The 115,343-nt window shown below is 42.6% G+C and carries 103 protein-coding genes, 1 tRNA gene and 2 pseudogenes; 67 read left to right on the top strand and 39 right to left on the bottom strand.

What is annotated here, in order from left to right; genetic code table 11:
• Positions 1-2 precede the first annotated feature (2 nt).
• The 7 genes from phoU (at position 3) to hemN (ending at position 7,329) form a co-directional block, all read left to right on the top strand.
• Positions 3-719, top strand: coding sequence for a phosphate signaling complex protein PhoU (gene phoU, locus PR833_RS10270; protein ID WP_014657010.1), 717 nt, complete (start codon positions 3-5; stop codon positions 717-719).
• A gap of 308 nt (positions 720-1,027) precedes the next feature.
• Positions 1,028-1,858: an ABC transporter substrate-binding protein gene (locus PR833_RS10265; RefSeq protein WP_004923605.1), complete on the top strand. Its 831-nt coding sequence runs from the start codon at positions 1,028-1,030 to the stop codon at positions 1,856-1,858.
• A gap of 102 nt (positions 1,859-1,960) precedes the next feature.
• Positions 1,961-2,713 (top strand): amino acid ABC transporter permease, encoded by a 753-nt coding sequence (locus PR833_RS10260; RefSeq protein ID WP_014657009.1) that lies wholly within the window; start codon positions 1,961-1,963, stop codon positions 2,711-2,713.
• A 1-nt stretch (position 2,714) separates the two neighbouring features.
• A complete protein-coding gene (locus PR833_RS10255) occupies positions 2,715-3,467 on the top strand; it encodes an amino acid ABC transporter permease (protein WP_004923612.1) in 753 nt (250 codons plus the stop codon).
• Between the two features lie 215 nt (positions 3,468-3,682).
• Positions 3,683-5,017 (top strand): NCS2 family permease, encoded by a 1,335-nt coding sequence (locus PR833_RS10250; protein ID WP_004923617.1) that lies wholly within the window; start codon positions 3,683-3,685, stop codon positions 5,015-5,017.
• Between the two features lie 200 nt (positions 5,018-5,217).
• Positions 5,218-5,745, top strand: coding sequence for a Der GTPase-activating protein YihI (gene yihI / locus PR833_RS10245; RefSeq protein ID WP_004923620.1), 528 nt, complete (start codon positions 5,218-5,220; stop codon positions 5,743-5,745).
• 210 nt (positions 5,746-5,955) lie between these two features.
• Positions 5,956-7,329: an oxygen-independent coproporphyrinogen III oxidase gene (hemN, locus tag PR833_RS10240; protein WP_014657006.1), complete on the top strand. Its 1,374-nt coding sequence runs from the start codon at positions 5,956-5,958 to the stop codon at positions 7,327-7,329.
• 38 nt (positions 7,330-7,367) lie between these two features.
• On the opposite strand, the gene ampC is transcribed toward hemN, so the two are convergent.
• Positions 7,368-8,501 (bottom strand): class C beta-lactamase, encoded by a 1,134-nt coding sequence (gene ampC / locus PR833_RS10235; RefSeq protein ID WP_071599671.1) that lies wholly within the window; start codon positions 8,499-8,501, stop codon positions 7,368-7,370.
• A gap of 194 nt (positions 8,502-8,695) precedes the next feature.
• On the opposite strand from ampC, the gene PR833_RS10230 reads away from it, so the two are divergent.
• On the top strand, positions 8,696-9,574 hold the full coding sequence (locus PR833_RS10230) for a LysR family transcriptional regulator (protein WP_004923634.1): 879 nt from the start codon (positions 8,696-8,698) through the stop codon (positions 9,572-9,574).
• A 12-nt stretch (positions 9,575-9,586) separates the two neighbouring features.
• Here PR833_RS10230 and glnG read toward each other — a convergent pair whose 3' ends face one another.
• From glnG to PR833_RS10210, 4 genes are all read right to left on the bottom strand, one after another.
• On the bottom strand, positions 9,587-11,032 hold the full coding sequence (gene glnG, locus PR833_RS10225; protein WP_004923638.1) for a nitrogen regulation protein NR(I): 1,446 nt from the start codon (positions 11,030-11,032) through the stop codon (positions 9,587-9,589).
• Between the two features lie 9 nt (positions 11,033-11,041).
• Positions 11,042-12,091, bottom strand: a complete 1,050-nt coding sequence (gene glnL / locus PR833_RS10220; RefSeq protein WP_004923641.1) for a nitrogen regulation protein NR(II) — start codon at positions 12,089-12,091, stop codon at positions 11,042-11,044.
• A gap of 172 nt (positions 12,092-12,263) precedes the next feature.
• Positions 12,264-13,673: a glutamate--ammonia ligase gene (gene glnA, locus PR833_RS10215; protein WP_272526078.1), complete on the bottom strand. Its 1,410-nt coding sequence runs from the start codon at positions 13,671-13,673 to the stop codon at positions 12,264-12,266.
• Positions 13,674-14,099: 426 nt separating this feature from the next.
• Positions 14,100-14,753, bottom strand: coding sequence for a PadR family transcriptional regulator (locus tag PR833_RS10210; protein WP_225829616.1), 654 nt, complete (start codon positions 14,751-14,753; stop codon positions 14,100-14,102).
• Between the two features lie 429 nt (positions 14,754-15,182).
• Between PR833_RS10210 and typA the strand changes: the two genes are divergently transcribed.
• Positions 15,183-17,006, top strand: a complete 1,824-nt coding sequence (typA, locus tag PR833_RS10205) for a ribosome-dependent GTPase TypA (protein WP_004923655.1) — start codon at positions 15,183-15,185, stop codon at positions 17,004-17,006.
• A 502-nt stretch (positions 17,007-17,508) separates the two neighbouring features.
• Here typA and abgT read toward each other — a convergent pair.
• The 3 genes from abgT to PR833_RS10190 form a co-directional block, all read right to left on the bottom strand.
• Positions 17,509-19,038, bottom strand: coding sequence for a p-aminobenzoyl-glutamate transporter (abgT, locus tag PR833_RS10200; RefSeq protein WP_014657002.1), 1,530 nt, complete (start codon positions 19,036-19,038; stop codon positions 17,509-17,511).
• Positions 19,039-19,126: 88 nt separating this feature from the next.
• On the bottom strand, positions 19,127-20,575 hold the full coding sequence (locus PR833_RS10195; RefSeq protein WP_004923660.1) for a M20 family metallopeptidase: 1,449 nt from the start codon (positions 20,573-20,575) through the stop codon (positions 19,127-19,129).
• Positions 20,568-21,893, bottom strand: a complete 1,326-nt coding sequence (locus tag PR833_RS10190; protein WP_272526077.1) for a M20 family metallo-hydrolase — start codon at positions 21,891-21,893, stop codon at positions 20,568-20,570. The genes PR833_RS10195 and PR833_RS10190 overlap by 8 nt, the downstream gene beginning before the upstream one ends.
• Positions 21,894-22,163: 270 nt before the next feature.
• Between PR833_RS10190 and PR833_RS10185 the strand changes: the two genes are divergently transcribed.
• The 4 genes from PR833_RS10185 to fabY all read left to right on the top strand — a co-directional run bounded on the left by PR833_RS10185 (position 22,164) and on the right by fabY (position 25,234).
• Positions 22,164-23,084, top strand: a complete 921-nt coding sequence (locus PR833_RS10185; RefSeq protein ID WP_014656999.1) for a LysR family transcriptional regulator — start codon at positions 22,164-22,166, stop codon at positions 23,082-23,084.
• A 91-nt stretch (positions 23,085-23,175) separates the two neighbouring features.
• A complete protein-coding gene (gene yihX, locus PR833_RS10180; RefSeq protein ID WP_004923670.1) occupies positions 23,176-23,790 on the top strand; it encodes a glucose-1-phosphatase in 615 nt (204 codons plus the stop codon).
• Between the two features lie 60 nt (positions 23,791-23,850).
• The gene (gene dtd / locus PR833_RS10175; RefSeq protein WP_004923673.1) at positions 23,851-24,288 is read left to right on the top strand and encodes a D-aminoacyl-tRNA deacylase; all 438 of its coding nucleotides are present in this window, start codon (positions 23,851-23,853) and stop codon (positions 24,286-24,288) included.
• Positions 24,289-24,310: 22 nt separating this feature from the next.
• A complete protein-coding gene (fabY, locus tag PR833_RS10170) occupies positions 24,311-25,234 on the top strand; it encodes a fatty acid biosynthesis protein FabY (protein WP_004923676.1) in 924 nt (307 codons plus the stop codon).
• Positions 25,235-25,283: 49 nt separating this feature from the next.
• On the opposite strand, the gene PR833_RS10165 is transcribed toward fabY, so the two are convergent.
• Positions 25,284-27,053, bottom strand: coding sequence for an AsmA family protein (locus PR833_RS10165; protein WP_040132693.1), 1,770 nt, complete (start codon positions 27,051-27,053; stop codon positions 25,284-25,286).
• A 114-nt stretch (positions 27,054-27,167) separates the two neighbouring features.
• A complete protein-coding gene (locus PR833_RS10160) occupies positions 27,168-28,550 on the bottom strand; it encodes a uracil-xanthine permease family protein (RefSeq protein WP_053110245.1) in 1,383 nt (460 codons plus the stop codon).
• A gap of 235 nt (positions 28,551-28,785) precedes the next feature.
• On the opposite strand from PR833_RS10160, the gene gltS reads away from it, so the two are divergent.
• Positions 28,786-30,000, top strand: coding sequence for a sodium/glutamate symporter (gltS, locus tag PR833_RS10155; RefSeq protein ID WP_004923688.1), 1,215 nt, complete (start codon positions 28,786-28,788; stop codon positions 29,998-30,000).
• An 88-nt stretch (positions 30,001-30,088) separates the two neighbouring features.
• Here the strand turns inward: gltS and PR833_RS10150 are convergent, their stop codons facing one another.
• From PR833_RS10150 to gmk, 6 genes are all read right to left on the bottom strand, one after another.
• Entirely contained in the window at positions 30,089-30,637 is a 549-nt protein-coding gene (locus PR833_RS10150) for an NADPH-dependent FMN reductase (RefSeq protein WP_060561273.1), read from the bottom strand.
• A 75-nt stretch (positions 30,638-30,712) separates the two neighbouring features.
• Positions 30,713-32,794 carry an ATP-dependent DNA helicase RecG gene (gene recG, locus PR833_RS10145; RefSeq protein WP_150376089.1) on the bottom strand — a complete coding sequence of 694 codons (2,082 nt, stop codon included), beginning with the start codon at positions 32,792-32,794 and terminating at the stop codon, positions 30,713-30,715.
• A 10-nt stretch (positions 32,795-32,804) separates the two neighbouring features.
• Positions 32,805-33,518, bottom strand: a complete 714-nt coding sequence (trmH, locus tag PR833_RS10140; RefSeq protein WP_040132696.1) for a tRNA (guanosine(18)-2'-O)-methyltransferase TrmH — start codon at positions 33,516-33,518, stop codon at positions 32,805-32,807.
• A 2-nt stretch (positions 33,519-33,520) separates the two neighbouring features.
• On the bottom strand, positions 33,521-35,638 hold the full coding sequence (gene spoT / locus PR833_RS10135) for a bifunctional GTP diphosphokinase/guanosine-3',5'-bis pyrophosphate 3'-pyrophosphohydrolase (protein ID WP_004923698.1): 2,118 nt from the start codon (positions 35,636-35,638) through the stop codon (positions 33,521-33,523).
• A gap of 19 nt (positions 35,639-35,657) precedes the next feature.
• Positions 35,658-35,933: a DNA-directed RNA polymerase subunit omega gene (gene rpoZ, locus PR833_RS10130; protein ID WP_004262665.1), complete on the bottom strand. Its 276-nt coding sequence runs from the start codon at positions 35,931-35,933 to the stop codon at positions 35,658-35,660.
• A gap of 57 nt (positions 35,934-35,990) precedes the next feature.
• Positions 35,991-36,614 (bottom strand): guanylate kinase, encoded by a 624-nt coding sequence (gmk, locus tag PR833_RS10125; RefSeq protein WP_004923701.1) that lies wholly within the window; start codon positions 36,612-36,614, stop codon positions 35,991-35,993.
• Between the two features lie 412 nt (positions 36,615-37,026).
• On the opposite strand from gmk, the gene ligB reads away from it, so the two are divergent.
• A complete protein-coding gene (ligB, locus tag PR833_RS10120) occupies positions 37,027-38,739 on the top strand; it encodes an NAD-dependent DNA ligase LigB (protein WP_249890631.1) in 1,713 nt (570 codons plus the stop codon).
• 20 nt (positions 38,740-38,759) lie between these two features.
• Here ligB and PR833_RS10115 read toward each other — a convergent pair whose 3' ends face one another.
• The gene (locus tag PR833_RS10115; protein WP_014656991.1) at positions 38,760-39,374 is read right to left on the bottom strand and encodes a trimeric intracellular cation channel family protein; all 615 of its coding nucleotides are present in this window, start codon (positions 39,372-39,374) and stop codon (positions 38,760-38,762) included.
• Between the two features lie 126 nt (positions 39,375-39,500).
• On the opposite strand from PR833_RS10115, the gene PR833_RS10110 reads away from it, so the two are divergent.
• The gene (locus PR833_RS10110; protein WP_272526076.1) at positions 39,501-40,829 is read left to right on the top strand and encodes a DUF3748 domain-containing protein; all 1,329 of its coding nucleotides are present in this window, start codon (positions 39,501-39,503) and stop codon (positions 40,827-40,829) included.
• Positions 40,830-41,130: 301 nt separating this feature from the next.
• On the opposite strand, the gene PR833_RS10105 is transcribed toward PR833_RS10110, so the two are convergent.
• Positions 41,131-41,370, bottom strand: coding sequence for a YceK/YidQ family lipoprotein (locus PR833_RS10105; RefSeq protein ID WP_336298698.1), 240 nt, complete (start codon positions 41,368-41,370; stop codon positions 41,131-41,133).
• 428 nt (positions 41,371-41,798) lie between these two features.
• On the opposite strand from PR833_RS10105, the gene PR833_RS10100 reads away from it, so the two are divergent.
• Positions 41,799-43,457: a putative transporter gene (locus PR833_RS10100; RefSeq protein ID WP_004923717.1), complete on the top strand. Its 1,659-nt coding sequence runs from the start codon at positions 41,799-41,801 to the stop codon at positions 43,455-43,457.
• Positions 43,458-43,738: 281 nt separating this feature from the next.
• On the opposite strand, the gene PR833_RS10095 is transcribed toward PR833_RS10100, so the two are convergent.
• Together PR833_RS10095 and PR833_RS10090 are read right to left on the bottom strand one after the other, a co-directional pair.
• Positions 43,739-44,995: a valine--pyruvate transaminase gene (locus PR833_RS10095; protein ID WP_014656988.1), complete on the bottom strand. Its 1,257-nt coding sequence runs from the start codon at positions 44,993-44,995 to the stop codon at positions 43,739-43,741.
• 206 nt (positions 44,996-45,201) lie between these two features.
• Positions 45,202-45,765 (bottom strand): DNA-3-methyladenine glycosylase I, encoded by a 564-nt coding sequence (locus PR833_RS10090; protein ID WP_004923725.1) that lies wholly within the window; start codon positions 45,763-45,765, stop codon positions 45,202-45,204.
• Positions 45,766-45,957: 192 nt separating this feature from the next.
• Between PR833_RS10090 and glyQ the strand changes: the two genes are divergently transcribed.
• From glyQ to PR833_RS10035, 11 genes are all read left to right on the top strand, one after another.
• Entirely contained in the window at positions 45,958-46,866 is a 909-nt protein-coding gene (gene glyQ, locus PR833_RS10085) for a glycine--tRNA ligase subunit alpha (protein ID WP_004923728.1), read from the top strand.
• A gap of 9 nt (positions 46,867-46,875) precedes the next feature.
• Positions 46,876-48,945, top strand: coding sequence for a glycine--tRNA ligase subunit beta (gene glyS, locus PR833_RS10080; protein WP_272526074.1), 2,070 nt, complete (start codon positions 46,876-46,878; stop codon positions 48,943-48,945).
• Positions 48,946-49,157: 212 nt separating this feature from the next.
• Positions 49,158-49,234 (top strand) — tRNA-Pro (locus tag PR833_RS10075).
• Between the two features lie 281 nt (positions 49,235-49,515).
• The gene (locus PR833_RS10070; protein ID WP_004923734.1) at positions 49,516-51,096 is read left to right on the top strand and encodes a ShlB/FhaC/HecB family hemolysin secretion/activation protein; all 1,581 of its coding nucleotides are present in this window, start codon (positions 49,516-49,518) and stop codon (positions 51,094-51,096) included.
• An 849-nt stretch (positions 51,097-51,945) separates the two neighbouring features.
• Positions 51,946-53,553 carry a dipeptide ABC transporter periplasmic-binding protein DppA gene (gene dppA, locus PR833_RS10065; protein ID WP_014656985.1) on the top strand — a complete coding sequence of 536 codons (1,608 nt, stop codon included), beginning with the start codon at positions 51,946-51,948 and terminating at the stop codon, positions 53,551-53,553.
• Positions 53,554-53,731: 178 nt separating this feature from the next.
• Positions 53,732-54,751 carry a dipeptide ABC transporter permease DppB gene (gene dppB, locus PR833_RS10060; RefSeq protein WP_040132698.1) on the top strand — a complete coding sequence of 340 codons (1,020 nt, stop codon included), beginning with the start codon at positions 53,732-53,734 and terminating at the stop codon, positions 54,749-54,751.
• 11 nt (positions 54,752-54,762) lie between these two features.
• The gene (dppC, locus tag PR833_RS10055; RefSeq protein ID WP_004923748.1) at positions 54,763-55,665 is read left to right on the top strand and encodes a dipeptide ABC transporter permease DppC; all 903 of its coding nucleotides are present in this window, start codon (positions 54,763-54,765) and stop codon (positions 55,663-55,665) included.
• 12 nt (positions 55,666-55,677) lie between these two features.
• On the top strand, positions 55,678-56,658 hold the full coding sequence (gene dppD / locus PR833_RS10050; protein WP_004923750.1) for a dipeptide ABC transporter ATP-binding protein: 981 nt from the start codon (positions 55,678-55,680) through the stop codon (positions 56,656-56,658).
• Positions 56,655-57,659, top strand: a complete 1,005-nt coding sequence (gene dppF / locus PR833_RS10045; protein WP_004923755.1) for a dipeptide ABC transporter ATP-binding subunit DppF — start codon at positions 56,655-56,657, stop codon at positions 57,657-57,659. Before dppD ends, dppF begins: the two co-directional genes overlap by 4 nt.
• A 399-nt stretch (positions 57,660-58,058) precedes the next feature.
• Positions 58,059-58,754: a HAMP domain-containing protein gene (locus PR833_RS10040; protein WP_004923758.1), complete on the top strand. Its 696-nt coding sequence runs from the start codon at positions 58,059-58,061 to the stop codon at positions 58,752-58,754.
• A 169-nt stretch (positions 58,755-58,923) separates the two neighbouring features.
• Positions 58,924-60,402 carry a M16 family metallopeptidase gene (locus tag PR833_RS10035; RefSeq protein WP_014656983.1) on the top strand — a complete coding sequence of 493 codons (1,479 nt, stop codon included), beginning with the start codon at positions 58,924-58,926 and terminating at the stop codon, positions 60,400-60,402.
• A 55-nt stretch (positions 60,403-60,457) separates the two neighbouring features.
• On the opposite strand, the gene PR833_RS10030 is transcribed toward PR833_RS10035, so the two are convergent.
• Together PR833_RS10030 and PR833_RS10025 are read right to left on the bottom strand one after the other, a co-directional pair.
• Entirely contained in the window at positions 60,458-61,462 is a 1,005-nt protein-coding gene (locus PR833_RS10030; protein ID WP_272526073.1) for a serine hydrolase domain-containing protein, read from the bottom strand.
• A 106-nt stretch (positions 61,463-61,568) separates the two neighbouring features.
• Entirely contained in the window at positions 61,569-62,450 is an 882-nt protein-coding gene (locus PR833_RS10025; protein ID WP_071599670.1) for a LysR family transcriptional regulator, read from the bottom strand.
• A gap of 85 nt (positions 62,451-62,535) precedes the next feature.
• On the opposite strand from PR833_RS10025, the gene PR833_RS10020 reads away from it, so the two are divergent.
• The gene (locus tag PR833_RS10020; protein ID WP_272526072.1) at positions 62,536-63,597 is read left to right on the top strand and encodes an NAD(P)H-dependent flavin oxidoreductase; all 1,062 of its coding nucleotides are present in this window, start codon (positions 62,536-62,538) and stop codon (positions 63,595-63,597) included.
• A gap of 73 nt (positions 63,598-63,670) precedes the next feature.
• On the opposite strand, the gene yhjD is transcribed toward PR833_RS10020, so the two are convergent.
• Together yhjD and PR833_RS10010 are read right to left on the bottom strand one after the other, a co-directional pair.
• Positions 63,671-64,666 carry an inner membrane protein YhjD gene (gene yhjD / locus PR833_RS10015; RefSeq protein ID WP_014656980.1) on the bottom strand — a complete coding sequence of 332 codons (996 nt, stop codon included), beginning with the start codon at positions 64,664-64,666 and terminating at the stop codon, positions 63,671-63,673.
• Between the two features lie 176 nt (positions 64,667-64,842).
• The gene (locus PR833_RS10010) at positions 64,843-65,244 is read right to left on the bottom strand and encodes a DUF1090 domain-containing protein (protein WP_004923780.1); all 402 of its coding nucleotides are present in this window, start codon (positions 65,242-65,244) and stop codon (positions 64,843-64,845) included.
• Between the two features lie 235 nt (positions 65,245-65,479).
• Here PR833_RS10010 and PR833_RS10005 point away from each other — a divergent pair, with 235 nt between their 5' ends.
• Positions 65,480-66,322: a 23S rRNA (adenine(2030)-N(6))-methyltransferase RlmJ gene (locus tag PR833_RS10005; protein ID WP_004923787.1), complete on the top strand. Its 843-nt coding sequence runs from the start codon at positions 65,480-65,482 to the stop codon at positions 66,320-66,322.
• Between the two features lie 120 nt (positions 66,323-66,442).
• On the top strand, positions 66,443-67,795 hold the full coding sequence (gene gorA / locus PR833_RS10000; RefSeq protein WP_014656979.1) for a glutathione-disulfide reductase: 1,353 nt from the start codon (positions 66,443-66,445) through the stop codon (positions 67,793-67,795).
• A 294-nt stretch (positions 67,796-68,089) separates the two neighbouring features.
• Here gorA and mobB read toward each other — a convergent pair whose 3' ends face one another.
• Positions 68,090-68,611, bottom strand: a complete 522-nt coding sequence (gene mobB, locus PR833_RS09995; protein ID WP_004923791.1) for a molybdopterin-guanine dinucleotide biosynthesis protein MobB — start codon at positions 68,609-68,611, stop codon at positions 68,090-68,092.
• A 2-nt stretch (positions 68,612-68,613) separates the two neighbouring features.
• Positions 68,614-69,201 (bottom strand): molybdenum cofactor guanylyltransferase MobA, encoded by a 588-nt coding sequence (gene mobA, locus PR833_RS09990; RefSeq protein WP_272526071.1) that lies wholly within the window; start codon positions 69,199-69,201, stop codon positions 68,614-68,616.
• A gap of 215 nt (positions 69,202-69,416) precedes the next feature.
• On the opposite strand from mobA, the gene PR833_RS09985 reads away from it, so the two are divergent.
• The 4 genes from PR833_RS09985 (at position 69,417) to polA (ending at position 74,514) form a co-directional block, all read left to right on the top strand.
• Positions 69,417-69,686 carry a YihD family protein gene (locus PR833_RS09985; protein WP_004923794.1) on the top strand — a complete coding sequence of 90 codons (270 nt, stop codon included), beginning with the start codon at positions 69,417-69,419 and terminating at the stop codon, positions 69,684-69,686.
• A 6-nt stretch (positions 69,687-69,692) separates the two neighbouring features.
• Positions 69,693-70,688 carry a serine/threonine protein kinase gene (locus tag PR833_RS09980; protein ID WP_004923797.1) on the top strand — a complete coding sequence of 332 codons (996 nt, stop codon included), beginning with the start codon at positions 69,693-69,695 and terminating at the stop codon, positions 70,686-70,688.
• A gap of 33 nt (positions 70,689-70,721) precedes the next feature.
• Positions 70,722-71,345, top strand: a complete 624-nt coding sequence (gene dsbA / locus PR833_RS09975; RefSeq protein WP_004923800.1) for a thiol:disulfide interchange protein DsbA — start codon at positions 70,722-70,724, stop codon at positions 71,343-71,345.
• Positions 71,346-71,721: 376 nt separating this feature from the next.
• Positions 71,722-74,514, top strand: a complete 2,793-nt coding sequence (polA, locus tag PR833_RS09970) for a DNA polymerase I (RefSeq protein WP_272526070.1) — start codon at positions 71,722-71,724, stop codon at positions 74,512-74,514.
• A gap of 79 nt (positions 74,515-74,593) precedes the next feature.
• Here polA and PR833_RS09965 read toward each other — a convergent pair whose 3' ends face one another.
• Both PR833_RS09965 and tolC read right to left on the bottom strand, forming a co-directional pair.
• Positions 74,594-74,920: a hypothetical protein gene (locus PR833_RS09965; RefSeq protein ID WP_004923806.1), complete on the bottom strand. Its 327-nt coding sequence runs from the start codon at positions 74,918-74,920 to the stop codon at positions 74,594-74,596.
• A 129-nt stretch (positions 74,921-75,049) separates the two neighbouring features.
• Complete coding sequence (gene tolC, locus PR833_RS09960; RefSeq protein ID WP_272526069.1) at positions 75,050-76,402, bottom strand: outer membrane channel protein TolC; 1,353 nt, start codon at positions 76,400-76,402, stop codon at positions 75,050-75,052.
• 320 nt (positions 76,403-76,722) lie between these two features.
• Between tolC and PR833_RS09955 the strand changes: the two genes are divergently transcribed.
• Positions 76,723-77,526 carry an SDR family oxidoreductase gene (locus tag PR833_RS09955; protein WP_004923813.1) on the top strand — a complete coding sequence of 268 codons (804 nt, stop codon included), beginning with the start codon at positions 76,723-76,725 and terminating at the stop codon, positions 77,524-77,526.
• Between the two features lie 350 nt (positions 77,527-77,876).
• On the top strand, positions 77,877-77,924 hold the full coding sequence (locus PR833_RS20425; RefSeq protein ID WP_438361642.1) for a hypothetical protein: 48 nt from the start codon (positions 77,877-77,879) through the stop codon (positions 77,922-77,924).
• A gap of 112 nt (positions 77,925-78,036) precedes the next feature.
• Here PR833_RS20425 and yihA read toward each other — a convergent pair whose 3' ends face one another.
• A complete protein-coding gene (yihA, locus tag PR833_RS09950; RefSeq protein ID WP_004923816.1) occupies positions 78,037-78,648 on the bottom strand; it encodes a ribosome biogenesis GTP-binding protein YihA/YsxC in 612 nt (203 codons plus the stop codon).
• A 366-nt stretch (positions 78,649-79,014) separates the two neighbouring features.
• Between yihA and ppiA the strand changes: the two genes are divergently transcribed.
• From ppiA to argD, 12 genes are all read left to right on the top strand, one after another.
• Complete coding sequence (gene ppiA, locus PR833_RS09945; protein WP_014656974.1) at positions 79,015-79,587, top strand: peptidylprolyl isomerase A; 573 nt, start codon at positions 79,015-79,017, stop codon at positions 79,585-79,587.
• Between the two features lie 512 nt (positions 79,588-80,099).
• Positions 80,100-80,873, top strand: coding sequence for a transcriptional repressor AgaR (agaR, locus tag PR833_RS09940; protein WP_014656973.1), 774 nt, complete (start codon positions 80,100-80,102; stop codon positions 80,871-80,873).
• Between the two features lie 70 nt (positions 80,874-80,943).
• Positions 80,944-82,239, top strand: a complete 1,296-nt coding sequence (locus PR833_RS09935) for a D-tagatose-bisphosphate aldolase, class II, non-catalytic subunit (RefSeq protein ID WP_004923825.1) — start codon at positions 80,944-80,946, stop codon at positions 82,237-82,239.
• A complete protein-coding gene (locus PR833_RS09930) occupies positions 82,236-83,390 on the top strand; it encodes an SIS domain-containing protein (RefSeq protein ID WP_272526068.1) in 1,155 nt (384 codons plus the stop codon). The genes PR833_RS09935 and PR833_RS09930 overlap by 4 nt, the downstream gene beginning before the upstream one ends.
• A gap of 14 nt (positions 83,391-83,404) precedes the next feature.
• On the top strand, positions 83,405-83,887 hold the full coding sequence (gene agaV / locus PR833_RS09925) for a PTS N-acetylgalactosamine transporter subunit IIB (RefSeq protein WP_014656972.1): 483 nt from the start codon (positions 83,405-83,407) through the stop codon (positions 83,885-83,887).
• Between the two features lie 10 nt (positions 83,888-83,897).
• Positions 83,898-84,680, top strand: a complete 783-nt coding sequence (gene agaW, locus PR833_RS09920) for a PTS N-acetylgalactosamine transporter subunit IIC (protein WP_004923830.1) — start codon at positions 83,898-83,900, stop codon at positions 84,678-84,680.
• A complete protein-coding gene (locus PR833_RS09915) occupies positions 84,670-85,563 on the top strand; it encodes a PTS system mannose/fructose/sorbose family transporter subunit IID (protein ID WP_036942174.1) in 894 nt (297 codons plus the stop codon). The genes agaW and PR833_RS09915 overlap by 11 nt, the downstream gene beginning before the upstream one ends.
• Before the next feature lie 12 nt (positions 85,564-85,575).
• Positions 85,576-86,010, top strand: a complete 435-nt coding sequence (gene agaF / locus PR833_RS09910) for a PTS galactosamine/N-acetylgalactosamine transporter subunit IIA (protein ID WP_004923836.1) — start codon at positions 85,576-85,578, stop codon at positions 86,008-86,010.
• A 9-nt stretch (positions 86,011-86,019) separates the two neighbouring features.
• Complete coding sequence (locus PR833_RS09905) at positions 86,020-86,874, top strand: tagatose bisphosphate family class II aldolase (RefSeq protein WP_014656969.1); 855 nt, start codon at positions 86,020-86,022, stop codon at positions 86,872-86,874.
• Between the two features lie 44 nt (positions 86,875-86,918).
• Positions 86,919-88,067: an N-acetylglucosamine-6-phosphate deacetylase gene (gene nagA, locus PR833_RS09900; RefSeq protein ID WP_004923842.1), complete on the top strand. Its 1,149-nt coding sequence runs from the start codon at positions 86,919-86,921 to the stop codon at positions 88,065-88,067.
• 326 nt (positions 88,068-88,393) lie between these two features.
• A complete protein-coding gene (locus tag PR833_RS09895) occupies positions 88,394-88,969 on the top strand; it encodes an aminodeoxychorismate synthase component II (protein ID WP_004923848.1) in 576 nt (191 codons plus the stop codon).
• Between the two features lie 129 nt (positions 88,970-89,098).
• Positions 89,099-90,313, top strand: coding sequence for a bifunctional acetylornithine/succinyldiaminopimelate transaminase (gene argD, locus PR833_RS09890; RefSeq protein WP_014656967.1), 1,215 nt, complete (start codon positions 89,099-89,101; stop codon positions 90,311-90,313).
• An 81-nt stretch (positions 90,314-90,394) separates the two neighbouring features.
• On the opposite strand, the pseudogene PR833_RS09885 reads toward argD, so the two are convergent.
• Positions 90,395-90,535: pseudogene (locus tag PR833_RS09885) on the bottom strand (IS256 family transposase); the annotation flags it as partial.
• A gap of 414 nt (positions 90,536-90,949) precedes the next feature.
• Between PR833_RS09885 and PR833_RS20420 the strand changes: the two are divergent.
• Both PR833_RS20420 and PR833_RS09880 read left to right on the top strand, forming a co-directional pair.
• Positions 90,950-91,075: a cytidine deaminase-like fold-containing protein gene (locus tag PR833_RS20420; RefSeq protein WP_419177201.1), complete on the top strand. Its 126-nt coding sequence runs from the start codon at positions 90,950-90,952 to the stop codon at positions 91,073-91,075.
• Positions 91,076-91,488: 413 nt separating this feature from the next.
• A pseudogene (locus PR833_RS09880) lies at positions 91,489-91,623 on the top strand (IS5/IS1182 family transposase); the annotation flags it as partial.
• A 25-nt stretch (positions 91,624-91,648) separates the two neighbouring features.
• Here PR833_RS09880 and PR833_RS09875 read toward each other — a convergent pair.
• Together PR833_RS09875 and crp are read right to left on the bottom strand one after the other, a co-directional pair.
• A complete protein-coding gene (locus PR833_RS09875) occupies positions 91,649-92,623 on the bottom strand; it encodes a hypothetical protein (RefSeq protein ID WP_272526067.1) in 975 nt (324 codons plus the stop codon).
• Between the two features lie 195 nt (positions 92,624-92,818).
• Positions 92,819-93,451, bottom strand: coding sequence for a cAMP-activated global transcriptional regulator CRP (gene crp / locus PR833_RS09870; RefSeq protein ID WP_004923862.1), 633 nt, complete (start codon positions 93,449-93,451; stop codon positions 92,819-92,821).
• A gap of 304 nt (positions 93,452-93,755) precedes the next feature.
• On the opposite strand from crp, the gene PR833_RS09865 reads away from it, so the two are divergent.
• Positions 93,756-94,160: an OsmC family protein gene (locus PR833_RS09865; protein WP_272526066.1), complete on the top strand. Its 405-nt coding sequence runs from the start codon at positions 93,756-93,758 to the stop codon at positions 94,158-94,160.
• Positions 94,161-94,233: 73 nt separating this feature from the next.
• Here the strand turns inward: PR833_RS09865 and PR833_RS09860 are convergent, their stop codons facing one another.
• The 3 genes from PR833_RS09860 to PR833_RS09850 are packed head-to-tail and all read right to left on the bottom strand — an operon-like array spanning position 94,234 to position 96,353.
• Complete coding sequence (locus PR833_RS09860; RefSeq protein ID WP_004923866.1) at positions 94,234-95,100, bottom strand: phosphoribulokinase; 867 nt, start codon at positions 95,098-95,100, stop codon at positions 94,234-94,236.
• 57 nt (positions 95,101-95,157) lie between these two features.
• Entirely contained in the window at positions 95,158-95,376 is a 219-nt protein-coding gene (locus PR833_RS09855) for a YheU family protein (protein WP_004923869.1), read from the bottom strand.
• Positions 95,373-96,353: a hydrolase gene (locus PR833_RS09850; protein ID WP_004923872.1), complete on the bottom strand. Its 981-nt coding sequence runs from the start codon at positions 96,351-96,353 to the stop codon at positions 95,373-95,375. Before PR833_RS09850 ends, PR833_RS09855 begins: the two co-directional genes overlap by 4 nt.
• A gap of 97 nt (positions 96,354-96,450) precedes the next feature.
• Between PR833_RS09850 and PR833_RS09845 the strand changes: the two genes are divergently transcribed.
• A complete protein-coding gene (locus PR833_RS09845) occupies positions 96,451-97,056 on the top strand; it encodes a LysE family translocator (RefSeq protein ID WP_004923874.1) in 606 nt (201 codons plus the stop codon).
• Between the two features lie 40 nt (positions 97,057-97,096).
• Here the strand turns inward: PR833_RS09845 and murP are convergent, their stop codons facing one another.
• A complete protein-coding gene (murP, locus tag PR833_RS09840; protein WP_004923877.1) occupies positions 97,097-98,569 on the bottom strand; it encodes a PTS N-acetylmuramic acid transporter subunit IIBC in 1,473 nt (490 codons plus the stop codon).
• Between the two features lie 27 nt (positions 98,570-98,596).
• The gene (murQ, locus tag PR833_RS09835) at positions 98,597-99,508 is read right to left on the bottom strand and encodes an N-acetylmuramic acid 6-phosphate etherase (RefSeq protein WP_040132705.1); all 912 of its coding nucleotides are present in this window, start codon (positions 99,506-99,508) and stop codon (positions 98,597-98,599) included.
• Positions 99,509-99,745: 237 nt separating this feature from the next.
• Between murQ and PR833_RS09830 the strand changes: the two genes are divergently transcribed.
• Together PR833_RS09830 and adiA are read left to right on the top strand one after the other, a co-directional pair.
• Positions 99,746-100,606: a MurR/RpiR family transcriptional regulator gene (locus PR833_RS09830; RefSeq protein WP_014656964.1), complete on the top strand. Its 861-nt coding sequence runs from the start codon at positions 99,746-99,748 to the stop codon at positions 100,604-100,606.
• Between the two features lie 116 nt (positions 100,607-100,722).
• A complete protein-coding gene (gene adiA / locus PR833_RS09825) occupies positions 100,723-102,999 on the top strand; it encodes an arginine decarboxylase (RefSeq protein ID WP_272526065.1) in 2,277 nt (758 codons plus the stop codon).
• 47 nt (positions 103,000-103,046) lie between these two features.
• Here the strand turns inward: adiA and PR833_RS09820 are convergent, their stop codons facing one another.
• Positions 103,047-104,984: an ABC transporter ATP-binding protein gene (locus tag PR833_RS09820; RefSeq protein ID WP_061064629.1), complete on the bottom strand. Its 1,938-nt coding sequence runs from the start codon at positions 104,982-104,984 to the stop codon at positions 103,047-103,049.
• Between the two features lie 166 nt (positions 104,985-105,150).
• On the opposite strand from PR833_RS09820, the gene kefG reads away from it, so the two are divergent.
• From kefG to slyD, 4 genes are all read left to right on the top strand, one after another.
• Positions 105,151-105,705 carry a glutathione-regulated potassium-efflux system ancillary protein KefG gene (gene kefG / locus PR833_RS09815; protein ID WP_004923894.1) on the top strand — a complete coding sequence of 185 codons (555 nt, stop codon included), beginning with the start codon at positions 105,151-105,153 and terminating at the stop codon, positions 105,703-105,705.
• On the top strand, positions 105,705-107,510 hold the full coding sequence (gene kefB / locus PR833_RS09810) for a glutathione-regulated potassium-efflux system protein KefB (RefSeq protein ID WP_004923898.1): 1,806 nt from the start codon (positions 105,705-105,707) through the stop codon (positions 107,508-107,510). The genes kefG and kefB overlap by 1 nt, the downstream gene beginning before the upstream one ends.
• 11 nt (positions 107,511-107,521) lie before the next feature.
• Positions 107,522-107,725, top strand: coding sequence for a YheV family putative zinc ribbon protein (locus PR833_RS09805; RefSeq protein ID WP_004923902.1), 204 nt, complete (start codon positions 107,522-107,524; stop codon positions 107,723-107,725).
• Positions 107,726-107,814: 89 nt separating this feature from the next.
• The gene (gene slyD / locus PR833_RS09800; protein WP_004923903.1) at positions 107,815-108,417 is read left to right on the top strand and encodes a peptidylprolyl isomerase; all 603 of its coding nucleotides are present in this window, start codon (positions 107,815-107,817) and stop codon (positions 108,415-108,417) included.
• Between the two features lie 69 nt (positions 108,418-108,486).
• Here slyD and PR833_RS09795 read toward each other — a convergent pair whose 3' ends face one another.
• Positions 108,487-108,708 carry a SlyX family protein gene (locus tag PR833_RS09795; RefSeq protein ID WP_004923904.1) on the bottom strand — a complete coding sequence of 74 codons (222 nt, stop codon included), beginning with the start codon at positions 108,706-108,708 and terminating at the stop codon, positions 108,487-108,489.
• A gap of 210 nt (positions 108,709-108,918) precedes the next feature.
• On the opposite strand from PR833_RS09795, the gene fkpA reads away from it, so the two are divergent.
• From fkpA to fusA, 8 genes are all read left to right on the top strand, one after another.
• Complete coding sequence (gene fkpA / locus PR833_RS09790) at positions 108,919-109,671, top strand: FKBP-type peptidyl-prolyl cis-trans isomerase (RefSeq protein ID WP_004923907.1); 753 nt, start codon at positions 108,919-108,921, stop codon at positions 109,669-109,671.
• 409 nt (positions 109,672-110,080) lie between these two features.
• Positions 110,081-110,785 (top strand): helix-turn-helix transcriptional regulator, encoded by a 705-nt coding sequence (locus tag PR833_RS09785; RefSeq protein WP_014656963.1) that lies wholly within the window; start codon positions 110,081-110,083, stop codon positions 110,783-110,785.
• Positions 110,782-111,183, top strand: coding sequence for a sulfurtransferase complex subunit TusD (gene tusD / locus PR833_RS09780; RefSeq protein WP_014656962.1), 402 nt, complete (start codon positions 110,782-110,784; stop codon positions 111,181-111,183). The genes PR833_RS09785 and tusD overlap by 4 nt, the downstream gene beginning before the upstream one ends.
• 126 nt (positions 111,184-111,309) lie before the next feature.
• Positions 111,310-111,669 (top strand): sulfurtransferase complex subunit TusC, encoded by a 360-nt coding sequence (tusC, locus tag PR833_RS09775; RefSeq protein WP_004923916.1) that lies wholly within the window; start codon positions 111,310-111,312, stop codon positions 111,667-111,669.
• Positions 111,670-111,689: 20 nt separating this feature from the next.
• The gene (gene tusB / locus PR833_RS09770; protein WP_004923919.1) at positions 111,690-111,977 is read left to right on the top strand and encodes a sulfurtransferase complex subunit TusB; all 288 of its coding nucleotides are present in this window, start codon (positions 111,690-111,692) and stop codon (positions 111,975-111,977) included.
• Positions 111,978-112,114: 137 nt separating this feature from the next.
• Entirely contained in the window at positions 112,115-112,489 is a 375-nt protein-coding gene (gene rpsL / locus PR833_RS09765; RefSeq protein WP_004923923.1) for a 30S ribosomal protein S12, read from the top strand.
• Between the two features lie 98 nt (positions 112,490-112,587).
• Complete coding sequence (rpsG, locus tag PR833_RS09760) at positions 112,588-113,058, top strand: 30S ribosomal protein S7 (protein WP_004923925.1); 471 nt, start codon at positions 112,588-112,590, stop codon at positions 113,056-113,058.
• 80 nt (positions 113,059-113,138) lie between these two features.
• Positions 113,139-115,265 (top strand): elongation factor G, encoded by a 2,127-nt coding sequence (gene fusA, locus PR833_RS09755; RefSeq protein WP_004923927.1) that lies wholly within the window; start codon positions 113,139-113,141, stop codon positions 115,263-115,265.
• Positions 115,266-115,343: the final 78 nt, after the last annotated feature.

Raw genomic sequence — 115,343 nt, 5'->3', positions numbered from 1 at the left:
CTATGGATACGCTGAACCACAACAAACATATTTCTGGGCAGTTCAATGCTGAACTGGAACATATCCATACAGAGTTGATGACAATGGGAGGGCTGGTTGAAGAACAGCTCACCAAAGCTATCACAGCGATGCATAATCAGGATGAGGCTCTTGCGCGCGAAGTTATCGAAAATGACCATAAAGTCAATATGATGGAAGTGGCTATTGATGAAGAATGCGTGAAAATTATCGCAAAACGCCAGCCGACAGCGAGCGATTTGCGACTGATTATGGCAATTTCTAAAACGATTGCCGAACTTGAGCGTATTGGTGATGTTGCCGATAAAATTTGCCAAACTGCATTGGAAAAGTTTTCTCACCAGCACCAGCCGTTATTGGTGAGCCTTGAGTCATTAGGTCGTCATACTGTGCAAATGTTGCATGATGTCTTAGATGCCTTTGCACGCATGGACTTGGAAGAAGCCATTCGGATTTATCGAGAAGATGAAAAGGTAGACCAAGAATACGAAGGGATCGTGCGTCAACTGATGACGTACATGATGGAAGACCCAAGGACTATCCCAAGTGTACTGACTGCGCTGTTTTGTGCTCGCTCTATTGAACGTATCGGTGATCGTTGCCAAAACATCTGTGAATTTATTTTTTACTATGTCAAAGGCCAAGACTTCCGCCATGTAGGTGGTGATCGCTTAGAAAAGATGATCACTAAGAAGGAATAACGAGGTAATGCCGCCAAGGGGCCGCCTCACGGTGACTCCTTGGTACAAACTTTCTTTTTCGTCTGGGGTGATACCCGCTCTAGTCAACCTTTAAACATTTCCGTTTTTCCTTTTCGTTATAAGAAAAGGCTATTCATGGTTTAGACCATAATTTAGGGCGTCTCCGATGGTGTTTGCCCTTTTTTTATATCCGCATTTCTATATTCTTTTTTGATATAAATATATTAACTAATAGTATTTCAAGAAATAAGCGTTCCTTGATAACTTGGGATGGTCAATTTACATAAGTTTACCGTCAGAGGTGTTCAATGAAAGCTCGCGTTTTAACTACCGCACTACTTGCAGGCCTTGCGCTGGTGGCCAATGTCGCCAATGCAGATAAGCTGGATGATATTAAGCAAGCGGGTGTGATCCGTATCTCTGTTTTTGACAGTAACCCACCATTTGGTTTTATTGACCCACAAACGAAAAAACTCGCGGGCTATGATGTTGATATCGCACAGGCGATAGCGGATGACCTTGGCGTCAAGTTAGAGTTGCGTCCAACCAACCCAGCAAACCGTATTCCACTACTGACTTCAGGTAAAGTCGATTTAATTGGGGCAAATTTCACTATCACTGATGAACGTGCTAAGCAGGTTGATTTTTCTATTCCTGATTTTGCAACAGGGCAAAAGTTTATTGCGCGTAAAGGGGTATTGAAGACGCCTGATGATATCGCACCTTTACGTATTGGTGCCGACAAAGGTACCGTGCAAGAAGTGACATTACGTGAACGTTATCCGAATACAAAAGTCATTTCTTATGATGATACACCACAGGCATTTGCGGCTTTACGCAATGGTAACGTGCAAGCAATTACCCAAGACGATGCAAAATTAGTGGGATTACTTGGTAACTTACCTGAGAAAGTCAAAGCAGATTTTGAAATCTCTCCATTTAGCATCACTCGCGAATATCAAGCGGTTGCTGCCGCTAAAGGTGAAACACGTTTAATCGAAAATGTGAATAACACGTTGTTGAAGCTTGAAAAAGAAGGCAAAGCAGAACAGATTTATAACCGTTGGTTTGGCCCTGATACAAAGGCCGCTCAACCTCGCGGTGAGTTCAAATTTGCACCACTGGATCAGCAAAAATAATAGGCGTTCTATTTCGCCGATTCCATGCTCACTGGTCGATAAGCATAGAATAAATAGCCCCGCATATTATCGCGGGGTTCTTAGTTATAAAAGGCAGCACTTATGTTTGAAAAATTAACGAGCGGCGAGTTTCTTTCTGAGCATTTTTTAGCTCCCGAGTATTTGGAATGGTTTGGTTATGGTTTTTTACTGACCCTCTGGATCTCCATTTGTACCATTATCGCTGCAACGTTATTAGGTTTTGTGGTTGCTGCGGCAAGGGATAGCCAAATTGCTCCGCTACGCTGGATTGTCGGAGTGTATGTTTCCGTTTTTCGCAATACCCCGTTGTTGGTACAACTCTTTTTCTGGTATTTCGCTTCCGGTGAAATTTTATCATCGGATATGATGGCGTGGCTTAATACTCCCCACGAAATCACATTTGCGGGGATGACGCTCAGTTGGCCTTCGTTTGAATTTTTAGCAGGTTTTATTGGCTTAACGTTATATACCGTACCATTTATTGCCGAAGAAATACGCTCCGGTATCCGTGGTGTACGACAAGGCCAAAAATATGCCGCTTTTGCGCTGGGTTTAACAGGGTGGCAAGCGATGAAACATGTGGTGCTACCCCAGGCCGTTAAAATAGCCATGCCACCTCTTCTCGGGCAATACATGAATGTCGTTAAAAACTCCTCTTTAACCATGGCGATTGGTGTGGCTGAGCTATCTTATGTATCACGTCAGGTTGAAAGCCAAACACTACAGACATTTACGGCATTTGGCCTAGCCACTGTGCTGTATATTGCGATTATCGCGGTAATGGAAGGTTGGGGGCAGTGGCGAGCGCAACGTAATTTAGTGGAGAGTGTGTAAGATGGATTTTTCAGTCATTGAGCAAAACTGGCAGTACCTTTTGTTTGGTGCGTTTCCAGATGGCCCTATTGAAGGTGCCGCATTAACATTAATTATCAGCTTGGTCGCGGGGGCAATGTCGATTGTATTCGGTACGCTTGGTGGTGTTGCCTTAGCGATGTTACGTGGTTTCTGGATGAACCTGTTCGCTGCTGTTTTAGGCTTTTTCCGCGCCATTCCCGTCATTATGCTGATTTTTTGGACTTATTTCTTTTTGCCCGTTGTGCTCGGAACCGAAATACCGGGTATCGCCTCAGTGATTTGCGCTCTCGCCTTAATCACGTCGGCGTATTTGGCCCATGCGGTTAAGGCGGGCATTTTAGCAATAGGCAAAGGGCAATGGCAGGCTGGCTTATCGTTAGGTTTTAGCCGTTGGCAAGTGCTTTGGCAAATAGTTTTACCCCAAGCATTACGCATGATGGTGCCATCGTTTATTAACCAATGGGTTGCGCTGATTAAAGACACGTCTTTGGCTTACATTGTGGGCGTTGCTGAACTGTCATTTTTGGCAACACAGGTGAATAACCGTGAAATGGTTTATCCACTCGAAATTTTCTTATTTGTCGCGTTTATTTACTTTGTCATCTGTCTGACATTAGAAATTGTCGCCAACTTGATAGCAAAACGTTTAAGTCATCATCGTGGGGCTAAACCATTTGCTGCGAAGCGGTCATTACTCTTTTGGCGTAGGCAGAAGCTACTCGCCTTATCGTAATCATCATAATGTGGCGGTGCAAATGGCGCCGCCACGATCACGCAAAAATTTCTTTTTTCTGTAAATTCCAATTCATCTTGCTGTATCAGTAAGTTAACGCACTTTTGAGTATTATCATCACGCAAACGTTTTCTTTTTTTCATTTTAACGGTAACACTCTCGATTTGTTTGTTGTAGGATAGGGCGAAAAAAACTTTTTTTGGGCGCAATATCTAATGAGTAATCAATCTTCTGGCTCTGTGCAACAACAGGGTCTGTTCCAACGCGTGTTTAAATTACAAGAACACGGAACAACGGCGAAAACTGAAGTCGTTGCAGGTTTTACAACCTTCCTCACAATGGTCTACATTGTCTTTGTTAACCCTCAAATTTTATCTGTCGCAGGGATGGACATTAAAGCCGTATTCGTAACGACCTGTTTAATTGCGGCTATCGGCAGTATTTTGATGGGGTTATTAGCAAACCTACCTATCGCGGTGGCACCAGCAATGGGGCTAAATGCCTTTTTTGCTTTTGTCGTCGTTGGGGCGATGGGGTATTCATGGCAAGTTGCGATGGGCGCTGTGTTCTGGGGCGCTGTGGGTCTCTTTATTCTAACACTCTTTCGTATCCGCTACTGGATCATTGCAAATATTCCATTGAGTTTGCGTGTGGGGATCACCAGCGGTATCGGTCTATTTATTGCCATGATGGGGCTGAAAAATTCAGGTATTATCGTGGCGAATCCAGACACTTTAGTCTCCATTGGTAACTTCACCCAACATAACGTTTGGTTAGGTGCTCTGGGCTTTTTCATTATTGCAATTTTAGCTGCCCGTAATATTCATGCAGCAGTATTAGTTTCCATTGTGGTCACTACCTTGATTGGCCTTGCATTAGGCGATGTGAAGTTCAACGGCATCTTCTCTTTGCCACCTAGCATCACCAGTGTAGTGGGGCAAGTCGATATTTTGGGATCACTGGACTTAGCGCTGTCTGGGGTCATCTTTGCTTTTATGTTGGTTAACTTATTCGACTCATCCGGCACAATGATTGGGGTTACGGATAAAGCTGGCATTACTGATGCTCGCGGAACATTCCCGCGCATGAAGCAAGCACTCTATGTGGATAGCTTAAGTTCTGTTGCCGGCTCTGCAATGGGAACATCATCGGTAACCGCTTATATCGAAAGCTCTTCGGGGGTATCTGTTGGTGGGCGTACTGGTCTGACTGCCATTGTGGTCGGGGTGTTATTCCTATTAACCATGTTTATTTCTCCTTTAGCGGGTATGGTTCCTGCTTATGCAACCGCGGGCGCGCTGATTTATGTTGGCGTGTTGATGACATCCAGTTTAACGCGTGTGAAGTGGGATGATTTGACGGAGTCGGTGCCTGCATTTATTACTGCGGTCATGATGCCATTTAGCTTTTCGATTACAGAAGGTATTGCATTAGGCTTTATCGCTTACTGTGCAATGAAGATCGGTACTGGTCGTTGGCGCGACTTAGGGTTATGTGTTGTTTTAGTTTCCATTTTATTTATTTTAAAAATGGTTTTAGTCGACGCCTAATCACCTTCCTTATCTAACGGCTCCCTTCTTGGAGCCGTTTTGTCATCAAATACTCTTAATTGCTATCAATTCGAGCTATAATCAATAAGACTGACAAGCAAAATGCAAAAAACCGTTTTAATTGCTGCTCAAGTGCTTTCACAGCTTGAGGGATTCTGCTAGATTCCGCAGCAGAAACTGACTTATCAAGGTATCAGACCATGAATTCACCAAAAAAACCGGCAAGTAAAACCGCCAGCAAAACCAAGAAAAAGTACCGTAAAACAAAAGAAGAGCTTAATGCAGAAGGGCGTGAGCGCAAACGCCAGAAAAAGCATCGTGGTAATAAATCAGGGGCGCGTTATCAAGAAAAATCAACGAATAGCAAGTCTGGAAATCAAAATCAGGCCCTAGACCCACGTGTGGGTAGCAAAAAACCGATTCCGTTGGTTGTTGATGATAATGCGGTGGTAACACGCCCAGCGCCCGCTAAAGAGCCGGCAGTAAAAGTTAAATTATCACCAGAGCAAGAGCTTGAAATGCTTGAGCAGGACGATCGTTTAGATAGCTTGTTGGCGCGTTTAGAAGATGGTGAAACGGTGACAGCGGAAGAGCAGGCGTATATTGATACTTGTTTAGACCGCATTGATGAGCTGATGTCTATTTTAGGTATTGAACTGACCGACGACGATGAAGAAGAAGACGAAGATAAACTGGATGACATTATGCGTATCCTGAAAAGTAAATAATCGTTTTTCTATCTCCTCCGGTGCACTGCTGGAGGAGGTTTTGGTTAAAATTCATTCAAGTCATGCGACTTTTGGTGCTGCATCAACTCTCTCTTGCCAATCACAAGTTATAATTTCTTTTATGTTATTATGTCGTGTATATAAGTTCGCCAATAAAAAAGCATAAGATACAGCCTGTAAGTAGGTATTCGGCGCAATTGAGGAATGTTAATGTCAGAGCAAAATATCGTTTGGGATCTCTCTCTCATCCAAAAATATAATTATTCAGGGCCACGCTATACGTCATACCCGACAGCTTTGGAATTTAACCAAGAGTATGATGAGAGTGCGTTTGTGGCTGCAACTCAACGCTACCCTGAAAACCCATTATCGCTCTATGTTCACATCCCTTTTTGCCATAAGCTTTGTTATTTTTGTGGCTGCAATAAACTGGTGACACGGCAAAAGCATAAAGCAGATGAATACTTGCAGGTCATCGAAAAAGAGATTATTCAACGTGCAGCCTTATTAAAAGGGCGAACCGTTACACAGATGCATTGGGGCGGCGGCACACCTACTTATCTCGATAAGGCTCAAGTTAGCCATTTGGTCACTTTGCTCAAAACACACTTCCATTTCTCTGATGACGTTGAAATGTCGATAGAGGTAGATCCCCGTGAAATTGAACTGGATATGATAGATCATTTGCGCAGCGAAGGGTTCAACCGCCTGAGTATGGGGGTGCAAGATTTTAATAAAGACGTTCAGGTTTTAGTTAACCGCGAACAAGATGAAGATTTTATTTTTGCGCTCATTAATCGAGCAAAAGAAACGGGGTTTACATCAACCAGTATTGACCTGATTTACGGTCTACCAAAGCAAACCCCAGAAAGCTTTGCTTTTACCTTGAAAAAAGTGATTGAACTGTCACCGGATCGTTTAAGCGTGTTTAACTATGCTCATTTGCCTAACTTGTTTGCGGCACAGCGTAAAATTAAAGATGAAGACTTGCCAAGTGCTGAGCAAAAACTGGATATTTTGCAAGAAACCATCGCGACCTTAACCTCAGAAGGCTATCAGTTTATTGGTATGGATCACTTTGCCAAACCACAAGATGAGTTAGCCGTTGCACAGCGTGAAGGGATTTTACATCGCAACTTCCAAGGCTACACCACTCAAGGGGATTGTGATTTATTAGGATTGGGCGTATCGGCGATCAGTATGTTGGGTGATAGTTATGCGCAGAACCAAAAAGATTTAAAAACCTATTATGCGCAAGTAGAAGAGCAAGGGCATGCTTTGTGGCGTGGGTTAGTGTTAACCAATGATGACTGCTTACGCCGAGATGTGATAAAGACACTGATTTGTAATTTCCAACTTCATTATGCGCAAATTGAGGCGCTTTATCCTATCGAGTTTAAACGCTATTTTGCAGAGGATTTAGCGCTGTTAAAACCGATGGAAGAAGATGGCTTAGTCGAAATAACAGAAACCGCGATTAAGGTGACTCCTCAAGGGCGCTTGCTGATCCGTAATATCTGTATGTGCTTTGATGTCTATTTGCGTAATCAAATGCGTCAACGCCAATTTTCTCGTGTTATTTAAATACATGGCTCCATATTACAATGGAGCCGTTTGAGTATTTAGCGTTCGATTTTCTCTAGTAACTGGTAAGTAGCTGTAATGCGCTGAGGAATAGGTATCCATTTATTGGATAGCATAACAATGGCAATCTTCTCTTCTGGAATAAATATCGCGTATGTCGCAAAGCCATTGCTAGAGCCAGTCTTGTTATAATAAGCGCGTACTTCTGGCGCCATGGCTGGCTTAATCAATTCCACTTTTTGTGGTTTGAGAGCCATATCATCACGGTTGCCTTGCAGTAATTGTGAAAGCGACACCGGCCATGGATAGCTTTCCCACATCATATCCTGCACAAACGAATCGGTTAGGTAAACGCCAGTATGGGTGTTTTCAATCGCTTCTTGCCAAGTTTTCGCCACTTTAATGGATTGCATATTGATTTCTAAATAACGGATCAAATCTTTGGCATTGGACTTTAGGCCATAAGCCTCTGGACCAAGGATTGCTAGGTTTAAGCGAACAGGCTGATTTTGCTTATTGTAGCCTTGTGCGTAATATTTCTCTTGGCTTTTGGGAACATGGATATAAGTATGTTTTAAGCCAAGTGAAGGCAGCATCAATTTTTCCATAGCCTGAGAAAAAGGCATATTAAGTTGCTTTGCCGTCACGATACCAAGTAACCCAACCCCTAAATTTGAATAAGAACGATATTGTCCAACCTCATTGTCAGGAAGCCATTTTTGATAATACGCCATTAATTGATCGTTGGTTTTGATATCGCTAGGTACAAATAGCGATAACCCTGATGTATGGGTGGCTAAATTCATCACGCTAACATTATCAAAAGCACTGCCTTTTAATTCAGGTAGGTAATGACTGACACTTTGGCTAAAGTCGAGTTTTCCTTGAATTTGCGCATAAGTTGCCAGTGTTGCGGTAAAGGTTTTTGATAAGGAGCCAATTTCATACAGCGTCCTATCAGAAACAGGAATTTGGGTCTGTTTTGACTGAACACCGTAATGGTAAATAGCTTGTTTGCCATTCACTGAGATGGCAACAGACATACCCGGGATCTGTTCTTGTTTCATCAGGGGCTTGATAATGTCATCGACCTCTTGCTGTGTAAGGGCAAAGGCGGAAATCGATGTCATTGCTAAACTTAAGGCGATAAAAAGCCGCCCCTGACGAAAAATATTTTTCATAGAGTTATCCATTAAAGTAAAAGTTTTAGTTATTGATAATTAAAATTCAGGTATTCTAATTTCCACATGCCTTAGATGCTGAGGCATTGATTAATACCGTATTGTCCGATGATGAGCAAAGAGTATGCCTATTTTAAATTCTGATTTGAAACGATATAAAATTCGATGAGGTAAAAGAAAAACTTATGTCAGGGAATTATCGTCATCGTCTCCCTTTGAATGCGTTGAGAGCATTTGAAGCTTCAGCGCGGCACCTAAGCTTTACAAGAGCAGGGCTGGAGTTGAATGTGACCCAAGCCGCTGTGAGTCAGCAGGTACGTTTGCTGGAAGAGCAGCTTGGACTTGAGCTATTTATTCGCTTACCTCGGGGGCTGGCTCTGACCGATGAAGGGTTGGCTTTACTTCCTGTACTCAGCCGCTCATTTGACCAAATAGAATCATTGTTACAACAATTTGAAGATGGGCATTACCATGAAGTCTTGAGTGTCTCCGTTGTCGGTACGTTTGCAGTAGGTTGGTTATTACCACGCTTACCCGCTTTTGCTGCATTGTATCCTTATATCGATTTGCGCATCATGACGCACAATAACGTGGTTAATTTAGCAGCTGAGGGGGTTGATTTTGCGATCCGTTTTGGGGAAGGATTGTGGCCATTAGCAGAAAATACGGCGCTATTTTCAGCGGCTCATACCGTACTGTGCTCTGAAAAAGTGGCCAATAAGTTAACTCATCCATTAGATTTAAAAGATCACAGTTTGATGCGCTCTTATCGTAAAGACGAATGGGAAAAATGGCAGATAGCAGCAGAGCTTGAGCCATGGCGAGTGAAAGGGCCAATTTTCGACTCTTCGCGCTTAATGGTTGAAGCTGCGCTGTTAACGGATGGCGTGGCGCTGGCTCCAAGTTGTATGTTCGAGCACGAATTGAGCGCCGGTACATTGGTTCAACCGTTTGATATTAGCGTCACTTTAGGGGGATATTGGCTGAGTCGATTGAAATCACGACCGATAACCCCTGCAATGGCTATCTTTCGTCATTGGCTACTTGCAGAGGTGCAGAAATAAGCCTGTGGTGATTTACTCGATACCCAACTCTTTTAATTTGCGGGTGAGAGTATTTCGCCCCCAACCTAATAAACGAGCCGCTTCTTGTTTGTGCCCATTCGTATATTTGAGGGCGCAATTTAGCATGGTATGCTCCATTAGAGGAACGGTTTGAGCTAATAAGTTTTCTTTACCTTCAGCTAATGCACTGTGTGTCCACTGCTCGAGCAGTTCAAACCATGATGGATGATGACTTGTGACAGACTGACGTGCTGCTGGCTCCTCGCTAGCATCGTCCGGTTGTGGGCTATCCAACAGGTCCTCTGGTAAATCTTGCGGTAGAATTTCTTGGCTAGCCGCCATAACCGTTAACCAGCGACAAACGTTCTCCAATTGCCTCACGTTACCGGACCAATGATAGCGTTGCAGAATATGTTCACTATCTGGATGTAGTACCTTACTATCGACACCTAGCTCTTTGGCAGTATTTTGTAAAAAATAATGGGCAAGACGTGGGATATCTTCTGTTCTTTCACGTAATGGTGGGAGCTGTACACGGATGACATTTAAGCGATGAAATAAATCCTCACGGAATAGCCCCTCTTTAACACGTTTTTCTAGATTTTGGTGTGTTGCTGCGATAATACGCACATCGACTTTTACCGGAGTATAACCGCCGATACGATAAAATTGCCCTTCCGCAAGAACTCTCAATAGTCGTGTTTGTATATCTAGAGGCATATCGCCAATTTCATCAAGAAATAGTGAGCCGCCATTAGCTTGCTCGAAACGGCCTTGCCTAACCTGTGTGGCGCCAGTAAAGGCCCCTTTTTCATGACCAAATAGCTCTGACTCAATGAGATCTTTAGGAATAGCCGCCATGTTGAGAGCAATAAAAGGGCCGTTGGCACGGGGGCTATGCTGATGCAGTGCATGTGCAACTAATTCTTTACCTGTACCGGACTCACCATTAATCAGCACACTAATGGATGAGCGAGAGAGGCGACCTATGATCCGATAAACCTCTTGCATAGCAGGAGCTTCACCTATCATGGTGGAAGAGACACTCTCCGTTTTCTGTTTAGAATCACGTTCGAGGTGGTTTTGTTCTCGGCTATGGCTCAAGGCGCGTTCGACTAAAGCGACGGTTTCATCAATATCAAAAGGCTTAGGTAGGTAATCAAAAGCCCCCGATTGATAAGCATTTACCGCTGCATCAAGATCAGAGTGTGCCGTCATAATAATAATGGGAAGCGATGGGTGCGACTGCTTTAGCCGATTAAGTAAGGCTAAACCATCAATACCCGGCATACGAATATCTGATAACAAAACATCAGGGCAATCATGCTCTAAAGCGGCAAGAACAGCATCGGCACTGTCAAAGCAGGTGCAATGAAAAGAGGCACTATTTAAGGCGCGCTCAAGCACCCAACGAATAGAACTGTCATCATCAACAACCCAGATTTTTCCCTGCTGCATTGTTATCCCCTATTTTTTAATTGGTAGATAAATAGAAAATTCGGTATGACCGGGCCAACTGGTAAATTCAATTTTCCCAGCGTGCTGATCCACTAAACTGTGAACGATAGATAAGCCTAATCCTGTTCCGCCCTCGCGACCACTTACCATAGGATAAAACAACGTATCTTGGATAGCGGGTGGAATACCTGGGCCATTATCTTCAACATCAATACGAGCGGCTAAGCGATAACGCTCCCCTTGTAACATGACCTGAAATGCTGTGCGAGTGCGTAGCGTTATTGTGCCACCCGTATCGGAAAGTGCTTGTAACGCATTACGGATAATGTTGAGTAGAACCTGTTCAATTTGATCGGGATAGTACTCAAGATCAGGCAAACTAGGGTCATAATCGCGTATTAACGTGATATTTTCGGGCTTCTCTAATGACACAAGGCGCACGATATTTTCAGCGCTGTGGTGAATACTCTGTTGCGTTTTTGGCCCAGGGTATTGGGGGCCAAGTAATCTATCGACTAATGCCCTTAATCGGTCGGCTTGTTCAATAATAACTTGCGTATATTCATTCAGTTTTGGGTCAGGTAATGCCCTTGAAAGCAACTGTGCAGCGCCTCTTAAGCCGCCTAATGGGTTTTTTATTTCATGAGCCAAACCCCGGATCAGCTCTCTTGCTGCCAATTGCTGAGCATTTTGTACCTGCTCTTGGCTGAGCCTGCGTTGGCTATCTAATTGAGACAGTTCCAACAAAATAAACTGAGCAGAGAAAGGCTGTGCACTTAACGACATGACATGGGAATGATTATTAAAAACGAGCGTAACTTCGTTATCGGTGAAGCTATGGCCCTCTTTTAAGCTATTTAACATTAGCTCATCATTTAAGGAGCAATAATTGCAAAGTACAGGTAATGGGGTGCCATATATTTTACGTTGGCTTTGGGCAAGTATTTGTAAAGCCGCATGATTGGCATAATGGATCACAAGGTCATAATCAACGATTAAGACGCTGTTTAACAGTGAATCAAGAATATGTTCCGGTGCTGGCAAATGTTCGGCTTTCATGTAATTCTGCTCCTGCACTATTTTGGTGCATTATACTTGATTTACCCAACAAAGCTGCAATTTGAATAACGGTGCCGTAAATAAAATGATACCACTGAAAGTAGGAGAAAAGGCCCCATCAGAGATGGGGCAAATGTTTCACGGCAACAAAGACTAGCAGTGGAACGGCGTGTTACACACTGTAGTACATTTCAAATTCTAATGGATGCGGGGTCATGCGAACGCGTTGAATATCGCTACGGAGTAGTTCGATATAGGCATCAATTGCATCGTTGGTGAATACACCACCGCGAATTAAGAATTCACGATCTTTATCTAGCTCAGCCAAGGCTTCTTCTAGTGAACCAGCCACTGTTGGGATCTCTTTTGCTTCTTCTGGTGGCAGGTCGTATAGGTTTTTATCCATGGCGTCGCCCGGATGGATTTTATTGATAATGCCATCAAGACCCGCCATTAATTGCGCAGCAAACGCTAAGTATGGGTTGGCTGCTGGGTCAGGGAAACGCACTTCAATACGACGCGCTTTGGTGCTTGCAACCACAGGGATACGAATAGATGCAGAGCGGTTACGTGCAGAATAAGCCAACATAACTGGTGCTTCAAAGCCCGGAACCAGACGTTTATACGAGTTGGTTGTTGGGTTAGTGAAGGCATTCAGTGCGCGTGCGTGTTTGATAATGCCGCCAATGTAGTAAAGCGCCATTTCTGACAAACCACCGTATTTATCGCCTGCAAATAGGTTAATACCATCTTTTGACAGTGACATATGGCAGTGCATACCTGAACCGTTATCACCGACTAATGGCTTAGGCATAAAGGTCGCCGTCTTACCGTAAGCATGGGCAACATTGTGCACGACATATTTATAAATCTGTGTTTCGTCTGCTTTTTTGGTCATTGTATTAAAGCGGCATGCCACTTCGTTTTGACCTGCGGTAGCCACTTCATGGTGATGAGCTTCAACGATTAAGCCCATTTCTTCCATGGTGGTACACATCGCAGAACGGAGGTCTTGTGAAGAATCGACGGGGGGAACTGGGAAGTAACCGCCTTTTACACCCGGACGGTGGCCTTTGTTACCGCCTTCATATTTTGTACCAGTATTCCAAGCCGCTTCAATATCATCAATGTGATAGTAGCTGCTGTGCATGCTGTTACCAAAACGAATATCATCAAAGATGAAGAATTCAGGCTCTGGCCCAAACAGCACGGTGTCAGCAATACCGCTGGCACGTAAAAAATCTTCTGCACGTTGAGAAATAGAGCGCGGGTCACGGTCGTAACCTTGCATTGTGCCTGGTTCAAGAATATCGCAACGAATGATCAAAGTTGGGTCGGCAAAAAATGGGTCGAGCATTGCAGTGGATGGATCTGGCATTAGCACCATGTCAGACTCGTTAATGCCTTTCCAGCCACCAATTGATGAACCATCAAACATTTTACCTTCTTCAAAGAAGTCTTCGTTGACTTGATGAGCAGGGATGGTGATGTGTTGCTCTTTACCTTTGGTATCAGTAAAACGCATGTCAATAAATTTTACTTTGTGCTCTTCTATCAGCGATAAAACGTGTTCTGCGGACATCGTCGGCTCTCCTGGTCAGGTCGGGTCTGCAAAATAACCACATACAGTTGCGTTACTTTTTGCAATTATTTCTGGCTTTTCAGCATCAGTTAATCAAGGTGTAACTTCTCACATAAAAGTATAAGCGAAAAACGTGCCAACTTTTTAAAATAGCCTAAATATGGAGTGTTACGCCGTTATGACAAATTAGTAGGAGAGTACATGTGAATTACTGCACCAATATGGTGCACTTTCTGTGTGGAGTGCACCATATTGGTGCTTTAGTAATAAAAAGCGAGGATTAGCGGCTACACAAAGGTTTTGCCGTGCCAAAGTAAAGTCATTATTAATGGCTAGTAGAGAGGGGGAGCTTTGACCGTTAGCCCTGTGCTTGACGTCAAAACACAAGGCCATTTAGATAAAATAAATGATTAACCAACCCGCTTTTTATTCATCAATGTTATCAGTTAATAAAATGTTGACTTGCTCAATTTGCTGTACGGCATCATTGATGATTTGCGCAATTTGACGAGTTTGTTGTTCACTTAATTGTTTTAAAACCATTTTATGGCGCAAGAGCGCTTTAAAACGGCTGACAGCCATTTCGATCTCTTCAGATAAATTACCGCCGTGCTGCATATCACGCGCTTTGGCTAATTTACGGAAAATAATGGTTTCTGTCTCTTGATTCGCTTTTAAATGTGCTGCACCTTCTGCCGTGATTTTGAAACTTTTACGGTTACGTTCAACCACTTCTGACTCAAGGAAACCTTGTTCTTCGAGTAGTGTTAGCGTCGGATAAATAACACCTGGGCTTGGTACATAAAGGCCATTTGAGGCTTCTTGGATATCTTTGATAATTTCATAGCCATAGCTAGGTTTTTTAGCCACTAATGAAAGTACCATAATGTGCAAATCACCATGATCAAATAAACGGCGTAATCCACGACCTCTATGGCGACCACCACCCTGCCCACGTCCCTCACCGCGACCATGGCAACCTTCGCCATGACCATGACGACCTTCACCGTGGCAACATTGGTGTCCATGACCGTCTTCATGGCGTGAATGATAAACATGACGGCAACAATGAATTCGCATATAATTCTCCTTGATTAGATATATCGAATTTACGAGAACAAATATAATTAGATATATCTAATTGGTCAATTTAGATATATCTAAATTACAGAAAAAAGCGTGAAAGAGGGAGTTAGTAGAAGAATTTCTATTTTTTATTCTTTTTTACGGCTGTTAAAATTTAAAATATAGCGTATTATTCTGTTACTTTGTGATTTCTCAGTATTGATACCAGTTATTTTTTGAGATATTCCGTAGTTGTTACGCAACTAAATGTTTTTTAGTTAAAAACTTTTTATACAGTGATGAAATTCACATTTATTCCACTTGCGCGGAAAAACGTGTAAAATAACAGCAAATTAACGTAGAAAGTATGCTTCCTATTTTGCAGTTTTATAGTTAGGCTCTATAAAGCATATTCCTTTCCTGTCAATTAAACGGTAAAAATCCTTGTCAATTCAAAATTTAAGAAATATCGCCATCATCGCTCACGTTGACCATGGCAAGACAACACTGGTTGGTAAATTATTGCAGCAATCAGGCACGTTCGGTGAACGTGAAACTGTGGATGAGCGTGTTATGGACTCCAATGACTTGGAGAAAGAGCGTGGTATTACTATCCTTGCCAAAAATACCGCTATCAAATGGAATGACTATCGCATCAACATCGTAGATACCCCAGGTCACGCCGACTTTGGTGGAGAAGTTGAGCGTGTTATGTCAATGGTTGACAGCGTTCTGCTGGTGGTTGATGCCACTGATGGCCCTATGCCACAAACACGCTTCGTTACCCAAAAAGCGTTCGATAATGGCTTAAAACCGATTGTTGTTATCAATAAGGTTGACCGCTCTGGTGCACGCCCTGATTGGGTTATTGACCAAGTATTCGATTTATTCGTTAACTTAGGCGCAACGGATGAACAGCTTGATTTCCCTATCGTTTACGCGTCAGCAATAAACGGTATCGCGGGTCTTGACCATACAGATATGGCAGAAGACATGACCCCGCTTTATGAAGCAATTGTCAAATATGTTGAGCCACCAAAAGTTGATCTGGAAGGGCCTTTCCAGATGCAAGTTTCACAACTAGATTACAACAGCTACTTAGGTGTTATCGGTATTGGTCGTATCAAACGTGGTACTGTTAAGCCAAACCAACAAGTGACAGTTATCGATAGCGAAGGCAAAACACGTAACGGTAAAATCGGTAAAGTTCTGACTCACTTAGGTTTAGAACGTATTGATTCTCAACATGCAGAAGCAGGTGATATCGTTGCTCTGACGGGTTTAGGTGAACTAAACATTTCAGACACTATCTGTAATGTGGGTAATGTTGAAGCGTTACCAGCATTGGCGGTCGACGAACCAACCGTGAGCATGTTCTTCTGTGTTAACACCTCACCATTCTGTGGTCGTGAAGGTAAATATGTGACTTCGCGTCAGATCCTTGACCGTTTGAACAAAGAGCTAGTGCACAACGTGGCATTGCGTGTTGAAGAAACTCAAGATCCAGATGCATTCCGAGTTTCCGGTCGTGGTGAATTGCACTTGTCAGTTCTGATCGAAAACATGCGTCGTGAAGGCTTTGAGTTAGGTGTTTCTCGTCCAAAAGTTATCTTCCGTGAAGTGGATGGTCGTAAACAAGAGCCATTTGAGCAAGTGACTTTAGACGTTGAAGAGCAGCACCAAGGTGATGTCATGAAAGCGTTGGGTGAGCGTAAAGGTGACCTACGTGACATGATGCCAGATGGTAAAGGCCGTGTACGTCTTGATTATGTTATCCCAAGCCGTGGTTTGATCGGTTTCCGTACTGAATTTATGACGATGACGTCAGGTACGGGTTTGCTGTACTCAACATTCAGCCACTACGATGATGTTCGCCCAGGCGAAATTGGTGGTCGTCAAAATGGCGTATTGATCTCGAATGGTCAAGGTAAAGCAGTTGCTTACGCCCTGTACAGCCTACAAGACCGCGGTAAGCTATTCTTAGGTCATGGTGCAGAAGTGTATGAAGGCCAAATCATTGGTATTCACTCACGTTCAAATGACCTGACTGTGAACTGCTTAACAGGTAAAAAACTGACTAACATGCGTGCGTCTGGTACGGATGAAGCGACAACCTTGTCACCACCAATTAAAATGACTTTGGAACAAGCACTAGAGTTTATTGATGATGACGAATTAGTTGAAGTGACTCCACAGTCTATCCGTCTGCGTAAACGTCACTTAACTGAAAACGATCGTCGCCGTGCGAACCGTTCAAAAGAAGACTAATTTTTAGTTATTCTTCTTGCTGAAGGCGCTCATTGGGCGCTTTCAGATTGCTAACAAAGTCCTAGCCTAAAAGGTTAGGACTTTGCTGTTATGGGGCTAGTATAAATAGTGAGCTAGCCGACATATTCAAAGCCTCTCATTCCCATCATATTAATTCCAAACTATCGCACGAGATAAACACATTTCGGAAGGATATTTACGTTCGTAAAATCAATCAGTTCTGAGTGATATCTATTATCACACTGCAACTTGAGTAGATATAACGAATAATCAGTCATCGCGCGTGGAGAAGGAAAGCTCTTCCCAAAATTACCTTAATTTTGTTAGGCGCGATAAACGAACAGTAACGAAATTATTAGCGACACACATGTGTGACGACCTGAGCGGAATAAGTACAAACTACCGTGCATACAGCGCTGTATGTACGGTAGGGTAAGAGGATGGCGGGAAGCTATCCCACCTTCTATTGATACAGTAAATTTTAAAGGTAATGGGTGAATTATTAAGGTGTCAGTTGAGGATAAACCCCTGGCCCTATTGGTAAACCGGCATAGTACCAACCGACGAGCAGCAATATCCATACTGCAAAGAAAACCAGTGGGTAAGGCAGAATTAAGGTGTAATAAGTACCAAGTTGGGCATTTTTGTAATATCGCTGTAGAAACCCTAAAAATAGAGGTAAGAATGGTGACATCGGTGCAAGTGGGAGTACCGCGGAGTCAGCGATACGAAAGACTATCTGTGCAAAAGCAGGGTGGAAGCCTAACAGCACAAACATTGGCACAAATATTGGCGCTAAAATAGACCAAATTGCGGAGCCACTGGCAATAAACATACATAAGAATGCAGATAAAAACATCAAACCAATAAAGGCAGGCACGCCTGTCATTCCTAAATTTTCGAGTAAATCAGTCAAGCCAATCGCCATAAATTTCCCCATGTTGCTCCAGTTGAAAAACGCAACGAACTGAGACAGAGGGAAAACCATGACAATAAAGCCCGCCATGCTTTTCATGGGGTCAACTAATAGGTCAGGAATATCATTTGGTTTTTTAATTTGCTTGGTCGAAATACCATAAGTAATTGAGACGACAAAGAAGAAAATAATGATGACAGGCACAATACCTTTAATAAATGGTGAAGGGATCACCGAGCCTGTCTGTGGGTCACGAAGTGGTGCACCTTCAGGTACAACCATTAATGCGACGAGTCCAATAAATATTAATGCCGAGAGCCCGCTCATTAATAACCCACGATTTTGTAATGGGGTTAATTTTTCTAAGCGGTCATGAGAAGTGCCTTCCCACTTTGGTAATCGTGGCTCAATAAATTTATCCGTTAAGATGGCACCTGCAATCGTTAAGACGATGACGGATGTAGCCATAAAATACCAGTTATCAATGACACTAACATGTAAGTTAGGGTCGATGATCATGGCGGCTTCCGTACTGATCCCAGAGAGTAAAACATCCGTTGTAACAATCAGGAGGTTAGCGGTAAAGCCGGAGCCTACGCCAGCAATAGCCGCGAGTAGACCCGCGACGGGGTGACGACCAACCGCAATAAAAATTAATGCACCTAAAGGGGGCATAACCACCAAAGCGGCATCTGATGAAATATGGCTGAAAAAGGCGATAAATAACACCATATAGCTGGCGTAACGTTTATTAATCCCTGATGCCATCTTGTACATTAAGGCTTGTAATAAACCCACTTTTTCAGCGAGTCCTGCCCCGATGACGAGTGCTAAGATGGCGCCTAATGGAGCAAAGCTACTGAAGTTTTTGACAATATTAGGCAAAATCCACTGTATGCCTTCGACACTCAATAGGTTCTTTACGGAAACGAGTTCGCCGTTAGCTGGGTTCTTTACCGATAAATCAAACCAAGAAAGGATAGCCGTAGCGACCATTAAGATCGCCAGAAGATAGACAAAAAGAATGAAAGGGTTTGGTATTTTATTCCCAACACGCTCTATCCAACGAAAAATAGCACCTGGGCTCTTATTCATTGATGTTGTGGTTTGGCTCATGATGTTTTTCCTATGTATTTGCAATTATTGTTATTTTTATGGTCTTGATGGCGGGATTTGTGATTGTTATTGACCCGCCAATACAAAATTACTGCAATTTAGACGGCTTAACGTCAGGGGGAATTGGGCAGTGGTAAGGTTGTTGAGCACGTTGACGTTGAAACTCACTTTTTGCTTGAGCGAGTAAGTTCGGTGTTGTGAGTAGATCAACGGCGGTAGCTGCCATAATTTTCCCTGCTAATAGCATGCCTTTATGGGCGATAGATGTTCTTCCTTGCGCAACCAATTGCCATGTATGCAGAGGTGTGCCGAATGCAAAGCAAGGGCTAAAGCATTGTGCCGTTGGTGTGACCCAGCTGACATCCCCCACATCCGTTGAGCCATACATCAGTTCTTTTGATTCAACATAGGGTAAAACTTCATCCGTCAGAGCCTTGTTACCTTGGCGCTCACCCCATTTTATCGCTTGTTCACCACCACTACGCGCGGCATTCAGTTTTGCGTTGTGCAAATCATCTTTGGTTAAGGTGGCATGGATCTCTTCTGCAAATTGGCGCTCTTGCTCGCTGTATTCAGGAATACCGTAATGGGTAATATGCTGATACATCGCTTTTTCAATAGTGCGATTAGGAACATAATTTGAGCATGCTTTATCGAGTCGGATCTCTAATTGTGTACCAGTCATTAAAGCTGCGCCTTTAGCGATATCAATAACTCGTTGATAAATATCTTGAGCTTGGTCTAGCTGTGGTGCACGAACCAGATACAAAACTTCGGCATCTGCTTGAACGACGTTAGGGGAAGCGCCTCCCGTATTCGTGACTGCATAGTGGATGCGCGCTTCTTGAATAATATGTTCACGTAAAAATTGAACACCAACATTCATTAGGCTAACCGCGTCAAGTGCGCTACGGCCTAAATGTGGAGAGTTTGCCGCGTGTGCTGCAATGCCTTTGAAGCGAAATGCAGTTTGAATATTGGCGAGGGATTGAACATTGAAAACACCACTAAATGATTCAGGGTGCCATGTTACCGCCGCATCTACATCATCAAATAAGCCTTCTCTTACCATAAAAGTCTTACCTGAGCCGCCTTCTTCACCCGGACAGCCATAGAAACGTACTGTACCTGGTAGTTGGTTTTCCTCTATCCAAGCTTTTACGGCAAAGGCGGCAGCTAATGCGGCAGTTCCCAATAAATTATGCCCACAACCGTGACCATTACCGTTTTCAATAACGGGGCTAGGATGGCTACAAGCGGAGTGCTGACTTAAACCAGCAAGCGCATCGAATTCACCCAGCAGCGCTATCACAGGGGCGCCGGAGCCAAAGCTGGCAATAAATGCGGTATCAATATCGCCCACCCCTCTTTCTACAGTAAAGCCCTCTTGCTCCAGTGCATCAGCGAGTAGCCCAGCCGAGAAGGTCTCTTCAAAACGGGTTTCTGGATGATCCCAAATCGCATCGCTTAATTGGGTGAAACGTGCGCGATTCTGTTCAATATAATGATTGATGAATGATGTGAATGCGTTACTCATTAGGGTGATCTCCAAATTCAGGTAGCGAAAGCGCAATAGTGGCTAAGGTTTTGACGGCAACAGGCATAACATCTTCATCAAAATCAAAACGTTCATTGTGATGCCCTGCGCTAAGCTCAGTACCGAAAATCATATAGGTTGCTTGCCCACCAAGTGCTTTGGTGCGCTCCATAAAGTAGGTTGCATCTTCTGAACCTGCTGCTTGAGGTTTATCTTTAATAACGGAAGTCAGCTCAGGAATATTGTTCTGTGCTAGACGCATAATGAAATCGACCCATTGCGGGCTAGGATGACTACTTTGTGCAGCGCCCATTAATTTGATGTTGAAATCAACATCTTGCATTTTGGCGGCACCTTCAATGATATTGAGGGCTTTTTGATACATAAACGCATTAATATCATTCGTTTCGCCGCGCGTCTCAACTTTCATTAATGCGTGATCAGCAATGACATTACGTCCAATTCCTGCATTGAGTACACCAACATTGATACGAGAACTACCTTCACTATGCCGAGGAATACCATATAGACCCAGTGTGGCCTGAGCGGCGGCAACTAATGCGTTTTTGCCATCTTCTGGTCTTGCTCCTGAATGTGCGGCTTTCCCTTGAAAAGTGACATCAAATTTAGTGGTCGCAAGAAAACTTTTACTGCCACACACTAATTCCCCTTTAGGCACTCCAGTGCCGATATGTATGGCGACAAAGAAATCGACATCATCCACAACACCAGCGGTTGCCATTGATTTTGCTCCACGGGTTCCTTCTTCGGCAGGCTGGAAAATAATTTTGATACGACCAGTCAGTTGTGCTTGAAATTGCTTCAAGATATGTGCCAAACCGAGGCCAATGGCGGTATGACCGTCGTGACCACAGGCGTGCATCATATGGGCATTACAAGAAGAGAAGCCTTCTGCGTGTGGACGGTGCTGCTCAGTGAGATCTTCATTCAGATCTAACGCATCCATATCAACACGAAACGCCAGTGTAGGCCCCGGTTTACCCGTATCTAACGTCGCAACGATCCCCGTAAATCCTCCTGAAAAATAGGGAAGCCATTTGGTTAGCGCGCCTTGCTCAATGGCTCGTTTTTCTTGCTCTGCCAATTGCTGTGGTGAGGGAAGCCCCATACGATCTTCAGCGTTGATGACCTCCTTTCCTAGCTGTAATTGGTAGCCAAGGCGGTCCAGCTCATCAGCAACTAATGTTGCAGTTCGAAATTCAAACCAACCGGATTCGGCATATTGATGAAAATCACGCCGCCAAATTTGTAATTGATGTGTGATGGATCCAATAGCGTTATTTAAAGAAATCTCCATAATTGTTATCTCTTTTAGTTATCACGACAAAGTGGGAGTGGCTCGGTATAAATACCCAGAACGATTCAATTTAAATAAAATTAAATTTTATTTAATATTTTTAAACTAATTTAATATGCTGCATTTGATTGTTTTAATAATTAAAAAATAGTTAATAAGTAGTTATGTTAATTATTTGTTATTATCAAAAGTTGACTGTACACAATCAAAATAGGGTAAAAAAGATACGATTATCTTTGTCTATATAACTAATGGTTATCAGGGGCTAATATGGCTTTGCCAATAAAGTTGAATCAATTAAGGGCATTCGTTGAAGTGAGTCGCCATGGCAGCATTAGGGCGGCAAGCCGTTTTTTACAGCTTTCTCAGCCAGCATTGACCAAATCCATTCGTGAATTAGAAAGCTCTTTGGGAGCAAAATTATTTATTCGTAGTAATCAAGGGATCTATTTAACGGATTGTGGAGAAAGTTTTTTACGTCGTGCCAGTATTATTTTGGAAGAGTTACGTGTAGGGCAAGAGGAAATACAGCAGCGCATTGGGTTATCCAGCGGTACGATTAATATTGGTGTCGCAGGGAGTATTGCACGTTCAGTGATGCCAAAAGTCATTATTCAATTTCATCGTGACTTTCCCAATATCAAGATCCGTATCATGGAAGGGCAATTATTGACGATGTTGCCGCAATTACGCCAAGGTGAATTAGATTTTACGGTGAATACTTATTACCCCGGTAGTTTGGATGCTGAATTTAATTTTGAAAGGTTAATGCGCAAAGAATATAAGGTGATCATGCGTAAAGATCACCCGATGAGGCATGCTACGTCATTAGAGCAATTAGCAAATTGTGACTGGACAATGCCGACACCGAAAGGCACTTATTATAAGCAGCTTTCTGAAGTGTTCTCCAGAATGGAGAGACCAATGAGCTTTAGTGTGACATGTGAAACATTAATTGGCTGCATGAGCTTGGTGGCACAAAGCGATTTTTTGACGATTGTCTCTGTTGATACAATTGATGACCCTTTATTTGACCAGCAATTTATCGCACTAGATTTGGCTGAAAAATTGCCTTATGCAACTTTTGCGCTGGTGCAACGGCGGGATCATACCTTGTCGCCAGCAGGGGAGCATCTAGCTCGACTGTTTCGAATCTATTGTCATGATAGAGATGATGGCACCCTTTATTAATAAAAAAACAACAAATAATCTGCAATTAGGGCTGTTCAGTTGTATGAATTATGATTAAAGTGAATTTAGTTAATAACAACGAGGAAACGGTATGCTGTATATCTTCGATATGGGTAATGTGATTATTGATATCGACTTTAATCGTGTTTTTGATAAATGGTCAGAGCTGAGCGGTACGCCTTCTGAGCAGATCAAATCACGGTTTACTTTTGGGAATATCTTCCAACAACATGAGTGTGGCAAAATTTCAGATATTGAATTTGCTGAAATGCTATGCGAAGAACTTGGCATTACACTCAGTTTTGAAGAGTTTGCGGAAGGCTGGCACGCTATCTTTATGTCGGTGCGCCCAGAAGTTATTGATATAATGGAGCGCCTACGTGAGCAAGGGCATCGTGTTGTTGTTTTATCTAACACCAACCGCCTACACCTTGATTACTGGCCTGAACATTACCCTGAAATTGCAGCCTCCTCTGATTTCCTCTACCTATCTCAAGACTTGGGGATGCGCAAACCTGATCCAGCCATTTACCAATATGTTCTGGAATCTGAAGAGTTTGACGCGGCAGATGCCATATTCTTTGATGATGTTGAGGACAATATTAAGGCTGCCGAAGCGCTAGGTATCAAAGGTGTTCATGTCGTTAACAAAGACACTGTACCTGAATATTTTCGTACTTATGACTTCAACGCTGAAGTCGAATAATTAATGAGTTATCACCGTGGAGTAACCTAAACCGTTACTCCATATTTTTATAGAGTTACCATGATTGCATTAATACAGAGAGTCGCTCATGCAGCAGTCGTTGTGAATGAGCAAGTTGTTGGTCAAATCGGTTCTGGGTTACTTGTTTTACTCGGCGTTGAAAAAGATGATGACGAACAAAAAGCAAAACGGCTGTGTGAGAAAGTACTTGGTTATCGAATTTTTAGTGATGAACAGGGAAAAATGAACCTGAATGTTCAACAAGCTGGCGGTCATTTGTTAGTTGTCTCGCAATTTACATTGGCAGCAGATACGAAAAAAGGGATGAGACCCAGCTTTTCAGGGGGAGCAGAGCCTGCACGCGCTGAACAGCTATATGAATATTTTGTTGAACAGAGTCGCCAACAAGGTGTGATCACTGAAACAGGGCAATTTGCCGCGGATATGCAAGTCAGCCTGACCAACGACGGTCCTGTGACTTTCTGGTTGCAAGTCTGATTCAACTATTTAGGGGGAGACTATGTACCATCTGCGTGCACCTAAAGATGACGCTGAGTTTGATGCTTATTACCAGTTCCGCTGGGAGATGTTACGTAAACCCTTTAATCAGCCTCTTGGTTCTGAGAAAGATGGCTATGATCTTACTGCTTATCATCAAATGGTCGTTGATGATAAAAACCGTATTTTAGCGATCGGGCGGCTTTATATTAATGCCGATAATGAAGGCGCGATCCGCTTTCTTGCTGTTAATCCTGTGATGCAAGGTAAAGGTTTAGGTAAACTCATCTTGATGGCCCTAGAGTCCATTGCGCGACAAGAAAGTGTAAAACGCATTGTATCGAGTGTTCGGGAAGAGGCCGTTCCTTTCTTTAGTAAGATCGGCTTTGAAAGTCGTGGCCTTATCGCTGGTGAACTGAAAACACCCGTTCGCCACTATTTAATGATTAAACCGATTGAAACCCTCGATCAAATCCTCCATCGACCCGATTGGTGCGGCGAACTGCAACAAGCGTGGTATAAATATATCCCGTTAAGTGAAAAAATGGGTGTTCGTATTGAACAATATACAGGGAAAAAATTTATTACCACGATGCCTGAAGCGGGTAACCAAAACCCCCATGAAACAATTTTTGCAGGTAGCCAATTTTCACTGGCAACATTAACGGGATGGGGTTTGATTTGGCTACTCATGCAAGAGCACCAACTCGGTGGTGATATTGTCTTAGTGGATGCCAGCATTCGTTATAGCAAGCCTGTTAGTGGCAGGCCAACAGCCGTTGCCGATATGTCACATATGAGTGGCGACCTTGACCGTCTCGCAAGAGGAAGTAAAGCGAGAGTGAAACTTGAGGTAGCCGTCAGTGGCGCGAACAGTGAGGTTGGAGCAGTATTTAGTGGTGTCTATATGGTTTTACCGGTGGAAAAGACCATAAAATCATCTTGATGATAGCGATTGAGAGGCAGGCCAATGAGATGATTGGCCTGCCTTTCTATTATTGCGTAAGTAGCGCTGGGAGCTGATCGTTCGTTGGTAGAGAGCCCACAGGTTGTGACTCAGTAGGGGGCGCATCACTCTCAACAGAAGAGGTAACAACACCGTTCACCACAGTCCGATACATTTGCTTCCCTTGCAGTGGAGTAGCGACTAATTCACCATTTACGCTTTTTGCTAAGGATGGCGCTAATAAATCCCCTTGTAGTGATGTATCAAAATCGCCAATGACTTGAGGTGGAAAGCCTTGCCAGCCCCATTGATTTAGGACGGAAAGGTCGACATTCGTACCTGAAGCTCGCAGTAAAAATGGCACTTTTTTAGGTGACTGCTTCACCAATAGACCTACCTTCACAACCCCTTTATCAGTGCTGGCAGTTAATGAAGCCGCAGCAGAGGCTTGCCCACTTTGGCGTAAATCCATATAAGGCCGGCGTATCATAACTTGATTAACCGTTCCGCTATCTGCATTGAATGAGGCTTTACCACTCCAAATTCCCCACTGTTTTTGCTTAATAAGACTCACATTTTCTACGTTGCCACTGAGCGCAGTCAATTCGAATGGGAAACGAGAGTCGATATTCATAAGCAATGATTGAGATAGGGTAAATTGTTTGATAGTCAGCCCTGATAGCCAATTAGGAGAAGGTTGACTGAAAAATTGCAGCCAATTTTCAGGCAGGGTGTATAAAATACCGGCTAGTTTTGCGTCATTGAGGGTAAGGGTTTGGTCGTTACGTTGCCACACACCATTAAGGCTAAATACCCCTTTATAGTAATAACCTGAAAGCTTTTCAATGTTGAGGTTATCGCCCTGAATATTGAGATCACCAATCAGTGTATCGACCTGTTGGTCCTTGATAACCAATTGATTAACAGTAAAGTTAATATGGCTCTTAGGACTGCTCCAACTTCCTCTCACCCAGTTGATATGGTCAATTTCAGTATTAAGCCCTGAGATTGCCCAGTCTTTACCTTGGAGATCAACATTAGTTAGCGCAACATTTTTTAATGAGATAGTGCGTTGGCTCTCGATTGCTTCACGCAATGAGTCAAAGGGAATGCTATTTTGCCAGCCAACTTTATCCATCGCTAAAGAATTAATGGTGATAGAACCGTCTGCTAATGCTTTTCCTGAGCCTGTGATGTAGCCATTATTAAGATAGCCGCTGGCATCGGTAAATTCAGTGAGATTCTCTTGAAGCTTCCCTGTGATTGCAACATTTTTTAAGGGCAATTCATTGATATCTAACTGTTTAGTGGTGAAGCGGAAATCACCATAACCAAACGGGTGGTTTGTGGTTGGCTGCCATGGTGTGATGCCACCTGTGAACCCAGAAACTTGAAGGCGATTTTCTGCTTGGTTTAGCTGGATATTGCTATTTTCAAACTGGAGGATATTTGCACTCAATGGAATTGGCGTTGACGTTTCTGAGGTCGTCGCCGCTAAATTACCTTGCGTGATCACGAAGCGACGAATTGCGGTACCGCTAAACAGATTCCGCCAATTAACATCGACAACAATTTGTTTCGCATCCAGTGTCATGTCTTGATTACGCGAAGCGATTTTTACGTCTTGGAAAACAAATTCACCCGCATTCGAAAACTCATGCCCCATGATACCAACATCAATATCAAAATCGGTGAATTTACTTAAAAAATGGCTAGCGTAGGATGCACCCCAGCGTGTTTGCAACCCTGCATAGGTGAATATCACGGCGAGTAAGAACAGTAGCAGAAGCGCTATGATGAGCTTGGTTAACCACCTCATGGTTTATCTGCCCCTCCATAATTGGACTGATGGGTAAATGCGCTGATGGATAAATTATCAAGATAGAATACAGAATAACCGCCAGTGTATTCAACTCTGGCGGTAAATGACAGGTTACTTTTCGTGAGGGAAAATTAAATTCAGAACAATTGCGGTTAAACCCCCTGCGGCAATACCGGATGAAAAGAGTGTTTTCAGCCAATCAGGGGCAAATTGTAAAATAAGTGGCTGTTGTGAAACCCCCATACCGACCGCAAGCGATAAGGCGATAATCATAATTGCACGGCGGTTGAGGGGTTCACGGGAAACAATACGCACACCAGAAGCTGCAATCGTACCAAACATCACAATGGTGGCACCGCCTAAAACAGGCTCAGGAATTTGTTGAACAAAGCCGGCGACAGCAGGAAATACCCCTAATAGGATCAACATTAAAGCAACGATATAACCCACGTAGCGGCTTGCCACGCCAGTAAGCTGGATCACGCCATTATTTTGGCCAAAGCAGGAGTTAGGGAAGGTGTTAAATACAGCAGATACCATGGAGTTCAAACCATTTGCTAACACTCCGCCTTTAATTCGCTTCATATAAATGGGGCCGCGCACAGGTTGCTCGGAGACATCGGAGGTCGCGGTGATATCGCCAATTGTCTCTAAAGAGGTCACCATAAAAATGAGCATGAGTGGGATCAGCAAGTTCCAATCAAAGGATAATCCATAATAGAAAGGTTCAGGTATGGTGATCACGGATTGTGTGCTATCGGTGTCTTGAGTTGTGGGAAGCATATCCATCCACCAAGCCGCAAGATAGCCGATTGCCATAGCTATCACCAAAGAGGCGACGCGTAAGTAAGGGTTTTTTTGGCGATTGAGTAAAATAATGACAGCCAACACAATACCTGCCAGTAGCAAATAATCGGGGGAGCCAAAGGTATTATCAGTTATTGCGCTGTGCCCGCCACCAATAGAAGTCAGACCGACTTGGATCAGTGACAGCCCAATGATCATGACTACCACGCCAGATACTAATGGGGTAATCACTCGACGAGCTAAATGCAGAAAACGCGATAAAACAACTTCAGTGAGTGCTGCGACCAACAGTGTGCCAAATAGTGCCGCCATCATTGAGGGGATATCAGCGCCACCTTGTTTGAGTGCAACACCCCCCATAATTAAAGGTGCAACAAAGTTAAAACTGGTGCCTTGGATAGATAATAGCCCGGAGCCAACAGGCCCCCAAGCACGGATCTGAATTAAGGAAGCAATACCCGAAGCAAACAGTGACATACTGATAATGCGCTGTGTTTCATGGGCGGGTAGCCCTAATGACTGGCAAATAAGCATTGCGGGGGTAATGACGGCCACAAACATGGCGAGAAGGTGCTGACCCGCAGCAAACAACGCCTGAGGGAGTGGTGGCCTATCTTCTAAACGGTAAATGAGTTCACTTTTTGGCTCGACTTCAACGGCCTGTCTTTGAGATGCTTCGGTGGTCATTTTGGTATTTCTCTGCCAACAAAAAACGCATTGTAAAGCGACCACGTAAAAAAGCAATCGTTTGCGCGAAAAATATTTCTTTATAGTTAGATAAGGAATGTCACATTTTTATATGTTTTAACTTGTGTTTATCTCCGATTTTTTTTCTAATTCAGGAACCTGCTTTTGGCGTTTTAAGGAAGAAATTAACGTCTTACTAGTTTTAAATAATATTAACAACAGACGAGGTACATAAATGTATCATCTCGATGTCTACGGTACGCTTGTGGCTGCTACCCTTGTGCTATTGCTCGGACGTAAGCTTGTAAAATCAGTTCCTTTCCTCGAAAAATATACTATCCCGGAGCCTGTTGCAGGCGGGTTGCTGGTCGCTTTTAGCTTATTGGTGATCAAGCAAGTATTTGATTGGAGCTTGTCTTTCGACCTTTCATTACAAGAACCTATGATGTTGGCATTCTTTGCCACGATTGGTTTAAACGCAAACTTAGCCAGCTTGAAAGCTGGTGGTAGAGCACTGTTTATTTTCATTTTTGTCGTTGTAGGTTTACTATTAGTACAAAATACGGTTGGTATTGCCTTAGCCGAATTACTTGGCCTTGACCCGCTAATGGGGCTGCTTGCTGGCTCTATCACTTTATCTGGTGGTCATGGTACAGGGGCTGCTTGGGGTAAAATCTTTACGGATAGCTATGGTTTCCAAAGTGCGACTGAAGTTGCGATGGCATGTGCAACATTCGGTCTTGTGCTTGGCGGGCTCATTGGTGGGCCAGTTGCACGTTTCTTAATCCGTAATATTCCAACGCCAGGCACTGCTGAAGATGATAAAGATGTACCAACAGCATTTGAGAAGCCGCAATCAGGCCGAATGATCACCTCTATGGTGTTGATTGAAACTATTGCATTAATTGCGATTTGTTTGATGGCGGGGAGTTTTATTGCTGGCTTACTGGCAGATACTGCCTTTGCACTTCCTAAATTCGTTTGTGTGTTATTTGTTGGGGTTATCTTAAGTAATAGCCTATCTTTAGCGGGCTTTTATCGCGTGTTTGACCGCGCGGTTTCTGTTGTTGGTAACGTTAGCCTTTCCCTATTCCTTGCGATGGCTCTGATGAGCCTGAAGTTGTGGGAACTGGCATCTTTAGCGATTCCTATGCTGATTATTTTGGCAGTCCAAGCCTGTGTGATGGCGGGTTATGCTATTTTCGTTACCTTCCGCGTGATGGGTAAAAACTATGATGCGGCGATATTGGCGGCAGGGCACTGTGGTTTCGGCCTAGGTGCAACGCCAACAGCAATCGCGAACATGCAAGCGGTCACGGACAAATTTGGTCCATCACACCTTGCATTCTTAGTTGTTCCAATGGTTGGCGCATTCTTTATTGATATCGTTAACGCGATTGTGATCAAACTATATCTAATGTTACCCGTATTCCCATCAGTGGCTGGATAACAGATAAAAAATATATAAAGGTAAATAGCAGGTATTGCCGTGAATTTATTCACGGCAATTTTCGTTTATAGGGTACAAAATGATGCAATTAGCGTGATGTGTGCAACAGGCTCAGCTGATTTAGCGCTGAAATTAGCGCATTTTCATAGTGGTAAAGTGTTTCAGGGTAAGAGGCATCACTGTTGGAAGGTGAGAAATTAACTTCAGAGAGTTTAATTTCTAAATGAGATTCTGTAGTACGCATATGAATGCCTTGCAAAACTTGTTGCAACTGCTCCGCAGCTTTTCCTCCACCTCGATTGGCATAACTGACCATTAAGGCAGGTTTGTTGTTCCACTCTTTATACAAATGGTCTATCGCATTTTTTAGTGCAGCGGGATAGCCCCAGTTATATTGTGGGAAAACAAAAATATAAGCATCGGCTTCAGCGATTTTTTTGCTCCAAGCAATGGTATGCTCTTGGGTATATATTCCTTCGGCGGGGAGATAGGGCTCATCATCCATTGGTAAATGCCAATCTCTGAGATCAAGGATTTCAGTAGGGTATTTTTTCTCGGCAACATCCTTAACCCAGCGTGCTATCTGAGGTCCTATTCGTGCTTGTCGAACACTACCAATTAAGATTTGTATCTTCATGTTCCACTATCCCTTGTTGCTATGACTTTTAATTTTTACAATAAATATTAAGGTATTTATCGAGTTATGATTGAATTAAGCTTGGCTGTATTGCTCGCGTTCAGGTAGCCATCTTTCAATAATTAATTTGGCATTTTCAGGATAGTTCTGCTGAATATGGCGCGCGATACGTTGTACTTCAGGCAGCATATATTGGTCACGTAACAATTCGGCGACTTTAAAATCGACATTCCCCGTTTGCCGAGTACCTAATAACTCCCCGGGGCCTCTAATTTCCAGATCTTTTTGAGCAATAACAAAACCATCATTGCTATCACGCAGTACTTGTAACCGCTGTTTTGCCGTATGGGTCAACGGTGTTTTATAGAGAAGCACACAGTGGGAAGCGACTGCGCCGCGACCAACACGTCCTCTTAATTGGTGCAATTGGGCTAGGCCAAGCCGTTCAGGGTTATCAATGATCATTAAGCTCGCATTTGGAACATCAACACCCACTTCGATAACGGTAGTTGCAACCAGTAGCTGAATCTCATTATTTTTAAATGCCGCCATAATGCTTTGCTTTTCAGCCGGTTTCATGCGTCCATGTACTAATCCCACTTTCAATTCAGGTAGCGCTAATGCTAATTCATCACTCGTCGCTTGTGCCGCTTGTGCTTCTAATACATCGGAGTCATCAATTAAAGTACATACCCAATAGGCTTGGCGCCCTTCATCAATACAAGCTTGCCTGACACGTTCAATAATATCTTTACGCCGTGTATCTGGAATGGCGACTGTCGTTACCGGAGTTCGTCCAGGAGGCAGCTCATCAATGATAGAGGTATCCATATCGGCATAAGCGGTCATCGCCAGTGTGCGAGGGATAGGCGTTGCGGTCATGATAAGTTGGTGAGGATGAAAACCTTGTTGTTCACCTTTTTCACGTAGAGCGAGGCGCTGGTGAACACCGAATCGGTGCTGCTCGTCAATAATGACCAGTCCAAGAGCTTTAAACGTCACATGCTCTTGGAACAGGGCATGTGTACCAACAACCATACTCACTTCACCCTTGGCGATAGCCTCTTGTTGCTGCTCGCGCGCTTTACCTTTTTGTTTCCCTGCAAGCCAGCCCACATTGATGCCTAAAGGCTCAAACCATAATTTGAAGTTATTGGCATGTTGCTCAGCCAAAATCTCGGTGGGAGCCATTAAAGCCACTTGTTTGCCATTTTCAATGGCAGATAATGCAGCGAGAGCCGCGACCAGAGTTTTTCCTGAGCCAACATCACCTTGAATTAAGCGCATCATCGGTGCATCTTTAATCAGATCTTGCTCTATCTCGCCGACAACCCGTGTTTGTGCATGGGTTGGGGTAAACGGTAGGCTTGCCAAAAATTGGCTCTTTAATTGACCTGTGATCACCATTGGTTGAGCATAGAGGCGTTGGTGACCAGCTCGAATGGCTAACATGCTTAAATGGTGTGCGAGCAATTCTTCTAATATCAAACGTTTTTGAGCCGGGTGCTGCCCTTTCTCAAGCTCACTTAATGCCACATCAGGGGGGGGAGTATGCAAAAGGCGGATCGCGTCTGGGAGGCTGATTAAGCCACGACTAAGCTCTTCCGGTAGCAACTCTTTGATCTGCCCCCCTTCTAACAGCTTCAAAGCCTGTTCAATTAACTTTCTCAATGTTGCTTGTCTTACCCCTTCGGTTGTAGGGTAAACGGGTGTTAGGTTTTCTTGCAATGAGATATTTGAAGTATCTTGGGATACTTTATATTCAGGATGAATAATTTCAGGCCCAGTATTGCCACGACGGACTTCACCATATGCAATAACATGGCGGCCTTCTGCTAAGCTATTTTTCATGGCAGCAGAAAAATTGAAAAAACGTAATGTTAAATTCCCTGTACCATCGGTAATTAAGCAGGTCATCATTCGCTTACGACCAAACACCACTTTTGTTTGGAGCACTTCACCAACGATAGTCGCGGTTGTGCCCGGTAAAAGATCGCGGATTTGGTAAAGGCGAGTATGATCTTCATAACGAAGTGGAAGATGCAGCAATAAATCTTGAACGGTATTTAGGCCTATCTTGCTTAATTTTTCCGATTGGCTAGCCCCTACGCCGTGTAGAGTCGTCAGTGAAATGGTATCAAGCAGCCCACTGTTCATTATTTCTTCCTTAACCTAACTGTCGTTTTTTCATTTTTTCGGTTAACTGCATCTGTGCCCACCAAGACTCTTCAGCCTCTATTTGCCCTTGTGCATTAATATAGGGGCGAGGTAGGCCTTTACGTTTGGCAACCTCTGCAAGGACGGGATAGCCACCTTCAAATAGCCACTGCTGCTGCTCTTGCTCAGAAAGAAGGCTGGTTTCTCGAGAATACATTCCCGCAAGCTGCCGTTGGCGTTGTGCTTCATAGAGGATCAAGGCGGAAGCCACAGAAACATTCAGAGACTGTACCATCCCTACCATTGGAATGATAATGTGCTTATCAGCAAGCTCAAGCGCCTTTGCTGATATCCCTTTTTTCTCTTGTCCCACCATAATACAGGTCGGCTGAGTATAATCAATTTCACGAAAATCGACGGCTTGTTCAGACAAATGGGTGACAAGCACTTGCATGTTTTGTGATTTTAATTGGCTAATAGCAGCCTCTGTTGATGGGTGTGAAATCACATTGACCCAACTGTTACTGCCCGCAGCAGAAGAGACAGAGAGTTTAACTTGTTGGTCAGGCCAAATAGCATGAATGGTATGGATACCAACGGCATCTGCACTACGTACGATCGCTGAAACGTTGTGGGGTTTGTGAACTTCTTCAAGGCATATGGTGAGATCGGGTTGCCGCATCGCCATCATTTGGCAAATGCGGCGATAGCGGCGTTCATTCATCGTTAATTACGGTTCCGGCTAACACGTAACACATCAGGCATGATCCGGATCTTACGCATCACGTTGGCTAATTGAACGCGATTTTTCGTCGTTAGGCGGATAAAGGCACAATAAACTCGCCCATCTTTTTCTTCGGTATTCATGCTCTGAATGCTTGAGTTAGCATCATTAATGGCAGCTGTTAAATTGGCAAGGGCCCCTTGATGGTTAATCATATCGACTTTGATTTCAGCAATAAAATCGGTATCGGTATCATTATCCCACTCTACAGCCATAAATTTGTCAGGCTCTTTTTGATAGCCACGGATGTTACGGCAAGACTCGTGGTGAATAACAAGCCCTTTACCGGGGCTGATATGAGCCACAATGGGGTCGCCTGGGATAGGGCGACAACATTTCGCAAAGGTAATAAGAACGCCATCAGCCCCTTTTATGGAGAGCTTATTGCGTGTCGTCACGACAGGCTCATCTTCAGGTGCAGTCTGTGGATTACTTTGCAAATTACGCGCCACAACAACGCTCATCGCATTACCCAAACCAATTTCAGCAAGTAAGTCATCAATTGAATTGAGCTTCATGCGTGCTAATTCAAGATCGATATTCGCTTGTGGCACATCGTTGAGTTTACAACCCGCCCCGAGCGCATGATTCAATAGGCGACGGCCCAAATTGATGGAATCTTCTCGTTTAAGGTTCTTTAATAATTGGCGGATTTTCGCGCGCGCTTTTGAGCTGACAACAAAATTGAGCCAAGCTGCATTCGGTCTTGCACCAGGGGCAGTGATAATTTCAACCGTTTGACCACTGGTGAGTGCCTGAGAAAGTGGGTAAGGTTGGCGATCAACCCGAGCACCTACGCAAGCATGACCGATATCCGTGTGGACGGCATAGGCGAAATCGACCGGGGTTGCGCCTGTCGGTAACTCAACAATACGGCCTTCCGGTGTGAACACATAAATTTCATCAGGAAAGAGGTCAGACTTAACACTCTCGATAAATTCAAAAGAGCTTCCCGCACTTTGTTGTAGTTCAAGTAAACTTTGCATCCAGCGTTGAGCACGAACTTGAGCGGTAGTGCCTTGTTCGCCTTGCTCTTTATATGCCCAATGGGCTGCAACCCCCATTTCAGCCATTTGATCCATGTCTTCAGTGCGAATTTGCACTTCAACGGGAACACCATGTGGGCCGATTAATGACGTGTGCAGTGATTGGTAACCATTGGCTTTGGGGATGGCAATATAGTCTTTAATACGACCGGGACGCGGTTTGTAGAGGTTATGCATCTGCCCGAGGACGCGGTAGCAGGTATCAACATCTTTTACGATCACCCTAAACGCATAAATATCCATAATGGAATGGAAACGCTGCTCTTTAAGGTGCATTTTACGATAAATAGAGTAAAGATGTTTTTCTCGGCCACTGACTAGGCAGGGAATACCCGCTTCAGTAAGGCGACCATCAATTTCAGAGAGGATTTTTTGGATCATCTCTTTACGGTTGCCACGGGCGGCTTTGACCACTTCTTTAATAACGCGATAACGGTTTGGATATAACGCCTCAAAGCCCAGCTCTTCTAGCTCAGTTTTGATGTGGTGAATACCTAACCGGTGCGCAAGAGGGCTGTAGATTTCCAGCGTTTCTCTTGCAATGCGCCGACGCTTATCAGGCCTAAGCGACCCAAGCGTGCGCATGTTATGAGTGCGGTCTGCCAGTTTTATCAAAATGACGCGAATGTCTTTAACCATCGCCATGATCATTTTGCGGAAGTTTTCTGCTTGAGCTTCTTTTTTGTCGCGGAAGTTGAGTTTATCTAATTTAGACACACCTTCAACAAGCCCCGCAACTATGGTGCCAAATAGCTCTTCTATATCCTGAAATGTCGCAGGAGTATCTTCAATGACATCATGAAGTAGCGCTGCCATTAATGTTTCATGATCCAAACGCATTTGGGCAAGAATACAGGCCACAGCAACGGGATGAGTAATATAAGGCTCACCACTTGAACGGGTTTGTCCTTCATGGGCATCCCGTGCGACAACATAGGCTTTTTTCAGTAATTCAATCTGTTCTTCGGGAAGATACTTCTGAATTACTTGATTTAGGCTCTCAAACAGATACAAGGCAGACCCACCTTAGTAATTAGCGACGACCTTCAGCGATAGCAGAAACTGCTTGCATTTCAGCCGCTTCTTGCTCCTGCTGTTCTTGACGTTCACGTACATCCAGTATGTGACCGTTAATTAAACCTTCTTCTACTTCACGTAGTGCGATAACTGTATATTTATCGTTTTCTTCAGGAACTAAAGGATCTTTACCGCCAGTTTGCAACTGACGAGCTCGACGAGCCGCGACCAGTACAAGGTCAAAGCGGTTACCAATTTTTTCTACAGCGTCTTGAACCGTTACGCGTGCCATAAATGTGCTACTCCAAAAGAAATAAAAAAATGACCTGATATGATACTGAAACTATGCTCAGTCTGCCAGTAATTTGCTGATTAAAGCATCATGTCGCTGGACTTGGCGCTCCAATCTTAAGCGTTCGCTGCGAATAATCGATTGCAAATCGCTCAATGCGGTATTGAAATCATCATTTACAATGAGATAGTCGTACTCATTGTAATGTTCAATTTCGCCAACAGCTTGTGACATGCGTTTCTCAATGACCTCATCGCTGTCTTGGCCACGACCTCGCAAACGGCGATAAAGCTCATCTTTTGATGGCGGTAGTATAAAGATACTACGTGCTTCTGGCATGGCGGCACGAATCTGTTGCGCACCTTGCCAGTCAATATCGAGAAAAACATCAACCCCACTTTTGAGGACTTCTTCAATGATCGGCCGTGAAGTACCATAGTAGTTGCCAAAGACACAGGCATGCTCTAAGAACTCATTATTTTCGACCATTGCCAAAAATTCAGTTTCGGATACAAAGAAATAGTGCTCACCATGAACTTCACCGGGGCGTGCAGCTCTTGTTGTATGAGAGACTGAAACTTGAGTGTCATACAACGGTTGTGTTTTCAACAACGCCTGGATCAGGCTGGACTTACCTGCACCGCTTGGCGCAGAAACAATATATAATGTGCCTTGTATCATGATGGTTTCTTGAATAATCGAGGGTTAAACATAAATGATAATGATAAACCCCACATAGTATACACGGACTTACACCAACATGCAGCGTTATCAATCAAGCATGAAGCATGCTTGTTTCTCTTTAAGCTGCCATATTCTTGATGATATTCATTAACGCGAACGGCAAACGGCAGTGCGCTGATAGCGATTCATTTCTTATTGCATCTCAAATTATCTAGAGTATACAGCGCAATTTATTTAAGAAATAGATGAATTGCGAAGCCGTTCCAGAAAATATTTTTTTATTGATGCAAAGTACACTCTTTTTGCGAAATGTTTTGCAGAAGTATCGAAATTAAGCTGATAGTTTTGGATTATCGCGTCAGGATCGATGTGCAATCTGAAGGGATAACTAAAGGAATAAGGACAGCTTATGCAAAAGGGATTTGTTCAGGAAAAAAGAGGGCGGGCTGCTCAATACGTCTTTGTGGTACTGAGTTTTTACTGTAGCTATGTGTCAGCCGATGCAACACGGCTTTTTTATCCCCACCAATGCTCAACATTGAGTCAGGATGAGTTAAAAAAAGAGAGCCAAAAATTGGGTGAGCAATTGCAGCAATGGAACCGTCTATACCGTTTATCGGGGAATAGCCCCGTAACAGATGAAACATATGATCAACTGCTGAATACATGGCAACAATGGCAAAAGTGCCAAAATTTGTCTGGGCAATTACCGCCTATCCATTTGCCACCTCATTCGCGCACAGTCAAGCATCCTATTGTGCATACGGGCTTAAAAAAATTAAATGAAGTGGATATTGGAAAATGGATAGATACACGGGAGGAGGTCTGGCTACAACCGAAGGTTGATGGCGTTGCCATTTCGTTGGTTTATCAACAAGGGAAATTGGTTTCAATGATCAGTCGTGGAAATGGTATTGAGGGGCTTGAATGGCGTGATAAGGCGGATTTTATTCCAGCTATCCCCAAGCAACTACCGACATCACAACCACAGCTTATATTACAAGGAGAGCTATTTTGGCGGCTAAAAGATCATAGGCAACAAGCCAGTGGTGGGGTTAATGCCAGAAATCAAGTTGCAGGGTGGTTAATGCGCAAAAGTAAGCCTGTAACCCCTGAGGCCAATATTGATGTCTTTATTTGGGCATGGCCAGAGGGAGTGGGGAAAGCCGAAGAGCAATGGCGGCAACTGGCAAATTTAGGGTTTCCACTTACTCAGCAATATAGCCATAAAGTCACGACTATGGCACAAGTGAAAAAATGGCAGTCCTATTACTATCAACAGCCGATGCCTTTTGCGACAGACGGTATTGTACTTAAGTCATTTCCAACGCCACGGGTAGCGGCATGGCAAGTGAATCACAACAGTTGGTCTGTAGCTTGGAAGCATCCTTATGCTCGAATCGCCTCAAAAGTGACTGACCTCCATTTTCGCGTGGGGAGAACGGGGGCTGTGAGTGTGGTGGCGGAAATTGAACCTGTTGAACTAGATAGTAAAAAGGTGAGTCGGCTCTATTTAGGCTCATTGAAATCATGGCAGAAAAAGGATCTGCTGGTTGGTGATACTATTCAAGTGGCACTAGCGGGGCATGGTATTCCAAAACTTGAATCGGTAATTTGGCGCCTTCAACAACGCACCTACCCTGACTTATCTCAGTTTAAGCAGTTTCACGCTTTAAGCTGTTTTGTAATGACTCCTCAGTGTGAGCAGCAGTTTGTTGCTCGTTTAAATTGGCTAGGCAAGCAATTGAAGATAAAAGGAATTAGTGAAGCTACTTGGCGTGAATGGGCAGAACATTACCATCTGAATAAGCTGACAACATGGTTATCTCCAAGTTGGCAAACCAGTCTACCCAATACTAAAAAAACCAAGAAAATCATTGAGCAATTTAGGCTGGTGGGGCAGCAACCACTCATGAATTGGCTAAAAGGCTTAGGGATCCCTTTAAAAGATAAACATTTATCATTAATTACAGAATTAAGCCTATTAAATAATACGCTTTTTTTAGAGGGGTTAGGTTTGTCTATCATACAAAAAACAAAGCTTAATCAATGGCTTTCAACACCGGATATCAAAGAGATATTTCAGGTTATTGATGAGATAAGAAACGGGCCATCAATCTAACCGCTTGATGGCCTAAATTGTTAATCTTGGCTTTCGTAGTTAAAAATGGGTAACCCTAAGCGATAACGTATGGCGATGAGCCGTGCGCTTAGTCCCGCGATGAGGGTAATAATAACGACGATGTCTTGTGGTAGTGGGGTATATAAAAGCCCAATATACAGCCATGCAGCGGCAAATGAGACGCCAGCATAAACTTCTTTTTGGAAAACGAGGGGGATGGTGTTACATAGCATGTCACGAAGGACACCGCCAAATACTCCGGTAATTACAGCAGCAATCGCGGCAATCACTGGGCTATAATTCATATCAAGGGCTATTTGGGCACCTAGAATTGAGAATACAATAAGGCCTATCGCATCTAAAATTAGAAACAAACGACGTAAATGTTTCATCATTGGTGCGATCCAAATAGTAACGATAGCGGCACCGGCGACTGTCAAGATATATTCGGGGTTTTGAACCCAACCTAATGGATAGTGCCCAAGTAAGACATCGCGCACAGAGCCTCCGCCAATGGCGGTCGCTGAGGCAATAATAATAACGCCGAAAACATCCATTTTACGGCGACCGGCTGCGAGGGCGCCTGTCATGGCCTCAGCGGTAATACCAATAATATAAAGAACACTTAATAACATAATGATTCTATTCGACACTAAAGTGATTGCTAAAGGGTAATATTACTTATAGAAATTCTCGACTGAGATTTTCTAGTGCCTTACAAAATAGATTAGTTAAAGTAATCCGATAGCCCATATTAAGAGATGTCAAAGGATAACAGATTGAACGGCAAATTACCTTATAAAGAAACTCAAATAACGCACGATAAGCGAAGTCATCAACTTACAAATATTAATGTTTGGACAGCGGATAGCCAATGGATAGCTTATGATGTTCGCCCTAGTCCGAGTTCATTTACTGGGTTGACCATAGAAAAAATTCATATTGAGCGTCAGATGCCATGTGAAATCTATCGCGCTAATCATGGTGCGCATGTGGGTGTTGTGACGGTAAGTGCTGAAGAGCCGCCTCGTTATGCCTTTATTCATGGCCCTGAATTTCCTGATGAGCAGTGGCAATACGATTTTCATCATCGCAGAGGCGTATACGTTAGAGATGATAAATTAGGAGAAGCGCATTCAATTGATGCCAAGTGTATTACTCCACCTTATCTTGCAGGAGCATTAAGAGGAGGAACACATGTTCATGTCTTTAGTCCCGATGGTAAGTGGTTAAGTTTTACTTATAACGACCATGTTATGCATGAAAGAGATATTCGGTTAGATCAACGTAATGTTGCTATCGCTGTTCCTATCAAAGCAGTCAATGTGGAGCCGAAAGGTCATCAACGTGAGTATAGCGGGGAATATTTCTGCTGTGTTATTTCTCACACAACCCCAGAGCCGATTCTTGGCAGTCATCAAATCAGCCGAGCCTACGAAGAAGGTTGGATTGGGCAAAAAGGGTATTTATCAGATAATGGGCAGTGGCAAAGCAGGGCAATCGCGTTTATTGGTGATACTCACTCGCTTGATGGTGAAATTATTCCTGAAATCTTCATCGTTGACCTGCCCGAGGATGAGAATGCCTTTATGCAACAAGGTGATTTCCCGCTGCAAGGCACGGATTCTCGGCTACCTTTTCCCCCTAAAAATATTCAACAACGTAGGTTGACATTTACCCATGAGCGGCAATATCCAGGGCTGGCGAAACAACCAAGGCACTGGTTACGTTCATCGCCTGATGGCCGTTTTATTGCCTGTTTAATGAAGGATGATAATGGCGTTGTTCAGTTATGGTTAGCCAGTACATCGACAGGAAGCCTTAAGCAAATTACACAGTGTTCCTCATCTATCCAATCTGCCTTTAGTTGGGATAGTCAGGGCAAGCATATTGCCTTTATTTGTGATAACAGCGTGATGCGTTGCAATGTGATTTCAGGTGAATTAGAAAGATTGACGGTGCGAAGTGCAACCGCTCCCGTTGCGGACGCCGTTGTGTTTTCACCTGATGACCGTTTGATTGCTTTTATGCGTGATGACACAAAGGGGTATAGGCAAATTCATATTGTAGAAACAGGCTTAGGATGCTAAATCGCATGCTAGGTAACCACCTAGATAAAGTAAGAGAGAAGAGGCGAAAGTGCCTCTTCTCAATACTCGAAATATAATTAATTAGCTAGTGTTTATAGTGTTAATTAATTATATCTTAGTAATTTATTCGGTGATTTAATCATTATTAAATCGTGTTAATTAGAATAACATTGAAAAAAGTATGCAAATAAAGAGTAAAACAAAGAGTAATTAATTATAAAATTAATACTCATTAACTGAATATGTTACTTGTAACAAATACGCTATTCTAGATTGCTCTCTAAAGAGTCTGGGTGGTTATTTATTGGGTATTAGCTTGTTTATCGAGTGCTTCAATACGCTTTTTAGGTGAACTCTCTTCAGAGTTACTATCAGATTTCACATAATCTAAGGGAATAAGCAATGTGTCCATTACCGCGGTAAAGGGTAAATCAATCGCTAATAGCGGGCGCATAACCCAGCCAGTATCTTTATCTTTAATCATTTCGATACTGTTTTTAGAGCCGGGGTAATAACCGTCAGAAGGCCCTGCATGAGTCATAATGCTTGAACAACCTGAAAGTATTAATGGTGTAAAACATATCAATATTCTTTTTAGCAATAGTCCAGCCATATAGTCCATTTAACCTATGTTTTAAATTTATTATCTTTCCCTGTGACAATAATAGCTAAAAATCAAAAATTCACAATCACAGCATAATATGAATTGTTGAATTTGTATTATAAAAATTGATAACTGTCTAAACAAATGATCTATTTTGTTACCAATATTAACTAATATCATTGAATGTTTAATACGTATATGTATTGGCATCAATCGGTGAGCTAATCTCTTTTTCATAAATGACGAACTGTGGACTAATGCACATATTACTTTGTTTTTATTTGACATAATCGATTCAGTTGTACGTTTTATCGTCTTTCACGTTACGCTTTGTAAGTGACTTTTCGTCAAAAGGATAGCGGTCTATGAGTGAATTAGCTCTTACTGTGAGTTTGTTGGCGTTAGCTGCTGCACTTGGTTTATGGATAGGTAATTGGAAAATCCGTAATGTTGGCCTTGGGATCGGCGGGGTATTATTTGGCGGTATTATTGTCGGCCATTTCGCACAAAGCTATGGTTTACAACTCAATGGTCACATGCTGCATTTTATTCAGGAATTTGGCTTGATCCTGTTTGTTTATACTATCGGTATTCAAGTGGGGCCAGGTTTCTTCTCATCATTGCGTGTTTCTGGATTAAAACTAAATGGCTTTGCTTTATTAGTTGTTGTATTAGGTGCTGTAGTAACCGCGGTTATCTACAAATTAGCCAATATTCCGTTACCAATTATTTTGGGGATTTTTTCTGGTGCGGTCACGAATACGCCTTCTTTAGGTGCAGGCCAGCAAATACTCACTGACTTAGGCTCGGACCCTGCGCTGGTTGGGCAAATGGGAATGGGATATGCCATGGCTTATCCGATGGGCATATGTGGTATTTTGCTAGTAATGTGGTTGATCCGTATCATTTTTAGGATCAGTGTTGATAAAGAAGCCGCAGCTTTTAGCAGCCAGAATGTGCATCAGCGAGAAACATTGCAAACGATGAATATTGCGGTTCGCAATACCAACTTAGATGGCTTGATGATGCAAGATATTCCTTTATTAGGAAGTGAGGATATTGTTTGCTCAAGATTGAAAAGAGGCGAAATGCTTATGGTGCCTCAGCCTACAACGGAAATTCAATTAGGCGATTTACTGCATGTGGTTGGGCAAAAAGAAGACCTTAATAAAGTCCGTTTAATTCTTGGTGAGGAGGTGGATGCATCATTATCGACATCTGGCTCAATACTTCACTCTGTTCGTGTAGTAGTAACAAATGATTCAGTATTGAGTAAACGTCTACGTGATCTGAACTTAAAACAGAAATATGACGTGGTGGTCACTCGACTAAATCGAGCAGGGATTGAGCTTGTGGCGAATAATAATTCAGTACTGCAATTCGGTGATATTCTCAATATTGTGGGAAGGCCTGAGTCTATTGAAGCCGTTAGCGCATTGCTTGGCAACGCCAAACAAAAACTACAGCAAGTACAAATGCTACCTGTGTTTATTGGTATAGGTCTTGGTGTTGTGTTGGGGTCGATACCTCTTTTTATTCCGGGTTTCCCCGCAGCATTAAAACTTGGGCTGGCAGGTGGACCATTGGTCATCGCACTGATTTTAGGGCGTATAGGCACCATAGGGCGTTTATATTGGTTTATGCCGCCTAGTGCTAACCTTGCATTACGGGAGCTCGGTATTGTGATGTTCCTTGCTGTGGTCGGTTTAAATTCAGGCGGTGGTTTTATTGATACCTTAGTTAAAGGTGATGGGCTAACTTGGATCGGCTACGGTTTATTAATCACCTTTGTTCCGTTATTTATTACTGGTCTTATCGCTCGGATCTTCGGCAAGATGAATTACCTCAGCCTGTGTGGTGTGTTGGCAGGTTCAATGACAGATCCACCAGCACTGGCATTTGCTAACAATATTCATTCAACCAGTGGGGCACCGGCTCTCTCTTATGCAACCGTCTATCCTTTAGCGATGTTTTTACGCATTATTTCACCGCAGCTATTGGCGATTTTATTTTGGACATTGTGACGATAGTTGCTAAAAGTGATGATGGGCGAGAAGGGTATTTAGATATATAGAGGTAAAAATGGTGTTTATTCAAACGATGAATAATCTAAAAAGATGGTTTAATACAGTTGAATGATATTCGTAATGTAATATTTGATTACGGAGTTCTCGCTAATTTTTAGCCCTTTTAATTCATAAAAGGGCTTTTTTTTATTTTTAGGGTATCAGGTATCTATTAACCGTGTTAGTTAACCAGTCATCCTTGATATACAAGGATGACAACAGGCTAACGACAGGAACATCTAACATTCGACAGTTTGATAAGCCAATTCTAATTCTTCAGCAAGGATAGCAATACCTTTCTCGATTTTTTCTGGCTCTGGCACATAATTCATACGCATACATTGATGTGCATGTGGCCAGTTTTCTTCTAGACCAGGGAAAAAGTAATGTCCCGGAACCATTAAAACACCGCGTTTTTTTAGTCGTTGATAGAGTTCTAAGCTATTAATCGGCAAATCTTTGAACCATAACCATAAGAAAATAGCACCTTCAGGCTTATGGATCAGACATTTATTTTCAGGAATATAGCGACGGATAATGCGGATAACCTCTTCTACACGTTGTTTATAGAAGGGGCCAATAACATTTTTTGATAAAGAAATCAGATCATCCCGCTGCAACATTTCCAACGCTAATGCAGGACCAACACTACCCGGTGCAAGGCTAATAATGCCGTTCATGTTACTCACCGCTTCAATGATCTCTTCATTCGCGATGATAATACCGCAACGAGTACCGGGTAACCCTAGCTTAGACAAGCTCATACACAGAATGACATTCTCATTCCAAAATGGCGTCGCTTCACTAAAAATAATGCCAGGGAAAGGAACTCCATAAGCGTTATCAATGAGTAATGGAATGTTGTGTTGCTTTGCCAGTTTATCAAGGTGCTCCACTTCCTCATCGGTTATCACGTTACCGGTAGGGTTTGTTGGGCGTGAAACACAGATAACACCAATATCATCAGTTACTTCTAATGTATTAAAATCAACGTGATATTTAAATTGACCATTCGGTAAATATTCAATTTGTGGCTTATTTGCCACAAATAGATCGTCATCTAGCCCTGAATCGGCATAGCCAACATATTCGGGGGCTAGTGGGAATAGAACCTTACGAGTGATGCCATCTTCAAAACGACCAGCAAGCAAGTTAAATAGGTAGAAAAACGCGCTTTGGCTGCCATTGGATAGGGCAATATTTTTGGCGCTAATATTCCAGCCTAGTTTTGCTTTTAGGGTTGCTGCTAGCGCTTTCAACATGGCATCTTTACCTTGTGGGCCGTCATAGTTACACAAAGTATCCGTTAATTTACCGTTGGCGCACATTTCTGCTAATAGTGTTTGGAAATAGGCATCCATCTCAGGGATATGAGCAGGGTTCCCACCACCTAGCATAATTGCACCGGGAGTTCTCAAGCCATCATTCAAGTCTTTCATTAATGTTGATATACCTGAATTTTGTGCGAATTTATTACCGAATTTAGAAAATATCATCTCATTTATTCACATATGTTAAGTAGGTTGTTAATGGAATTTAAAAACATACTCTGCTCGACAAGAGAGTTCAACAGCTTCAATCAATATAGCATTGATACAAAATACTGCTTTTTTATTAACTTCTGGGCTGATATTTGTGAAAATTGGTTAAAATATGGTGAATGTTGCTTTTGATAATGGGGGTGATGCCGATTCATTCTGATTTATTTATATTGGCAACAATCTTTTAAATGGTCATTAATCATGCCTGTCGCTTGCATAAAAGCATAACAAGTAATGGAACCAATAAACTTAAATCCACGTTTTTTAAGTGCTTTGGATAAACGTTTTGAAAGCTCTGTCTCTGTGGGAACTTGAGTGTGAGACTGCCACTGGTTGACGATAGGTTTGCCACCCACAAATTGCCATAAAAATGTTGAGAAATCCTCGCCGTTTTCAGCCATTTTTAAATAAGCCTTTGCATTAGCAATAATCGCGTTAATTTTAGCGCGGTTCCGAATGATACGAGGATCTTGCATTAAGCTGTCAACATCTTGTTCACTCATCATGGCAATTTTTGCAGGATCAAACTGATGGAACAGTATGCGATAATCTTGGCGTTTTTTTAAAATGGTGTACCAAGAAAGCCCAGCTTGTTGACCTTCTAAGCAGATCATCTCAAATAGCTGTTGGTTATCCTTTGTTGGCTTCCCCCATTCATTATCATGGTAGGCAATATATTCTGGGTCTTGATTTACCCAATGGCAACGAATTGGCGATGAATTCATTTTGTCTCCTTTCAAGGGGGCAAAAGCTTATATGCCTTATTTATACTGTATAAATGTCCAGTTTAAAAGAGACAAAATAAAGTTTTTTTATTTATAGGGCAAATAGACGTAGATTCAATGCTGTATATCTGGCGGTCAAAGGGTATACTGACGTACTTTCATTAAATCATATGTATCGCGTGCGGATCTAACATGCAAAAGTTTGATACCAAAACCTTCCAAGGTCTTATCCTGACATTGCAGGATTACTGGGCGCGCCAAGGCTGCACCATTGTTCAACCACTGGACATGGAAGTCGGCGCAGGAACATCTCATCCAATGACGTGCTTGCGTGCGTTAGGGCCTGAGCCAATTGCGGCGGCTTATGTTCAGCCTTCTCGTCGTCCTACTGATGGCCGTTACGGTGAAAACCCAAACCGCCTTCAACATTACTATCAGTTTCAAGTGATCATTAAGCCATCACCTGACAATATTCAAGAACTTTACCTCGGCTCATTGAAGGAATTGGGAATTGATCCCACCGTTCATGATATCCGTTTTGTTGAGGATAACTGGGAAAACCCAACACTAGGCGCTTGGGGTCTAGGCTGGGAAGTGTGGCTAAATGGTATGGAAGTCACTCAGTTTACTTACTTCCAACAAGTTGGCGGGCTGGAATGCAAGCCTGTAACGGGTGAAATTACCTACGGTCTTGAACGCCTTGCTATGTATATTCAAGGTGTTGATAGCGTTTATGACCTTGTTTGGTGCGATGGCCCACTCGGTAAAACGACCTATGGTGATATTTATCATCAAAATGAAGTTGAGCAGTCAACCTATAACTTTGAATATGCTAATGTCGATTTTCTTTTCAAATGCTTTGAAGAGTATGAGAAAGAAGCTCAATATTTACTGTCACTAGAAACACCACTGCCGCTACCGGCTTATGAGCGTATTTTGAAAGCGGCTCATACATTTAACTTACTGGATGCTCGTAAAGCAATCTCAGTGACAGAACGCCAGCGTTATATTCTACGTATCCGTACCCTAACTAAAGGGGTTGCCGAAGCTTATTATGCTTCCCGTGAGGCGCTCGGATTCCCTATGTGTCACAAGAATTAAGAGGCTGTCATGACTCAACAGACTTTCCTAGTGGAAATCGGCACAGAAGAGTTACCGCCGAAGGCTCTTCGTTCATTAGCTGAATCATTTGCGGCAAACTTTACGGCTGAATTGGATAGCGCGGATATTGCACACGGTGAAGTTAGCTGGTTTGCAGCACCTCGCCGTTTGGCCTTAAAAGTCGCTGCTCTTGCAGACTCATCACCTGACCGTGAAGTTGAAAAACGCGGCCCTGCGATTTCTGCTGCTTTTGGCGCTGACGGTCAACCAACCAAAGCTGCTGAAGGGTGGGCTCGTGGTTGCGGTATTTCCGTTGACCAAGCCGAGCGTTTAAAAACGGATAAAGGTGAATGGTTACTTTATCGCGCTCAAGTAAAAGGCGTAGCAGTTAGTGAATTGTTGGTCGATATGGTAAGCCGTTCTCTGGCTAAGTTACCCATTCCAAAACTCATGCGTTGGGGCGATAAAGAGACGCATTTTGTGCGCCCTGTCCACACCGTAACCTTATTATTGGGTAGCGATGTTGTTGACGGTGAAGTGCTAGGCATTAAGAGCGGTCGTACAATCCGTGGTCACCGTTTTATGGGTGAATCAGAGTTTACGATTGATCATGCAGACCAATATCCGGCGATCTTACGTGAACGCGGCAAAGTCATTGCTGACTATGAAGAACGTAAAGCCGTCATCAAAGCTGATGCTGAAAAAGCCGCTCTCGCCCTTGGTGGGAAAGCGGATTTAACCGACAGCTTACTAGAAGAAGTTGCTTCATTAGTTGAATGGCCTGTCGTATTAACTGCAAAATTTGAAGAGAAGTTCTTAGAAGTACCTGCGGAAGCATTGGTTTATACCATGAAAGGGGATCAGAAATATTTCCCTGTTTATGACAATGCTGGCAACCTGATGCCAAATTTCATTTTTGTGGCGAATATTGAATCTTCAGACCCACAACAAATTATCTCCGGTAATGAAAAAGTGGTACGTCCTCGTTTGGCGGATGCGGAGTTTTTCTTTAAAACTGACCGTAAACAACGTCTTGAAGATAATTTACCAAGTTTGGAAACCGTTCTGTTTCAACAACAGCTTGGCACATTGCGTGATAAGACTGACCGTTTAGAAGCCTTATCAGGTTGGGTTGCAGCGAAGATTGGTGCAGATGTTAATCATGCGACTCGCGCGGGTTTGTTGGCAAAATGTGACCTGATGACCAATATGGTGTTTGAATTTACAGACACTCAAGGCGTGATGGGGATGCACTACGCACGCCATGACGGTGAATCAGAAGATGTTGCATTAGCACTGAAAGAGCAGTATCAACCTCGTTTTGCAGGGGATGCGTTGCCATCTACTGATGTTTCAGCGGCACTTGCCTTAGCCGAGAAAATGGACACCTTAGCCGGTATTTTCGGCATCGGTCAGCATCCGAAAGGTGATAAAGACCCATTTGCACTGCGTCGAGCTGCATTAGGCGTGTTACGCATTATTGTTGAAAAAGGCTATCAGCTTGATCTCGTTGAAATGACAGAAGAAGCCGTCCGCCTTTACGGTGATAAACTCACTAACAAAAATGTAGTGAATGATGTTGTTGAATTTATGCTTGGCCGCTTCCGTTCTTGGTATCAAGAGCTTGGCTATAGTATTGATACGATTCAAGCGGTGTTAGCGCGCCGTCCAACGTCACCAGCCGATTTTGATGCACGTGTGAAGGCTGTGACTCACTTCCGTACATTGGAAGATGCAGAAGCTTTAGCGGCAGCCAATAAGCGTGTTTCGAACATCTTGAGTAAATCTAATGAGAAACTGGCTGATAAAGTTCTCGCATCTGTGCTAAAAGCACCACAAGAAGTGAAGTTGGCTACACACCTTGTTGTATTACAAGAAAAACTAGAGCCAATGTTTGCTGAGCGTAATTATCAAGATGCCTTAGTTGAGTTGGCTTCTTTACGTGAAGTTGTGGATGCATTTTTTGCTGATGTTATGGTTATGGATGAAGATGAAGCGGTACGTATTAACCGTCTAACTCTGCTTAGCCAATTACGTGATTTGTTCTTGAAAGTTGCAGATATCTCATTGCTACAATAAATCGTGAACAAGTGATGGTATTGACTAAAAATATCATTTATTAATCTTTATAAGCCCTTGCAGGATAAGATCTTGCAAGGGCTTAATATTGTCTTATAGGGGCGATTAGTTAAAAAACCCTATCAAGTTGATGGTTTTATCAGCATACAAACAAATTTAGTGAAAAATGGGTTGACGGGAAGGGCGCTCAACAGTATGATTCACACCGTTTTCGGCGAGTAGCGCAGCTTGGTAGCGCAACTGGTTTGGGACCAGTGGGTCGGAGGTTCGAATCCTCTCTCGCCGACCAGATTCCAGAACCCCACCTCATATGAGGTGGGGTTTTTTGCATTTACACATCAGCAAACATTTCACACAGTAATTTTTCTCATCATCCAAATACTGATTCTGGTGGCATGGTTTTTGTCTAACTTACCAACATGCGCTTTCAGAGTAACTTTGTTGTCCTTTCTCGTCATAATCTGTTGTTATGTTCATTAACGTTGTTTTCTTGAGTGTAATGAAAAGCATGATGTAGTCGCGAGTTGTTTATTACCTATCAATGGATTTTTCATAACAAGGAACCTGTTAATGAAAACAGCACCAACACTGTTTATTTTGTTATTTTTACTGTTCAACTATCTGCCTTGTTATGCCAATAGGCAGCTTGATTTTGCGGTGAAATCACCATCAACGCCCTGTATTGCGATTCACCAAGTTCATTTCTCAACATTGGCACTATTTCCGTTAATTACCTCGAGTGATATCAATAAATGGAAACAGGGCGTTGAAGGGAGATGTGTTAGTGAGGAAGGGCTATTGCGCTATGCAGACTTTCTTAACGCACAGTTGGCTGAGGTAGGATATATCACATCGTCTATTCACTACCCAGAGCAAACTTTGTTATTTGGTGTGTTGCAGGTTGAATTAGTCGCGGGGAAGCTCGGTAGTATTGAGTATCAAGATAGTGCTAGCCAATCATTAGCGTACGCTTTTCCATTACGCAAAGGGCAAGTCGTAGATATCCACGCTATAAATCAAGGTCTGGCTAATTTACGCAATACCCAGTTGATCCCACATCAAATTCATATTGTTTCCGATCACGAACAGAACAATATGAACCGTTTAGTGATCCAACGTAATGCAGCAAGAGCTTTTAAAGGAAAACTACTTTTAGCGTCGAAACAATCACCGCAATTTCCTACCCATGTTGTCAGCAATCTGATTATGTTAGCTAATCCATTAGCACTGAATGATTTCTTTTTTCTAAATTTAGATAGTGATATTGGAAAAGAGCCTGAAAAGAAATTGAAATCGGTCTCCATTTTGTATTCAGTTCCTTACCATTATTGGTTATTGAGTTTATATGCGGGCTATCAAGAGAACAGCATTCATCAAAACTTCCAATTAATTGATAGCATTAAAGTTAGAAATGATGTGAGAAGCCGATTACTGTCGCTACAAGCTGAGTATGTTCTTCATCGAGCCTTATATCACTCAACGTCGATAAGTATGGGGACTCAAATTCAAACATTAGATCTCTTTTTAGAGCGATATCGTTTGAAAACCCAACAACGCTTTACAAGTTATCTCTTACTTGGGGTAAAACATCAGCGTCATTTTGCACAAGGTAATGTGACATTTTCATTGAGTTATAAACAAGATACGGATTGGTTCGGTTCCACAAGGCGCCAAGTGACAGGGTTAGAGCGAGCCGGCATATATCTATTTTCGGTAGATTTTCAACGGCAATTTTATTTAGCCAACCAATCGATGTATCACCGACATGAGCTTGAAATGCAATTAAGTCGCTCGCCACTAGATCCGCAGCTTGAGCTAAATAGTCCTACTGGAAAATTTGGGATTAGGGGGTTCTCAAATAGCGTATTAACGGAGAATTTGGGAGATAACACGTTGAAACTTAAAAATGAGTGGGGGTGGTTTACCCCATGGCGGGGTTATGAGCTATATGGCGCATTGGATTTCGCCTCGACATCTTCGCAAAGCGCACATATTTGGCGAGAAAACAGGCTATTCGGTACAGAAATTGGTGTGAGAGGGCAGATTGATCGCTTGAACTACCAACTCTTTATCGAGGCTCCTCTTTGGCAGTCGGCGAAATTAGCAACGAACGCGGTGAATGTTGGGGCGAAAGTGAGTATTGATTATTAGCCAGTTTATTTGGTCGCAGTTTCATTGGCTATGAATATGGTTTATGCCCAAACATAAATAGGTAAGCAGAAGTCTGGTTGAAGTAGGGTTACACAGCAGCGAGTTCAAGGAAACCGTTATATTGTACTCATAAAGCCCCCAAATAACGGCTATTTAGGTATCTCTGAGCATTGTTGTGCAGGCATTGAAATACTTATAAAGCAATTAATATAGCGAGTAAAGGGGATGAAATTAGCGATATTCCGGCGTGAATAATTATAATGGATTGATATTAAAGTAAATTATTTATTTTGGAAAAGGCGAGTCATTGAATGAGAGCAGAGTCATATAGTGAAGGTCCGTAGAGAGAATGAAATCAAGTAGATCGTGCGATTATTGAAGTTATTAACTAATCAATAAATTGTTAAAATTTAATGAACCGTACTTTTTTATATGAATAAAAAACAAGCAAAATAATAACAACCTAAAGTAATTATTTGTTTTAAACACACCAGAACTTTATGCCGCACTCTCTTAGGTGTTGCACTATTTTCGTTCAGTAATTCAGCACTTAATCACAAATATAAAAATAAATCACCCAGAGATAAAACACTATCCTGTAGTATTTTTATGGTTATTATGTCTGCCATATGACTTAAATAACCATACAAAGACCTAAGAACACTCTTAATATGTTTCTAAAATGTTATAGGATAGTTGTCTGTTTAAAGAGAGATACTATTGACGAAGTGGATGACAGTTGATTAATTGCACAGTGAATAACAAAAAAATACAGATCCCCTATCTGTCATTTCAAGGATGGGTTTGGGCATCAAGCAAATAACACATGAACACCACAGGAGCATACAGATGACGCTCTCAATCAAAAAGACAGGTTTAACCATTGGGCTAACACTTGCAGCACTTGCAGTTTCTGCTTCTGTGCAAGCGAAAACATTAGTCTACTGTTCAGAAGGCTCTCCAGAGGGCTTTAACCCTCAGCTATTTACTTCCGGTACGACTTACGATGCTAGCTCAATTCCACTCTATAACCGTTTAGTTGAGTTCAAACTTGGTACTACAGAGATAGAGCCAGGTTTAGCGGAAAGTTGGGAAGTAAGCGATGATGGCAAAGTTTATACTTTCCACTTACGTAAAGGCGTAAAATGGCATTCAAATAAAGAATTTAAGCCAAGCCGCGACTTTAATGCGGATGATGTCATTTATACCTTCATGCGTCAGAAAGATGCGAATCACCCATACCACAAAGTCTCCGGCGGTAGCTATGAGTACTTTATGGGCATGGATATGGATAAAATCATCGATAAAGTTGAAAAAGTTGATGATTACACCGTACGTTTCACACTCTCTCGCCCAGAGTCACCTTTCTTAGCTGATATGGCAATGGACTTCGCTTCCATTCTTTCTGCTGAATATGCTGACAAAATGTTAGCAGCGGGCACACCGCAAAAAGTGGATTTGAACCCTATTGGAACAGGCCCATTTGAGCTACAGCAGTACCAAAAAGATTCACGTATTCTTTATAAAGCCAACAAAGAGTATTGGGGTAATAAACCTAAGATTGATCGTTTAGTTTTTTCGATTACACCTGATGCGTCTGTCCGTTATGCCAAACTGCAAAAAAATGAGTGTCAAGTTATGCCATACCCAAATCCGGCAGACTTGGAACGCATGAAGCAAGATAAAAATATTACATTGATGGAGCAACCAGGCTTGAACGTCGGTTATCTCTCTTTCAACGTTGAGAAAAAACCACTAGATAACCAGAAAGTGCGCCAAGCGCTATCTATGGCTGTGAATAAAGACGCTATCATCGATGCCGTTTATCAAGGTGCAGGACAGAAAGCGAAAAACTTAATTCCACCAACGATGTGGGGCTATAACGATGATGTGAAGGATTATGAATATAATCCTGAAAAAGCAAAAGCGTTATTGGCTGAGGCCGGGTTCCCGAATGGTTTCGAAATCGATTTATGGGCAATGCCAGTCCAACGTCCATATAACCCAAATGCGCGCCGTATGGCTGAGATGATCCAAGCTGACTGGGCAAAAATTGGTGTTAAATCGAAAGTAGTGAGCTATGAGTGGGGCGAATATCTGAAGCGTGCTAAAGATGGTGAACCGCAAACGGTAATGATGGGTTGGACCGGTGATAATGGTGACCCTGATAACTTCTTCGCGACACTGTTTAGCTGTGCGGCGAAAGAGCAAGGCTCTAACTATTCGAAATGGTGTTATCAAGGCTTTGAAGACTTGATCCAGCCTGCTCGTATGACAGCAGATCATAACAAACGTATTGATCTCTACAAGCAAGCACAGGTTGTTATGAATGAACAAGCACCAGCCCTGATCATTGCTCACTCAACGGTATATGAACCAGTCCGTAAAGAAGTGAAGGGCTATGTTGTCGACCCTCTCGGCAAACACCACTTTGAAAACGTCGATATTGAAAAATAATCGTTGTTAATTTGTATCAGCCCTTCGCCATCTTTTTGATAGCGAAGGGCGTTTTCACCTCTGAATTTCAGGGAAACAGAAAACTCAGTTCTTTGTGAGCAGACAGAAGAGTCACACTCTTCTGATTAGCCAAACGGACTCAGAGCCGTCAAAGGCATTATTAAAAGAGATTCAGGATATGTTGCAATTTATCCTCCGACGTTTGGGGCTAGTTATCCCTACGTTTATCGGTATCACATTACTCACGTTCGCATTTGTGCATATGATCCCGGGTGACCCCGTGATGATTATGGCAGGTGAAAGAGGCTTATCGCCCGAACGACACGCTTATTTAATGGCTGAATTGGGCTTAGACCAGCCATTGTGGAAACAATATCTTCACTATATTAATGGCATATTTCATGGTGACTTAGGGATTTCATTGAAAAGCCGGATAGCGGTTTGGGATGAATTTTTCCCCCGTTTTAAAGCCACGATGGAACTGGCAATCTGTGCGATGATTTTTGCAATTTCAGTGGGGATCCCTGTCGGTGTTTTAGCCGCAGTGAAGCGTGGCTCTATTTTCGATCACACAGCAATTGGCTTATCCCTAACAGGTTACTCAATGCCAATTTTCTGGTGGGGGATCATGTTAATCATGCTGGTGTCAGTGCAGTTGGATTTGACCCCTGTATCTGGGCGCGTTAGCGACAGTGTATTTTTGGATGACTCCTATCCGCTGACTGGTTTTATGCTGATTGATACCTTAATTTGGGGGGATGAAGGGAACTTTATTGATGCGGTTGAGCATCTCATACTTCCTTCCATTGTGCTTGGAACCATACCTCTGGCGGTGATAGTCCGTATGACTCGCTCATCGATGCTAGAAGTACTAGGGGAAGATTACATTCGTACGGCTCGAGCCAAAGGGGTTAGCCGTGCACGCGTTATTCTTATTCATGCGCTGAGAAATGCGATGCTGCCTGTTGTCACCGTGATTGGTTTACAAGTGGGTGTTATGCTCGCTGGCGCAATTCTAACGGAAACTATTTTTTCGTGGCCAGGTCTAGGTCGTTGGCTGATTGAAGGGCTTCAACGTCGTGATTACCCAGTGGTTCAAGGTGGGGTTTTATTAGTCGCAACTTTGATTATTTTTGTTAACCTCGTGGTTGATCTGCTGTACGGCATCGTTAACCCACGTATTCGTCATAAAAAATAAGGAGCGCTTACATGTCTCAATCTACTGAGCCAACGGTTGTCAGCGCCCCTAAGCCGATGACCCCATTCCAAGAATTTTGGCACTACTTTAAGCGTAATAAAGGTGCGGTTGCCGGAATGGCATATATCATTTTAATGATCTTAGTGGCTATTTTTGCAGGTGTTTTAGCCCCTCATGCACCAGATGAGCAGTTCCGCGATTTCTTATTGGTACCACCTGTTTGGGAATCCGGCGGAAGTTGGCAATTTATCTTAGGTACGGATGACGTTGGTCGAGATCTGTTATCTCGCTTAATGTATGGTGCACGCTTATCTCTGTTAGTCGGCTGCCTTGTGGTGGTGCTCTCATTGATTATGGGGGTGACGGTCGGCGTTATTGCTGGCTATTTTGGTGGTGTGGTCGATGCTGTGATTATGCGTATCGTTGACATCATGTTAGCCCTACCGAGTTTATTGCTGGCTTTAGTATTGGTGGCAATCTTTGGCCCTTCAATCGTTAATGCCTCACTTGCACTGACCTTCGTTGCATTGCCTCACTATATCCGGCTTACTCGCGCCGCGGTGTTGGTAGAAGTGAATCGCGATTATGTCACCGCTTCACGTGTGGCAGGCGCCGGTGCTACGCGTCAGATGTTTGTTAATATTTTACCGAACTGCTTGGCACCGCTAATTGTTCAAGCATCACTTGGCTTTTCTAATGCCATCTTAGATATGGCTGCTTTGGGTTTTCTTGGTATGGGAGCACAGCCACCAACACCTGAATGGGGCACAATGTTGTCTGACGTGCTGCAATTCGCTCAAAGTGCGTGGTGGGTCGTCACCTTCCCTGGTCTGGCAATCTTGTTAACTGTATTAGCGTTTAACCTGATGGGTGATGGTTTGCGTGATGCATTTGATCCAAAACTCAAGCAGTGATGAGGTAATCTAATGGCATTGTTAAATGTAGAACAACTCTCGGTACACTTTGGTGATGAAAGTACCCCGTTCCGTGCCGTTGACCGCATCAGCTATAGCGTTGAAAAAGGTCAGGTTGTTGGCATAGTGGGTGAGTCTGGCTCGGGGAAATCGGTAAGCTCTTTAGCGATAATGGGGCTGATAGACTATCCTGGGAAAGTGATGGCTAATTCGTTGCAATTTGACGGGCGTGACTTATTGTCTATTCCCGAAAAAGAGCGTCGGCAAATTGTTGGTGCCGATGTAGCGATGATATTTCAGGACCCTATGACCAGTCTGAACCCCTGTTTTACAGTGGGTTATCAGATAATGGAAGCGCTGAAAGTGCACCAAGGCGGTAGTAAAAGTACGCGTAAACAACGTGCAATTGATTTACTGACGATGGTCGGGATCCCTGACCCGAAATCGCGGCTTGATGTTTATCCACACCAGCTATCAGGTGGGATGAGTCAGCGGGTCATGATTGCGATGGCGATCGCATGTCGGCCTAAGTTATTGATTGCAGACGAACCGACGACCGCACTTGATGTGACGATCCAAGCACAAATTATTGAGTTATTGCTTGAATTACAACAACAAGAGAATATGGCCTTGGTCTTGATCACCCATGATCTTGCCTTGGTTGCTGAAGCGGCACATCACATTATTGTGATGTATGCGGGCCAAGTCGTGGAATCAGCGAAGGCCTCTGATATCTTTAAACATCCTCGTCATCCCTATACTCAAGCGCTGTTACGTGCCTTGCCTGAGTTTGCCACTAATAAATCTCGGTTAGCGTCATTACCGGGCGTTGTGCCGGGGAAATATGACCGACCACAAGGTTGTCTGTTGAACCCTCGCTGCCCCTATGCGACAGAGCGTTGTCGTATTGAGGAGCCTGAATTGCGCTCTGTTGGAGATAGGCAGGTGAAATGCCACATGCCGCTGGATGATATGGGGAGGCCGACACTATGAGTGAAAATCAACATAAGCCTTTACTACAGGCTATTAATTTAAAGAAATATTATTCAGCGAAAAGCGGTATATTTTCGGCAGAAAGGTTAGTCAAAGCTCTCGATGGCGTTTCATTTGAGCTAGAAAAAGGAAAAACACTCGCCGTTGTTGGAGAATCTGGGTGTGGTAAATCGACACTAGGTCGTTTACTGACCATGATTGAACAACCCACAGAGGGGGAGCTTTACTATCAAGACCAAAACCTACTGGTTAAAGACAAGGCGGCTGAAAAGCTACGTCGCCAAAAAATTCAAATTGTCTTTCAAAACCCATATGGCTCTTTAAATCCTCGTAAAAAAGTCGGGCAAATACTTGAGGAGCCTTTATTGATTAACACCTCGTTATCTAAAGAGCAGCGTAGAGAAAAGGTGTTATCGATGATGGCTAAGGTTGGGTTAAAAACGGAGCATTATGAGCGCTATCCTCATATGTTTTCGGGCGGGCAACGCCAGCGCATCGCAATCGCACGAGGGTTAATGTTAGATCCTGATGTTGTTGTTGCTGATGAACCAGTTTCAGCACTGGACGTTTCCGTACGCGCTCAAGTGCTTAACCTAATGATGGATTTGCAGCAAGAGCTAGGGCTATCTTATGTGTTCATTTCGCATGATCTATCCGTGGTTGAACATATAGCTGATGAAGTGATGGTGATGTATTTGGGGCGTTGCGTAGAAAAAGGAACTAAAGAACAGATCTTTAATAATCCTTTGCACCCTTATACTCAAGCACTGTTATCAGCAACACCAAGGTTAAACCCTGATTCACGGCGTGAAAGGATCAAGTTGACGGGAGAGTTACCAAGCCCGCTGAATCCACCACCGGGGTGCGCTTTTGCAGCTCGTTGCCGCCGAGCATTCGGGCAATGCACGCAATTCCAACCAGCTCTTAAAGAGTACGGAGGGCAACTGGTTGCCTGTTTTGCCGTCGATGAAGATGAAAAAAATAGCGTTGTAGCCAGTTAATCCCCACTAAGACGGCAGAAATATTGCTTTTCTGCCGTTATCCAGTGTGATACGTTGTTGTTGTTTCCGTAAATCCCCCCTTTGTCTTAATTACATAAACTTTCACTTTTAACTGCTCCTTTATTGATAAAATCAAGTATACTGAGAATAACTCAGTGACATCCAATGCCCCATAAAACCTACCTTTTTGGGCGCGCTACCCAAACTTATTGATTATTTGGCTTGAATAATGATTCGCGCCCAGTTGCAGTTTCGCAATATTGGTAAAAAATATTGTGATATGTTGGGTTAATGGGGGGATGTTAGTCGGTGTTTATCTGACTTTGTTGATAAAGGGCCGCTTTTTAAAGCGAAAAATATTCAATTCAAAAGAAGCTTGATAAAGAAGGTTTCGGAAACATGAAGAACAGGGTGCAACGTTCTCTAACGTTAAAAAGCATGATCGTATTTTTTGTGATCACGTTAAGCTCACTCGCCCTTTTTTTGGCAATTCAATTTAGTTACTTACTTGAGCAAAGAAAAGGTGACTATCTCAATCAGCTTAGTAATGCGGTTGTACAAATTCAAAAACCATTGACTGAATCATTATTAAGTTCAGATCTGAACGAAGTTAAACGGCTACTCGTGAGCTTGAAAACATCGGGTATTATGGGCAAAGCGATTGTGACAGTCGATGGGGCGACTGTTATCCATTTAGACTTTGCGACACCCCGTCCAATTCCTAGTTGGGCGGTGAAATTTGCCGGTATTCCAGTAGAGATGACAGTACCTTTGTATGCCTATGGGAATACCGTCTTGACGGCGAAACCCCAAGGGTATTTAACGCTGCAAGTTGATTCAAATCGTGTTTATCGATTCGCCTTCAACACGTTGGCATTAATGATAACGACATATTTGTTGTTAGTTTTGATCATTGCGATTGCGATGACATGGTGTGTAAGTCGAATGATTGTCAGGCCATTACGTAAAATTGCGCTAGAATTACAAGATGGCGGCGATCAAGACATCAAAGTATCAGGTTATCATAAGGATGACGAGATAGGCTTATTGGCGAAGAATTATAACCGCCAAAGAAAACAGCAAAATTCAGACTAAGTCATGAACATGTGGCGAGCTTTGTGGTCTAATATCGTTAATAATTGGTGTCACTTACAGTGTATGAGACCAAACCATATCGTTTAACCCTATAATTAGCGTTTTTCGTTAATTTATCAGTCATATTTTTGCGGTTAAATACAAGGATAGAAAATACATAGGGGTTTACATGCAGGGTTTGAAAATTCGGTATATCTTTAGTGTGGTGCTACTGTCAGTCGCTGGCCTTGCGAGTGCTGAGCCATTGCAGCCTGATCCAGCATGGCAGCAAGGAAAGCTTGAAAATGGCTTTAGCTGGCAGCTATTGCAGACTCCACAGCGTCCTAATGACCGAATTCAACTGAGATTGGCCATTAAAACAGGGTCTTTGTCAGAAAAAGCAAATGAAAAAGGTTACAGCTACTTAATCCCTAAAATGGCGCTGTTACATCAAACAGAAGCATTTCCAACCGCAACGTTGCAAAATTTTTGGCGTCAGGCAACCGATCCTGATGTTCCCATTCCGCCAGCGGTCGTCTCATATGACTACACAATTTATAGCTTGAGCTTACCACACAATAAGCCAGAGCTTCTCAAACAAGCACTCAACTGGTTAGCAACCTCCGCGGCTGGGGCAACTTATACTGAAACCACACTGCACAATGGTCTGAGTGTGACAAATGCTCCTGTTGCTACATTGCCTATTGATGCGACGGATCCTGTATGGCGCGCACGTCTGAAAGGCTCTGCAATGATGGGCTATGACCCAGGGCAAAAGGTTAAGGACAATGTAGATTTAGAGAGTGTGAATTCGTTTTACCAAAAATGGTATACGCCAGATGTTATGACGCTATATGTTGCAGGTCATGTTGATTCACGCATGTTATCTGATTACATCACTCAAACGTTCTCTTCACTAGAAGGTAAACGTTCAGAGCCTGTTGCGGTAGCTGTTTTATCACAGGTGAAACCTCAATCCATCGACATTCTGCAAGATAAGCAAACAAAAGATAGCTTATCCCTGATTTGGGATATCGATTGGCAACCGATTAATGACTCTGCCGTACTGATGCGCTATTGGGGAAGTGATTTAGCCCGTGAAGCACTTTATCGTTCATTACAAAAAACCTTTAGCCAAAAGTTTAACCAAGATGAAGTGAATTCGAACTTAGATTGCCGAGTGCAATATCAGAAGGCTAGCTGTACGTTAACGGTTGCAGCAGCGCCAGAAAAAATGGCAGCAGTGACAGATGTTGTTCTCAATGAGCTATCAACCGCTGTTCAAAATGGGATTTCACCTGAATTGTTTGATGAAATGCTCAATGAAAAACAGGTGCAATTATCACAATTGTTTGCGGCCTATGCTCGTACCAGTACGGATGTGTTAGCAGGCCAACGCTTGATCTCTCAACAAAATGGGGTGGTTGATATCGCTCCTGAGCAGTATCAACGACTAAGGCAATCTTTCTTAGCGGGGCAAACGCTGGATCAAGTGAATATGGAAGTGCGTCGTTTATTGTCTCAAGAAGCTGCCTTTGTGTTGGTTCAACCGAAAGAGAAGCAGTTGATGGATGCTGAGCAAATCCGCCAGAAATTTACTAAGGTGCTGTGGCCACAGGTTGAGCCTACACCGGCAATTGAAGCGGAGCCTGCAAAAGCAGCGAAATAATCTGTCATTAAATAGCCCCAACTTAGGGGCTATTTACTTTTCATCCTGTTGTTTTTTAACGTTGCGTCAGTAACCCTTCAATCACTCGAATTAAGGTTTCTCGGGAATCCCTGTCATCGACAAAGCCGGCTGCACTTGTCTGGGTTTCCGGTGAGTAATAGGCGGCAGATCCCCAAAAACCAAGGTGTGAATATAGCGTCATGCCATTTACGACACTTGCCATCAACCCTAATCGGTACTCTTGAGCGCCCACATGGTGACCCACACTCAGCATTGTCTGTAGAGTTTCTGGTTTCTCAAAGATTTCGCCATTAAATAAGGCTTCAAGGAATCGAGCCATTTGTTGAGATGAGGTAATTAAACCACCCCCGCCATACACATCCATCGAAGCATGAATATGTGTACCTTCTATCTCTTTTAGGTATTGGCGTGCACGAGGTGCATCTGTCGTAGGTTGCTCTAAATACTCCCAATAAGCGGTATTTAATCCAATTTTATTGAATTTTAATAACTCCCTAACGGCGTGGCCTAACGATTGGCCCATAACACGTTCAATGATATCGCCTAACAGTATGTAACCTGTATCTGAATAAATAAATGTGTCTGAAGGTGCGACAATAGGGAATTTTTTACGCACATAGAGCTGTATTTGCTCTAACCGAGTCCACTGGTGTGTCGGTTTCGCAAGTACGCGCTTGAGGTAGTGATCATCTGCATGATCAAAAAGCCCGCTACTATGGCTGAGTAGATGACGGATAGCGATATGATCGGTGGCATAGCTGTCACACAGTAATTGGTTAAATTCAGGTGTGATATGTTGTGAAATGGCATCATCTAACGATAATTTCCCCATTTCAACTAACCTAAGTATGGCTGCTGCGGTAAACGTTTTTGTGTTACTGGCAATGCGTAATGGGGTATCAACCGTCAATGACCGACCTGCCAGATCGCTTCCTCTAGCACAAAATGTACTGATACTCGCCTTTTTTTGGTTGTGATAGTAAAGCACAACGCCGCAAGGTAAGTCTTCTAACTGCTGAATATATTGTGTAGTTATCATTTTTCTCCCAACTCATTTGGTCTTTAGAGATAGAGTGAGTGCTCATATTCACTTATAACATACTTGAATAATCAGCTTGCCATGTGTCCAGAAAGGCGGTGAATTTTTAATTAACCTCACGCGATAAAATTAATGTCTTAAAAGCCGTAAAAGCAGGCACTTGGTATCCAGTACGATAAATCAAATAGGTATCACATGTTGTGACGGGGAGCGAGGCTAACAATGAGGAAGCATCCCCCATAGAATGAAATAATTGAGCCGGTAGTAGCGCGATACTGCTTCCTGCACTGACGCATGCGACCATCGCATGATAGGAGCTAAGTTGCTGAATATGCCAATCTCGTTGATTTGGGATATTTAGCCACTGCTCAGCAATATAGCGGTAGCTGCATCCTTGGGCGAAGGTAGCAAGTGAGCGTGTTTGAATATCTGAGGCGGTCTTTGCTAATTTATCTTGCTCGGGAAGCAATAAGACTAGCTGCTCCTGCCAAACGACTTGTGACTGAATGCCCATATCACAGAGTTGGTTAATATCATACAAATCTTGGGGAAGAGCCACAAAAGCACAATCTAACTGTTCACGACGTACTTGCTCGATTAGAGCTTGTGAGGTTCCGGTTAATAATGATAATTGGGTTGTTGGGTGCTGTTGGTGGTAGGCTGCCAAAGGTTGAGGTAACCGGCAGGCCGCCGTGCTCTCCATGCTACCTATTCTTAGTTGTCCTCCTTCTCTGCCTAAACTCGTGACATGGCGGGCTTCTTGCTCTAACGCCAGTAAACGATAGGCGTATTGTAGGAAGCGTGTGCCGGCTTCTGACAATTGCATCTGCTTACCTTGACGAATAAACAGCGGCTCTCCCAGATCGGACTCAAGCTGTTGAATACGCGTTGTAATATTTGAGGGAACCCTACCGAGGCGCATTGCTGCGCGTGTGATACTGAGTTCTTCTGCGACCATGCAAAATATTTTTAGGGATTCAGAGTTCATTTTCTTTTTTCGTGAATATGATGCTATATTTATTCTTAATAACAGAATAATAAGTGTAACCCTACTTGATGATAAAGGAAAGATAATGGAGCATTCTGAAGTATTTCTCCAACGTTTGGGCTTACGTTACCCAATCATTCAAGCCCCTATGGCGGGCGTTTCAACACCTGAGTTGGCTGCGGCAGTTTCTGAGGCAGGGGGGCTAGGCTCATTAGGGCTTGGGGCTAGCTCTGTACCTCAAGCTAAAGCATTGATTGAGAAAACTAATGCTTTAACAGACAAACCTTTTAATGTGAATGTGTTCTGCCATTCTACCCCCGTACGTAATCGTGAGATTGAACAAGCATGGATTCATTACTTTGCCCAACAATTAGCTCAGTTTAACGTATTGCCACCTCAGCAATTAAACCAAGTTTACACATCATTCTTAGATGATCCTCACATGTTGGCACTACTGCTAGAAATGAGGCCAGCAGTTGTCAGTTTCCATTTTAATATTCCGGATAAACAGGTGATTGATCAGTTAAAAGCCCAAGGGATCTATACAATGGCGACGGCAACTTGCTTACGAGAGGCGCAGTTGATCGAGCAGGCAGGTATTGATGCCATTATCGCTCAAGGCATTGAAGCGGGTGGGCACCGAGGAATGTTTGATGTTAATGCCGAAGATGAAGCGATAACAACATTCCACTTGGTTGAATTATTAGTGAAAAATAGCCAATTACCGATTATTGCTGCGGGCGGCTTGATGGATGGGCAAGAAATTAAAACAGCTTTAGAGCAAGGAGCCGTGGCGGCTCAACTTGGTACAGCGTTTATTTTGTGCCCTGAATCAGCAGCAAATGAAGGTTACCGTCATAAGCTGAAAAGCCAAAATGCAGCGGACACGGCATTAACAGCGGCTATCTCTGGCCGATCCGCAAGAGGGATTGTGAACCAATTTATTCGTATGACACAAGCGGATGATTGTCCTGCTATACCGGATTACCCGATAGCGTATGATCTTGGAAAACAGTTGCATGCAGCGGCAAGTAAAATGGGGAGTGATGATTTTGCCGCACATTGGGCGGGCCAAAATGCGTTGAAAGCGCGAGAGATGCCAGCGAGTGTATTGGTAGAGACGCTTGTATCAGAAATGACGAAATAATGTGTAAAGTTGTAACATGTGAGAAATTTTGGAGGGTGGCAAATGATGGATCTTTTGCCACCCTGTCAATGCGTTAAGAAGTGAGAATTTCGTTCTCTTTTGCGTTCTTTGGCTCATCCGTTGCGATCCACGCAGCACAAAATAGAGTCAATCTAGCAAAGAAGTAGAAGAAGGCCATTAAGCCCAGCACCGAACCGAAAGCCGCGCCAGAAGGGGATGAGGCTAAGTTTGGTAAAATCCAAGTCATGATTGATTTAATCACTTCAAAGCCAATAGCCGCGAGTAGAGTGCCTTTCAATAAGGAAGAGCGGCGGTGCTGCATACGCGGTAAAATCCAGAAAATCCATAAGAACAGCAAGAAGTTAGCGATAATTGAAATCGTCAGACCAATCAGAGTCCAAGCCGGTTTTAACCATTCGATATTATCTAGGCCAAGCGTTCTAACAATGGTTGCTTGAGCGGAGCCTGCGACAGAGGTGAGCGTAATTGTTACGATCAAGGCGATAAGTAGGCCAATTAAGGATAGAAAATCGCGCAAATAGCGGAAATAAATTTTTTCATGTTCATCTTCATTGCGCTCCCAAACAGGGCGTGATTGCGCCAAAATGGCTAATCGTAAGTTGTTAACCCAGTTTACGCCCGAGTAAACGGCTAATGCCAAACCGGTTAAACCAACGGTAGTCCGCTGGCGGATTGCGGTATCAATGGTTCTTTCTAATGTATTGGCTAATGTCGGGTCACTGATGCTGGCAGAAATACCGCGAACTAGCCGTTCAAGTAATTCTGGGTTACTGGCTAATACAAAACCCGCTGCTGCAAAGGTAAACATTAATACAGGGATTAAAGAAAGAAACGAAAAATAGGTAATCGCAGCACCGAACTGGTTTCCCATACGATCAGTGAATCGTTGAGCAGTACGAATAAGGTGTGCAATAAAAGGAATTGCACAAATAAAATTCACTACTCGCATAGAAAATGTCAGTGCTTTTTTACTGTTATCGATGCTTTTATTGAGCTTTGATTTTAATTTACTGGCGTCTTTTTGCTCTTCTTCATGCATATTCGACATTCGTTCCCCTTTGACTCCGTATCTAATTTTACTTAATTTTCACCATACTATAGCGTAAATTTGCAAAATTCTTCACCTTAAAGCCCATTTTTATCTACAAAATAGGCTTTAAGGTCGGTTATTTCATTGCAAATGAAGACTGAATTTGGTGGGAAAAATAGAAGGTTACGAAGAATTTATAGGCCTGTTTTATAGAGCTCTAACTCCGCTTGTGCTTCTTTTAGCTCTTCTTGAGCCTCTTTTAGCTTACGTTCGCGCTTTGCGATTTTATCGCTATTTCCTTTTTGTTTTGCTTCCAATAATTCAGCTTCTCTTTCTTGTACTTTTTCTCGTTTTTCAGCCACATTTTTTTGGCTGTCACGGTAAAGCGATGTCGGCGTGCAATAGGTATTAACGTTATCGAGAGCCCTTTGCAAACCTGCAACACGGTAAGTGTTACCGTGTTTTTTGGCGTATTTTATTTGAGTTTCAATTTTCTGCTTTTTAATTTCACAGCCATTTTGTTTATTTCCTGCCGTTGCCGAAGTCCCTGCTAAAAGTAAAACCGCTGTTATCGTTGTCATGAGTGATTTATGCATTTTTTTGTCCTTAATTATATTTTAATTTTGTTTAGGATAGCTTTTTATCATGTTGAAGTCATGCCGTTTTGTCAAATTAGGAATAGTGCTAATTTTAACGAAATTTGGCTATAATGGTTCAGAATCAGAACAAATCATTCGGTCTATGTTTTATTTTACAGGCTGTCTTTAAAGAATCTATTTGATAATAGTCATATTTGGCTAGTGTTGAATTTCCTCAGGAAAGAAAAGTGTCATGTTAAGTTACCGCCATAGTTTTCATGCAGGCAACCATGCAGATGTGTTAAAACACACTGTTCAAAGCCTTATTATTGAATCTCTTAAAGAGAAAGAAAAACCTTTCCTGTATGTGGATACGCACTCGGGGGCTGGTCGCTATCAGTTAACCAGTGAGCATGCAGAAAAAACAGGTGAATATCTACAAGGGATTGCGCGCATTTGGGAACAGCCGGACTTACCAGAGGAATTGCTTCCTTATATGAATATTGTCCGTCGCATGAATGAAAATGGGCGGTTACGTTATTACCCTGGTTCGCCGCTATTAGCGAAGCACTTATTGCGTGAGCAAGACAAATTGGTGCTCACTGAGTTGCATCCTACTGATTACCCGCTATTGCGTGCAGAATTTTCTCGCGATAACCGTGCTCAGGTGTCCAAAGACGATGGTTATCAACAACTGAAAGCGAAATTACCGCCACCAAGCCGTCGCGGTTTTATGTTGATTGATCCGCCTTATGAGCTGAAATCTGATTATGAAGCTGTCGTAAAGGGGATCGTCGAAGGCTATAAACGCTTTGCGACGGGAACGTATGCGATCTGGTATCCTGTTGTATTGAGACAACAAATTAAGCGCATGATCAGTCAATTGGAAGCGACTGGGATCCGTAAAATATTACAAATTGAATTAGCTGTACGTCCTGATAGCGATCAACGAGGCATGACGGCATCAGGTATGATTGTGATCAATCCACCATGGAAATTAGAGCAGCAGATGCAAAAAGTGCTCCCTTGGTTACACAAAACCCTCGTTCCAGAAGGAACAGGGCATACCTTAGTCGAGTGGATTGTGCCTGAATAGGCAGCCTCTATTTCATTAAGAGGAGATACCTATCTTTTATTGCTATTGTGATCAAATTGATAAATAGCATAATAGTAAGTATTAGCTTTTTAATTAATCAAAAATGGGAATAACCAAGTTATGAGCAAACATTACGACTATATTGCGATTGGTGGCGGAAGTGGCGGTATTGCTTCTATGAACCGAGCGGCAATGTATGGACAAAAGTGTGCCCTAATTGAAGCGAAAGCGTTAGGTGGAACCTGTGTGAACGTGGGATGTGTACCGAAGAAAGTGATGTGGCATGCCGCACAAATCTCTGAGGCGATCCGTGCTTATGGCCCTGACTATGGTTTTGATACCACAATTAACCGTTTTGATTGGAAAACCTTAATTGCAAGTCGTACTGCTTATATTGATCGTATCCATCAATCTTATGACCGTGTATTAGGTAATAACAAGGTCGATGTGATCAAGGGGTTTGCTCGTTTTGTCGATGCACATACTGTTGAAGTCGATGGTGAAATTTATACCGCTGATCATATTTTAATTGCAACAGGTGGTCGCCCAGTGATCCCTGCCATTCCTGGTGCAGAATATGGCATGACATCGGACGGCTTCTTTGAGCTTGAATATTTACCAAAACGTGTTGCGGTTGTTGGTGCTGGTTATATTGCGGTTGAATTGGCGGGTGTCTTAAATGGCCTAGGCAGTGAGGCTCATCTATTTGTCCGTAAACATGCTCCGCTACGTTCGTTTGACCCTCTGATTGTTGAAACTTTGGTTGAGGTGATGAATACCGAAGGTCCAACTCTGCATACAGAATCTGTACCAAAAGAGGTCGTCAAAAATGCCGATGGTTCTTTGACGCTGAAATTGGAAAATGGCAAAGAACAAACTGTCGATGCATTGATTTGGGCGATTGGCCGTGAACCAATGACTGATAACCTGAATATTGAAGCAGCGGGTGTTGAGCTGAATGAAAAAGGTTATATCAAAGTCGATAAATACCAAAACACCAATGTCGCGGGTGTGTATGCGGTAGGTGATAACACGGGGGCTGTTGAGTTAACACCAGTTGCGGTTGCTGCGGGGCGTCGTCTATCTGAACGTTTATTTAATAATAAGCCAGATGAACACTTAGATTACAGTAATATTCCAACCGTTGTGTTTAGCCATCCACCTATTGGTACCGTTGGTTTGACGGAGCCTGAAGCAATCGAAAAATACGGGGCGGATCAGGTTAAATGTTATAAATCTTCATTTACAGCGATGTATACCGCGGTCACTTCTCATCGTCAGCCATGCCGTATGAAATTGGTGTGTGTGGGAACGGATGAGAAAATTGTTGGTATTCATGGTATTGGCTTTGGTATGGATGAAATCTTACAAGGCTTTGCCGTTGCACTGAAGATGGGGGCAACGAAGAAAGATTTCGATAATACTGTGGCTATCCACCCAACAGCGGCAGAAGAATTTGTGACAATGCGCTAAGAGTCACCGTCACAACACGTTAAAAAGGCTGAACGTTATCCGTTCAGCCTCAGACATTTCACTCCAAATAACTAAACTCCGACGAATCCATTTAAATCATTGCCAGTGAAATACCTGAGCGTAGGGGCTATGCTGATACTATTTTATGGATCGTATTCACCGTGCCTTTACTTATTGGCTAAATCCCGTTGTGTCATGCTTAATAGCTCCCGCTATACTATTGAGTCGCACTGTTTCCATTTTTAACATATTGATTCCCTGCTTTTAATGCACCCAAAATCCAGCGGCAGGGGGCTATTGGCTTTTTTGCCACCAAGACACAATATAATCAGCGATTTGTTCTGGGTTATTGATATCTAATTGTGGCAAGGTGGTATCAATAATTTGATTGCTGGCGACGGCGATCACATGTTGGTCAATTAAGCCATCTAATGGTTTACCCACTTCCGATCTAAACAGCGCGATCTTATCGATCGTCTCATGCTTAAACCCTTCGACTAAAATCAGATCGAGGGAGCTAGGATCAAAACGGCTCGCCAAATAATGCAGGTCTAATTCGTCATCCTGAGCTGGGGTTTCGGTCATCAGCGCCCAGCGCTTTTGGCTGGCGACAAGTGTTTGATCAGCGCCCGCTTTACGTAATTCATAACTGTCCTTGCCGGGTTTATCGACATCCATATCGTGATGTGTATGTTTGACTAAACCGACGCGAACATTGCGTTGCCGTAATAATGGGATCACTTTTTTTAATAGTGTGGTTTTGCCGGTGCCACTATAGGCGGTGATGCCGAGTAGAGGTAGAGATTTTTGTTTCATGATTATTTTTGTTGTTGCTCCCAGTTGAGGCTATCTTCAGGGGTATTTAAATTAGCAAAAGAGCCTAATTGTGGAGGGAAAATCACACATTTCGCTGCTATTTCCCGCATAAAAAACATTAATTTGCGCTCTCCTTTTGCAAGGTACTCATCCAATGAGGGTGCTAATGAACGATGGAGTAAGGCAAAAGTTGGGTGGTCACGTTCAGTATCATTGGCATAACAAGCCAAGCTATCACCTTTGTGTTGAAACATGGTTGCTGCAAGCGTGAGTGGAAAAGCAGGTACATCACAAGGCACAAACAGTACCCACTCTGTGGTTGCATGATGTAACCCTGCTTGCATGCCTGCTAGTGGCCCTGCAAAATCATGATTGAGGTCAGAGATGACGGTAAATCCACTTTGTTGGTAGCGCTCTTGGTTGCGATTAGCATTGATAATCAGCGTGCCTACCTGTGGGATTAGGCGTTCAATAATATGTTGATACAGTGGCTTACCGAATAAAGGTACCAAGCCTTTATCTTCGCCTCCCATACGCCGACCTAAACCGCCTGCGAGTATGACACCCGTAATCGACTGCGTATCTAACATATTCAATTTTCCTGACTATCTTCAATAAAAGGTTTCAACATGTTCGAAAATAAATTTCGTTATAGTATTTGCCAAAATTTATTCTATTTTCCTATAAAATCAACGAATGTTCATGCGAATTAAAGTTAAACTTTACTTAGATTGACATCAATTCGCTTTTTCTCTTGTATGATAGCAATTAATTTAGCCCGAATATTCGTGATGAAGGAATAAACATGAAATGCCATCGCTTAAATGAAGTTATTGAGCTGCTGCATCCTGTATGGAAAGACAACTCAGACTTAAACTTAGTGGAATTACTACAAAAGCTGGCCGATGAGGCAGGTTTTAAAGGACCATTGTCTGAGCTAACAGATGATGTGTTGATATATCACCTGAAAATGCGTGGAAAAAGCAGTGATGAAGCGATACCGGGCTTGAAAAAAGATTATGAAGAAGACTTTAAAACCGCGTTATTGCGCGCTCGCGGCATCATAAAAGATTAATCAGAGATGAATAATATCGAACACTCTCATTTTCACTTTAGTGGGATTTCCCCTGATTTGATCCTTGATGCGTTGATGGAAGCGGGCATTTACCCTGAATCAGGATTAACAGAGCTAAATAGCTATGAGAATCGGGTTTATCAGTTTCAGGATGAAAACCGAAAACGCTTTGTCGTGAAATTCTATCGCCCCGAGCGTTGGAGCCGGTCACAAATTCAAGAAGAGCATGATTTCACATTAGAATTGCAAGACGCGGGTTTATCTGTGGCTGCGCCACTGGAGTTTGCAGGGCAAACCGTGCTGGAATTTGGTGGTTTCATCTTTGCTGTTTTTCCAAGTATTGGTGGTCGCCAGTATGAAACCGATAATTTATTTCAGCTTGAAGACGTCGGGCGCTTATTAGGCCGTATTCACCAAATTGGTAAGAAAGAAACGTTTGTTTTTCGCCCAACACTGGGTGTTGCTGAGTATCTTGAGCAACCTCGCCAAATTATCGTACAAAGTGAATTGATCGCTCCAAGGTGGCAGGCTTCCATTATTGAATCACTCGATAGATTGATTACGCAAGTGAAGCAGTATTGGCCAACTATCTCATCACCAATACGTTTACAGGGGGATTGCCATCCCGGTAATATTTTGTGGCGTGATGAGGCTTGGCTGGTGGACTTTGATGATGCGCGTAATGGCCCTGCGGTACAAGATTTGTGGATGCTATTAAATGGCTCGCGTCAGGATCAATTAGTCCAACTAGATACGCTGTTAGAAGCCTATAATGAGTTTTGTGACTTTGATGTAAAAGAGCTCAAATTAATCGAGCCACTGAGAGCCATGAGAATGGTTCATTACTTAGGATGGATTATTCGCCGCTGGCAAGATCCCGCTTTTCCAAGAGCATTTTCATGGTTGCAGGATGATGATTTTTGGCAAAAACAATCCGTCGAATTTGCTCAGCAAATTGAACGATTGCAGGAAGCCCCTTTGCAGTTAAACCCTCAATTTTAATAAATAAGTGGTATTTTTTGGAGAACGTAGTATATGAAAAAAATCATGTTGGCTTTAATTGGTATTGCCATGTCATTTGGGGCAGCGGCCGCAAACTATTCAGAAGGGAAAGAGTACGTTGCTTTAAAACAACCAGTACAAAACTTACCACAAGTTTTAGAGTTCTTCTCTTTCTATTGCCCTCACTGCTATCAGTTTGAAAATGTGTATAAAGTGCCACAAACGGTAGAGAAAAACTTACCTGAAGGCGTCAAAATGGAACGTTACCACGTTGATTTCTTAGGCCCATTAGGGAAAAACCTCACCCAATCTTGGGCAGTGGCAATCGTTCTAAAAGTTGAAGATAAAGTGACGCCAATTCTGTTTGAAGGTATCCAAAAAACACAATCTATTCGTACGGTAGACGATATCCGTAACGCCTTTATTAAAGCAGGTGTGAGTGGTGAAGAGTATGATGCTGCACTAAACAGCTTCGTTGTAAAATCTTTAGTCGCTAAACAACAAAACGCAGCGCAAGATCTAAAACTACGTGGTGTGCCAGCGATGTTTGTTGATGGTAAATACCAAATCCGTAATGATGGCATTGCGGTCGATAAAGCCGAAGATTATGGGCAAGAGTTTTCTAAAGTTGTGAACTATCTGCTCGACAAAAAATAATCTCTCCTTGTGGCGGCGTGACTCGCCGCCACATTCATAATTATTCACGTTCCGTAATCAATATCCACAATACGTTTAAAATCCTTTTTTTGAGCTAGATCAAGCGATTTTCGTCTAACTCATTGATTTTATTTTCTTGTTTAACCCCTTGATCTTTTCTTAGTCATTGAATCTAAGGCATAACATTATTTTGCTCACAGAGTTATCCACAGGTTATATCGGTCAAAATAGGGTAGCGAAGGAGTAAAATGACGATTTAATTTATTTAATTGAGTAGGGGGAGGATTGTTGATGAAGTTGAAACTCGACGTGTATCTAAGCGCACATTGTGGCATCCTATTATTATTCATTCCTGACAAAAAGATGATGACAGATTATGGCTCAGATAGCAGAAAATCCCCTTATATTGGTAGATGGTTCATCTTACCTGTACCGTGCTTATCATGCATTCCCACCACTGACTAACAGTGCGGGCGAACCGACAGGAGCCATGTATGGTGTGCTCAATATGTTGCGTAGCTTGATTATGCAATATAAGCCAAGTCATGTGGCTGTCGTCTTTGATGCCAAAGGAAAAACATTCCGTGATGAGCTGTTTGAGAGTTATAAATCACACCGCCCACCGATGCCAGATGATTTGCGTGAGCAAATAGCGCCATTGCATGAAATGGTCGAAGCGATGGGACTACCGTTGCTGGTGGTTTCCGGTGTTGAAGCGGACGATGTCATTGGTACTCTTGCGAGGCAAGCGAGTCAAAAAGGGATCCCTGTCTTGATCAGCACAGGCGATAAAGATATGGCTCAATTGGTTGAGCCTAATATCACCTTGATCAATACCATGACCAATACCATTTTAGGCCCTCAAGAAGTTGAGGATAAATATGGGGTTCCGCCAGAGCTGATCATCGACTTCCTCGCATTGATGGGCGACTCTTCCGATAATATTCCAGGCGTTCCCGGTGTGGGCGAAAAAACGGCACTTGCTTTGCTGCAAGGCATTGGCAGTTTAAAAGAGATTTACGACTCTTTAGATAAAATCGCCCCACTTGGCTTTAGAGGATCGAAAACATTAGCCCCGAAAATGGAAGAGAATCGCGAGGTTGCTTTCCTTTCATACCAATTAGCGACCATCAAAACCGATGTGGAGCTAGAAAAAAGCTGCGAAGAACTTGCGATCTCCGATCCAGACACAGACAAACTTTACCAGTTGTTTAGCCGTTATGAGTTTAAACGCTGGTTAGCGGATGTTGAGAATGGCACGTGGATGGATGGTAAAAGTGGTAAAAGTAGTGCGCCAGCGGCAAGTAAAACAGAAAAGAAAATTGAAGCCGTCATGGCAGCACCGACGTTGAGTGCGGAAAACTATCAAACTATCTTGGAAAAAGCGGATTTAGACCGCTGGATAGAAAAACTCACGTCAGCCTCAATCTTTGCCTTTGATACTGAAACGGACAGTTTGGATACACAAGAAGCGCGTTTAGTTGGGATGTCATTTGCCATTGAACCCGGCTATGCGGCCTATTTGCCATTAGGTCATGATTATCTTGATGCACCAGCCCAACTCCCATTAAATGATGTGTTGGCTGCCATGAAGCCGATATTGGAAAATGATAAAATACTCAAAATAGGTCAGAACTTAAAATATGACGCTGAGGTTTTACTCAACTACGATATTGAACTGAAAGGTATTGCATTTGATACCATGCTGGAATCCTATGTGCTAAATAGCGTAGCGGGTATGGGGCGCCATGATATGGATAGCCTCGCTGAACGGCACCTTAACCATAAAACGGTCTCTTTTGAAGAGATTGCAGGGAAGGGGAAAAAGCAGCTGACATTCAATCAAATAGCGCTTGAGCAGGCAGCCAATTACGCGGCAGAAGATGCCGATGTGACGTTATTGCTTCATCAAGCACTGTATCCTCAATTAGAGGCTGAGCCTAAACTGAATCACGTTTTTCGTGAAATTGAAATGCCATTAGTGCCTGTTCTTGTCAGAATGGAGCGTAAAGGGGTATTAATCGATGCTGCGGTACTAGCGGCCCAATCGAAAGAGATCACTGCGCGTTTGGCAGAATTGGAGAAAGAGGCATTTGAGCTTGCGGGTGAAGAGTTCAATCTTGCTTCAACCAAGCAATTACAAACGATTCTGTTTGAAAAGCTACAACTGCCTGTAGTGAAAAAAACACCGAGTGGTGCACCGTCTACCAACGAAGAAGTGCTTGAGGAGTTGGCTCTAAATCACGCCCTACCTAAACTCTTGCTTGAGCACCGTAGTCTCGCAAAACTGAAATCAACCTATACCGACAAGTTGCCGTTGATGATCAGCCCGAAAACTCAACGGGTACACACCTCGTATCATCAAGCAGTGACAGCGACAGGGCGCTTATCATCTCGAGACCCCAATTTACAAAATATTCCGGTTAGGACGGAAGAAGGTCGCCGTATCCGCCAAGCATTTATTGCACGCAAAGGCTACAAAGTAGTGGCCGCGGACTATTCGCAAATCGAATTACGTATTATGGCGCATCTATCGCAAGATAAAGGGCTATTAACGGCGTTTGCTGAAGGCAAAGATATTCACCGTGCAACGGCAGCTGAGGTATTTGGTGTACCACTGGATGAAGTGACAAGTGATCAGCGTCGTAGTGCAAAAGCGATTAACTTCGGTTTGATTTATGGTATGAGCGCATTTGGTCTTGCTCGACAGTTAGGCATTCCTCGTGGTGAAGCTCAGCGTTATATGGACCTCTATTTTGAACGCTATCCAGGCGTGCTGCGCTATATGGAAAATACGCGCCATCAAGCGGCTGAGCAGGGGTATGTTGAAACGTTAGAAGGGCGTCGCTTGTATCTTGCCGACATTAAGTCAAGTAATGGAATGCGTCGTAAAGCGGCTGAGCGTGAGGCTATTAACGCACCGATGCAAGGTACGGCAGCAGATATTATCAAGAAAGCGATGATCGCGGTGGATGCTTGGTTACAGGCCGAAAAACCGCATGCAGACATGCTAATGCAGGTGCATGATGAATTAGTTTTCGAAGTCAAAGAGTCAGAGCTTGATAGTGTGACCACCAAAATACGTGAGTTGATGGAACAAAGTATGCAACTTGATGTACCGTTGAAGGTTGATGTCGGTATTGGTGATAACTGGGATGAAGCCCACTAGCTAGAGTCTGAACTGAGTCGGATAATGCTTAATTCGACTCAGTTTTATTTAGTCATATTATCTATTGTGAAATTATATATTATTCTATTAATACTAATACATAACTAAGTACAGATGAATATTTGGATGTTCTTTCACTAGCCATGATTTTCATTTGGGTATTAGGCTCAATAATTCCAGACCAAGATGATATACTGATTAAAGTAACTCCATATTGATTATAACGTGTATCAACTTCAGCAATTGCAACTTGCTTTCCATTGATATCTAGACGGTGATGGGCTTTTGTTTTTTGCCCTCTACTCGATGCCATCAATTTTGGAATGGTTATTTTCCTTTTTTGTGGTGAAGGAGAAATGATTAACGCTTCTCCATTTTTAATGCAATACATTTCATTTACTTTCACTGTTTATTTCCTTGAACTCATTTTTACTTTAAAATCAATAATGGCATAGAAAATGATGAGTGATAAAAATGAAATTTATTAAGTTTTAATTAAAATAAATTATTTAATATTAAATAATTCGAATGCTAATTATTGCATTGTTGGTTCATAAATTGATATTTCATTGCCTAGCATTTTATTGATACGCTGAATGCTATTTTCGTTTAAGGAACCTTGTAAATATTCCATTTTTAATTGGTTGATTAAATAATCATATTGGGCATTCGATAAATTTTTTTTCGACTGATAGAGGGCTGCAGTTGCAGATAGTACATCGACAATAGTGCGTGTTCCTACTTGATAACCCGCTTCTGTGGCATCTAATGAGCTTTGTGTTGAAATGATTAGTTGCTTATAGGCATTAATACTACTTATTGACGACAATAGATTATTGTATGAAGAGTTAACTTGCTGGATGACGTTTCGATTATCACTTTCAAGTTGCTCTGTTGCAGCCTCAAAACCATACTGAGCTTGCTTAACTTGAGAATTAACCGTATTTCCTTGATAGATTGGTAAATTTAACGAGAGGGCTGCATTGTTTTTTCCTGAATGGTTATTTATTTTATGCTGGCTTTCGATACTATTCTTATCTAGCCGAGTGTTATTGATGGCTGTAGAAGCATCTAAAGTGACTATAGGTAAATGCCCGCTTTTGGCGAGGGATATTTTATCATTTGATATTTCTTGTGACAGGCGAGCTTTTAATAAGCTCAGGTTTTTAATTCGCGCATTTTCAAGTAGAAATGTGATATTATCCGGTTTGGTGAGTTGTAACTTATTAATATTGAGTTTTGCTAATTGAGTATATCGTACTCCACTGATTTTTCTTAATGCCTCAACTGAATTCTTCAATTCGTTGTAACCTAGAACCTCTTGAGCAATGATACTGTCATAGTTAGCTCTCGCATTTTGTACGTCAGTGATGGTCGTTAGCCCTACATTAAAGCGTTGTGTGGTTTGATCTAACTGATGATAAACCGCGAGTTTATGGGCTTTTATGTAAGTGAGGGCATCAATAGACTTTAATATATTAAAGTAAGAGATAGCCGTTTCTAACAGCAGATCTTGCTGGCTTATTTGATAGTTAATATCTGAAATAGCTGCATGTTTTTCTTGAATAGATAGTGATTTCCACTTGGATATATCAATTATAGATTGTGTCATTTGTAGGGATAATTCGGTGTTTTTAATATTTTTATTATCATCTGTACCATCATTGTTTTTATAGTTTGAATTAGCTTTTAATTTTAATTGAGGGAGTAATGAACTACGTTCTTCATCTATTTTTTTATAGGCTTGATAACGTTCACTTTCTGTTTTTTTTAATGTGGGGTTGTTATCTTTCGTTATTTTATAAACTTGCAATAAATCCTCTGCGTTACAATTATAACCTATAATTATTGAACTTATTAAAATAAATAATTTAATTATTTTATTCATTATTATTAATTCCTAATTAATTTTTTACAGTTTAGTCTAAATGGGATTTAAGAAAGAGGTTTTAATTAAATTATAGCTCAGCCATTAAAATGTAAATATAAAAAACCACATTTAAAATTTTAATTTGATGTATATGTTTTGCTATATGAGCTAACTTGATTAAGTTAGTGTAAAAAATGAGACTATTTTACTGTCGAACGTAATGTGCATTTACTACCTAAGAACGATTGTCACAGTACATTTTTTTACCTCAATATAGCGTTCATGTAACGTAATATCTTTTATGGCGACAGGCTTATCTCAGAGCCAAAGGATTAATCATGGAACGCTTATTTTCTCCAACTGCATTTCAAGGGCAGGTCGTGCTAGTTACTGGTGGGGCTCAAGGTATTGGTTTAGCGATTGTTGAAGCCTTTGCTCAATTAGGGGCTTGCGTGATTATGGCTGATTTGCAGTTACAAAAGGCGCAAGCAGCCGCAGCTTCATTAGTAGCAAAAGGGTTTAACGTTCAGGCGGAAGGTTGTGACTGTGCAAAGCAGCAACAAATAACAGCCTTGGTTGCAAAAATAGATCGCGAATATCATCAATTAGATGTTGTTATCCATAATGCAGCTTATTTTCCGCTAACAGAATTTATGCAAATTGATGAGGCTTTATTACAACAGACACTGAGTGTTAATTTAATGGCGCCTTTTTATTTGGCTCAAGCTGCTCAACCGATTATGAAAAGGCAGGGAAGAGGGCGTATTTTAATCACCTCATCTGTCACTGGTCCTAAAGTCGCTTACCCAGGGCTTGCGCATTATGCCGCCTCTAAAGCGGGGGTTAATGGTTTTATTAAGTCAGCCGCATTGGAGTTGGCTCCTTTTGGGATAACGGTGAATGGCGTTGAGCCGGGGATGATACGAACACCTGCGATGGAAAACTTAGGGGATGAGCAATTGAATCAAAGGATTGCTCGTGCTGTACCACTAGGGCGTTTAGGGGAAGCAGAAGATATTGCTGCCGCTATGGTATTTTTAGCCTCACAAGCCGCGGGATATATGACAGGACAGACTATTGTCGTTGATGGCGGAGCATTACTTCCCGAAAGCGCATTGTCATCAGCGGATATAAAACAATAGAGGCGAGCTTGCTTATTCTCTGAGTCATCAATAATGGCGTCAACCTATTCGCCGATTCGATAAAACACTCTTCTTATTTTCTTTATCGCATGTTGCCATATAGATGCGATAAAGCTTATTCCTGTCTGTTATTTGAACAAAATACGCGTTATTACCTAATGAGATAAAAAATTTACATTACATATTAATGCGACTTGGCTCTCATAAATATGTAATAAAAATACGTTTTTTGGCTATTATTATGATGTTTTATTCGCTGAATCGTAGTAAGCATTGAAAAAAAATTACAGAAAAGCTTTTTTTCGCGTAAAAAATCAAGTAAAGTATAAGGCGTAGGGTACAGAGGTAAGATGTTCTATCTTTCAGACCTTTTACTTCACGTAATCGGATTTAGCTGAATATTAGCTGCTCCAGTCAAAATTTTGACTGGAGCATTTTTTTATCCAAAATTTGTGTAAAGTTATCGTGCTTGCCGTTGTGCGCCGAGTGACGCACAAGGATCGAAATGGATCAAATTGGCGTGCTATACCAGCTATCAAGTTTGAGACGCAATTTATCAATACCGATTTTTTTCAATGCTGAAAAATATTCGACTTCGACGTCTCCCCCTAATGGAGAGAGTGCTTGGCGGACTTCCATTAATTGTTTTTTGCGTGCGCCAGAAGCGAGTTTATCTGCCTTAGTCAAAAGGACTAATACAGGAATTTCCATCGCAATAGACCATTCAATCATTTGCATATCAAGGTCTTTTAGTGGATGACGAATATCCATCAATACGACAAGACCTTTAATACACTCCCTTTTTTGTAGGTATTCACCAAGCGCTTTTTGCCATTTGCGTTTCATCTCTTCCGGCACTTCGGCATAGCCATAACCCGGTAAGTCGACAAGACGAATGCCTTCTTCCACTTCGAACAGGTTAATTAACTGTGTCCGTCCAGGCGTTTTACTGGTGCGAGCAAGGCTTTTTTGTTGTGTAAGCGCGTTTAGTGCGCTGGATTTACCTGCATTGGAGCGGCCTGCAAAGGCAACTTCTATACCCGTATCTTTTGGTAGATGACGGATATCGGGTGCACTGATGACAAATTTTGTCATATGGTAGTTATGGTTTTTGATTGTCATAGGTTGTTCTCCCTGAGTTGACCTTTTGAGGCTGAGGGATTATAGCGACTGGTGGCAGACAAACAAAGCCAAAATTGCGATAGAGCAGTAGCTGTTTGCTTTTGAAACAACGATTTTACGTACATATTGGGCGTCATCTGACAGTTTTTGATGATTACTCGCTTATCTGACGTAAATAAAGGTAAATCTTTAGCAATATATTCAGCTTAGCTCTAGAATTGGTGAATTGTACTCGTCATACTTCCAGTTGCAGCTTTGTTGGCTATGTCTATTCACATGAGTCACATATTTGCTTATGCGCTTAGCTGCACCTCGAACTATTTCGAGTATAATTAAGTCATTTAGCTATAGCGAAAGGGATCTTGAATGTTAAAACGAATTTTTGTGCCTTTACTGGCGGTCTGTGCTATCAGCGCATCTTCTCTAGCATTAGCTGCGGGTGAAACGTATGTTAAATTAGTCACCTCAGCAGGTAATATTGAATTAGAACTGAATAATAAAAAAGCACCTGTGACCACTGAGAACTTTCTACAATATGTGAATGAAGGTTATTACAACGGAACAACGTTTCACCGTGTTATTCCTGGTTTTATGATCCAGGGTGGCGGTTTTAACAAAGATCTTCAGCAAAAGCAGACTCGTGCTCCAATTAAAAATGAAGCAGATAACGGTTTGCGCAATTTACGTGGAACCATTTCTATGGCACGTACAGCGAATAAAGACAGTGCGACCAGCCAGTTTTTTATTAATGTCGCTGACAATGCTTTCTTAGATCACGGTCAACGTGATTTTGGTTACGCTGTTTTTGGTAAAGTGGTAAAAGGCATGGATGTAGTGGATAAAATCTCTAAAGTAAAAACAGAGAATGTTGGTCCATATCAAAATGTGCCTGTTGAACCAATATCAATTATTTCTGCGGAAGTCATTAAAAAGCCATAATAGATAGAGTGGGTAGGTCGCTAGTATTTACCCACTTATATTATTTTTCATGTATAAGGCTGTATCACTGTGAGTGCTATTTATGTAGTGATGTACTCACAGAGTATATTTCCCCATTAATTAGAATTTATTTTCTTTTTCCCTTCTCTTTTTTCATTCTTTTCTTCTTATTAACCTGCTAGTTATTTTTACATAAATTCAATTTTGTGATCTTGCTCACCGCGCGGTTTGAAAACGGTTTGTTTGACATTTTTTCTTTGTGTTTCGTTGTTAATACATTTACTAACTTAAATATTGGCCTTTGCTAGGCATTTGCATGAAAAAATAAGTCAATCAATTGAAAGCGGTGACTTTCGATTTGAATGGAATCGAAAGGTTTTTTGAGGTTTTTTGCTCTAAAAATGAACTTTAACAAGGATCACATTTTCGATTGACTCACTCTGCTGTAATTCAGATATGTTGTTAGCATGGTCAATCGTGATAACAAGGTGATGTTTTTCGGAGTGATAAACATGAGTACAGATACCGTAAAAAGACGTGAATGCATCATGGATATGTTGTGCCAAGAAGGGAGTGTTCGTGTCGATGCTTTAAGCAAACAGTTTAATGTTTCTAGCGTCACTATTCGAAATGATTTACGTTATCTGGAAAAAAAGGGTTGTGCCTTACGCTCTTATGGCGGTGCAATGGTGAATCATAAATTTGCTTTTGATAGACCGTTACAAGTGAAAGGTCGCATGGATCGAGAAATTAAAACTCGTATTGCCAAAAAAGCGGCGGAATTTGTGAATGATGGGGATTCTCTCATCATTGATTCAGGCTCAACAACAGCAGAAATCGTTCCTTTTTTAAAACACCACCGTGATTTAGTCGTGATGACTAATGCTCTCAATATCGCATACGAACTGGCCGGTTTCGACAGCGTAGATGTTATGGTTCTTGGTGGACACGTACGCAAAAATTCTTATTCCCTTTATGGTCCTGCCGCCGAACAGCAGTTATCACAGTACCGTTTTGATACGTTGTTTCTTGGGGTAGATGGCTTTGATCTCGAAGCTGGGATCACCACACCGAATAGCGGAGAAGCGCATCTCAACCGTGTGATGTGTGATGTGGCACATCAAATTATCGCTGTAGCAGATGGCACTAAATTTGGGCGAAAGAGTTTTTGTTTAATACGCGAAGCTAGACTGATCCATCGTCTTATTACTGATAGCCGCATTCCACTTCATTATCGCCAAGCTTTAACGGCATTTGGTGTAGAAGTCATTGTTGTTGATGAATAAGGCATATCTATTTTAATTCTTAATTAAAAACGCAACGTTTTTAATCATATCTGAGTTATTTGGAGATATTATGCAGCCGCTATTACAGCTGATCCATCGCCATAAATCTGGCGAGGACGTTGGGGTTTACTCTGTCTGTTCCGCACACCCTTGGGTTCTAGAAAGTGCGATTCGTTTTGCTAAACAACGTAACTCTTCAGTATTAATTGAAGCCACTTCTAACCAAGTTAACCAGTTCGGTGGCTATACCGGTATGCTTCCTTGCGATTTTCGTGAAATGGTATGGAAAATTGCCGATCGATTGGCTTTCCCACGTGAAAAAGTGTGGTTAGGCGGCGATCATTTAGGCCCTAATGCATGGCAAAACCGTTGCGCTGATGAGGCGATGCAACTATCAGAAACACTCATTTATGATTATGTTGCGGCAGGCTTTCGTAAAATTCACCTTGATTGTTCAATGTCTTGTGCTGATGACCCTATTCCTTTGAGCGATGACGTTGTCGCTTCCCGTGCGGCAAGGCTATGCCAAGTGGCTGAACGTAGCTGGCAAGATCATGGTGGTGAAGCCCCTGTTTATGTTATTGGCACAGAAGTTCCTGTGCCGGGCGGTGCGAAAGAATCGATGGATGGATTACAAGTTACATCGCCCGAAGCTGCTAAAACCACATTGTCTATCCATAAAAATAAATGGCAAGAGCATGGGTTAGCCGATGTGTGGCCCCGAGTGATTGCCTTGGTTGTGCAGCCAGGGGTCGAATTTGATCATCACAATGTTGAACATTATCAACCTGAAAAAGCGAAAGCACTTAGCCAATTTATCGAATCAGTTCCCCATCTTGTTTATGAAGCACACTCTACCGATTACCAAGCACTAAAGGCGTATCGTCAGTTAGTCCGCGACCATTTTGCGATCTTAAAAGTTGGCCCTGCATTAACGTTTGCTTTACGTGAAGGGTTATTTGCACTCGATAAATTAGATCGTGAATGGAATGGTGAGCGTGATGCTGCCCATTTACACGCAACCCTCGAACAAATTATGAATGAGCAGCCAGAGCGTTGGAGCCCTTATTACAAAGGGAGTGCTCATCAGCAATACATCGACAGACAATATAGCTTAAGTGACCGTATTCGCTATTACTGGGCGGAGCCTGAAGTTGAAAAAGCAGTGGCGAAATTATTGGACAATTTACGGCAAAACCCAGTACCGATTTCGATGCTGAGCCAATACCTACCAGAGCAGGCCGAAGCCGTTAAAGTCGGTGACTTAGAGAATGACCCAAAAGCGTGGGTCATGGATAAGGTTCGAAGCGTATTACTTCAATATGCGTTGGCATGTGAATCACAGTCAAAAGGAGCGGTGGCATGAAGGAAATATTGTCATATTCACAATCATGGTTAGAGCAGCACGGCGCTCTGTTTACTGCACAAGAAATTACTCATCAGCCCCGCTTATGGCGTGAATTATATCGGGAGTTAGCGGCTAAATCGGAGCAATGGCAACCGTTTTTATCTGAACTGCTCGCCAAGCCGGATTTACAAATTGTGTTATGTGGTGCTGGGTCGTCTGCCTTTGCAGGGAAAGCCATGGCACCTTGGTTACGTGAATATTGTGGATTAGACGTACATGCGTATGCATCTACCGATATTGTACCAACACCTTGGCATTACCTCGATAAACATAAACCGACATTATTAGTTTCTTATGCTCGCTCGGGTAACAGTCCTGAAAGTGTTGGTGTCGTAGAGCTGGCAGATGAGCTACTCGACGATGTTTATCACCTTATGTTGACCTGTAATCCAGATGGCGCTTTGGCACGTTATGCGGAAGGGAAAAAGCATGTTTGCTCTTTAATCATGCCCGATGGTTCTCATGATAGCAGCTTTGCCATGACCTCAAGCTTTAGCTGTATGACATTAGCGACATTATTACTATTTGGTGTTCAAGATTTTACTCAAGCACGTAGTTATGTTGAAGAGATTGCCACACTTGCAGAAACCGGCATTCCACAATGGTTGCCGATGATCCAAGGCATGACAGGAAATGGTTTTAGTCGAATGGTTGTGCTTGGCTCAAGTTGTTTTACGGGGATTGCCGAAGAAGGGGCGCTGAAGATGTTAGAGCTCACATCGGGGAAAGTTGCAACGCGCTTTGATTCAACATTAGGGGTTCGCCATGGCCCTAAACTTATGATTGATAAAGAAACATTGGTAATAGTGATGTTATCAGCCGAAGAGTATTGCCGTCACTATGATATAGATTTGCTCAATGAGCTGAAACATGACCAGCGGGCAAAACACATTGTGGCATTGAGTAGTTTACCTTTAGAGCAGGCCGTCGTGCTTGATAGCCCACTCAATGATATTTGGTTGATATTTCCTTATCTCGTCTTTTTACAGCTTTTGTCATTTGAAGCTTCTCTCAATCATGGTTTATCACCGGATAACCCTTGTCCGACGGGGGAAGTGAATCGTGTTGTTAAAGGTGTTCAGCTATACCCATACAAATCAACAAAATAATAATAGGAGTGAGTATGTCTACCCCAAATATATTGATGACTCGTATCGATAATCGTTTGATCCATGGTCAAGTTGGCGTGACTTGGACAAATTCTCTTGGTGCTAATTTAGTGGTTGTTGCAAATGATGAAGCCGCCGTTGATCCCGTTGCTCAATCTTTGATGGATATGGTGGTTTCCGATGGTGTACAAACTCGCTATTTTACGCTGCAAAAAACCATTGATGTGATCCATAAGGCTGCGGATCGACAAAAGATTTTTATCGTTTGTAAAACGCCTCAAGATGTACTCACCCTAGTTCAAGGTGGAGTTCCTATCAAATTTGTCAATGTTGGCAATATGCACTTTATCGAAGGTAAAAAACAAATTCATAAAACGGTCTCTGTGGATGATAGCGATATTAATGCATTCCGCGAATTAGAAAAATTAGGGATCACTTGTGAAATTCGTCGTGTACCTGATGAGGCGGGGGAAGCCGTCTCTAAGCTAATTAGCTAAGGAGGTCAGTATGATGACTGACGCACTACTTATCGCTTTGATTGCTGGGATCGCGGGGGTCGATTTATTTAATGGTTTGACACACTTCCATCGACCTGTGGTTATTGGGCCTATTGTTGGATTGATTTTAGGTGATGTGCAAACGGGGTTATTAGTCGGAGGAACGTTAGAGCTGGTTTGGATGGGGATGGTGCCACTTGCTGGTGCTCAGCCACCCAATGTCGTGATTGGCGGTATTATTGGCACGACATTTGCCATCATGACACATGCGGATCCTAAAGTTGCTATCGGTATTGCTGTACCGTTTTCTATCGCGGTACAAGGCTGTATCACATTACTGTTCACACTCTATTCACCCATGATGCATAAATGTGACGAAATGGTGAAAAAGCTCAATTGGCGCGGTATTGAGATGGTGAACTATTTTGGGATCCTGATTCTGTTTTCTTTCTACTTTATTGTTGCTTTCTTACCCATCTACTTTGGTGCTGATGCCGCAAGCGCCATGGTGCAAAAAGCACCTCAATGGCTATTGGATGGCTTAGCTGTGGCGGGTGGCATGATGCCTGCGATTGGTTTCTCACTACTGATGAAAATCATGATGAAAAAGACGTATGTTGCCTATTTTATTCTTGGTTTTATTTCAGTGACTTTCCTGAATATGCCCATTATTGCGGTCGCACTTGGCGCGTTTGCAATCGCACTGATTGATTTCTTCAACCGCACACGTAATGACAACAATGATAACGGCAGCTCACCTAAAGTTGCTCAGGAGATGAATGATGGCATTTAATGACAATGATGAAGCTCTGGCAGCAAAAGCGGAGCAACGAATGGCTCAAGCGATGGCAACTAGTCAGGTTGAGCGTGATGATTACCTTGATAGCGAACCTGCAACAGCACTGACTCACCGTGATATTAACGTTATGGCACTGCGTTCGCTATTACTACAAGCTTCTTTTAACTATGAACGTATGCAAGCTGGCGGTTGGCTTTATACCTTGATCCCAGCGTTACGTAAAATTCATAAAAAACCGGAAGATTTATCTAATTCTATGAAAATGCACATGGAATTTATCAATGTGCATCCATTTGATGTGACATTTTTATCCGGTTTAGTGCTAGCGATGGAGCGTAGCAAGGAGAAGATTTCCACCATTCGTGCAGTGAAAATAGCGTTAATGGGGCCGCTAGGCGGCATCGGCGATGCGTTGTTCTGGCTAACCTTATTGCCCATCTGTGCTGGTATTGGGGCATCACTCGCACTACAAGGCAGTTTATTTGGGCCGATTATTTTTCTGCTTATGTTCAATATCGTGCATTTCGCATTGCGTTTTGGACTGGCTCATTATGGTTATCGCGCGGGAACAAAAGCGATAGCCATGCTAAAAGCACATACCAAAAATATCTCACATGCCGCTTCTATTGTTGGAATGACGGTTATCGGCGCCCTAGTTGCCTCTTATGTGCATCTTTCTACACCACTAATCATGACGGCTGGTGAAGCAAAAGTGGCTTTACAGACAGACGTTCTAGACAAACTGATGCCAAATTTATTGCCATTAAGCTTTACGTTACTTGTCTACTGGCTAATGAAAAAAGGTTTTTCACCTGTGAAATTAATTGGTGTCACCGTGGTATTTGGCGTGCTTGGTAAATTAGTTGGATTCTTATAAGAGGAATGGCAAATGTTAGGTGTCGTCATTACAGGCCATGGAGGTTTTGCGAGTGGCCTGTTACAAGCAGTACAACAGGTTATTGGCCCACAAGAACAATGTGTTGCGATAGATTTTCCTGAGGGAATGTGTACCGATTCGCTTCAACAAGCATTAAGAAAGGCAAGTCAGCAATGTGATCAAGGTGATGGTGTCGTTTTTTTAACAGATTTATTAGGTGGCTCACCATTTCGGCAAGCGTCATTGATGGCCTTGGAAAATCAAAACTACCAAGTTATCACTGGAACCAATATGCAAATGGTCGCAGAAATGATGCTGGAGAGGGATGGAATGTCAGTAACAGAATTCCGCGATATGGCATTGGAGTGTGGGCATCGGGGTTTAACCAGTTTGTGGCATGAGCAACAACGTGAAAAACAATCTGTTGCTCATGATGATGGCATTTAAGGAGAGCATATGTATTTAATTTCTAACCGTGAAATGTTGAAAAAAGCACAACGTAATGGTTATGCAGTTCCCGCTTTTAATGTACATAACCTTGAAACTGTTCAAGTTGTTGTCGAAACAGCAGCAGCCATGTCATCCCCCGTTATTTTAGCAGGAACACCGAGCACGTTTACTTATGCAGGATTGGAATACATGGTATCGATTTGTCGTGAAGCTGCACGAGTGAATCACTTACCGATTGCATTACATCTTGATCACCATGAGGAGTATGACGATATTTGCCGTAAAGTACGTGCCGGTATTCGTTCTGTGATGATTGATGGCTCTCACTTTGCTTTCGAACAGAATATCGAAGCCGTCAGTAGAGTCGTGAAATATTGCCAAAATTATGATGTCAGCGTTGAGGCGGAGTTAGGGCGATTAGGGGGGCAAGAGGACGATTTAGTCGTTGATAGCAAAGATAGCTTCTATACTGATCCTATGGCGGCGAAAGAGTATATCACGCGTACAGGTATTGATTCATTGGCCGTCGCGATAGGATCCGCCCATGGCTTATATCATGGTGAACCTCACCTTGATTTTGAGCGTTTAGCGGCGATTAAACAGCAAGTCGATATTCCTTTGGTCCTACACGGTGCTTCTGGTATCCCTGAAGAGATGATTAAACGAGCGATTTCACTTGGTGTGTGCAAAGTGAATGTGGCAACAGATTTAAAAATTGCTTTTGCGGATGCTGTCAAAGCGCATTTTGCTGAGCACCCAGACGCTAATGACCCTCGTAAATATATTACACCAGGTAAAGAGGCAATGCGTAAAGTCGTTGAAAGTAAAATCAATATTTGTGGCAGTGCAGGTATGATGTAAGTCGTGTTTACTGACGCATACAAGGGGCACTGATAGGATGTAAGATGATGAAATCAGATAAACAGATATATGTTCGTAGGGCATTATTGCCTTCTGGGTGGGCTGATAATGTTTTAGTCGTATTGAATGATAATGGGTGTATCCAACACGTTATCCCGAATACGCAGTCTGCTGAAGAGCTATTGCCATTCACATTATTGCCTGCACTTATTGATACCCACATTCATGGTAGTGCTGGTGCCGATGTGATGGATGCGACCCATGAATCGCTCAATAATATATCTCGTTTCTTAGCATCGAAAGGCGTTGGCGCATTTTTAGCAACAACAGTGACCGCCCAGCATAAAGATATTGAGCGGGCATTGGTTCAAGTGAAAGATAGCCAGAAGCAAGGGGTAGATGGCGCCGAAATTCTAGGAAGTTATCTTGAAGGGCCATTTTTTACGGCCCAACATAAAGGAGCTCACCCAGAAAGCTTATTGCACCAACCTGAGAAAGCCCTATTACAGCAATGGATATCACTTGCTGAAGGAAGTTTAAAATGTGTAGCTCTCGCACCCGAGCATCCAACCTCTCTTGAGCTAATACCTTGGTTAAAATCACAAGGGATCCGTGTCATGCTTGGCCACTCCAGTGCGGATTATGCATTGACTCAGGATGGGCTAAATCAAGGTGCGGATGGGGTTGTTCATTGCTATAACGGCATGAATGGCCTACATCATCGTGAGCCAGGCATGGTCGGTGCAGCCTTAACCAACGACCAATGTCAGGTTGAATTAATCTGTGATGGTCATCATGTACATCCTGCCGCTATCAAAGTGGTTTACCGCTGCTGTGGGGAGCGGTTACTACTGATTACAGATGCGATGCGTGCTACTGGCATGCCTGATGGTGAATACTCTCTCGGTGAAATGACTGTGCAGATGAAAAAGGGGGTTGTCAGAACAGAAAGTGGTAGCCTCGCAGGGAGTACCTTAACCCTCGAACAAGGAGTGAAAACATTGCAGCAAGCTTGCGACATATCATTCGCACAAGCATGGTTACATGGCAGTTTATATCCAGCAAAAGCATTAGGTATTGCGGATCGTCTGGGATCAATCGCCCCCAACAAGCAAGCGAATTTAACGCTCTGTGATACAGCAGGCGAAATACAAGCAACCTTTGTAAACGGTAAGCGGGTTTTTCAACGATAAACAGATTTAGGGTATGAAACGCCATGCCCTAAGCGGTTGTCTTGCAATTGTATGAATAGATGTAGAATGGAACGTTGTTATTCTTATTAATTAAGAATAACTTGTTATCAGTATGTGAATATAATTCCATGATTTTTATATGGAAACTGGCTTCAGTAAATCAGATTACTTGATTTAAATAGGCTATTTTCCTGCTTCGGCTGTGTTATGATACCTGCCCCCGACTATTTTTTGCTATTTTTTAGTCAGAGTTCTGATTGCTAAGCGCAAAAAACTGTGTATGGGAATATAACATATAATGATAAAAATCAGTCGGATAGGCTACTATGCTTTTACTTATTGATAATTACGATTCATTTACTTATAACCTATATCAATACTTCTGTGAATTAGGGGCGGAAGTACTCGTTAAACGTAATGATGAAATTTCTATCGAAGAGATAGAGTTGTTAGCGCCTACACACCTAGTGATCTCACCAGGCCCTTGTACGCCTGATGAGGCAGGGATCTCTCTTGAAGCAATTAAATATTTTGCAGGGAAAATCCCTATCTTAGGCATTTGTCTTGGTCATCAAGCGATCGGTCAAGCCTTTGGTGCAACGGTTGTGAAGGCTAGAGAAGTGATGCATGGCAAAACATCGGCTATTCATCATAACCACCAAGGGGTATTTAAAGGTTTAAATCGGCCACTAACAGTTACACGTTATCATTCTCTCGTTATTGCCGCAGAAACATTACCAGCGTCTTTTGATGTCTCCGCATGGTCACTGAATAACGGTGACGTAGATGAAATTATGGGAATACGTCATAAAACTCTGCCAATTGAGGGAGTTCAGTTTCACCCAGAAAGTATTCTGAGTGAACAAGGCCATGAATTGCTGAATAATTTTTTAAAATATTAGTTACTCACTGTATCTATAAAAAAATAAATTCATCCCCATCACTCGCTTTGCTATTGCTCTTTTGTGATTTTTTATTCATATTTAATGATTATATTTTCACTTAGGCATTGGATAAGGCAGGTGAGGGGTATGAAAGAACCACAAGCAGTAAATCGGCAAACTTATGATCAGGTTATTTTACCTATTTATTCTCCAGCGGAATTTATTCCTGTCCGTGGGGAAGGTAGCCGAGTTTGGGATCAGCAAGGTAAAGAATATATCGATTTTGCTGGTGGGATCGCGGTATTGGCATTAGGCCATTGTCATCCTGCATTAGTTGCTGCTGTTCGTGAGCAAAGTGAGAAACTATGGCATGTCAGTAATATTTTTACTAATGAGCCAACCTTAAGATTGGCACAGAAGCTGATCAATGCGACGTTTGCTGAGCGAGTGTTCTTCGCCAATTCAGGGGCGGAAGCTAATGAAGCTGCGTTTAAGTTAGCACGCCATTATGCCATTACCAAGCACAGCCCATATAAAACCAAAATTATTGCGTTCAAACAAGCTTTCCACGGACGTACTTTCTTTACGGTTTCAGTTGGAGGCCAAGCGAAATATGCGGATGGTTTTGGGCCGAAACCTGCTGATATTATTCATGTGCCATTTAATGATCTCGATGCCGTGAAAGCGGTGATAGATGAAAATACCTGTGCGGTGGTATTAGAGCCTGTTCAAGGGGAAGGTGGTGTGACTGCTGCCACGCAAGAGTTTATGCAAGGTGTGCGTAAGCTATGTGATGATAACAATGCATTACTGGTATTTGATGAAGTACAAAGTGGTATGGGGCGCACTGGGCAGTTATTCTCTTATATGCACTACGGCGTGACACCGGATATTCTGACTACAGCTAAGGCTTTAGGTGGCGGTTTCCCTATCAGTGCAATGTTAACAACCCATGAAATTGCGCAAACTATGGGGTTGGGAACTCACGGTACCACTTATGGTGGTAACCCATTAGCCTGTGCGGTTGGTAATGCAGCATTTGATATTATCAATACAAAAGAGGTACTTGCTGGTGTGACAAAGCGTCGCGAATTATTTGTTGCTCATTTGAATAAGCTGAATGAGAAATATAATATTTTTGCTGAAATTAGAGGCATGGGGCTATTAATTGGTGCAGAGCTTAAAGGGGAATTAAAAGATCGTTCGAAAGATATTTTACAAGCTTGTGCCAATGAAGGATTAATGATGCTTAATGCTGGCGCTAATGTATTACGTTTTACGCCATCGTTAATTATTTCGGAAGAAGAAATTAATAGTGGTATGTTGAAATTAGAAAAAGCGATTGAACGTATTCTGAAATAAATACATTTTTAACACTCAAAGAGGTTAATACCTCTTTGAGTCTTTTTGACCCTATAAATAATTTGGGGTATTTGCCTTTCATTAAAGGTGACTGTTTAGGCGGTCACCAAATACAATAATAAAATGGCTCATTGTCTGTTTCCCGTTTTGAATTGGCATACTCTACTTTTTAGAGGCCGATTCAATCGCTAAATAAATGACTTTACGCACAGGATCATTAGAGCCTGATTGAGGGGGATTTTTTCATGCTCAAGGTGTTTAGTTAATTCCATATTTAATGTTGTTTCAACGATCAGTTTAGTCAGCCGTCGAGTGAACTGATTGAGCCGCTTCTCGTTTAAATTCCGCCCTGAAGTTACGTCGAATTTGCTTTGTTATACATGTCACCTGTTAAGTTATGCAGTGTATAATAACAGCTCTATTTAGGTGGCCAAATTAACTATGCCACTACACATACATCTATTCCGAAGGTGAAAGCGGAATTAATAAATAAAGAAACAGGGGAAATATTTAAAGAGACTAACCAAGGAAATAGACCGGATTATTTTTTAGGTGATAAAAATCGTCCAACGTTAATTAACGATAGAATGAAACTAAAGTAGAAAAAATCCTAGCAAATATGTATCGAATGGAAATATGGCTTCTGCTCATGCTGAAGTTGGTACTATTCGTAAGCATATGAAGATTATTACCGTTAGTCGAGATATGAATATGAGGGTGACAAAAGAGCCTGTATGTGGATATTGCCGCAATGGCAGATAAAGAAGGATTGAAATTATCAGTCAGCCGGATAATCAACGACTCGGCTTGGTGTGTGAGGGTAAAGTGACTGCCTGCCGTAAACCCGAGCTCATTCTGCCACTGACCACTAATAATCAGCTATGGGCGGGGGCGCAAGTACCCCATGGTATACTGTCTTGATTTTACCGCGTGTTCTTTAGCTGTTGTGTTTTTACAGTACAATCACCTCGACTATAGACTTAAAAATCCTTAACTGTTCAATCAGTTACCAGTAGTTAATTTTATCTACTGAGATTTGATTTCACTTATTCAATAAATAACTTCATTGGCATGATTCAGCCAGCCCACACACTGGATGTCGGCAACAAGCGTTATATTTTTCGGGCTAAAAATCTAATTATCGCTGTCTCAATTAAGGAGCTGTGGACAAGTAATATTGGCACGTAGTTGAAAATGCCTTCCTGTAAATTTAGAAATACCGAGCCGTCGCAACTCGGTATCACAAATTAACAAGCAATTATGAAAACATGATTGCCTTAGCATGTTCAGTCATGTGGCTCCCTATATGATTTATTAAAAAATAAACAGCAAAGGTCAACATGCCCTAGCACTTTTTGTATTGATATTTTTTGTATGATTAATGCTAATTTCTTTCTTTGGCATTTTATCGATATTTGTTTTGCGCGGATCGGCAGTCGAAGGGGATAATGCCATTCCACTCAGGTCTCTTTTTACCTGCCCATTGATAATCACTCGCCCCTTGCCCTGAGAATGAGATGAAATAATGTCAGTAGCCTGATGAATGGAACGTTTTTTTCTAGGTTGATCTAATTCCTGAGTGATAGTCGGTATCTTGAGGGGAATTCGGCTTCCTTTTTGATGTGCGATTGGTTTTGGGGGCGTGAAATTTTTAATTATTGCCTCTTTCTCGGATTGAGTTTGTGCTTTTTTATCCATATACCATACTAAATCCAGTTCTGAGTAGTCAGTGCCAATAAGGCTTGCATTGAGTTCTAATTTTTTCAGGTGGATCATTGAATTCACCTTTAGTGATTCAGCAGAATAACTATTAGCATCTAAATTAGCAGCAACCCTCTCACATTTAGATCTCAACTGCTCAAGTTTTTGTCGAAGATCCGTTGTGGGTCTAGGTATATTTAGCGAATGAGCTGACTGGTTACCACTCATATTACAATCATGCTCTTTAATCGTATTTGTTGAATGCTTCGATTTTAATGAATAGTTCAATGGTAACGATAATGAGGGCAGAGAAGGGAGTTGACTCTCCTTTAGGATATTGGCGATATTCATTGCCGCATCGATTTTAGCTTGTCGCTCTTTAAATGCGTTGTCATCGAATTTTACTGGTGTAGGTAAGGTGATTGATATTGGCTTAATGCTATTTGTTTCGTTAAGAAACTTATATTTTGCCTCTAAATTATTTCTTTTTATCCGGCATGATTCAGAGATTGTCTCAGGGGTCATATTGCCACGCTTTAGCATCTCTGCATGAGCCGTGATTGTTTGGTTGATATATTTTAGGGATGGGCTATGTTCACTTATTTTCATTTTAATAAAACCTTCAAATAATAGTATATTAATTATTCTAGATTTTATTTTTTAGTAGATATGAATAATATAAAATAACGATATTAATGCTATTTTCTGGTTTTTCGGTGATGTTGAAGCAAAAATGGCTCTATATCAAAGATATAAAGCCATTATGCAATTGCGGTCTTACCAAAGTGGTGAGACTAATATCGGTTAACGAGTACCGTACACGACAATCGTTTTACCGTGTGCGGAGATCAGATTTTGGTCTTCTAGCATTTTCAAAATGCGACCAACGGTTTCGCGTGAACAACCAACGATTTGGCCAATTTCTTGGCGAGTGATCTTAATTTGCATCCCATCTGGATGCGTCATCGCATCGGGCTGTTTCGCTAAATTAAGCAGAGTTTGTGCAATACGGCCTGTCACATCAAGGAAAGCAAGGTTACCTACTTTTTCTGAGGTGGTTTGCAGGCGACTTGCCATTTGCGCAGAAAGGCGCATAAGAATATCAGGATTGACCTGAATAAGTTGACGGAATTTTTTGTAAGAAATTTCAGCGACTTCGCAGGCACTTTTTGCTCTAACCCAAGCTGAACGTTCTTGTCCTTCTTCAAATAACCCTAGTTCACCAATGAAATCTCCCTGATTTAAATAGGAGAGGATCATTTCTTTGCCTTCTTCATCTTTGATTAAAACAGCCACTGAGCCTTTAACGATATAGTAAAGGGTTTCTGCTTTTTCACCCTGATGAATCAGAGTGCTCTTGGATGGATATTTATGAATATGGCAGTGTGACAAAAACCATTCAAGAGTAGGGTCTGTTTGTGGCTTGCCGAGAACCATTAGCGTTATCCTCTGTATGTTAATACAGCCATTCAGTTAATTGTAACGAGAACGGCTGGTTTTTAAAGTCACTAGCTTAGCATATTAATTCGCATTATAGAGCAAGTTAATACCAACACTATAATATTATCAATTGAAACCTTGAGTTTTGATCTTAACCCTATCAGGTGGAACTTTGTTTGTAACATATTCAACCGAGAAAGTCTTGCTTTTATCGGTTCAGCATCTTAAAGCAGCTATTTGATTGAAAGTATTTATGCAACAATGTTATCTTTTAGAAAATATTTTCCTAGGGGAATTAAATATGGAAGCAAGAGTTAAATGGGTTGAAGGTCTCTCATTTTTAGGAGAATCAGCATCAGGCCATCAAGTTATGATGGATGGCAATTCAGGTGATAAAGCTCCAAGTCCAATGGAAATGGTGTTAATGGCGGTTGGGGGGTGTAGTTCAGTGGATGTTGTGTCTATTCTACAAAAAGGCCGCCATGACGTAAAAGGTTGTGAAGTTAAATTAACCTCACAACGCCGCGATGAAGCTCCACGTTATTTTACCCATATCAACTTACATTTTATTGTAACTGGAACGGATTTAACGGAAAAAGCGGTTGAACGTGCAGTTCAACTTTCGGCTGAAAAATATTGCTCAGTCTCTTTAATGTTAGAAAAAGCGGTTAAAGTTACCCACAGTTTTGAAACCCAGAATCAATAATTTATTTATTAATTATATAATTTTTTTAATTCATGATGCTTATTTATTAAATAATAATAAGCATCATCGGCGCTTAATCGTGTTTCTGCTTTATTAATTTTTCAACGAGAGGTGTCATAATTAATTCCATGGCTAAGCCTAATTTACCGCCAGGCACAACAATAGTATTCATTGCTGATATAAATGAGCCGTTTAACATGGACAGTAAATATGGGAAGTCAATTTGTTCTAGCCCCCTAAAACGGATCACAATAAAACTTTCATCTTGTGAAGGGATCGCTTTCGCAGAAAATGGGTTTGATGTGTCGACAGTGGGGACGCGTTGGAAATTAATATGCGTACGTGAAAATTGCGGCGTAATATAGTTGATGTAATCCCCCATTGAACGAACGACGGAGTCCATGACGGCTTCACGTGAATGGCCGCGTTCGGTCGTATCGCGGATCAACTTTTGAATCCATTCAAGGTTAACAATTGGTACAACGCCCACCAATAAATCAACATGTTGTGCAACATCATTTTCTGGCGTCACCACCCCGCCATGCAAGCCTTCATAAAAAAGAATATCACTGTTCGCAGGCAGGGACTCCCATGGCGTAAATGTACCGGGTTGAAGCCCATACGGTACCGCTTCATCATAGGTATGCAGGTACTTACGCGATTTACCATTACCATGTAAGCCATACTCTAACAGTGTCTGCTCTAATAAGGCGAAGTCATTGGCTTCTGGACCAAAGTAGCTGATATGGCGGCCTTGCTCTCTCGCCTTGCGAATAGCCATGTCCATTTCAGGCCGAGTATAACGATGGAAACTATCACCTTCTAAGGTTGCGGCTTGAATATTTAATTGGTGGAATATTTTACGAAATGCCAGACTTGTTGAGGTGGTTCCAGCACCACTAGAACCGGTAATTGCAATAATGGGGTGCTTTTTTGACATCGTGGACTCCCTGTGTTGCGTTACGTCCACGCTGTTTAAGCCATGAGCGAAACGGGGTTACGGGCGAAACTGATTTTTAGGCATAAAATTAACAGATTCGTGCAATTCTGACCAGACTAGCACAATTTCCCCAGAAACTAACAGCCGTTTCACATCATCCACTTTCTGCTGTAACGTCTTTTCATGCTCGCCGTAATCCGTTCCTTCACGGAGCACATAAGCTTCAATTAGGTTTTCCAAAGTTTCAGGTGCTAAATCTTTCCAAGGAATAATCATGATTGTTTATCCAAATACGGTGTTAGCCACTGTGGAATACGTTTCTCTAGCCACATTTCTGGCTTTCTTAAACTACCACTAACAAAACCAACATGCCCACCATGCTCTGTCATTTGGTATTCAATATTAGCAGGTAAACGTGAGATATCTGGCACGACTTCAGGTGCCATAAAAGGGTCATCTTTTGCGTGAATAATTAATGTTGGTTTTGTAATACGAGGCAGCCTTGGTAATGCACTGCATTTCTGGTAATAGTCGGTCGCATTCTCAAAACCATGAATTCTTGCGGTGATCACATCATCAAATTCACGAATACGTTTTAGCTGCTTTAATTGTAGCAAATTAAGCGGTAATGAACCCGGGTAGCGAACGAGTTTACGTGTTGCGTTACGCTTTAATCCATTAAGTAAATAGCGTTGGTAAAATTGAGAAAACCCTTTTTCCATACGGATTGAGCAAGGCTCTAGCATTAAAGGTGCGGAAACAACAACACCTGCATCAATATCGGCGTCATCACCATTTTCTGCTAAATAGCAGGCTAACATATTGCCACCAAGAGAATAACCAACAGCCGCTGTCGGAACATCCCCCCAAGTCTGCTTTAACCAATGCAAAAAGTAACGTGCATCACTGGTTTCGCCAGAGTGATAGATCCGTTTTTGGCGGTTAGGCTCGCCGCTGCAACCGCGAAAATGCATAATCACACCCAGCCATCCCTGCTTTTGGGCACTTTCAAGCATCCCATGCGCATAGGGGCTTTTAAAGTTACCTTCTAAGCCATGAAAGATGACTAAACGAGGTTTTTTGCTTGCCTGTTCGGGAGCTTCACTCCATGCAAGATCAATAAAGTCGCCATCAGGTAGCTCTAGCCGTTGCCAAATTGGTTTGATTTTCGGCGTTCTACGAAAAATTCTTGGCAATAATGTTTGAAGATGTGGATTTTTAGCCCAATTAATAGGGCGAAAGTTTTCTGACATAGCCTTAATTTAATTTAGTAATTCCCTTGTAGGGCACATAACATACTGTTATTTTTTTATGATGCAAGTATGCTCAATTTTTGAGGATTGATTATAAATGAGTCTAGGGCTGGTTTTTTCTCTTTTTACATTTCTATTCATTGCAGCAATAACACCTGGCCCTAATAACATGCTATTAACATCAAGCACGGCAAATTATGGGTTTCGTCGCAGTATTCCCTTATTATTAGGGATTATGTTAGGCATGCAATCAATACTTTACCTCTCCGCTTTCGGTGTTGCAGCGCTTTTATTGCTTTATCCTGCTTTGCATGTGGCGATGAAAATCGCGGGTAGTACGTACCTATTGTGGTTAGCATGGAAAACCGCTACGGCTCGTTATTCGCCACTAAAAACAGAAACGACAGCAACAAAAAATATCAAATGGTATCAAGGTGGTTTGTTACAATTTTTAAATCCTAAAGCATGGATGATGGGGTTAGGTGCTGTGGGGAGCTATAGTCTACCCGGAGAACTGTTTGTGCAATCCATTATCATCATGAGTATTGCGGTGGTTACCGTTAATTTTGTGGCAGGGCTAATCTGGATGGCGGGCGGAGCGTTGATCGGCCATTTTCTAAAAAGTCGCAGAGCGTGGTTTATTTTCAACTTAGTGATGGGGCTATTAACCGCGGCGTGTGTGCCATTAATTTGGCTCGAATAAAAAAGGGGGGATAGACAACCCCCCATTGCATTGATTGGCTTTATGTTAAATCGATATTTTTGCTGCCAAATAAGTAAGTGAAAATAAATCCACATACATAAGCAACAGCAATACCACCAACATACACAGCCATTCCAGCAAATACGCCTTGGGCTGATGTCATTAGCGGAATGGCGACAAGACCCGATGGCCCGAATACGGTATTAAGCCCGACAGGTAACCCCATCCAAGCGATTAGCCCAATGAAGAAACCACCCGCAGCCCCCCCCAAGCAAGCCGTTACAAAAGGTTTTACTCGAGGCAAGGTGACACCATAAATCAGCGGTTCGCCGATACCGAGGAAACCCGGAATGATAGCGCCACGAATTTGATTACGTAAGATAGAGCCTTTCTTCGCTTTCGCATAGAGCGCTAATGCTGCACCGACTTGTCCTGCCCCCGCCATTGCTAAAATAGGGAATAGGGAGTTGAAGCCTTGTGCATCCACTAGGGCAAAATAGACGGGAACAAACCCTTGGTGTACACCAAACATCACCGCAATCAAGAATAAACCCGCTAATATTGCCGTTCCGAAAGGATTACCGTTTAAGTGCATAAACAGCCATGACATGCCATTAAATAACCAGCTTCCTAGTGGCATAATGACAACATAAGCGGCAGCACCAACAATAAGCAACGTGATGGTTGATGTTAAAATCATATCGAGGTTAGAAGGAATGATTTTACGGACTTGTTTTTCAACCGATGCACCGAAAATACAAGCGATTAACACGCCAATAATGCTACCACGCGGGTCGATATCCCAACCAAAGAAGTTGGTCATTCCAGAAAAGACCCCTGAAGTGGCATTTGGGTCATAACCAAGGACGAATAGTGCAGCGATGATAGCACCATTGACGCCACTTCCACCGAATGCTTTTTGCGCGTTATAACCAATCAGAATACTTAAAAAGCTAAATAGCCCCTTACTAAACACTGACATATACAGGATCAGATGAACTGCGAATGTCTGTTGTTCAGGCGACTTCGGTAAACCCCCAGGGTAAAGGGTTTGAGTTGCTAACGTAGCAAAACCGAGTAATAAGCCTGCTGCAATAAAGCCCGGAATAAGAGGGGTAAAAATGGTCGCAAACTTAGATAAAAAACGATGAATTGCACTTGTTTGCTTTTGCTTCATTTGCTGTTTATTGGATGAAGCGAGGGCATTTAAGTTATTTTCTAATGATGTATCGATGTTAGAAAAGAAACCAGATTCATCGCTTTCTAAGAGCTGATTCATGAGATCAGAGGCGGTTTGTGCTTTGCCGGGGCCGAGTACAATCTGCAATTGATCTTCACTTTCAATCACACCAAGAACGCCGGGGATCTGTTTAATTGCTGTTTTATCGACAAGTTGGTCATTGTTGAGGGTCAAACGTAAACGTGTCATACAGTTTCCTGCATGACGAATATTTTCACTACCCCCGACATTTTGCAGGATTGCCTGCATCATTTCTTTTGTTATTTTAGCCATGCCATTTACCCTATCAGTTCCCGTGTATTAAACGGACTTTGCGACATTAAGAGCTGTACGAATAAAACCTTGGTTGTCCGATAGCAATTGACGCGCTTCCTGAGCATCAAGCCCAGATAAGATCATCAAAATTGCAGTTTTACAGTGTCTTTGGCATTGTTGTAGTGCTAGCTCCGCAGTTTGCCTGTCACACTCAGTTGCCTCCATGACAATTTTGACTTGTCTCTCAACCAATTTGGCATTGGTTGCCTCAACATCCACCATTAAATTACCGAAAACCTTTCCGATACGGATCATGGCGCCAGTCGTGATCATATTGAGCACCAGTTTTTGTGCAGTACCTGCTTTCATACGTGAAGAGCCAGTCACGACTTCAGGCCCGACAATAGGGGTGATGGCGATATCGGCAGCATTTGCGACAGGGCTATTCGGATTACAGCTGATTGAAGCGGTAACTGCGCCGACCTTGCGCGCATAAGCCAGTGCCCCGAGTACATAAGGTGTACGCCCACTTGCCGCGATACCCACTAAAACATCTTTATCGTTAAATTGAATATTAAGCAGGTCTTGCTCACCCAGCTCTGGCTTATCTTCGGCATTTTCCACAGCGCGAAAAATAGCTTGGTGACCGCCAGCGATTAAGCCGACCACCTGCTCATGAGGTGTACCGTAGGTAGGAGGGCATTCACTGGCATCTAAAATTCCTAAACGGCCAGAAGTGCCAGCACCAACATAAATTAAGCGGCCACCATTAAGAAATGCTTGGGCCACCTTATCGACAAGTTGGGCAACTTGCGGCAGGACTTTCTCAACCGCTAAAGGCACTTGCTTGTCTTCGTTATTAATGACTTGCAACATATCGATGGTCGACAGTTGATCGATATTGGTGCTCGCGGCGTTACGGCTTTCAGTTACCATTCTGCTTAAGTCAATGGTCATAATAAATTACTCCTACCTCAGTTAATGAGGCGATATTAAGGAATTATTTATTCTAGTGATGTGATAATGATCACGGCGTTCTCTATTCTGAATTGCCAATATGAAAGAATATTTTCGGATAATTTAGATTGCTTAAATAAATTACTTATTGAATTTAAAGGATTAAAACTAAGTAATGAAGTTATTCTAATAGGAATAATTTATTTTTTATTATATTCAACAAATAAGGAATTAAGGATGACTTTACTGGATACCATCACTTGTTTGCTGCCAAGACTTGCGGAAAACCAACGTAGGATCGCTCAGTTTATTCTTGAGAAGCCAGAGCGTGTACTGAGCTTATCGTCACAGCAGTTAGCGGAAACATTAAATGTGAGCCAATCCGCTGTGGTGAAATTTAGCCAAAAAGTCGGTGTCAAAGGGTATCCAGCATTGAAGTTAGCGTTAAGTGAGATCATCGGACGGCAGCAATTTGATGAGGCCAATCCGCATACGGCGTTGCATAACCGTATCACGCAAAATGATAACTTGATGGTAGTTGCACAAAAATTAGCATTAGAAAAAAATTATTCGATTACTGAAACAACTCGCCATATCGATTTCAAACTGTTTGAAAAAATTGTGGATGCCATTGATAAATCCCAGCGTGTACAAATTGTTGGCATTGGCGGCTCGGGGTTAACCGCGAAGGATTTAAGCTATAAATTACAAAAGATAGGCATTACCACATTGGTGGAATCCGATCATCATGTGCAAATTGCTGCAGCGTTGACATTGACCCCACAAGATACACAGATTGTCATTTCTTTTACGGGCAAACGTAAAGACATGCTGACCGCCGCGAGTATTGCGCGTAAGCAAGGCGCGAATGTGATTGCAATCACCCGTAGCCGGCTGTCACCGCTTGCTCAATTAGCTGATTATGTGCTTGAGAGTATCGCGGAAGAAAATGAATGGCGCAGTTCATCGATTTCCTCACGCACAGCACAAAATACCTTAACCGATCTGCTGTTTATGGCGCTATTACAAAAACGTGAAGCACGGGCGAAAATGTTGGTGATGAATGCGCGAGTCATGATCAACAGGCTAGATGAATAAAAATAAAGCTGTTTTTTATCAATTAGTAATCCGCTTGTTTTTGCAAAAAGTACCTATTTGCGTTAAGACTAATGTAGTGAGTGAATAATTTGACGTAATTTATAGGGGCATTATTAATGAGGGCACTAATTGTTTATACCGAGCTAACGGATAAAGATTCCGTGATTAGCCATGCCGTAGCAAGACTTGCCAGTGAGTTGAATGATGAGCATGTGGAAACTGTCATTATTCGTGACTTTGAAGATGGCCTCGCTTATATCCGTTCAAATACCAGTATTGATTGCTTGTTATACGGTCGCGATATGTCGGATCGTGACGAACAAATCCAAGCACATCGCTTAATTACGCAATTACACCGAAGGCAAGAAGATGTACCGGTTTTCTTGCTTAGTGACCGTGAAGAGGCATTGGTCGCCTTTGACCGCAATATGATGGAGCAAGTTGACGAGTTCGCATGGATATTGGAGGACTCTGCCGACTTTATTGCGGGTCGAGTACTTGCCGCTATCCAACGTTATCGCTCACAACTACTCCCGCCGCTCATGAAAAGCCTCATTAAATACAGTGACGTTCATGAATATTCATGGGCAGCACCGGGGCACCAAGGAGGTGTTGGTTTTACCAAAACGCCTGCTGGACGTATTTACCATGATTTCTTTGGTGAAAATCTCTTTCGTACAGATATTGGTATTGAACGGGTGGCAGTGGGATCGCTACTGGATCATACCGGTGCATTTGGTGAGTGTGAAAAAAACGCCGCTCGCATTTTTGGCGCCGACCAATCTTATTCCGTGGTGGTCGGTACGTCCGGCTCTAATCGGACAATTATGCAGGCCTGTATGACCGATGATGATGTGGTGGTGATTGACCGTAACTGCCATAAATCGATCGAGCAGGGCTTGATTTTAACGGGAGCAAAACCCGTTTATATGATCCCAAGTCGTAACCGTTACGGTATTATCGGGCCAATTTACCCAAAAGAAATGACCCCAGATGCGATTAAATTTAAAATCGCGGCTAACCCGTTAACGAAAGGTAAAGTAAAGCAAAAACCCGCTTATAGTGTGGTGACTAACTGTACTTATGATGGTGTCTGCTATAACGCACGTAAAGTGCAAGATTTGCTCGATGGCTCTTTAGACCGTATTCATTTTGATGAGGCTTGGTATGGTTACGCGCGCTTTAACCCGCTTTATCGTAACCACTTTGCCATGCGTGACGAAGAGCGGACAGAAAACGAGCCGACTATCTTCGCTACCCATTCCACCCATAAATTACTCAATGCGCTGTCTCAAGCATCGTTTATTCATGTGCGTAACGGGCGTAACGCCATTGACTTTAATCGTTTTAATCAAGCCTATCTAATGCACTCAACAACCTCACCGCTATATGCTATTTGTGCATCTAATGATATTGCTGCCGACATGATGGACGGCAATAGTGGACGTTCACTGACGGATGAAGTGATCCGAGAATCTATCGACTTTAGGCAATCTTTAGCCTACCTATATAAAGAGTTTCTCAATGATGATGAATGGTTTTTCAAACCTTGGAATCAGGAGATGGTGAAAGACCCCGCAACAGGGAAACGATACGCCTTTGAAGATGCACCTGTTGAATTATTGATGAGGGAACAGAGTTGTTGGGTAATGCACCCTGAAGATAAATGGCATGGTTTTAATGATATTCCTGATAATTGGGCCATGCTAGACCCCATTAAAGTGAGTATTCTTGCTCCCGGTATGGGAGACGATGGAAAGCTGTTAGATACAGGGGTTCCTGCCGCTCTCGTGACAGCATGGCTGAATCACTATGGCATTGTGCCAACAAGAACGACGGATTTCCAAATTATGTTCTTATTCTCCATGGGCATCACCAAAGGAAAATGGGGAACATTAGTTAATACGTTACTTTCCTTTAAACGCCATTATGATAACAACACTGCCTTGAAAAAGGTGTTACCCGAAGTCGTGGCGTCAGCACCTGAAATTTATGGTGAAATGGGATTACGTGATCTCGGCGATAAAATGTTTGCCTATCTACAAAAAAATAATCCGGGTGCACGATTAAATCAGGCCTATTCGCAATTACCTCAAGTGATGATGACCCCACGCGATGCCTATCAACAAATAGTCGCTAACCGTGTTGAAGCCGTACCCGTTGATCAGCTCACGGGGAGAGTGGCTGCAAACTCGATTATCCCTTATCCACCGGGGATCCCGATGCTCTTATCGGGGGAGAACTTTGGTGATGAAAATAGCCCGCATATTCATTATCTACGGAGTTTACAGGCATGGGATAGTGAATTTCCCGGGTTTGAGCATGAAACAGAAGGAACAGAAATTATTGATGGCCAATATTATGTGATGTGTGTGAAAACATGTGATGAATAAGCGATAAAAGATAGCCCGATATTAAATGGGCTATCTTAATCAAACAATTATGCGTTGGCCTCAAATTCGCTAGTCATGGTTTCAAGCTGCTCTTGCAACTCCATCCACGCCATTTCTACCTCTTCTAATGCGTTTTTTTGCTCCGTTTGCTTTTTCAGGCACTCGGTCAATTCAGCTTTACGCTCTTGCTCATAAATTGCAGCGTCAGATAATGTTGCTTCCAATTCTGCTAGCAGCGCTGAATGTTTCTCCATTTTCTTTTCCAACTCAATCAATTTTTTACGGATAGGCTGAGTTTGTTGGCGAAACTCTGCTTCTCGGCGCTTTTGATCTTTCCTATCTTGCGCAGTGACCGTTGCGTTATTGGTTGGTCGCTCTTTTTCTTGCAATTCACGAACCTGCTGCAACTCCAGTTTATTTTGCTCTGCTAGCCATTGCTGGTAATCATCTAAATCACCATCAAAAGGCTCTACTAAACCGTCGTGCACGAGATACAAATCATCCGTTGTTGAGCGTAATAAGTGCCTATCATGGGAAACGACAACTAATGCACCTTCAAAATCAATTAAAGCTTCTGTTAAGGCTTGGCGCATATCTAAATCAAGATGGTTGGTTGGCTCATCGAGTAGTAACAGATTAGGCCGTTGCCAAACAATCAATGCCAACACTAAGCGTGCTTTTTCCCCTCCAGAAAAACGCCCGCTAGGATCAGTAACTTGATCGCCTTTAAAACCAAACCCTCCCAAATAATCACGTAACTGTTGTTCAGTCTCTTGTGGCGCAATTCGTGCTAGGTGCTGTAAAGGGGATTCATCCGCATGCAAGTACTCAAGCTGATGCTGTGCGAAATAGCCGAGTTTAATCCCTTTCGCTAGCGATACTACGCCTTGCAGAGGCTGCAAATCACCTGCAAGTAGTTTAATCAGTGTCGATTTACCTGCGCCATTACGGCCCAATAAACCAATACGAGAGCCTGGTACTAAATTCAATTTGATTGAGTTTAGGATGACTTTATCACCATAACCCGCGCTGACTTTCTCCATTTTTAATAATGGATTTGGCAAACTCTCTGGCTGGCGGAATGAAAAATGAAACGGATTATCCACATGTGCAGGTGCCACCATTTCCATACGCTCTAACATCTTAATACGGCTTTGTGCTTGTTTCGCTTTGGTGGCTTTTGCTCTAAATCGGTCGATATAACTTTGTAAGTGAGCCGCTTTAGCCTGCTGACTCTCATAGAGAGATTGTTGCTGAGCGAGTTTCGTGGCGCGTTGACGTTCAAATGAGGAGTAGTTGCCCGTATATTCGAACATTGTTTCTTGTTCAATATGCAGCACTTTATCGATAATAGGATCGAGGAAGTCTCGGTCATGAGAAATTAATATTAATGTGCCGGGATAGCTTTTGAGCCATTTTTCTAGCCAAATAACAGCATCTAAATCAAGGTGGTTGGTCGGTTCGTCCAACAGCAAGAGGTCTGAGCGACATAGCAGCGCTTGAGCAAGGTTAAGGCGCATACGCCATCCACCTGAAAAAGATTTTACAGGCTCTTGTAACTGGTTTTGGCTAAAACCTAGGCCATGTAATAGGCTAGAGGCGCGAGAGCGGATGCTCCAAGCATTAATTGCATCAAGTTGACCATGCAAGGCCGCGATTGCATTACCATCATTTTTTTCGTTGGCGAATTGTAGCTGTTGCTCAAGCGCACGAAATTCGCGATCACCATCAATGACATATTCTAGAGCAGGAACATCCAGCGCAGGTGTTTCTTGATTAACCCATGCCAGTGACCATGTGCTGGGAAAGGTAGCTGAGCCTGCTTCTGCTTGTAATTCACCTTTGAGTAACGCAAGCAGTGTGGATTTGCCACAGCCATTTTTCCCCACGAGCCCAACTTTTTGACCGGGGTTAACTGTAGCGGTGGCATTGTCCAGAAGAACACGTACGCCACGGCGAATTTGTAAGGAAGAGAAAACAATCATAGCAGCCGTCAGTTGAAAATATGTTAAATTAAATAATGAATACCCTCAGATTTTCAACAAGCGTATGGCCATATGAAAATGACGGGGCGTAAAAATAAAAGCGCTTTACCAAAAGCTGCATGGTAACGGAAAATTATCCGTCTGACACGCCTTTGAGGAGGGAAAGATGTCAAATAAATTGAAAATACTGGTGCTCTATGCACACCCAGATCCTGATGAATCCGTCGCCAATAAAGCTTTACTCAAAGCCGTTGAGGATTTAGAACATGTCACAATTCATGATCTGTATGCGACGTATCCTGACTATTTTATTGATGTGACGGCAGAGCAAAAATTGTTATGCCAGCACGACATTATTGTATTTCAACACCCACTTTATACCTATAGCTGTCCGGCCTTATTAAAAGAGTGGTTTGATAGGGTATTAACTCGCCGTTTCGCAACGGATATGGGATATCAAAAGCTAAAAGGGAAATATTGGCGTTCCATTATTACTACAGGGGAACCTCAAGAGGCCTATCAATACGGAGGGTATAACCATTACCCTTTGAGCGATATTTTACGGCCTTTTGAATTAACGGCAGCGATGTGTGATATGCAATGGTTAGAGCCAAGTGTGATTTATGCAGCACGTCGGCAAGATAAAAAACAGTTACAACAGATTATTGCGGGATATCGCGAATGGATTCAACAGCCGCTACAAATTGGGGGGCTATCCTAATGGGGCAACTCGATATCTTTGAATCTGTGATTATTTTCTTGTGTGCTGGTGTAGTGATGGTGCCCATCGCACAAAAAATTCGTTTAGGGGCGGTACTGGGTTACCTTCTCGCAGGGATTGTGATCGGGCCATTCGTATTTGGCTTTATCCATAACGTTGACGATATTCTCCATTTCTCAGAAATGGGCGTTGTCTTTTTGATGTTTCTGATTGGATTGGAACTGAAACCATCCAAACTGTGGGAGCTACGCCGCTCAATTTTTGGGGTAGGAACGGCTCAAGTCGTTGTGACGGCTGCTTTAATGGCAGGTTTACTCTTTTTAGCTAAGTTCTCTTGGCAAGCTGCCGTTGTGGGTGGTCTTGGTATGGCGATGTCATCAACCGCAATGGCATTGCAACTCATGAACGAAAAAGGGATGTCCAACAAAGAGAGCGGGCAGCTAGGGTTTTCGGTTTTGCTATTCCAAGATATGGCGGTGATCCCGATAATGGCGTTGATCCCACTGTTAGCCGGCGATACAGCAAGTAATGATTGGTATCGTATAGGGATAAAAGTGGTGGCATTCGCTGGCCTTTGGGTTGTAGGACGCTATCTGTTACGCCCAATGTTCCGTCTTGCTGCAAAATCTGGCGTACATGAAATTTTTACCGCGGCGGCATTGCTCGTGGTGCTTGGCTCTGCACTGATTATGGAAAGCCTTGGCTTCTCTATGGCATTAGGTACGTTTATGGCTGGTGTAATGCTGGCGGAAACGGAATTTCGTCATGAATTAGAGATCAATATAGAGCCATTTAAAGGGCTATTATTGGGGCTATTTTTTATCTCAGTAGGGATGTCGTTAAATTTACAAGTCCTTTGGTCATACCTACCGCAAGTTTTGCTTGGGGTGTTGGCTTTAGTCACGGTTAAAGCATTGGTTTTATATATCTTAAGTTGGATAGCAAGATTACGCGGTGGCGCGAGAGCTCAGTTTTCAGGGGTATTAAGCCAAGGTGGTGAATTTGCTTTTGTTATTTTTGCGACCGCCTCTGGGGCAAGCGTGATTGATGAAAGGCAAATGGATTTACTGTTAGTCGTCGTCACCTTATCTATGATGACGACGCCACTTGTGATGCAGTTGATAGATGCCTACCTCAACTACCGTTATAATCGCCAGCCAACGTCCACGGAGAAGCCCTTTGTGGAAGATAACGACCCACACGTTATTTTGGTTGGCTTTGGGCGGATGGGGCAAGTCGTCGGGCGTTTATTGATGGCGAACAAAGTTAAAATTACGGTACTTGAGCAGGATGTCACGGCAATTAGTACCATGCGCCGTTATGGTTATACGGTGTATTATGGGGATGCGCGCGAATTACAACTGCTACGCTCTGCTGGGGCAGATAAAGCGAAGGCGATTGTGATCACGAGCGATGTTCCCGAAGAGGTCATGGAAATTGTTCATTTATGCCAAGAAAATTTCCCTAACCTGCATATTATTGCTAGGGCGAAAGGGCGCGTTGAAGCCCATGAATTATTGCAAAGCGGCGTTAAAGATTTCAGCCGTGAAACGTTCTCCAGTGCGCTAGAGCTTGGCAGCAAGGCGTTAATCAGTACGGGAATGCACCCTCATAAAGCCTATCGTGCAAAACAGCATTTTAGGCGCTTAGATATGCGGGTATTAAGAGAGATTATCCCTGAAAATGAAGGGGATAGTGGTCAAATTTCCCGTGTGAAAGAGGCTCGTAGAGAATTAAATGAGCTGTTCGAAAAAGAGATGCTTAGAGAGCACCGCCAGCCTCATAGCTGGAATCACGATGAATAAAGGATAGGACAATGTCGTCAACACGTAAGCGATTTATTGCAGGGGCAACATGCCCTAAATGTCAGTCACAAGACACTCTTATGATGTGGCGTGAAGATAAAATTGATGTCGTCGAATGTGTGAATTGTGGGGATCAGCAGCGCCAAGTTGACGATAGTGCAACGCCTCATGTACGCAAGCAGGAACAAGTTATCGGAATTTTTACACCTGAGTAAGAGAATTTTGTCAATTCTCAATACAGCCGTCTTGTTTTCCGGTACAATTAGCAAAATTTTTTCCCCCTCTATGGGTAGTAGGAGATGTCATGAAAGTAGCAAACGATTTGGTAGTCAGCTTGGCTTATCAAGTAAGAACAGAAGACGGTGTTTTAGTTGATGAGTCCCCGGCAAATGCGCCACTCGACTATCTACATGGCCGTGGTTCTTTAATTTCAGGTTTGGAAAAAGCGCTAGAAGGCCGTGCGGTGGGTGATCACTTTGACGTTGAAGTGGCATCAGACGACGCATATGGTCAATACGATGAAAATTTAGTTCAGCGTGTTCCAAAAGATGTGTTTATGGGCGTTGAAGAACTACAAGTTGGTATGCGCTTCTTGGCTGATACAGATATGGGACCAGTGCCAGTTGAAATTACCGGTATTGAAGGTGATGAAGTGATCGTTGATGGTAACCACATGTTGGCTGGCCAAAACCTAAAATTCAATGTTGAGATCATCGCAATTCGTGAAGCAACAGAAGAAGAATTAGCTCATGGTCACGCACATGGCGCTCACGGTCATGATCATGACCATGAAGGGGGTTGCTGTGGCGGTGGTCACGGTCATAGCCATGGCGAAGAAGGTGGTTGCTGTGGTGGTGGCGAAGGTCACGGACATGGTCACAAACACGGCGGTTGTGGCTGCCACTAATTAATCAATATTAAAAAAAGGAAAGCATTGAAATAGCTTTCCTTTTTTGTTTTTATAATGGGTGAAAACTTAATAGTGTGGCGGTGGTGTTTCTTCTTCAGGCCTCGCAAGATGCGAGGATTGTGATGATTTTAGTCTTTCAGCCACAATACGGATATGCTCTTGTAATTTAGACAGTTGCATTTGTTGGTCCGTAATGACTTGGTTGAGCTGTTCTATCGTTACCTCTTGAAAAGCAACTTTGCTTTCCAAAAGCTCAAGGCGTTGTTCAAAAGCGTCCGATGAATCCATTTAGTGGCTCCTTATGGTTTTTCATCATAAAAAAATCATCATAATAACTGAACATTACAAATCAATAGATAAGTTTTAGTTAAAAGGATAGGCGTTGAAACCTCTTTTTGTTAATGTTGTCTAAGTAGTCAATTCTGTTGCTTACTATTCTATACTAAAGATTATGAAGTAAGTAACAACGCATACTTATAATAGATATCGGAGATTAGGATGAAATCACTGTTTAAGGCAAGTCTTCTGGCAACGACATTGGCGCTAGCTTTCGGAGCACCACAAGTTATGGCCGCTGAAACGACAACGAAAGCGCCAACAAGTAGCGCATTTAAATCAGCCGAAGAGCGTAATGCCTATGCGTTAGGGGCATCTTTAGGCCGCTATATGCAAAACTCACTGGATGAGCAGAAAAATATTGGTATCAATTTAGATAAAGCGCAACTGCTTGCAGGCGTTCAAGATGCGTTTAACAACAAAAGTAAAATGACGGATGCAGAAGTTGAAGAAACTTTGCGTCAGTTTGAAGGCCAAGTGAAAGAAGCAGCTGAAAAAAAAATGAAAGATGAGTCAGCGGCTAACGAAAAAGCAGGTGCTGAATATCGTGAAAAATACGCGAAAGAAAAAGGCGTAGTGAAAACGAAATCTGGTCTGTTATACAAAATTGAAAAAGAAGGTACTGGCGCTAAACCTAAAGCAGATGATACCGTTGTTGTTCATTATAAAGGTACATTAGTTGACGGTACTGAGTTCGATAGCTCATATTCACGCAATGAACCTCTGACAATCCCACTGAATTCAGTGATTAAAGGTTGGACCGAAGGTCTAGTTAACGTGAAAAAAGGCGGGAAAATCCAGTTAGTGATCCCTGCAGAATTGGCGTACGGTGAAAATGGTGTTCCAGGTATTCCTGCTAACTCCACACTGGTGTTTGATGTTGAATTGTTAGATATCAAGCCAACAGGCAAATAACTTTTAAGCAGTAGTTTAAAAAACCCAGCATTGTCTGGGTTTTTTACGTTAAGGCGGGATCAACTTATTTTTTGCGAAGAAAAAGTTAAACAAGATATAATAAATAATTAGTTGATTATGCTGACATATTTAAGAAAAGCCATCTGGAATTTGATTTCGAATAAGTTTATTGATTATTTGCTAAAAATAATGCTTATTTTGTTTAAAACTTGTGATAAAACAAACTGTCTTGCATGCAATCGCTTGACGGCAGCGCCCCGTAGTTTTAACTTCACTATATAACGTTTTATTATTTTTTCGCCTTATTTACTGACGCTTTATAATGAAATGCAGGCAAAAGCCTCTAACAATTAACGCCTCATTAGTCAGATTGGTGAATTTTCGTACACTTGAAGGATGGTGTTTAAAAATGTCTAACTCAGTACTTTCAAATGATCACAGTGATATTAATTTACTTAATAATGAGCCTTTCACCCAAACCGATCATGAAATTCTAAAATCGTATGAAGCGGCCGTTGATGGCTTAGCTATGTTGATAGGTGCACATTGTGAAATTGTCCTTCATTCTCTGGAAGATTTAAAATGTTCAGCCGTCAGAATAGCCAACGGGCAACATACAGGGCGTAAAATTGGTTCACCAATCACGGATCTTGCATTGCGTATGCTGCATGACATGGCTGATGAAGAATCTAATGTATCAAAAGCCTATTTCACCAAGGCTAAAAGCGGCGATTTAATGAAATCGGTCACGATTGCCATTCGTAACCGCAATCAGCGTGTCATTGGCTTACTGTGTATTAACATGAACCTTGATGTACCATTCTCAGAAATCATCAAAAGTTTTGTCCCTGAAGAGAAGCAAGATGTGACTTCAGACGTTAACTTTGCCTCCTCAGTCGATGATTTGGTTGCACAAACATTAGAATATACGATTGAAGAAGTTAGCTCTGATCGTAATGTGTCAAATAATGCGAAAAATAAACAGGTTGTCCTGAATCTTTATGAAAAAGGGATTTTTGATATCAAAGATGCGATAAACCAAGTTGCAGATCGCCTAAATATCTCTAAACATACTGTTTATCTCTATATTCGCCAGTTTAAGAGTGGGGAATGAACACACAACCTCTAACATACTGTTTGCTGGTGACCGGGCCTGCTTATGGTACTCAGCAAGCCGCGAGTGCTTACCAATTTGCTCATGCCCTTCTTGAAGAAGGGCATTGTTTAAAAACACTGTTTTTTTACAGTGAAGGTGTTACAAATGCGAATGCGCTCACTTCACCTGCCAATGATGAATTTAATTTAGTGAAAGCATGGCAACAGCTTGCTCAAAAGTCGGGTTGTGAAATGCATATCTGTGTGTCTGCTGCATTGCGCCGTGGTGTGGTCGATAAAGAACAAGCTGAGCTACTCTCCCTTGCTGTCAGTAACCTCGGTGATGGCTTTATCATGAGCGGATTAGGCAGTTTGGCAGAAGCAATGATGACGGCAGATCGTACAATCCGTTTTTAGGGCTTCCTCGTTCTACTGTAAAACTAGCATGATATTGCAGTAGAAATGGTGACGTTCGTGGGGGATCCGTGCGAATGATGCCGTTACCTCAATTCCTAGCCGCATTTCGAATTATTTAGAGCAGATATGAAAAAATTCGCTTTTGTTTTTACATCAATGCCTCATGGAAATGCCAGTGGCCGAGAAGGGTTAGATGCCTTATTGGCGACATCAGCACTGACGGAGGATATTTCCGTGTTTTTCTTGTCGGATGGTGTGTGCCAGTTACTGGCAAATCAAAATCCCACTGAAATTTTAGCGCGGGACTATATTTCTACCTTTAAAATTTTGCCGCTTTACGATATCGACAATATTTACATTTGCTCTGATTCTTTAAAGGAAAGAGGAATTTGCGAAGAGAGTCGATGGATTGTGGACGCGAGTGTCATCAATTCGACACAAATTCGCGATAAATTATCCAAATGTGATGTTGTGCTTAAATTTTGATCTGTTGTAGGATCTTTTCTATGCTTTATACTATAGCAACTTCACCTTTTCATTGTGATTTCACGGCCATTTTGCGGCTGATTGCGCCAGATGATGCGGTATTACTGATACAAGACGGTGTGATTGCCGCGGTAAGTCAATCGACTCATTTACGTGAACTGCAACAAAAAGGTGCGCGAGTCTACGCATTAGATGCAGATGTTAATGCCCGCGGCTTGCAGAATATGATTTCAGAGCAGGTGTCTTTAGCCTCATATCGAGATTTTGTACAGCTCACAGTGAGTCATAAACAACATTTTGCCCTATAAAAGGGTTAAAAGTTGTATATTTCTTGACACCTGAGTCAGTCAGCAATAAAATTTCGCGTCCTCGTGTATCGTCATGTTGGCGAACGAGGTCGAAAATCCGTGTTTACGAAGCAAAAAAACCAGGAGCTTTTTTAATAATGGCAACTATTAATCAGCTGGTACGCAAATCACGTAGCTCGAAAGTTGTTAAAAGCAACGTTCCAGCACTGGAAGCTTGCCCGCAAAAACGTGGCGTATGTACTCGTGTATATACCACCACTCCTAAAAAACCAAACTCAGCACTACGTAAAGTATGCCGTGTTCGTTTAACTAATGGTTATGAAGTTTCTTCCTACATCGGTGGTGAAGGCCACAACTTGCAGGAACACTCCGTAATCCTGATCCGTGGCGGTCGTGTTAAAGACTTGCCAGGTGTGCGTTATCACACCGTTCGCGGTGCACTGGACTGCTCTGGTGTTAAAGACCGCAAACAAGCCCGTTCTAAATACGGTGCTAAGAAACCTAAGGCTTAATGGTTCTCCGTTAAGTAAGGCCAAACATTTTTAAACTTAATGTCAAAATACTCGAATCGAGTTTTGGGCAAACCTGAATTAAAAACGGAGTAATATCCATGCCACGTCGTCGCGTAATTGGTCAACGTAAAATTCTTCCAGATCCTAAGTTCGGATCAGAATTACTGGCCAAATTTGTGAACATCCTGATGGTAGACGGGAAAAAATCTACTGCTGAAGCAATCGTATATAACGCGCTTGAGACCCTGGCTCAGCGTTCTGGTAAGAGTGAACTTGATGCATTCGAACTTGCACTAGACAACGTGCGTCCGACTGTGGAAGTTAAATCCCGCCGTGTTGGTGGTTCAACTTACCAAGTTCCTGTAGAAGTTCGTCCGGTTCGTCGTAATGCACTGGCAATGCGTTGGATCGTTGATGCTGCTCGTAAACGCGGTGATAAGTCAATGGCTCTGCGCCTGGCAAACGAATTATCGGATGCAGCTGAAAACAAAGGTTCTGCTGTTAAGAAACGTGAAGACGTTCACCGTATGGCAGAAGCTAACAAGGCGTTCGCTCACTACCGTTGGTAATTTCACCACGTTAGTGTTTCTGAGGGTAGCTTTCTGCTACCCTTTAAATGATGAATTGAACGCCCACGAGAGAGGAAAAAATGGCTCGTCAAACGCCCATATCACGCTATCGTAACATCGGTATCAGTGCACACATCGACGCCGGTAAAACAACAACTTCTGAACGTATTCTGTTTTATACAGGTGTAAACCATAAAATTGGTGAAACTCACGAAGGTTCTGCAACAATGGACTGGATGGAGCAGGAGCAAGAACGTGGTATTACTATCACGTCTGCAGCGACTACTGCATTCTGGTCTGGTATGGCAAAACAATTCGAACCACACCGTATTAACATTATCGACACCCCAGGACACGTTGACTTCACAATCGAAGTAGAACGTTCTATGCGTGTTCTTGATGGTGCGGTCATGGTTTACTGTGCAGTTGGTGGTGTTCAGCCACAGTCTGAAACAGTATGGCGTCAGGCTAACAAATATAAAGTTCCACGTATCGCGTTCGTTAACAAAATGGACCGTATGGGTGCAAACTTCCTGCGTGTTGTTGATCAATTAAAAACACGTTTGGCTGCAAACCCAGTTCCACTTCAACTGCCAGTTGGTGCTGAAGAAGGCTTCACCGGCGTTGTTGACTTGATCAAAATGAAAGCGATCAAGTGGAGCGATGAAGATCAGGGCGTTACCTTCGAATACGAAGATATCCCTGCAAACATGCAAGAACAAGCTGAAGAATGGCATAACTTCCTCGTTGAATCTGCTGCTGAAGCATCAGAAGAACTGATGGAAAAATATTTGGGCGGTGATGAACTGTCTGAAGAAGAGATCAAAGCGGCTCTTCGCCAACGCGTTCTTGCAAGCGAAATTATCCTGGTTACCTGTGGTTCTGCATTTAAGAACAAAGGTGTTCAGGCAATGCTGGATGCAGTTATTGAGTACTTACCATCTCCGACAGATGTACCTGCAATCAACGGTATTCTGGATGACGGTAAAGATACTCCAGCGGAACGTCACGCAAGTGACGATGAGCCGTTCTCATCTTTAGCATTTAAAATTGCAACTGACCCGTTCGTTGGTAACCTGACGTTCTTCCGTGTTTACTCTGGTTTTGTTAACTCAGGTGACACTGTACTGAACCCAGTTAAAGCTAAAAAAGAACGTTTTGGTCGTATCGTTCAGATGCACGCTAACAAGCGTGAAGAGATTAAAGAAGTTCGCGCTGGTGACATCGCGGCTGCTATCGGTCTGAAAGACGTTACTACAGGTGATACTCTGTGTGCGGTTGATGCACCAATCATCCTAGAACGTATGGAATTCCCAGAGCCAGTAATCTCTGTTGCAATTGAACCAAAAACTAAAGCTGACCAAGAAAAAATGGGTATCGCATTGGGCCGTCTGGCTCAGGAAGACCCATCATTCCGCGTATCAAGTGATGAAGAAACAGGTCAAACTATCATCGCTGGTATGGGTGAATTGCACTTGGACGTTCTGGTTGACCGTATGCGTCGTGAATTTAAAGTTGAAGCGAACGTTGGTAAACCACAAGTTGCTTACCGTGAAGCTATCACTGCGAAAGTTACTGATATCGAAGGTAAACACGCGAAACAGTCTGGTGGTCGTGGTCAGTACGGTCACGTGGTTATCGATATGTACCCACTTGACAAAAATGATAAAGACGGCGTTCCAATGGATTACGAATTTATCAACGAAATCAAAGGTGGTGTTATCCCTGGTGAATACATCCCTGCCGTTGATAAAGGTATCCAAGAGCAGTTGAAATCTGGCCCACTGGCTGGTTACCCTGTTGTTAACATGGGTATTCGTCTGCACTTTGGTTCTTACCATGATGTTGACTCATCTGAACTGGCATTTAAACTGGCGGCATCAATCGCGTTTAAAGATGGCTTCAAAAAAGCGAAACCTGTTCTGCTTGAGCCAATCATGAAAGTTGAGGTGGAAACACCAGAAGACTACATGGGTGACGTAATTGGTGACTTGAACCGTCGCCGTGGTCTGATTGAAGGTATGGATGACATGGCAACTGGTAAAATTGTCCGTGCACAAGTACCATTGTCAGAAATGTTTGGCTACGCGACTGACCTGCGTTCACAAACGCAAGGTCGTGCTTCATACTCAATGGAGTTCTTGAAGTACAATGAAGCACCAAACAACGTTGCACAAGCTGTTATCGAAGCTCGTAACGCTAAATAATCGGTTTTAATCGATTTAACTACTTTAATTAAGTTCCTTCTTCACAGTGAAGAAGGAACTCCATAAGGAATAGAGTCG

The organism is Providencia sp. PROV189 (assembly GCF_028480065.1).
GTDB lineage: Bacteria > Pseudomonadota > Gammaproteobacteria > Enterobacterales > Enterobacteriaceae > Providencia > Providencia stuartii.
The sequence above is the reverse complement of the archived record's forward strand: the minus strand, read 5'-3'. Positions and strand labels throughout refer to the sequence as shown.

What these genes read in the sequence shown, in the direction of transcription:
- phoU (WP_014657010.1), top strand. Translation starts at nt 3, where the DNA reads ATGGATACGCTGAACCACAACAAACATATTTCTGGGCAGTTCAATGCT.
- PR833_RS10265 (WP_004923605.1), top strand. Translation starts at nt 1,028, where the DNA reads ATGAAAGCTCGCGTTTTAACTACCGCACTACTTGCAGGCCTTGCGCTG.
- PR833_RS10260 (WP_014657009.1), top strand. Translation starts at nt 1,961, where the DNA reads ATGTTTGAAAAATTAACGAGCGGCGAGTTTCTTTCTGAGCATTTTTTA.
- PR833_RS10255 (WP_004923612.1), top strand. Translation starts at nt 2,715, where the DNA reads ATGGATTTTTCAGTCATTGAGCAAAACTGGCAGTACCTTTTGTTTGGT.
- PR833_RS10250 (WP_004923617.1), top strand. Translation starts at nt 3,683, where the DNA reads ATGAGTAATCAATCTTCTGGCTCTGTGCAACAACAGGGTCTGTTCCAA.
- yihI (WP_004923620.1), top strand. Translation starts at nt 5,218, where the DNA reads ATGAATTCACCAAAAAAACCGGCAAGTAAAACCGCCAGCAAAACCAAG.
- hemN (WP_014657006.1), top strand. Translation starts at nt 5,956, where the DNA reads ATGTCAGAGCAAAATATCGTTTGGGATCTCTCTCTCATCCAAAAATAT.
- PR833_RS10230 (WP_004923634.1), top strand. Translation starts at nt 8,696, where the DNA reads ATGTCAGGGAATTATCGTCATCGTCTCCCTTTGAATGCGTTGAGAGCA.
- glnG (WP_004923638.1), bottom strand. Translation starts at nt 11,032, where the DNA reads ATGCAGCAGGGAAAAATCTGGGTTGTTGATGATGACAGTTCTATTCGT.
- glnL (WP_004923641.1), bottom strand. Translation starts at nt 12,091, where the DNA reads ATGAAAGCCGAACATTTGCCAGCACCGGAACATATTCTTGATTCACTG.
- glnA (WP_272526078.1), bottom strand. Translation starts at nt 13,673, where the DNA reads ATGTCCGCAGAACACGTTTTATCGCTGATAGAAGAGCACAAAGTAAAA.
- PR833_RS10210 (WP_225829616.1), bottom strand. Translation starts at nt 14,753, where the DNA reads ATGCGAATTCATTGTTGCCGTCATGTTTATCATTCACGCCATGAAGAC.
- abgT (WP_014657002.1), bottom strand. Translation starts at nt 19,038, where the DNA reads ATGAGCCAAACCACAACATCAATGAATAAGAGCCCAGGTGCTATTTTT.
- PR833_RS10195 (WP_004923660.1), bottom strand. Translation starts at nt 20,575, where the DNA reads ATGAGTAACGCATTCACATCATTCATCAATCATTATATTGAACAGAAT.
- PR833_RS10190 (WP_272526077.1), bottom strand. Translation starts at nt 21,893, where the DNA reads ATGGAGATTTCTTTAAATAACGCTATTGGATCCATCACACATCAATTA.
- PR833_RS10185 (WP_014656999.1), top strand. Translation starts at nt 22,164, where the DNA reads ATGGCTTTGCCAATAAAGTTGAATCAATTAAGGGCATTCGTTGAAGTG.
- yihX (WP_004923670.1), top strand. Translation starts at nt 23,176, where the DNA reads ATGCTGTATATCTTCGATATGGGTAATGTGATTATTGATATCGACTTT.
- dtd (WP_004923673.1), top strand. Translation starts at nt 23,851, where the DNA reads ATGATTGCATTAATACAGAGAGTCGCTCATGCAGCAGTCGTTGTGAAT.
- fabY (WP_004923676.1), top strand. Translation starts at nt 24,311, where the DNA reads ATGTACCATCTGCGTGCACCTAAAGATGACGCTGAGTTTGATGCTTAT.
- PR833_RS10165 (WP_040132693.1), bottom strand. Translation starts at nt 27,053, where the DNA reads ATGAGGTGGTTAACCAAGCTCATCATAGCGCTTCTGCTACTGTTCTTA.
- PR833_RS10160 (WP_053110245.1), bottom strand. Translation starts at nt 28,550, where the DNA reads ATGACCACCGAAGCATCTCAAAGACAGGCCGTTGAAGTCGAGCCAAAA.
- gltS (WP_004923688.1), top strand. Translation starts at nt 28,786, where the DNA reads ATGTATCATCTCGATGTCTACGGTACGCTTGTGGCTGCTACCCTTGTG.
- PR833_RS10150 (WP_060561273.1), bottom strand. Translation starts at nt 30,637, where the DNA reads ATGAAGATACAAATCTTAATTGGTAGTGTTCGACAAGCACGAATAGGA.
- recG (WP_150376089.1), bottom strand. Translation starts at nt 32,794, where the DNA reads ATGAACAGTGGGCTGCTTGATACCATTTCACTGACGACTCTACACGGC.
- trmH (WP_040132696.1), bottom strand. Translation starts at nt 33,518, where the DNA reads ATGAATGAACGCCGCTATCGCCGCATTTGCCAAATGATGGCGATGCGG.
- rpoZ (WP_004262665.1), bottom strand. Translation starts at nt 35,933, where the DNA reads ATGGCACGCGTAACGGTTCAAGACGCTGTAGAAAAAATTGGTAACCGC.
- gmk (WP_004923701.1), bottom strand. Translation starts at nt 36,614, where the DNA reads ATGATACAAGGCACATTATATATTGTTTCTGCGCCAAGCGGTGCAGGT.
- ligB (WP_249890631.1), top strand. Translation starts at nt 37,027, where the DNA reads ATGCAAAAGGGATTTGTTCAGGAAAAAAGAGGGCGGGCTGCTCAATAC.
- PR833_RS10115 (WP_014656991.1), bottom strand. Translation starts at nt 39,374, where the DNA reads ATGTTATTAAGTGTTCTTTATATTATTGGTATTACCGCTGAGGCCATG.
- PR833_RS10110 (WP_272526076.1), top strand. Translation starts at nt 39,501, where the DNA reads ATGTCAAAGGATAACAGATTGAACGGCAAATTACCTTATAAAGAAACT.
- PR833_RS10105 (WP_336298698.1), bottom strand. Translation starts at nt 41,370, where the DNA reads ATGACTCATGCAGGGCCTTCTGACGGTTATTACCCCGGCTCTAAAAAC.
- PR833_RS10100 (WP_004923717.1), top strand. Translation starts at nt 41,799, where the DNA reads ATGAGTGAATTAGCTCTTACTGTGAGTTTGTTGGCGTTAGCTGCTGCA.
- PR833_RS10095 (WP_014656988.1), bottom strand. Translation starts at nt 44,995, where the DNA reads ATGATATTTTCTAAATTCGGTAATAAATTCGCACAAAATTCAGGTATA.
- PR833_RS10090 (WP_004923725.1), bottom strand. Translation starts at nt 45,765, where the DNA reads ATGAATTCATCGCCAATTCGTTGCCATTGGGTAAATCAAGACCCAGAA.
- glyQ (WP_004923728.1), top strand. Translation starts at nt 45,958, where the DNA reads ATGCAAAAGTTTGATACCAAAACCTTCCAAGGTCTTATCCTGACATTG.
- glyS (WP_272526074.1), top strand. Translation starts at nt 46,876, where the DNA reads ATGACTCAACAGACTTTCCTAGTGGAAATCGGCACAGAAGAGTTACCG.
- PR833_RS10070 (WP_004923734.1), top strand. Translation starts at nt 49,516, where the DNA reads ATGAAAACAGCACCAACACTGTTTATTTTGTTATTTTTACTGTTCAAC.
- dppA (WP_014656985.1), top strand. Translation starts at nt 51,946, where the DNA reads ATGACGCTCTCAATCAAAAAGACAGGTTTAACCATTGGGCTAACACTT.
- dppB (WP_040132698.1), top strand. Translation starts at nt 53,732, where the DNA reads ATGTTGCAATTTATCCTCCGACGTTTGGGGCTAGTTATCCCTACGTTT.
- dppC (WP_004923748.1), top strand. Translation starts at nt 54,763, where the DNA reads ATGTCTCAATCTACTGAGCCAACGGTTGTCAGCGCCCCTAAGCCGATG.
- dppD (WP_004923750.1), top strand. Translation starts at nt 55,678, where the DNA reads ATGGCATTGTTAAATGTAGAACAACTCTCGGTACACTTTGGTGATGAA.
- dppF (WP_004923755.1), top strand. Translation starts at nt 56,655, where the DNA reads ATGAGTGAAAATCAACATAAGCCTTTACTACAGGCTATTAATTTAAAG.
- PR833_RS10040 (WP_004923758.1), top strand. Translation starts at nt 58,059, where the DNA reads ATGAAGAACAGGGTGCAACGTTCTCTAACGTTAAAAAGCATGATCGTA.
- PR833_RS10035 (WP_014656983.1), top strand. Translation starts at nt 58,924, where the DNA reads ATGCAGGGTTTGAAAATTCGGTATATCTTTAGTGTGGTGCTACTGTCA.
- PR833_RS10030 (WP_272526073.1), bottom strand. Translation starts at nt 61,462, where the DNA reads ATGATAACTACACAATATATTCAGCAGTTAGAAGACTTACCTTGCGGC.
- PR833_RS10025 (WP_071599670.1), bottom strand. Translation starts at nt 62,450, where the DNA reads ATGAACTCTGAATCCCTAAAAATATTTTGCATGGTCGCAGAAGAACTC.
- PR833_RS10020 (WP_272526072.1), top strand. Translation starts at nt 62,536, where the DNA reads ATGGAGCATTCTGAAGTATTTCTCCAACGTTTGGGCTTACGTTACCCA.
- yhjD (WP_014656980.1), bottom strand. Translation starts at nt 64,666, where the DNA reads ATGTCGAATATGCATGAAGAAGAGCAAAAAGACGCCAGTAAATTAAAA.
- PR833_RS10010 (WP_004923780.1), bottom strand. Translation starts at nt 65,244, where the DNA reads ATGCATAAATCACTCATGACAACGATAACAGCGGTTTTACTTTTAGCA.
- PR833_RS10005 (WP_004923787.1), top strand. Translation starts at nt 65,480, where the DNA reads ATGTTAAGTTACCGCCATAGTTTTCATGCAGGCAACCATGCAGATGTG.
- gorA (WP_014656979.1), top strand. Translation starts at nt 66,443, where the DNA reads ATGAGCAAACATTACGACTATATTGCGATTGGTGGCGGAAGTGGCGGT.
- mobB (WP_004923791.1), bottom strand. Translation starts at nt 68,611, where the DNA reads ATGAAACAAAAATCTCTACCTCTACTCGGCATCACCGCCTATAGTGGC.
- mobA (WP_272526071.1), bottom strand. Translation starts at nt 69,201, where the DNA reads ATGTTAGATACGCAGTCGATTACGGGTGTCATACTCGCAGGCGGTTTA.
- PR833_RS09985 (WP_004923794.1), top strand. Translation starts at nt 69,417, where the DNA reads ATGAAATGCCATCGCTTAAATGAAGTTATTGAGCTGCTGCATCCTGTA.
- PR833_RS09980 (WP_004923797.1), top strand. Translation starts at nt 69,693, where the DNA reads ATGAATAATATCGAACACTCTCATTTTCACTTTAGTGGGATTTCCCCT.
- dsbA (WP_004923800.1), top strand. Translation starts at nt 70,722, where the DNA reads ATGAAAAAAATCATGTTGGCTTTAATTGGTATTGCCATGTCATTTGGG.
- polA (WP_272526070.1), top strand. Translation starts at nt 71,722, where the DNA reads ATGGCTCAGATAGCAGAAAATCCCCTTATATTGGTAGATGGTTCATCT.
- tolC (WP_272526069.1), bottom strand. Translation starts at nt 76,402, where the DNA reads ATGAATAAAATAATTAAATTATTTATTTTAATAAGTTCAATAATTATA.
- PR833_RS09955 (WP_004923813.1), top strand. Translation starts at nt 76,723, where the DNA reads ATGGAACGCTTATTTTCTCCAACTGCATTTCAAGGGCAGGTCGTGCTA.
- yihA (WP_004923816.1), bottom strand. Translation starts at nt 78,648, where the DNA reads ATGACAATCAAAAACCATAACTACCATATGACAAAATTTGTCATCAGT.
- ppiA (WP_014656974.1), top strand. Translation starts at nt 79,015, where the DNA reads ATGTTAAAACGAATTTTTGTGCCTTTACTGGCGGTCTGTGCTATCAGC.
- agaR (WP_014656973.1), top strand. Translation starts at nt 80,100, where the DNA reads ATGAGTACAGATACCGTAAAAAGACGTGAATGCATCATGGATATGTTG.
- PR833_RS09935 (WP_004923825.1), top strand. Translation starts at nt 80,944, where the DNA reads ATGCAGCCGCTATTACAGCTGATCCATCGCCATAAATCTGGCGAGGAC.
- PR833_RS09930 (WP_272526068.1), top strand. Translation starts at nt 82,236, where the DNA reads ATGAAGGAAATATTGTCATATTCACAATCATGGTTAGAGCAGCACGGC.
- agaV (WP_014656972.1), top strand. Translation starts at nt 83,405, where the DNA reads ATGTCTACCCCAAATATATTGATGACTCGTATCGATAATCGTTTGATC.
- agaW (WP_004923830.1), top strand. Translation starts at nt 83,898, where the DNA reads ATGATGACTGACGCACTACTTATCGCTTTGATTGCTGGGATCGCGGGG.
- PR833_RS09915 (WP_036942174.1), top strand. Translation starts at nt 84,670, where the DNA reads ATGGCATTTAATGACAATGATGAAGCTCTGGCAGCAAAAGCGGAGCAA.
- agaF (WP_004923836.1), top strand. Translation starts at nt 85,576, where the DNA reads ATGTTAGGTGTCGTCATTACAGGCCATGGAGGTTTTGCGAGTGGCCTG.
- PR833_RS09905 (WP_014656969.1), top strand. Translation starts at nt 86,020, where the DNA reads ATGTATTTAATTTCTAACCGTGAAATGTTGAAAAAAGCACAACGTAAT.
- nagA (WP_004923842.1), top strand. Translation starts at nt 86,919, where the DNA reads ATGATGAAATCAGATAAACAGATATATGTTCGTAGGGCATTATTGCCT.
- PR833_RS09895 (WP_004923848.1), top strand. Translation starts at nt 88,394, where the DNA reads ATGCTTTTACTTATTGATAATTACGATTCATTTACTTATAACCTATAT.
- argD (WP_014656967.1), top strand. Translation starts at nt 89,099, where the DNA reads ATGAAAGAACCACAAGCAGTAAATCGGCAAACTTATGATCAGGTTATT.
- PR833_RS20420 (WP_419177201.1), top strand. Translation starts at nt 90,950, where the DNA reads ATGGCTTCTGCTCATGCTGAAGTTGGTACTATTCGTAAGCATATGAAG.
- PR833_RS09875 (WP_272526067.1), bottom strand. Translation starts at nt 92,623, where the DNA reads ATGAAAATAAGTGAACATAGCCCATCCCTAAAATATATCAACCAAACA.
- crp (WP_004923862.1), bottom strand. Translation starts at nt 93,451, where the DNA reads ATGGTTCTCGGCAAGCCACAAACAGACCCTACTCTTGAATGGTTTTTG.
- PR833_RS09865 (WP_272526066.1), top strand. Translation starts at nt 93,756, where the DNA reads ATGGAAGCAAGAGTTAAATGGGTTGAAGGTCTCTCATTTTTAGGAGAA.
- PR833_RS09860 (WP_004923866.1), bottom strand. Translation starts at nt 95,100, where the DNA reads ATGTCAAAAAAGCACCCCATTATTGCAATTACCGGTTCTAGTGGTGCT.
- PR833_RS09855 (WP_004923869.1), bottom strand. Translation starts at nt 95,376, where the DNA reads ATGATTATTCCTTGGAAAGATTTAGCACCTGAAACTTTGGAAAACCTA.
- PR833_RS09850 (WP_004923872.1), bottom strand. Translation starts at nt 96,353, where the DNA reads ATGTCAGAAAACTTTCGCCCTATTAATTGGGCTAAAAATCCACATCTT.
- PR833_RS09845 (WP_004923874.1), top strand. Translation starts at nt 96,451, where the DNA reads ATGAGTCTAGGGCTGGTTTTTTCTCTTTTTACATTTCTATTCATTGCA.
- murP (WP_004923877.1), bottom strand. Translation starts at nt 98,569, where the DNA reads ATGGCTAAAATAACAAAAGAAATGATGCAGGCAATCCTGCAAAATGTC.
- murQ (WP_040132705.1), bottom strand. Translation starts at nt 99,508, where the DNA reads ATGACCATTGACTTAAGCAGAATGGTAACTGAAAGCCGTAACGCCGCG.
- PR833_RS09830 (WP_014656964.1), top strand. Translation starts at nt 99,746, where the DNA reads ATGACTTTACTGGATACCATCACTTGTTTGCTGCCAAGACTTGCGGAA.
- adiA (WP_272526065.1), top strand. Translation starts at nt 100,723, where the DNA reads ATGAGGGCACTAATTGTTTATACCGAGCTAACGGATAAAGATTCCGTG.
- PR833_RS09820 (WP_061064629.1), bottom strand. Translation starts at nt 104,984, where the DNA reads ATGATTGTTTTCTCTTCCTTACAAATTCGCCGTGGCGTACGTGTTCTT.
- kefG (WP_004923894.1), top strand. Translation starts at nt 105,151, where the DNA reads ATGTCAAATAAATTGAAAATACTGGTGCTCTATGCACACCCAGATCCT.
- kefB (WP_004923898.1), top strand. Translation starts at nt 105,705, where the DNA reads ATGGGGCAACTCGATATCTTTGAATCTGTGATTATTTTCTTGTGTGCT.
- PR833_RS09805 (WP_004923902.1), top strand. Translation starts at nt 107,522, where the DNA reads ATGTCGTCAACACGTAAGCGATTTATTGCAGGGGCAACATGCCCTAAA.
- slyD (WP_004923903.1), top strand. Translation starts at nt 107,815, where the DNA reads ATGAAAGTAGCAAACGATTTGGTAGTCAGCTTGGCTTATCAAGTAAGA.
- PR833_RS09795 (WP_004923904.1), bottom strand. Translation starts at nt 108,708, where the DNA reads ATGGATTCATCGGACGCTTTTGAACAACGCCTTGAGCTTTTGGAAAGC.
- fkpA (WP_004923907.1), top strand. Translation starts at nt 108,919, where the DNA reads ATGAAATCACTGTTTAAGGCAAGTCTTCTGGCAACGACATTGGCGCTA.
- PR833_RS09785 (WP_014656963.1), top strand. Translation starts at nt 110,081, where the DNA reads ATGTCTAACTCAGTACTTTCAAATGATCACAGTGATATTAATTTACTT.
- tusD (WP_014656962.1), top strand. Translation starts at nt 110,782, where the DNA reads ATGAACACACAACCTCTAACATACTGTTTGCTGGTGACCGGGCCTGCT.
- tusC (WP_004923916.1), top strand. Translation starts at nt 111,310, where the DNA reads ATGAAAAAATTCGCTTTTGTTTTTACATCAATGCCTCATGGAAATGCC.
- tusB (WP_004923919.1), top strand. Translation starts at nt 111,690, where the DNA reads ATGCTTTATACTATAGCAACTTCACCTTTTCATTGTGATTTCACGGCC.
- rpsL (WP_004923923.1), top strand. Translation starts at nt 112,115, where the DNA reads ATGGCAACTATTAATCAGCTGGTACGCAAATCACGTAGCTCGAAAGTT.
- rpsG (WP_004923925.1), top strand. Translation starts at nt 112,588, where the DNA reads ATGCCACGTCGTCGCGTAATTGGTCAACGTAAAATTCTTCCAGATCCT.
- fusA (WP_004923927.1), top strand. Translation starts at nt 113,139, where the DNA reads ATGGCTCGTCAAACGCCCATATCACGCTATCGTAACATCGGTATCAGT.